This window comes from Streptomyces sp. NPDC046866, from assembly GCF_040704625.1.
Lineage (GTDB): Bacteria > Actinomycetota > Actinomycetes > Streptomycetales > Streptomycetaceae > Streptomyces.
Window position 1 is genome coordinate 57672 of the sequence record NZ_JBEYXN010000011.1, and the last position, 112951, is coordinate 170622.

Here is a 112951-nt window from a genome sequence, read left to right on the forward strand (position 1 = left end):
CACGGTGCCCATGCCGCCCCGGCCCAGCAGGCCGAGCAGCCGGTAGCGGCCCGAGACGACGCGGCCGGAGCCCGCTTCCGCGTCCGTCCCGCCCATGCTGTCAGTCACGCGAGCCCCCAGGTGAGTCCATGCGTCATCGGGCGGTCACTCCAAGTTAGCGCAGGGGGCGCCACCCGGACCCCGGCACGACGGGACTCGGGGCGTCCCGTCCCTGAAACCCCCTCAGGAGGCGCCGTGCCTGCGGAGAGTAACCGTCGACTCCGCTGAGTAACCGTCAACTCCCCGTCCACATAGGGGTAATTCACACCACCGGGATACCCGAGGACGTAGTGGGGGCGATAGGGTTACCCTGCCCGGGCCGGGTGCCCTCGTACGGGTGGGGAGAGATCATGGAACAGATAGCAATGCGCAGCAGGCCGCCACGCGTGCCTGCCATCACCTGCGGCAGCAGTGCGAGCAGCTCGCGCCTCGACCGCCACCTCGCCGTGCTCGGCGGGCCTGCCGTCCCGCACCGCGAGACCGCCGAGGCGACCCTGCTGATGCGCGAACTCACGTCCCGCGACCACACGCACCGTCTGCGGAGCCGGAGCGCACGCGTGTCGCTCTTCGCGCCGCTGCGCCGGCTGCGTCGCTCGCTCTTCGGCAGCCGCCGTTCGTAAGAACTGTCCCCGACCCCGAGAAGTTTCGCCCCGGCCCTACGCAACCACACCTTCCCGGCGCAGTGTCGTGATCTGCGCGCCCGTCATCCCCAGGGCGCGCAGCAGGGCCTCGGTGTGTTCGCCGAGTGCCGGCACCGTGCCCATGTGCGGTTCCGCGCCTCCCGGCAGCCCGATCGGCGGCAGCAGCGCCCGCAGCGGACCGGCCGGTGATCCCACCTCCCGCCAGCGGTCGCGCGCCGCCAGCTGCGGGTGGTGCGCGAGCTGCTCCACCGAGTTCAGGCGGGCGCAGGCGATGCCGGCCGCCTCCAGCCGTCCGATCGCCTCGCCGGCGTCGAGCCGGGCCAGCGCCTCCGCCACCACGGCGTCGGTCTTCTCCCGGCCGCGGGTGCGCGCCGCGTTCGTCGCGTACGCCGGATCGTCGGCCAACTCAGGGCGCTCCAGCACCTGTTCGGCGAGCCGCCGCCATTCGCGGTCGTTCTGTACGGACAGCAGCACCCGGTCGCCGTCCGCCGTCGGATAGGCGTCGTACGGGGCGATCACCGCGTGCGCCAGACCCGTGCGCGCGGGCCCGTGCCCGCCGTGCATCGTGTGGTGGAGCGGGTGCCCCATCCACTCGGCGAGCGCGTCGAGCATGGAGACCTCCACCCGCCCCCCGCGCCCGGTGACCCCGCGCCGCACCAGCGCCGCGAGGACGCCCGAGAAGGCGTACATGGCGGCCGCGATGTCCGCGGCCGGGATCCCGGCCTTGACGGGCTGCTCGGGCGTGCCCGTCACCGACACCAGGCCCGCCTCGCACTGCACCAGCATGTCGTAGGCGCGCTTGTGGGCGTACGGGCCGTGCGCGCCGTAGCCGGAGACGTCCACGGCGATCAGCCGCGGGTAGCGCGCGCACAGCGCGGCCGAGTCCAGGCCGAGGCGGGCGGCGGCGCCGTGGGCGAGGTTCTGCACGAACACGTCGGCGCCGTCGAGCAGGCCGTGCAGGATCTCCAGGCCGCGCGGGTCCTTCAGGTCCAGCGCGATCGACTCCTTGCCGCGGTTGGCCCACACGAAGTGCGAGGCGAGGCCGTGCGCGGCCGTGTCGTAGGAGCGGGCGAAGTCGCCGCCGTCGGGCCGCTCCACCTTCACCACCCGGGCACCGAGGTCGGCGAGCTGGCGGGTGGCGAACGGCGCCGAGACCGCCTGCTCGACGGCGACGACGGTGACCCCTTCGAGGGGCAGCGGTTCCACGGGCTGCGCGTGCGTGTCAGGTGCCATGGGGCCTGCCTACCGGCTCGGACCCCGCGCTGTCACCAGGCCCGATCAGGCCGCTGCCGATATCCGGTGCTTCGTGCGGTATTTCCGCACCCGCCGGCCCGGCCCGGCCCGTCGGCGCTGCCGGCCGCGCCCGTCCCTCCGTCTTCCGGGGGCGGCGCCGGCCCCGGAACTGCGTACGGCCTACGCACCTAGGATGGGGCGCGAGGTGATGAGCGATGACAGCCAGCGGCCGATCCGCTGAACCCGAGGTGATCTGGGCCCGCCCGCAGCGCTCCGGCCGCGGCCCGCGGCCCGCGCACACCCGCGAGTCGATCGCGGCGGAGGCGGTGCGGATCGCCGACGCGGAGGGGATCGACGCCGTCTCCATGCGGAGGGTGGCGGCCGGGATCGGCGCCGGGACGATGTCCCTGTACAACTACGTGCCGCGCAAGGAGGACCTGTACGAGCTGATGGTCGACGCGGTCAGCGGCGAGTACGTGCTGAGCCCGCCGACCGGGGACTGGCGGGCCGACCTGCTCGCCCTCGCCCGCCAGACGCGGGAGCTGATGCACCGCCACCCGTGGCTGCCGCGGCTGCTGTCGCCGGTGTACGGCTTCAGCCCGCACGCCCTGCGCTACCTGGAGCACAGCCTCGACTGCCTGGCCCCGCTCCAGGTGCCCGGCGGGGAGAAGCTGGAGCTCGTCGCCGCGCTCAACGGGACGGCGGCGACGTTCGTGGCCAACGAACTCGCCCTGGCCGAGCGGGCCCGCTCACTGCCGTGGAGCGAGGCCGCCGAGCAGGGCGTCCGGATGGCCTGGCTCGGCTCGTGCCTGGCCAGCGGCGCCTACCCGCGGCTCGCGGAGGCCCTCGCCGACAGCCACCCGGTGACCGAGGCGGCCGCCGACATGGCCGCCGTCTTCGACCGCCTGGTCATCCGGCTGCTGGGGGCGTGGGACCAGGCCTGAGGCGCCGGACCGGACCCGGGACCGGCGGGAGTCCGTCGGGAGTCCGTCGGAAGTCCTCGGGAGCCCGGCGGCCGGGGAGTGGCGTCGGCCGGGGAGTCCGGCGGCGTGTCAGAGCAGGGCGAACTGCCCGCCCGGGCCCTCCTCCTGGTGGTCCAGCACCGACGCCGGGCGGCGCGCCCAGTGCGGCACCGGCAGGACCCCGGCGGCCGCCAGCTCCTCGCGCGCCAGCAGCGGCCCGGCCGTGAAGGCCTCCCGCTCCCCGGCCAGCCCGGCGAGCAGTGCGAGCGTGGTCACCAGGGCCGGCAGCTCCGAGGTCCAGGCCTGCGGCCACTGGGCCGGGCCCAGCGCGTCCAGCCCCTGCGCCTGCGGCTCCCGGTGCGCGCAGCGGGCGGCGAACCAGGCCGGGAGCACCCGCGTCCCGCCGTGCAGCTCGTACGCCCAGGCCTCCTGCGGCACCGGCGAGACCGTGCCCGCCCCCAGGCTCAGCGTCTGCGTCTCGGGGTCGTACTCCAGCGCGTCGGGCCAGGCCCTGACCGCGGAGCGCACGTACGGGCGGCGCCCGCCCGGCAGCCGGGGCGCCTCGCCCCCGGGCCCGCCGCGCAGCTGGACCGCGAGCAGCCGCCGGCCCAGCTCCAGCCCGGCCCGCCAGACCCCGGGATCCGCCGTGAGCGGGACCTCGTACCGGCGCGGGCCCGGACGGCCCGCGGCGAGGATCCAGCACAGCACGTCCTGCGGGGCGACCGGCACGCCGTAGCGCTCGGCCAGCAGCTCCGGCAGGCCCGGCGCGAGGTTCGGCTCTTCCCCGCCGGGACGGCGGTACAGCGGGCGGATCCCGACCCGGCCGACGGGCAGGTGGGCGGTGGCCAGCAGGCCCGCGCCCGGGGTCTCGACGGCGAAGAGCTGGTGCCCGTCCAGCACCCGCCACAGCTGCGGCCGGGCGGTGTCGATCAGCCGCTGGTCCGGCAGCAGCCACTGCTCGTCGAAGGGGGCGCGCAGCACCCGTACGGGCTCCGGGCAGGGGCCGGGCGCCTCGGCGAAGCCGGAGGTGGAGGCCGGGCGCCGGCCGGGCAGCGCGGCCGCCCCGGCGGTGGCGGACCGGGTCCGGGTGGGCCGGAACAGCCGCTCCTGCTCCGCGCCTTCGGCCCCGGCCAGGGCCGCCCAGCGGGCGCGCAGGGTGGCCGGATCGGGGGCGGCGACCCAGTCGCGGCCCAGGCGCGGGCCGCTCACGGCCCAGGGCATCAGCTCGTCCAGCCACAGGGCCGGCGGCGGGAGGTCAGCGCTCACCCGGCCGATGGTAGCGACGGCCTCCGGCGGCCGGGCGGCCCGAACGGCTGTGCCCGGATCGAAGCGTTACGCTCCTTGTGTACGGAAGGTTCGCATCTGCGCCATCCGCAGAGCCGAGGAGTGGTCATGAGTCAGTACGACGAATACTCGACTCCGTCGCAGGCCGAGGGCGAGCGGCTCGACGAGGACATGGACGAGAAGGAGAAGAGGGCGGCCCACCACCCCCAGACCCAGCGCACCACGCCCTCGCAGGCGGAGGGCGAGCGCGGCGCCGAGGACGACGAGAAGTAGCCCCGGCGGCGCGAGCCCGACCCGGTGGCGCGAGCCCGACCCGTCGGCGCGCGAGCCGGACCCGGCGGCGCGAGGGCCGTCGGCGGCCGTCAGTGGGCGTCGACGGTCACCGTGAAGGAGAACCGGTCGCCCCGGTACCGGATCCGCGCCACGTCCACCACCCTGCCGTCCTCGTCGTACGTGACGCCCGTGTAGTGCAGGATCGGGCTCAGCAGCGGCACCCGCAGCAGCTCCGCCGTCTCCGGGTCGGCGAGCCGGGCCTCGACCGTGTCCGTGATCCGGCTGATCCGCACCCCGACCACGTCCCGCAGCACCTTCGTCATCGGCCAGCGCGCCAGGTCGTCCAGGTCGACCGCCTCCGCGATCTCCGGACGGACCGCGTTTTCCGCCCAGTTGGTCGGCTCGCCGCTCTCGCCGTCGTGGCGCAGGCGCCGGTACGTGACCACCTCGGCCGCGTCCGGGAAGTGCTCCAGCAGCTCCCCGGACACGGCCGTGCGCGCGTGGCCGAGCACCGTCGTGCGGTCGCCCGACTGCTGCGCCACGATCGCGTCGACCGAGCCCAGCAGCCGGACCGGCGCCCCGCGCCGCGCGCCCGGCTCGATGAACGTGCCGCGCCGCCGGTGCCGGCTGATCAGCCCCTCGCCCTCCAGCTCCTTGAGCGCCTGCCGCATGGTCAGCACGCTCACCCCGTAGTGCTCGGCGAGCTGCTCCTCGGTGGGCAGGCGCAGCGAGGCGTCCGGGGTGCGTCCCAGTATCGAGGCGCGCAGCGACTGCGACACCTGGTACCAGAGCGGCAGCTTCCGGTTGAGCACCAGCGAATCGGGGGCGAAGGCGGTCACGGGTGGTTCTCCGTAGGGACGAGGTGGGGGCCCGCAGCCCTCCCGGCGGTGGCCGGGGGAGCATCTTAGGCGCGGAAGTGGCGCTCCAGACCCTGCCAGACGTCGTCGTAGCCCTGCTGGAGGTGCTCCGCGCCGGCCGCCTGGGCGGTGGTCGTGATCGGCCAGCGGGTCTCGAACATGAAGGCCAGGCCGTCGTCGATCTTCTGCGGCTTGAGCTCGGCGGCGCTGGCCCGGTCGAAGGTCTCGCGGTCCGGTCCGTGGGCGGACATCATGTTGTGCAGCGAGCCGCCGCCGGGGACGAAGCCCTCGGCTTTGGCGTCGTACGCGCCCTCGATCAGGCCCATGTACTCGCTCATCACGTTGCGGTGGAAGTACGGCGGGCGGAAGGTGTCCTCGCCGACCAGCCAGCGCGGGGCGAACACCACGAAGTCCACGCCCGCCAGGCCCGGCGTGTCGGACGGCGACGTCAGCACGGTGAAGATCGACGGGTCCGGGTGGTCGTAGCTGATGGAGCCCAGGACGTTGAAGCGGCGCAGGTCGTAGACGTACGGGGTGTGCGTGCCGTACCAGGCCACCACGTCCAGCGGGGAGTGGTCGTAGGTGGCCGACCACAGGTTGCCGCAGAACTTGTTGACCACCTCGGTCGGGCGGTCCCCGTCCTCGTACGCCGCCACCGGGGCCCGGAAGTCGCGGGCGTTGGCCAGGCCGTTGGCGCCGATGGGGCCGAGGTCCGGCAGTTCGAAGGGGCGGCCGTAGTTCTCGCAGACGTACCCCCGCGCGTCGTCGTCGAGCAGCTCGACGCGGAAGCGGACGCCGCGCGGGATCAGGGCGACCTCGCCGGGGCGGGCGGCGAGCAGGCCGAGCTCGGTGCGCAGCAGCAGGCCGCCGCGCTCGGGGACGATCAGCAGCTCGCCGTCGGAGTCGCTGAACACGCGGTCGGTCATGTCGGCGTTGGCGGCGTAGAGGTGGATGGCCATGCCGGTGCGCTGGGTGGCGTCGCCGTTGCCGCCGAGGGTCCACAGGCCGGCCAGGAAGTCGGTGCCGGGGGCCGGGGCGGGCATCGGGTTCCAGCGCACGCGGTTGGGGTCGGCCACGGCGTCCGTGAAGGGCGCCGTGCGCAGGGTGCCGTTGTCGGTGCGGGCGAACCGCGGGTGGGCGGCGGAGGGGCGGATCCGGTACAGCCAGGAGCGGCGGTTGTGGCGGCGCGGCTCGGTGAACGCGCTGCCGCTGAGCTGCTCCGCGTACAGGCCGAGGGGGGCGCGCTGGGGCGAGTTGCGGCCGTGGGGGAGTGCGCCGGGGACGGCCTCCGAGCTGTGCTCGTTGCCGAAGCCGGTGAGGTACTCCAGGGCCTCGGCCGTCTTCCTGGCCTGCTCGCTCATGGGTGCTTCCGCTCTGTCGAAGGAATCCTATGGTCGACAGTAGGATTCAGCGGCGCGCGCGTCAATGGCACCCCGGGGGGGCGCGGCCCGGAGCCGTGGATCCCGATTGGTCCTGCCGCGGGGGCTCCCAAAAGATGAACATTGCTCTACTCTCTCGCGCATGTCGTGGACCCCATGGACGCCATGGACCCTGCGGAGCCCCCGGACCCGCCGGCTCCGGCTCCCTGCCGCCGCGCCGACGGCGCTCCTCGCCGCCGTCGCCGCCCTCCTCGCCTGCCTCGCCCTCCTCGCCGCCGCGCCCGCCGCCCTCGCCCACGAGGAGCGCCCCGTGGCCCTCCCCGACGGCTCCGGCTCCGTGCCGCAGTACCGGCAGGCCGAGCCCGACCTGCTGGTCTGCAAGACCGACCGGCCGGCCTTCGAACGCCGGATCTCCGCCTTCCCCGAAGCGCTGCGGGCGCGCAACCTGGCCCTGTACGAGCGGTGCGAGAAGAACGGCTACCGGCACCTCCAGGAGGCCGTCGACGCCGTGGACCGGCCCGGCATGAACATCGCGATCCTCCCCGGCCTGTACGAGGAGGAGCCGTCGCTGCCCAAGCCGACGGGGGAGTGCGCCGCGCTCAAGGCCCCGAACTCCGCGCTGGGCTACCAGATCCTGTCGTACGAGCAGCAGGTGCAGTGCCGGCACAACCAGAACCTCGTCGCGATCCTCGGCAAGACCGACCTGCAGATCGAGGGCACGGGCGCCTCCCGCCTGGACGTGGTCATCGACGCCAAGTACCAGAAGCTGAACGCCATCCGCGCCGACAAGTCCAACGGCATCTACTTCCGCAACTTCACCGCCCAGCGCACCACCTTCAACTCCCTGTACGTCCTCGCCGGCGACGGCTTCGTCATCGACGACGTACTGACCCGCTGGAACGACGAGTACGGCTTCCTCACCTTCGCCAGCGACCACGGGCTCTACAAGAACTGCGAGTCGTACGGCAACGGCGACTCCGGCATCTACCCGGGCAGCGCCTCGAACATCAACGACGGGCGCGGCTACGACGTCCCCCGCTACTCCATCGAGATCACCGGCTGCCGCAGCCACCACAACATGGTCGGCTACTCCGGCACCGCGGGGGACTCCGTCTGGGTCCACGACAACGAGTTCGACGGAAACATGGGCGGCGCCTCCATGGACAGCGCCTTCCCCGGCCACCCCGGGCTCCCGCAGAACCACGCCCGCTTCGAGCGGAACCTGATCCACGACAACAACGCCGACTACTACCACCACGTCGCCGACGGCACCTGCGCCAAACCGCCGATCGAGCGCGGCTACGAGCAGGGCGTGGTCTGCCCGCAGATCTCCATGCCCCCCGGCACCGGGATCATCACCGCCGGCGGGAACTGGAACGTCTACGAGCACAACTGGGTGTACGGACACCGGCGCGCCGGCTTCTTCCTCTCCGCCGTACCGGCCTACATCCGCGGCGAGAAGGCCTGGTCCAAGCAGGCCGACACCTCCCACCACAACCGGTACGCCGGCAACGTCCTCGGCCGGGACAGGTCCGGCGCCTCCCGGCCCAACGGGATGGACGTCTGGTGGGACGGCCAGGGCCGCGGCAACTGCTGGCAGTCCGGACCCGACGGCTCCACCCCGGGCGCGCTCCCGCAGTGCGGGGAGCGCCGGGGCGCGGTGTCGGGCGGCTCGGCCCGCCTGGTGGGCGAGCCGGTGAAACTCGCCCAGCTGCTCGTCTGCGCCGACTACAACGTCCAGGCGCGCCGCCTCCCGGCCGGCTGCGACTGGTACGGGGCGCGCGGCACGGCCCGCGTCGAGACCCAGATCGCCCTGGCCGCGGCGGCCGTGCTGCTGCTCGTCGGCGGGGTGCTGTGGTGGCGCCGCCTGCGCCGCTCCCGCCTGGGCACCGCGGCGTCGCTGCTCGGCCTGGCCGGAGTGGTCCTGGACGTGGCCGGCTCCACCCTGCCCCTCACCGCCACCGCCGTTCCGGCGCTGGCCCTGCTCCTGCTGGGCCTGTGGTGGACGGGCGCGGGCCTCGCTCTGCGGGCCGACCGCCCCTGGCTGGCACGGCTGACCCTGCTGCTGGGGGCGCTGACCCTGCTCGACGCCTTCGACAAGGCCGTCCTGATGATCCCCTGGACCCCCGTCGGCCCGGCCTGGCCCCGCGCCCTGGTCGCCGTGGTGTGGGCCCTGTGGGCGGTCGTCGCCTCGGCCCGCCCGGGCCGGACGCCGGCCGCCCCCGGCGGCCCGGGCGGCGACCCCGCGGGCGACCGGGCCCCCGCACCCGCCCCCGCCGGCCCGGCCGCCGAAGCCACGGCAGCCCCGACCCCGCACCCCGGAACGTGACCCGGGCCGCGCGGCCGGGGAGCCGCCTGCGCACTGCCGCCCTCGCTGCCGCCGCCCTGCTGCTCGCGGGGGGTGCGGCGGCGGGCTGCGGCGGGCGGCCCACGACCCACCACAAGCCCGGCACCAGCCACGAGCAGGCCGGCGGGAGCGTCGGCACCCTCCTCGACGCGCAGGACGGCAGCGGTCACCGGCTGCGCGAGGTGCCCGCCGAGGGCGCACCGCAGGTCCGGGTCACGGTCCGCCCGGACTCCGAGGACGGCTGGAACCTCCAGCTGGCCGTGGAACACTTCCGGTTCACCCCCGACAGCACCGGCGGCGCGGCCCTCCCGGGCGCAGGCCACGCCCACCTGGAGCTCGACGGCCGCAAACTGGCCCGGCTGTACGGCCCCTGGTTCCACCTGCCGGCCGCGCAGGTCCCCGAGGGCGCGCACACCCTGACCGTCCGCCTCTACGCTGACGACCACACCGCCTGGGCGGTCGCCGGAAAGCCCGTCGAGGGCATGGCCGCGCTCACCGCCGCCGCACCGGGCGCGTCCGGCAGCGGCCACGACCACGCCGCACCCCCGACCGGCCAGGCCCCGACGGGCCAGGCCCCGACCGGCCCCGCCCCGTCCGACGGGCCCCCGCCGGCCGGGGTCGACCGGACGGTCACCCTCACCGTCCGGGACGGCAGGGTCAGCCCCGCACCCGGCCGCACCGAGCTCAAACGCGGCGAGCGCATCGCCCTGCGCGTCACCAGCGACCGCGCGGACACCCTGCACGTCCACGGCTACGACAAGGAACTCGCCCTGCCGGCAGGCCAGGAGGCCACCCTGGTCCTGACGGCCGACCGCACCGGCCTCTTCGAGGTCGAGACCCACGCCTCCCGCCTCGTCCTGACCCAGCTCCTCGTCCGATGACCCCGCCGACCGCGTCAGGGCAGGCGCTGCCGATCGAGGCGCTCGCCGGCCCCCTGCCGGGTCCTGTCCCCGGTCTCGTCCCCGGTCTCGTGCCGGGTCCCGTTCCCGGCGCGGGCGGCGGTGGCGGCGGCCAGGGCGTGGTCCTTCACCCGGCCGACCCGCTCACCGCGCTCGCGCACGGGATCGGGTCCCGGCACGATCTGCCGATCTCTCCCTTCTATGCATTCGCCGGCGCCTTCACCGCCCTCTTCGTCTCCTTCCTCGCACTCGCCCTGCTGTGGTCCTCGTCCCGGTTCCGCGGGGACCGGTCGGGCCTCGCCCTGCCCGCCTGCCTCCAGCGGGCCGCCGACGCCCCCGCCACCCGCGCCGTCCTGCGCGGGCTCGGTCTCGCCGCCTTCCTCGCGCTCCTCGCCTGCCTCCTCTTCGGTCCCGACGACCCCGCCCGCAACCCGGGCCCCGGCGCCGTCTACGTCCTGTTCTGGGTCGGCCTCGTGCCCGCCTCCCTCCTCCTCGGCCCCGTCTGGGGGCTCCTGAACCCGCTGCGGACCCTGCACCGGGCGCTGCATCGCGCGCTGCACCGCCTGCTGCCCCGCCCCCGGCTCCGCCGACCCGCCCCGCTCCCCGCACGGCTCGGCCAATGGCCCGCCGCCGCCGGACTGTTCGGCTTCACCTGGCTGGAACTCGTCGCCCCCGATCCCGCATCCACCACCACCCTTCTGACCGCTCTCACCCTCCACACCGCCGGCCAACTCGCGTTCGCCGCCCGCTTCGGCGAGCGCTGGTTCGCCGACGCAGACCCCTTCGAGGCCTACTCCGCCCTGCTGGCCCGGCTCTCCCCGCTCGGCCGGCGCGCCGACGGCCGCCTCGTCCTGCGCAACCCCTTCCACGGACTCGACGCGACGCCCGAGCGGCCCGGACTCGTCGCCACCGTCTGCGTCCTGCTCGGCTCCACCGCCTACGACGGCTACAGCGACAACCCTTCCTGGATCGGCACCCTGCAGACCTCCCCCCTCGGCCGCACCCTCACGGCCACCCTCGGCCTCCTGGCCTCCATCGCCCTCACCGCCGCCCTCTACTGCCTGTGCGCCGCGGCCACCCGACTGGTCAGCGGCCCCCATTCCCGCCCGCTGACCGCCTTCGCGCACTCACTCGTGCCGATCGCGCTCGGCTATCTCACCGCCCACTACTTCTCCCTCCTCGTTACCGAAGGACCACGCACGGTAAGCATCGCACTCGGCACTGACAACGCCCCCGAACCCTTGCCCCCCTTGGGTTCCGGCGCCCTCGCGGCCCTCCAGGTCATCGCCGTCGTCGCCGGGCACGTACTCGGTGTGATCGCCGCCCACGACCGCTCCGTGCGCCTCTTCCCGCCCGACCGGGCCGTCGCCGGCCAGCTGCCGCTGCTCGCGCTGATGATCACGTACACGCTCGGCGGCATCGCCCTCCTCCTGAACTGAGGGCGGCCGCCGCCCCCGCGCGCCCGGAGCGGCATCATGGACCCCGTGCCCCCCACCCACCCCCTGCGCCGTACACCCGTCCAACAGCGCAGCGCCGACCGGCTCGCCCGGATCCTCGACGCCTGCGCCGCACTCCTGGACGAGACCGGCTACGAGAACCTCAGCACCCGCGCCGTGGCCCAGCGCGCCGGCGTGCCGATCGGCTCGGTCTACCGCTTCTTCGGCAACAAGCGCGCCATGGCCATCGCCCTCGCCCACCGCAACCTGGACCGCTACACCGAGGGCATCGCGGACCGCCTCGCCGAACTGCCCGACGCCGACTGGCGGCCCGTGGTCGACGCGGTGCTGGACGAGTACCTCGCGATGAAGCGGACCGTTCCCGGCTTCGCGCTCGTCGACTTCGGGGTGCCCGCCCCGCCCGAGGAGGGGCCGGACGCCGATCCCAACCGCCACGTCGCCGTACGCCTCACCGAACTGCTCGGCGCGCACCTCGGCCTGAGCCCGCACCCCGGTCTGGAGCGGGCCGTCCTGGTGGCGGTCGAGGCCACCGACGCGCTGACCAAGCTCGCCTTCCGCAGCGACCCGGCCGGCGATCCGGCGATCGTGGCCGAGATCCGGGCGATGATGCACGCCTACCTGGCCGGCGTCCTCGACTGACGCGCCCCGCCTCCCGGGCCGCCCGGGCCCGGTGTTCCGCCACCGGGCCCTCCCCAGCATGCGTACTGGTCGGTATGCTCTTGCCGCCCGCGTGCCGCATGCCACGGGCTGCAGCCGCTGCCCCCGGGAGGGCCCCATGCCCCGCACCGCCCTGCGCATCTGCCCCCTCTGCGAAGCCACCTGCGGCCTCACCCTCACCCTCGAGGGCAGCACCGTCACCGGCGCCCGCGGAGACCGCGACGACGTCTTCAGCCGCGGCTTCGTCTGCCCCAAGGGCGCGGCCTTCGGCGCACTCGACGCCGACCCCGACCGGCTGCGCACCCCCCTCGTCCGCCGGGGCGGCCGGCTGCGGGAAGCGACCTGGGCCGAGGCCTACGAGGCCGTCGCCACCGCGATCCCGGCCCTCGTCCGCGCGTACGGGGCCCAGAGCGTCGGCGTCGTCCTCGGCAACCCGAACACCCACACCATGGCCGGCGCCCTGTACCCGCCGCTGCTCCTGAAGACCCTCGGCACGCGCAACCTCTTCACCGCCAGCACCCTCGACCAGATGCCCAAACACGTCTCCAGCGGGCTGCTCTTCGGCGACCCCTTCGCCATCCCGGTCCCCGACCTCGACCGCACCGACTTCCTCCTGCTGATCGGCGCCAACCCGGTCGAATCCAACGGCTCCCTGTGCACCGCCCCCGACTTCCCGGGCCGGCTCAAGGCCCTGCGCGCCCGCGGCGGCACCCTCGTCGTGGTCGATCCGCGCCGCACCCGCACCGCCCGGCTCGCCGACCGCCACCTCGCGCCGCGCCCCGGCAGCGACGCCCTGCTGCTCGCCGCGCTCGCCCACACCCTGCTCGCCGAGCGGCTCGCCGCCCCCGCCGAACTCGAAGGACACCTCTGCGGACTCGGGGAACTCGCCGAGGCCCTCGGGAGTTTCACTCCTGAGGCCGTGGCCCCCGCCTGCGACCTCACGGCCGCCGAGATCCGCACCCTCGCCCGCGACCTGGCGGCCGCGCCCACCGCTGCCGTCTACGGGCGGATCGGCAGCTGCACCGTCGAGTACGGCACGCTCGCCAGCTGGCTGGTGGACGTGCTGAACATCCTCACCGGCAACCTCGACCGCCCCGGCGGCGCCCTGTTCCCGCTCCCGGCCGCCGGCCCGCGGCCCCGCCCCGCGGGCCCCGGCAAGGGCTTCGCCCTCGGCCGCTGGCACAGCCGCGTCAGCGGCCACCCCGAGGCCAAGGCCGAACTGCCCATCGCCGCCCTGGCCGAGGAGATCGAGACCCCGGGAGACGGCCGGATCCGCGCCCTCGTCGCCATCGCCGCGAACCCGGTGCTGTCCGCCCCCGACGGGCGGCGCCTCGACGCGGCCCTGGCCGGGCTGGAGTTCATGGTCAGCGTCGACCCGTACCTCAACGAGACCTCGCGCCACGCCCACGTCGTCCTGCCGCCCCCGCCGCCCTCCCAGAGCCCCCACCACGATTTCGCCTTCAACGGGTTCGCCATCCGCAACCAGGCGCGCTACACCCGCCGCGCCGTGCCCCTGGAAGCCGGGCTGCTCGACGAGTGCGAGATCCACGCCCGGCTCGTCCTCGCCGTCGCGGGCCTGCACGGCGCCGCCGTGCCCGACGCCGCGGCGGCCGTGGACGAGCCGGTGATCCTCGCCGCCCTCGCCAAGGAGGCCGCCGACCCGCGCTCGCCCCTGCACGGGCAGGACCCGGCCCGCCTCGCCGGCCTGCTCACCGGCGAGAGCGGCCCGGAGCGGCGGCTCGACCTGATGCTCCGACTCGGGCCGTACGGAGACCTCTTCGGCGCCTCGGGCCGGCCCGCCCCCGCGGAAGGGCATGCGGACGCGCGCCCCGGCGGGGGCGGGAGCGAGGGTGCGGGTGCCGGCCCCGGCGAGGGGCTGAGCCTGGAGCGGCTCCTCGCACACCCGCACGGCATCGACCTGGGCCCGCTGCGGCCCCGGCTCCCCGGCGTACTGAGGACGCGCAGCGGCAGGATCGAGCTGCTGCCGGACCCGATCGCGGCCGAGCTCCCCAGGCTGCGCGCGGCGCTCGCCGAACGCCCCGCCGCCCTGGTGCTCGTGGGCCGCCGCCACCTGCGGTCCAACAACAGCTGGTTGCACAACGTGCCGGCCCTCACCGGAGGTTCCAACCGCTGCACCCTCCAGGTGAACCCGCAGGACGCCGACCGGCTCGGCCTCACCGAGGGCGGCCGGGCCCGGGTCACCGCCGAGGGCGGCAGCCTGGAGGTTCCGGTCGAGGTCACCGACACCGTCCGCGCGGGCGTGGTCAGCCTCCCGCACGGCTGGGGCCACGACCGCGAGGGCGTCCGCCTCACGGTGGCCGCCGCCGAGCCCGGTGCCAACGTCAACCAGCTCCTCGACGGCTCCCGACTCGACCCGCTCTCCGGCACGGCGGTGCTCAACGGCTTCCCCGTCGCCCTCACACCCCTGCCCTGAGCTGGGGTTTTGCTCGTATTGCTCACGGCCGGACGTCTTGTTGGGCTCCCCTGGGGGCCCTACGTTCCCTGCATGCTGACCTTCCTCGGCTTCGCCATGATCGCCACCTTCCTGGTCCTGATCATGCTGAAGAAAATGTCACCCATCGCGGCGCTCGTCCTGGTCCCGGCCGCCTTCTGCGTGTTCGCGGGAAAGGGTGCCCACCTGGGCGACTACGTGATCGAAGGCGTCGGAAAGCTCGCGCCGACCGCCGCCATGCTGATGTTCGCCATCGTCTACTTTGGCGTGATGATCGACGTCGGCCTCTTCGACCCGGTCGTGCGCGGCATCCTGCGCTTCTGCAAGGCCGACCCCGTGCGGGTCGTCGTCGGCACGGCGGTGCTGGCCGCCGTCGTCTCCCTCGACGGCGACGGATCCACCACCTTCATGATCACCGTCTCGGCGATGTACCCCCTGTACAAGCGGCTCGGCCTCAGCCTCGTCGTGATGACGTGTGTCGCCGCCACCGCCAACGGGGTCATGAACACCCTGCCCTGGGGCGGCCCCACGGCCCGCGCCGCCACCGCCCTCAAGCTCGACGCCGCCGACATCTTCGTCCCGATGATCCCGGCCCTCGCGGTCGGCCTGCTCTTCGTCTTCGGCCTCGCGTACGTCCTCGGCCTGAAGGAGCGCCGCCGGATCGGGACGCTCGCGCTGCCGACGGCAGCCGAGATCGAGGCCGAGACCGAGGCCGGGGCCGGTTCCGGGGCGCGCCTGGTGGCCGCCGGGAAGGGCTCCGCCGCGACCGGCGGCTCCGCGGAGGGCCCCGCCGCTCCGGTCGCCTCCGTCGCTTCCTCCTCCGACTCCGACGCCGGGCCCGATGCCCGCGCGGCCGAGGGCGGCCCCCGGGAAGACGGCTTCCAGGGGCTCGACCCGCACCGGCCGACCCTGCGCCCCCGCCTGTACTGGTTCAACGCCGGCCTCACCCTGGCCCTGCTCACCTCGATGATCACGGAGCTGCTGCCGATCCCGGTGCTGTTCCTCCTCGGTGCCGCCCTCGCCCTCACCGTCAACTTCCCCCACATGCCCGACCAGAAGGCCCGGATCGCCGCCCACGCCGACAACGTCCTGAACGTCGCCGGGATGGTCTTCGCCGCGGCCGTCTTCACCGGCGTCCTCAGCGGCACCGGCATGGTCAAGCACATGGCCGACTGGCTCGTCGGCGCCGTCCCCGAGGGCATGGGCCCGCACATGGCGCTGGTCACCGGCGTGCTCAGCCTGCCGCTCACCTACTTCATGTCCAACGACGGCTTCTACTTCGGCGTGCTGCCGGTGCTCGCCGAGGCCGGCGTTGCGCACGGCGTCTCCCCGGTGGAGATCGCCCGGGCCTCCCTCGTCGGCCAGGCCCTGCACATGTCCAGCCCACTGGTTCCGGCCGTCTACGTCCTCGTCGGCACGGCCCGCGTCGAATTCGGCGACCACACCCGCTCCACCGTCACCTGGGCGGCGCTGACCTCCCTCATCGTCCTCGGAGCGGGGATGCTTTTCGGCGTCATCTGAGCGCGCGGGGCCCCGGCCCCCGCACAACCGCCGGAGCTCGTTTGTAGGCTGTCCGCACGAGGCCAGACAGGTCCACGCGCTCGCGCGTGCTCGGGAGGGATGCCATGAAGGCGCACGACGGGATGTATATCGCCGGCGAGTGGCGGCCCGCCGCCGGACACGACCGGATCGAGGTGCTCAACCCGGCCGACGAGCAGGTCATCGGCGGGGTCCCGGCCGGTACCGCCGAGGACGTGGACGCGGCGGTGCGCGCGGCGCGCGCGGCCTTCCCGGGCTGGGCGGCCACGCCCCCGGCGGAGCGGGCCGCCTTCATCGGGGCGGTCCGCGACGTGCTGGTGGCCCGCAAGAGCGAGTTCGCCGAGCTCATCACGGCCGAACTCGGCTCGCCGCTCGGCTTCTCCGAGATGGTCCACGTCGGGGCGCCGATCGCCGTCTCCTCCTCCTTCGCCGAGCTGGGCGCCTCGTACGCCTTCGAGGAGCGGATCGGGAACTCCACCGTGCTGCTGGAGCCGGTCGGCGTCGTCGCGGCCATCACGCCCTGGAACTACCCCCTGCACCAGATCGTTGCCAAGGTGGCGCCCGCTCTCGCCGCCGGCTGCACCCTCGTCCTCAAGCCGGCCGAGGACACCCCGCTGACCGCACAGCTCTTCGCCGAGGCCGTGCACGAGGCGGGCGTTCCGGCCGGAGTGTTCAACCTGGTCACCGGGACCGGCCCGGTGGCCGGGCAGGCCCTGGCCGCCCACGAGGGGGTCGACCTCGTCTCCTTCACCGGCTCCACCGCGGTCGGCAGGCAGATCGGCGCCACGGCCGGCGCCGCCGTCAAGCGCGTCGCCCTCGAGCTCGGCGGGAAGTCGGCCAACGTCATCCTGCCCGGCGCCGACCTGGCCAAGGCCGTCGCGGCCGGCGTGGGCCACGTCATGAACAACTCCGGCCAGAGCTGCAACGCGCTCACGCGGATGCTCGTCCACCGCGACCAGTACGAGGAGGCGGTCGCCCTCGCGGGCGCGGCCGTCGCGAAGTACCCCTGCGGCGATCCGCGCGAGCCGGGCACCCGCCTCGGCCCGGTGATCAACGCCAAGCAGCGCGACCGCGTGCGCGGCTACATCGACCGGGGCATCGAGGAAGGCGCCCGCCTCGTCGGCGGCGGCCCGGACGCCCCGCACCCGCAGGGCTACTACGTCGCACCGACCGTCTTCGCCGACGTCACCCCCGAGATGGCCATCGCGCAGGAGGAGATCTTCGGCCCCGTGCTGTCGATCCTCCCGTACGAGGACGAGGACGACGCCCTGCGCATCGCCAACGGCACCGTGTACGGGCTGGGCGGCGCCGTCTGGGCCGCGGACGAGGAGAGCGCCGTCGCCTTCGCCCGGCGCATGGACACCGGCCAGGTGGACATCAACGGCGGCCGCTTCAACCCGCTCGCACCCTTCGGCGGCTACAAGCAGTCGGGCGTCGGCCGCGAACTCGGCCCGCACGGCCTGGCCGAGTACCTCCAGACCAAGTCCCTGCAGTTCTGACCCCGGTCCCTGCACTCCCGCCCCGCCCACCGTCCGAAAAGCCCGCACGTCCGAGAGACGGAGTCGTCATGGTCCGCGCCGCCATCCTGCCCGCCGTCGGAGCCCCGCTGGAGATACGGGAGATCGTCCTGCCCGACCCCGGCCCCGGGCAGGTCCGGGTGCGGCTCGCCGCGGCCGGGGTCTGCCACTCCGACCTCTCCCTCACCGACGGCACCATGAGGGTCCCCGTCCCCGCCGTCCTCGGCCACGAGGGCGCCGGGACGGTCCTCGCCGTCGGCGAGGGCGTCACCCACGTCGCCCCCGGCGACGGCGTGGTCCTGAACTGGTCCCCGTCCTGCGGGCAGTGCCACCACTGCTCGATCGGCGAGGTGTGGCTGTGCGCCAACGCCCTCACCGGCGTCGGGGCGGTCTACGCCCACGACGCTGCGGGCACGCCCCTGCACCCGGGCCTGAACGTGGCCGCGTTCGCCGAGGAGACGGTCGTCGCGGCCAACTGCGTCCTGCCCGCGCCCGAGGGGATCCCGCTCGCCGAGGCCGCGCTCCTGGGCTGCGCCGTGCTCACCGGCCACGGCGCCGTCCACCACAGCGCCCGGGTCCGCGCCGGCGAGTCGGTGGCCGTCTTCGGCGTCGGCGGTGTCGGCCTGGCCGCGCTGCAGGCCGCCCGGATCGCCGGTGCCGGCCCCATCGTGGCCGTGGACGTCTCCGCCGCCAAGGAGGAGCTGGCCCGGGCCGCCGGGGCCACCGAGTTCCTCCTCGCCTCCGACACCACCGCCAAGCAGATCCGGGCGCTCACCGGCGGCCAGGGCGCGGACGTCGCCGTCGAGTGCGTCGGCCGGGCCGCCTCCATCCGCGCTGCCTGGGACTCCACCCGCCGCGGCGGGCGCACCACCGTCGTCGGCATCGGCGGCAAGGAGCAGCAGGTCGCCTTCCACGCCCTGGAGATCTTCCACTTCGCGCGCACCCTCACCGGCTGCGTCTACGGCAACAGCGACCCGGCCCGCGACCTCCCGGTGCTCGCCGACCACGTCCGCGCCGGCCGGCTCGACCTCGGCGCGATGGTCACCGACCGCATCACCCTCGACGGGATCCCGGGCGCCTTCGACGCCATGCTCGCCGGCAAGGGCGGCCGCTCCCTGGTCGTCTTCTAGCCCCGGACCAGCCCCGCCGCCCTCCTCCCCCGCCGCAGTCACCCCGGCCGCGACTACCCCCGCCGCAGGGCCTCGAACTGCAGGGCCAGGCCGTCCAGCAGGGCGGTCAGGCCCGTTTCGAACGCGCCCTCGTCCACCTCGCGCTGCCGCTCGGCCAGCAGGTGGGCGCGGCCGAGGTGGGGGTAGTCCGCCGGGTCGTACGCGGCCTCGTCGTCCGGGAAGCCCCGGGCGAACGAGCCCACCGCCGAGCCCAGGATGAAGTACCGCATCAGCGCGCCGATCCGGGTGGCCTGCGCGGGAGGCCACCCGGCCGCCGTCATCGCCCCGAACACCGCGTCCGCGAGCCGCAGTCCGGCCGGCCGCCGCCCCGGGCCGCGCGCCAGGACGGGCACGATGTTCGGGTGGTCCGCCAGCGCCGCCCGGTAGGAGTGCGCCCAGTCGTGCAGGGCCTCCCGCCAGTCCCGTCCGGCCCCCGCCTCGAACATCGACAGGTCGACCCGCGCGCTCACCGCGTCGGCCACCGCGTCCAGGATCTCGTCCTTGGTCCGGAAGTGGTTGTACAGCGAGGGCCCGCTCACGCCCAGCGCGGCCGCCAGCCGCCGCGTCGACACCGCCTCCAGTCCCTCCGCGTCCACCAGCGCGCCCGCCGCCTCGACGATGCGGTCGCAGCTGAGGAGGGGCTTGCGCGGTCTGGCCATGCGCCACATAGTAGGGCTGCCCCCCATAAACTACCGGTGCTAGTTAAGTGGCCGCCGCCCCCGGAGGTGCCCCGTGGACATGGAACTCAGCGAGGAGCAGACCGCGGTGCGCCGGCTCGCCCGCGCCTTCGCCGAGCGCGAGATCGCCCCGTACGCCGCCGCGTGGGACCGCGCCGAGAGCGTGGACCGCGGCATCGTGAAGAAGCTCGGCGCACTCGGCTTCCTCGGCCTGACCGTCCCCGAGGAGTACGGCGGCTCCGGCGGCGACCACCTCGCGTACGCGCTCGTCCTGGAGGAGCTCGGCCGCGCCGACTCCGCCGTGCGCGGCATCGTCTCCGTCTCCCTCGGCCTCGTCGCCAAGACGATCGCCGCCTGGGGGACCGAGGAGCACAAGCGCACCTGGCTGCCCCGCCTCTGCTCGGGCGAGGCGCTCGGCTGCTTCGGCCTGACGGAGCCCGGCACCGGCTCCGACGCGGGCAACCTCAGCACCCGCGCCGTTCCCGACGGCGACGCGTACCTCCTCAGCGGCACCAAGACGTTCATCACCAACGGCACCTGGGCGGACCTGGCCCTCGTCTTCGCCCGCACGAACGACAGCCCCGGCCACCGCGGCATCTCCGCCTTCCTCGTGCCGGCCGCCGCGCCCGGCCTCACCCGCCGCGAGATCCGCGGCAAGCTCGGCCTGCGCGGCCAGGCCACTGCCGAACTGGTCCTGGACTCCGTGCGCGTGCCCGCGGCGGCGATGCTCGGCCCGGAGGGCAAGGGCTTCTCCGTGGCCATGTCCGCGCTGGCCAAGGGCCGGATGTCGGTGGCCGCCGGCTGCGTCGGCATCGCGCAGGCGGCCCTGGACGCGGCCGTGTCGTACGCGTCGGAGCGCGAGCAGTTCGGCAAGCCGATCGCGCAGCACCAGCTCGTCCAGGAGCTGATCGCCGACATCTCCGTCGACGTGGACGCGGCTCGCCTGCTCACCTGGCGGGTGGCCGACCTGATCGACCGCGGGCAGCCCTTCGCGACCGAGTCCTCCACCGCCAAGCTCTTCGCCTCGGAGGCCGCCGTGCGCGCGGCGGGCAACGCCCTCCAGGTCCACGGCGGCTACGGCTACATCGACGAGTACCCGGCCGGCAAGCTGCTGCGCGACGCCCGCGTGATGACCCTGTACGAGGGCACCAGCCAGATCCAGAAGCTGCTCATCGGCCGCGCGCGCACCGGGGTCTCCGCGTTCTGAGCACCCCTCCCGGCGCCCGCCTCCCGCCTTCCCGGCACCCGCCTCCCGAGCGCGCGTCTTCTGAGTACGCGGCTGAGTACGCGCACGGATGTGGCGCCGGTCACGCCGCGGCGATGCTGGCGCCCATGAACGAGACACCGGTCAAGCAGCGGAACACGGGGGCGTACTACGCCCAGGCCGTCGCCTCCTTCGGCATCGCTCTCGGTGCCGTGGCCCTCGGGATCTACCACCTGGCCGTGGACGGCTGGGTCCGGGCCTTCCTCGGCATCGCCGTCCTCTACCTCACCACCTCGGCCTTCACCCTGGCCAAGGTGGTCCGGGACCGCCAGGAGCTCACCCAGATCGTCAGCCGCGTGGACCAGGCGCGGATGGAGAAGATCCTCGCCGACTACGACCCCTTCCAGCCGAAGCTCTGAGCGGCCCCGGCCGACGCGCCGACGGCGGCTAAGCGCTTGCTCACCCTCCGGTAAGCTGGTCGCTTCCTGCAGTGACGAGAGGGTGGGCGAGCGATGGACAGCGCGGAGGAGACGACCGGCGGCTACCGGCCGTGGTCGGAGGTCACCCCCGACGCCGCGCGGCGGCTGCTCGTCGCCGCCGTCGAGGCGTTCGCGGAGCGCGGCTACCACGCCACCACCACGCGGGACATCGCGGGGCGGGCCGGGATGAGCCCCGCCGCGCTCTACATCCACTACAAGACCAAGGAAGAGCTGCTCCACCGGATCAGCCGGATCGGGCACGACAAGGCGCTCGACATCCTGGAGACCGCCGCCTCCCGCCCGGGCTCGGCGGCGGACCGGCTCGACGCCGCCGTGCGCTCCTTCGTGCTGTGGCACGCCGCGCACCACACCACCGCGCGCGTGGTCCAGTACGAGCTTGATGCCCTCGCTCCGGAGCACCGCTCCGAGATCGTGGAGCTGCGCCGCCAGAGCGACGCCGTCGTGCGCCGCATCCTGACCGAGGGCGTCGCGGCGGGGGAGTTCCACGTCCCGGACGTCCCCGGCACCACGCTCGCCGTGCTGTCGCTGTGCATCGACGTGGCCCGCTGGTTCAACGCCGCGGGCCGGCGCACGCCGGAGGAGGTCGGCGCGCTCTACGCCGACCTCGTCCTGCGCATGGTGGGCGCAGCGGCTCAGAAGGAGTAGCGCGAGCCCAGGAGGAGTAGCGCGAGCTCAGAAGTAGTAGCGCGACAGCGACTGCGCCACGCACACCGGCTTGTCGCCGCCCTCGCGCTCCACGGTGACCGTGGCCGCGACCTGGACGCCGCCGCCCGCCTCCGTCACCTCCGTGATCACCGCCGTGGCGCGCAGGCGCGAGCCGACAGGGACGATCGCGGGGAAACGCACCTTGTCCATGCCGTAGTTGATGCCCATCCGCATGCCCTCGACCCGCATGACCTGCGGCACCAGGCTCGGCAGCAGCGACAGCGTCAGGTAGCCGTGCGCGATGGTGGAGCCGAACGGCCCGGCCGCGGCCCGCTCCGGGTCCACGTGGATCCACTGGTGGTCGCCGGTCGCGTCGGCGAAGAGGTCGATCCGCTTCTGGTCCACCTCCAGCCAGCCGCTCGGACCGAGCGTCTCGCCGATCGCGGCGCGCAGTTCCTCGGGGGACGTGAACACCTTCGGCTCGGCCATGCCTCTCCTCTTCCGTGGGTGGAGCGAACAAGCGCTTGCTCAGCATGCTGGGGCCGCATGTATCTGTCAACGGAGCGCCGCCGGGCCGACTACCCTCGGCCTCGTGCCGCAGATTCCCGAGAACATCCACGAGCTCACCGTCGGCCAGCTGTCCGCCCGCAGCGGCGCGGCCGTCTCCGCGCTCCACTTCTACGAGACCAAGGGGCTGATCAGCAGCCGCCGGACCTCCGGCAACCAGCGCCGCTACAGCCGCGACGCTCTGCGCCGGGTGGCGTTCGTACGCGCCGCCCAGCGCGTCGGGATCCCGCTCGCCGCCATCCGCGACGCGCTCGCCCAGCTCCCCGAGGAGCGCACCCCCAACCGCGAGGACTGGGCGCGGCTTTCGGAGATGTGGCGGGGCGAGCTGGAGCAGCGCATCAGCCAGCTGATGCGGCTGCGCGACCACCTGGCCGACTGCATCGGCTGCGGCTGCCTCTCGCTGCAGAACTGCGCCCTGTCCAACCCGGACGACATCTTCGGCGAACAGCTCACCGGTTCGCGGCTCTAGGTTCTCCCGGCGGGCCGACCGCCCACGCCACGGCAGCGGCGGCGGTGGGCCCACCGGCTCAGGGCCGTCACCCCCGGGCCGCGGCCTCCCGGATGAGAGGCCCGAACTCCCGCCGCACCCTGGCGGGCGTCCTTCCCAGCACCAGCGTCCTCATGGCCGTTCCCTCCGGTACGTCGACATCGGCGCTCCCGACCGTAGAAGCCCAAGCGGACTTGAGGTCAACCCGGCTGCCGCCCGGGCGTCCGCCGCCCGCTCTCCGACCACCGTCCTCCCTGGTCAGCGGTGCTCATTGGACCTTCCGCCGAGGGCCCTCGGTGTCCATGGTCGAGACGGCGCATTGCCTGCGGGGCAGGTGGACCCTTGGATGGCCAAGATCAACGCGGGGACGGCTCCGCGGCGCCGAGAAGGGGGGCACATCCATGCTCGACGGCTGCACGCCCTGGCCCGAGGAGTACGTCGACCGCTACTGGGCGGCCGGGCACTGGCGCGGCAACACGCTGGACAACCTGCTGCGCGGCTGGGCCCTGCAGTACGGGCCGCGCACCGCGCTCGTGCACGGCGGCACCCGCCTCACGTACGCCGCCCTGAACCGGCGCGTGGACCGCATGGCCGCCGGGTTCCGGCTGCGGGGGCTGCGCCCCGGGATGCGGGTGGTGGTCCAGCTGCCGAACGTGCCCGAACGCGTCGTGACGGTGTTCGCGCTGATGCGCGCCGGCACGGTCCCCGTGCTGTGCCCGCTCCCGCACCCCGCGGCGGGGCTGGCCGAGCTCGTGCGGATCACCCAGGCCGTCGGGTACGTGGGCCCCGCCGCGCACGAGGGCCTCGACCTCACCGCGGCGGCCGCGGACATCGCGGCGCGGTGGCCCTTCCTGCGACGGGTGTTCACCCTTGAGGCGCCGGGCGCGGAGTCCCCGTACGGCGGCCTCACCACCGACCCGTCGAACTGCCAGTACTCCCCGCTCGGCACCGTCGACGCCCCGCCCGAGCCGGCGCTTGCGCAGAGCGCCGACCAGGTGGCGTTCCTCCTGCTCTCCGGCGGCCCGGCCGCGGCGCCCCGGCTCGTCCCGCGCACCCACAACGACTACGCCCGCCAGGCGCGGGCCGCCGCCGAGCTGGTGTCCCTCACCGAGGACGACGTGTACCTGGCCGCGCTGCCCGCCGGGGCGGACACCGTCCCCGCCTTCGGCTGCCCCGGCATCGTCGGCACCCTCTCCGCGGGCGGCACCGTCGTCCTGGCCGAGACCGCGGAGCCCGGCACCTGCCTCCCCCTCATCGCCCGCGAGCGGGTCACCGTCGCGTCGGTGGCGCCCGACGCCGCGGGGCGCTGGCTCGACGCGCTCCCCGCGGCCGGGGCCGACGTGAGCAGTCTCCGCCTGGTTCAGATCGGCGGCGACGCAAGGCCGTTGCCCCGGGCGAGCGCCGAACGGATCGGCGCCGCGCTGGGCTGCCGCCTCCAGCAGGTCTTCGCCCTGCCCGAGGGCCCGCTCCTGCTCACCCGGCCCGGCGACCCGGACGAGACCGTGCTCGGCACGCAGGGCCGCCCGCTCTCGTCCGACGACGAGATCCGCATCGTCGACGCCGAGGGCAAGGACGTGCCGGACGGGGAGCCCGGGGAGCTCCTCGCCCGGGGACCGTCCACCGTGCGCGGCTACTACCGGGCGCCGGAGCAGAACGCGCGGTCCTTCACCCCGGACGGCTGGTTCCGCACGGGCCGCCTCGCCCGGCGCGCCCCTGACGGCAACCTGGTGGTGACCGGCCGCCTCCGCGCCGTCCCGCACCCGTTCTGACCCAGGCCGCAGCCACCAGGCGCCTATCGAGGCGTGATCAATCTGCGGGATGCGGGATTCGCCGTCTCGGGCGGGGCCTGGACCGGTACATCGTCGTCACGGACCAGGCGAGTTGTGTCCGGAATGCTTCACCTGTTCGCGATGTTGACCGGTGAGGCGATCGCCGACGACAGGGGGGATGAGAAGGTGACACAGGTCAGGGAGCTGTACCTGAGCGTGGCGGAATCGGCGGGGAGGCTGCTGGCAGAGCCGGCGGTCGCAGGCGGCTGGCACCAGCCCTCCGCGCTGGAGAAGCTCAGCGTCCGTGGGCTGGCGGGCCACCTGGCCGGGCAGGTCTTCTTCATTCCCGCAGTACTGGCTGAGCCAGAACCTTCCGAGCCCACCATCTCGATCCACGAGTACTACAAACGAGTGAGTTGGATCGGCTCGGACATCGACACGCCGTTCAATCAGGGCATCCGATCCGCCGGAGAGGACGAGGCGGCCGATGGCCCCGCCGCACTGGCCGCGCGAGTCGCCACGTGCGTCGACGAGCTGCGCGGCACCTTGCCGGCCGCGCCGGATCGACGCGTCCGCCGCCCGACCTGGGGACCGTGGTCGATCAGCCTCAACGACTTCATCACCAGCCGGACCCTGGAGCTCATCGTCCACTCCGACGACCTCGCGTGCAGTGTCGGGCTGCCCACACCGGAGTTCCCGGCCCTGGCCGTGGAGACAGTCGTGGACCTGCTGTCGCGGATCGCACTGCGCCGCCATGGAGCGACTGATGTGCTGCGCGCACTGAGCCGCGCCGAACGCGCACCGGCCTCCATCTCGGCTCTCCAGGCATGCATCGGTCAGTGATCAAGAGACGGCCTGGGTGAGGTCTTTCCTCCAGATCATCGAGGGCCGCAAGTGGAGGCCGGCGAGGTGGCTGTCCGGGGTCTCGTCGTATCGGTTGGTGATGCCTCGCCAAGACTCGAGCTTTTGATCAGGCGTTCGACGGTGTTCCGTTCCTTGCAGAGGTCGGCGTTGTGGCCGACGGGCCGGCGTGGTCCAGGGCGGCGGCCTCGGCCCGCGCCGCGGCCACCAGCGCGGCGGTCGAGGATGCCGGGCGGCCGTCGGGCAGGTGCAGTACGTCGCCCACGCCGATCCGCACGGCGGCCCCGCACCGCGCGGCCAGCCGCAGCACCGGCCAGGCGGCGCCTTCCCGCCCGACCAGCACCAGTGCGACCCCGGGCAGCAGGCGCCGCAGCCGCCCCAGCGCCTCCGCCCCCTTCCCCGAGGACTCGACCACCACCCGGAGCCACCCGCCTGCGGGCTCCCCGGGCGACCGCCGCAGGAAGGGCGTCAGCCCGTGCAGCACGGCCCGCTCGGGGACGCCGCCGTGGGCTGCGGCCGGCGGGGGCCACGGGAGCACTGCGTCCACCGCGACGCCGCGGGCCAGCAAGCTCCGGGCCAGTTCACCCGCTCCCGGCTCGGTGAAGCGCACCGCGGCCCGGTCCGGGAGGACCGTCCAGGACCGGACCCGCGCCGCGCGGCCCGCGGGGTCCGGTTCGGCGGCGATGCTCGCGCACACCGACAGCGGTACGGAGACCCCCGCGCCCCGCAACGCCTCCAGCAGCGGCCCCACCACCCCCGGCGACAGGCTCTCCCGGCCGCACGGGGTCCGCGGGTGGACCAGCAGCTCCGCCGCGCCGGCGGCCACCGCCCCGCGCGCGGCCTCCACCACGTCCCCGGGGGACAGCGGCACGGCCGGCCCGTCGCCGGCGCCGCGCGTTCCGTTGAGCGAGGCCTGGATCCGCGGGATCCCAGGGCCCGGTCTCATGCCGCCCCGGCGGAGGCCGCCGCCGGAGCCCAGGCCGAGTCCGCGAGCGCCGGCCTGGGCACCACGATCCCGCAGCCCGCGCAGACCGGGCCGTCCCAGGCCCACGCTCCCTCCCACGGCCCGGGCCCGGCTCCGGCGGCCGCCCGGCCCCGTCTCTGCGGCGGCACCGGCGCGGGCCAGTGCAGCTCCTGCTCGCCGCAGACCGGGCAGCCCGTCCCCGGCTCCGACTCCAGCGCCGCGACCAGCCGCCGCAGCACCTCCCCGAGGGTCCCCTCGGGTCGCACGCCCGGATCCGCGCACCGCACCACCGCGTCCCCGCTGCCGCCCCACGCCCATTCCGGCCGCCGCAGCCCGTGGTGCTTCTCGCGCCTGCGGCGCTCCGCGAACTGGCGCTCGTACGCCAGCCAGACCGCCCGTGCCTCCTCCAGCTCCTCCAGCGCCGCGACCAGCCGCTGCGGATCCGCCGCCCGGTCCTCGGGGCCGATCCCGTGGCGGTCGCACAGATGCCACCAGGTCGCCCGGTGCCCGTACGGTGCGAACCGCTCCAGGCACCGGCGCAGCGAATGGCGCCGCAGGGCGCGGTCGTTGCGCGCATCCCGCACCTGGTAGGCCAGACTCCGGAAACCTGCCATCACACCTTCACCTCCGTCGCGCCCACGCCCGCACCGCGGCGCCGTACTCCCTCGAACGACGACGCACCGTGAGACGTGCCCAACATGCCCGGTCAGGCCCAGGCGCATGCGGGGGCGGACGAGGCGTGCGGGTGGCACATGGCCGGAACTCAGCGCCCCATGCGCCCCGCAGCCACCACGACCCGGGCCAGCTCCTCGTGGCAGATGTCGCTGTGCGCCCCCGACGGCGGACCGCCCCGCCGCACCACGGAGGCCGCGTCCACGCTGACGCAACCGGCCGCCGGCACCCCCTGGCGCAGCGCCGCGTCGAGCGTGAGCCGCAGTGCGCCCGGCACCGCCTGCACCCCGTCGTGCCCGACCGCGCCCCACCGCTCGTCGAAGCCCAGCAGTCCGGCCGAATCCCCTGCCATCCGGGAGGCCAGCGGGTAGAAGACCTTCAGCGCGGAGTCGTGCTCGGAGTGGCAGGCCACCACGGGGCCCGCGACCTTGTGCTGCAGCCCGTGCAGGGCGCCGCCGCGGCCCCGGTCGTGGGGGAGCCGGTCGGCGAAGGCATAGTGCGAGAAGGCGCCTTGGAGCAGCGTCAGGGAGGCCGCGTACCGGGCGCCGTCCGGCACCGCGCGCAGCGAGAACGACACCACCCGCGCCCCGAAGCTGTGGCCGATCAGGTGCATGCGCAGGGCGGGCCGCCGCGCCGCCAGCTCCGCGAGGACCGGCCCGAGGCCGCGCTCGCCGACGACCCCGGCCCGCTTCTTCATCTGGTAGTACGAGGCCTGCCGCAGCAGCTCCTTGGCGCCGCCCCACATCGTCCGCAGGCCCGGCCCGGGGGCGAACCCCGTCCCGCCGCCGGCCCCGGGCGCCGGCCCGCCCGCCGCGACCAGCCCCGCGGCGAGGGCCCGGCACACCTCCCGCACGTCCTCGGCGAAAATGGCGGGAACGTCCCGCCGGACCGCATCCGCCCCGGCTGCCCCGGCCGCGCCCGCCCCGGCCGCTTCCGGCCCGACGCCCGCCAGCTCCCGTACGAGCGTGCCGAACTCGGCGAGGGCCGCCTCCGACTCGGGCCGGTCCTCCAGGAGTTCGGCGATCCGGTCCAGCTGGGCTTCCCGCCCCGGCCAGAACTCCGCGAGGGCCCGCCGGGGCTGCGGGTCCAGCGCCGTCCCGTGCCCGGGCTCCGCGAGGACGCCGGGGGAGTCGAAGTCCGGGATGGGCTCGTCCGAGAACCGGATCGAGGGCCAGACCACCCCCGCGTACCCCAGCCGTACCCCCCGCCCCACCAGCCCCGGGAAGGGGGCGAAGAAGCGGTCGAACAGGCGGGTCGAGGCGGTCCGGTCGCTGTTCCAGCCGTGGGCGAAGACCAGCAGGTCGGTGGCCTCCATCGCCGCGACCGCCTGCACCCCGGCCCCGTCCGTGTCCCCCTCGGCATCGAAGGTCAGCTCCGCGTACGGCCCGACCCCCACCCCGGCCCCGACTCCGAGCCCGGCCCCGACCGCGACTCCCTCCCCGAGCCCGACTCCCTCCCCGAGCCCGACCCCTGCCCCGATCCGGCTCCCGCTCCCGGCCTCGGACTCCGCACCGCCACCGGCTCTGCCCGTTCCCGCCGCCATGGGTTCCCCCTCCGCGCCGCGTCCCTGGTGCCGTCCAGCATCCTGCTGCGGCCCCCGCCCGACCAGCCCCCTGCGCCTACCGGTACAGCAGGTACCGCTCCCGCACCGCCGCGAACCGCGCCAGCCCCACCGCCCACGCCCCGGTGACCTCCTCCACCCCGGCCCCCGCGTCGACCATCCGCCGCACCAGGTCCGAGCCGGTCAGCCGGTCGATCCAGTGGTCCTCCCGCCAGGCGAACCCGCTCCACGCCCGCCGCGCCGTCACCAGCAGCCCGATCCCCGCCCGGACCGGATCGAAGGACTCCCGGTCGTGGACGACCAGCCGGACCCCGCCGCAGGTCCGCCCGGCGTGCTTGGAGAAGGACGGCGTGAAGTACGCCTCCCGGAACCACACCCCGGGCAGCCCCAGCGCATCGGCCGCCTCCGCCCACCGCCGGTCGATGCCCTCCGCGCCCAGAACCTCGAACGGCGTGGTCGTCCCGCGGCCCTCGGAGAGGTTCGTCCCCTCGAACAGGCAGGTGCCGGCGTACGCGAGGGCCGTGTCCGGCGTCGGCATGTTCGGGCTCGGCGGGATCCACGGCAGCCCGGTCTCCCCGAAGAAGGAGCCGCGCCGCCACCCCGACATCCGCACGGTGTGCAGCCGGACGGGCCGGTCGCGCAGGAACTCCCCGTTGAACAGCAGCGCCAGTTCGGCCGCCGTCATGCCGTGGGCGAGGGCGATCGGCTCCCGGCCCACGAAGCTCGCGTACGGCCGTTCCAGGACGGGCCCGGCGGCCCGCAGCCCGCCCGCCGGGTGGGGCCGGTCCAGTACGACCACCGCCTTGCCGGCCAGGGCGGCCGCGCGCATGCAGTCGTACAGGGTCCAGATGTAGGTGTAGAAGCGTGCCCCGACGTCCTGGATGTCGAAGACGACGGTGTCGACGCCGGCCGCGGTGAACACGTCCGCGAGCTCCTGCCCGCTCTTGCCGTACGTGTCGTACACCGCGAGCCCGGTCGCCGGGTCCCGGCCGGGCCCCTCGGATCCGCCCGCCTGCGCCGTCCCGCGGAAGCCGTGCTCGGGGCCGAACACCGCCACCAGCCGGACCCGGTCGTCGGCATGGAGGACGTCGACCAGGTGGCGGGCGTCGGCGGTGATCCCGGTGGGGTTGGTGACCACCCCGACCCGCTGCCCGGCGAGGAGGGCGTACCCGTCCGCGGCGAGCCGCTCGAACCCGGTGCGCACCCGGCGGCCCGCGCGCCCGGCCACGCCCTCAGACCCCGCCGCACCCGTCACATCAGCCACGATCGCCCCCTTCGCCGCACCCGCCCCTCGCGAAGCGCCGGCCGCCTCCGCTGCCGCGGCCGGCCCCGCGGCAGCCACCGTTCCCGCCAGTCCCAGCAGCCCCCGTCGTGACAGCGTCATCCGGCCACGCTAGGGGCCCGCCCCCTTTCGCCCCGACATACCGACCGGTTAGTCTGCCCGGCGTCCGCCCCGCCAGGAAAGGTGATCCCGTGAGCGCGTACCAGGACCAGCGAGTCGTCGTCACCGGCGCGGGCGGCGGCATCGGAGCCGCCCTCGCCCACCGCTTCGCCGCCGAGGGGGCCACCGTCGTGGTCAACGACCTCGACGCCGCGAAGGCCGCCTCCGTGGCCGGCGCGATCGGCGCCCGCGCGATCCCGCTGCCCGGCGACGCCTCCGCCGTGGTCGAGGACGCCCGCCGGGCCCTCGGCGGCCGCGTCGACGTCTACTGCGCCAACGCCGGACTCGCCTCCGGCGGCGATGCGTTCGCCGACGAGGCCGTGTGGGAGGCCGCCTGGGAGACCAACGTCATGGCCCACGTCCGCGCCGCCCGGCTGCTGCTGCCCGACTGGCTGGAGCGCGGCGCCGGGCGCTTCGTGTCCACCGTCTCGGCCGCCGGGCTGCTCACCATGATCGGAGCGGCCCCGTACAGTGTCAGCAAGCACGGCGCGCTCGCCTTCGCGGAGTGGCTCTCGCTGACCTACCGCCACCGCGGGGTCCAGGTCCACGCCATCTGCCCGCAAGGAGTCCGCACCGACATGCTGACGGCCGCCGGTTCGGCGGGCGAGCTCGTCCTCGCACCGACCGCCATCGAGCCGGAGGCGGTGGCGGACGCACTGTTCGACGGCATGGAGAAGGGCCGGTTCTTGATCCTCCCGCACCCCGAGGTGGCCCACCACCACGCCGCGCGCGCCGCCGACCCGGACCGCTGGCTGCGCGGCATGAACCGCCTCCAGCAGAAATGGGAGAGCCGGTGACCGCACCGCCGGCCGCGCCCCCGCCGCCCCGGCCCGAGGAGCCGCCCGCGCCCGGCGGCTCCCGCTACGCCGCCAGGCCGTGGCTCGCCCTGCTCAGCCCGGCCCAGCGCGCCCCCCTCGCCGCGCCGCCCAGCGTGTTGCACGCCTTCCGCGCCGCGGCCGCCCGGGCCCCCGGGCGCACGGCGCTGGCCTACTTCGACGGCCGCATCGGCTACGCCGAGGCCGACGCCCTGTCCGACTCCCTCGCCGGCCACCTCGCCGCCCACGGCATCGGCCGCGGCGACCGCGTCGCCGTGATGCTGCAGAACACCCCGGCCTTCGTGCTGGCCGTCCTGGCCGCGTGGAAGGCCGGGGCGATCGTCGTTCCGCTCAACCCCATGTACAAGGAGGCCGAGGCCCGGCACGTCCTCGCGGACTCCGGGGCCGCCGCCCTGGTCTGCGAGGCCCGCGCCTGGACGGCGTACCTGCGCGCGGCAGCCGCGGGCACCGCCGTACGGGCGGCGCTGACGGCCGCCGACGCGGACTTCCAGACCCGCGACGACGTACGCGTCCTCCCGCCCGGGCGGGAGCCCCGGGCACCGGACGCCGCCGACCTGGCCACCGTCGCCCGCCGCGGCCTGCCCGCCCCGCCGGACCCCGCCCTCACCCCCGCCGACACCGCGCTCATCAGCTACACCTCCGGCACCAGCGGAACCCCGAAGGGCGCGATGAACCCGCACGGCGCCCTCACCCACAACGCCCAGCGGCAGGTCGCCGGGCACCCGCTCGCCGAAGGCGCCGGCTATTTCGCGCTCGCACCGCTGTTCCACATCACCGGCATGGTCTGCGAGCTGGCCGCCTGCTTCGCCAACGCCGGCACCCTCGTCCTGGCCCACCGCTTCGACGCCGGCGTCGTCCTCGACGCCTTCCTGGAACACCGCCCCGCCTACACCGTCGGCCCCGCCACCGCCTTCATGGCCCTCGCCGCGCACCCCGCCGCCACCGCGGACCACTTCGCCTCCTTCCAGGTCGTCTCCAGCGGCGGCGCCCCGCTCCCGCCGGCCCTCGTCGCCCGCCTGCGCGCCGACTTCGGCATCCGCCTGCGCAACGGCTACGGCCTCACCGAGACCACCGCCGCCTGCGCCAGCGTCCCCGTGCACCGCGAGGCCCCGGTCGACCCCGCCTCCGGCACCCTCTCCGTCGGACTGCCCGGCGCCGACACGGTGGTCCGCATCCTGGACGAGCACGGTGCCGAGGTGCCCTTCGGCGAAACCGGCGAGATCGCCGTCCGCGGCCCCCAGGTGGTGTCCGGCTACTGGGGCCTGCCGGAGGAGACCGCGCTCGCCTTCCCCGGCGGCGAACTGCGCACCGGGGACATCGGCTTCATGGACGAGGACGGCTGGCTCTACGTCGTCGACCGCAAGAAGGACATGATCAACGCCTCCGGGTTCAAGGTCTGGCCGCGCGAGGTGGAGGACGTGCTCTACACCCACCCCGCGGTGCGCGAGGCCGCCGTCGTCGGCGTCCCCGACCCCTACCGCGGGGAGAGCGTGAAGGCGTACGTGAGCCTGCGTCCCGGCGCCTCGGCCGGGCCCGCGGAGCTGTCCGCGTACTGCGCCGCCCGCATCGCCGCGTACAAATACCCCCGCCAGGTGGAGATCCTGCCTGTCCTGCCGAAGACGACGAGTGGCAAGATCCTGCGACGGGAATTGCGCGACCGCGGCTGAAAACGGCCGCCGGCCGCCGGCCGGCCCCGTACCGGCCGCGCAACAGGGAAGGGAAGGTCACCGCCATGGCTGCAAGGACGACGGAGCCCGGGAACGCGCACGAGGCGCCCGTGCCGCAGCGGCTGCTGGCGGTGGCCACCCGGCTGTTCGCCGAGCGCGGCTACGACCGCACCTCCGTCCAGGAGATCGTCGAGGCGGCCGGCGTCACCAAGGGCGCCCTCTACCACTACTTCGGCTCCAAGGACGACCTGCTGCACGAGGTGTACGCACGGATGCTGCGCCTGCAGCAGCAGCGCCTCGACGCCGTCGCCGACTCCGACGCCCCCGTCGAGGAGCGGCTGCGGGCCGCCGCCGCCGACGTCGTGGTCACCACCATCGAGAACCTCGACGACGCCGCGATCTTCTTCCGGTCGATGCACCACCTCAGCCCGGAGAAGTTCAAGCAGGTGCGGGCGGAGCGGCGCCGCTACCACGAGCGCTTCCGGGCGCTGATCGAGGAGGGGCAGCGCACCGGCGTCTTCTCCACCGCCACGCCCGCGGACCTGGTGGTGGACTACCACTTCGGCTCCGTCCACCACCTGTCCACCTGGTACCGGGCCGACGGCCCGCTCACCCCGCAGCAGGTCGCCGACCACCTCGCGGACCTGCTCCTGCGGGCCCTGCGCCCGTAGCGGCTTCGCGCCCCGGCGGCCCCGCGGCCCCACAGCCCCGCGGGCGGACCGGTCAGCGGTACCGCTTCAGCTCCCGGTGGGCCAGGGAGCGCTGGTGGACCTCGTCCGGGCCGTCGGCGAGGCGCAGCGTGCGCGCCGCCGCCCACAGCTCGGCCAGCGGGAAGTCCTGGCTCACGCCGCCCGCGCCGTGCAGCTGCACCGCGTCGTCCAGGATCCGCACCACCGCCCGCGGAGTGGCGATCTTGATGGCCTGGATCTCGGTGTGCGCCCCGCGGTTGCCGACGGTGTCCATCAGCCAGGCCGTCTTCAGCACCAGCAGCCGCAGCTGCTCCACCGTGACCCGCGCGTCCGCGATCCAGTTCTGCACGACACCCTGGGCGGCCAGCTCCTTGCCGAAGGCCGTACGCCCCACCGCCCGCCGGCACATCAGCTCGATGGCGCGCTCCGCCATGCCGATCAGCCGCATGCAGTGGTGGATCCGGCCCGGGCCCAGGCGGGCCTGGGCGATCGCGAAGCCCGCGCCCTCCTCGCCGATCAGGTTCGCGGCCGGCACCCGGGCCCCGTCGAAGACGACCTCGGCGTGGCCGCCGTGGTCGTGGTCCTCGTACCCGTACACCGTCATCGCCCGGCGGACCTCGACGCCCGGGGTGTCGCGCGGCACGATGACCATCGACTGCTGGCGGCGCGGATCGGCCCCGTCCGGATCGGTCTTGCCCATGACGATGAAGACCTTGCAGTCCGGGTTCATGGCGCCGGAGATGAACCATTTCCGCCCGGTGACGACGTACTGCGAGCCGTCCGCCGAACGCTCGATGCGGGTCTCGATGTTGGTGGCGTCCGACGAGGCCACCTCGGGCTCCGTCATCGCGAACGCGGACCGGATCTCCCCGGCCAGCAGCGGCTGGAGCCACTGCTTCTTCTGCTCCTCGCTGCCGAACTGGGCGAGCAGCTCCATGTTCCCGGTGTCGGGCGCCGCGCAGTTGGTCGCGGTCGGCGCCAGGTGCGGGCTGCGGCCGGTGATCTCGGCGAGCGGGGCGTACTGGAGGTTGGTCAGCCCGGCCCCGTACTCGGCATCGGGCAGGCCGTGCCGGTCGACCAGGAACAGGTTCCACAGGCCCCGGCGGCGCGCCTCGGCCTTCAGTTCACCGAAGACGGCCGGGGTGTCCCAGGGCGAGGCCAGCCGCGCGCGCTGCTCGGCGGCGACGGGCTCCGCCGGGTACACGTACTCCTCCATGAACGCGAGCAGCCGGGTGCGCAGTTCCTCGGTCCGGGCGTCGAATGCGAAGTCCACGGGTATTCCTCAGCCTTCCTGGAGGGTGGTCAGACCGTGCTCGATGAAGACCGGGACCAGCTCGCCGATCCGGTCGAAGCCCTCGCCGACCGTCTGGCCGAGCGTGTAGCGGTAGTGGATGCCCTCCAGGATCACGGCGAGCTTGAACCAGGCGAACGCCGTGTACCAGGAGATCGCGCCGGTGTCCCGGCCCGACCGGGCGGCGTACCGCTCGATCAGCTCGCCCGGCGAGGGGTGCCCGGGCGCGGCGCTCGTCGTGCTGACCGGCGAATCGGCCAGCCCCAGGTCGGAGCTGTACATCACCAGCAGGCCGAGGTCGGTCAGCGGATCGCCCAGCGTGGACATCTCCCAGTCGAGCACCGCCCGGACCGTGTCCCCGGGGCCGCCGACGAGCACGTTGTCGAGCCGGTAGTCGCCGTGCACGACGGTCGGCGCGGGGGAGTGGGGCAGAGCGCGGCCGAGTGCGCCGTGCAGCTCGTCGATGCCGGGCAGCTCCCGGCCCCGGGAGGCGGCGAGCTGCTTGCCCCAGCGGCGCAGCTGCCGGTCGAGGAAGCCCTCGGGGCGGCCGAAGTCGCCCAGGCCCACCGCCGCCGGATCCACCGCATGGAGGTCGACCAGGGTGTCCACCAGGCCGAGGACCACCCGCCGGGTGCGCTCGGGGCCCAGGGCGGCCAGCCGCCCCGCGCTGCGGTAGGGGATGCCCTCCACGAACTCCATGACGTAGAACGGCGCTCCCAGCACCGACTCGTCCTCGCACAGCAGCAGCGGCTCGGGCACCGGCACGGCCGTGCCGTGCAGCGCCTCGATGACCCGGTGCTCGCGGCGCATGTCGTGCGCGGTGGCCAGGACGTGGCCCAGCGGCGGGCGGCGCACCACCCAGCGGCCGCTGCCGTCGGTGATCTCGTACGTGAGGTTGGAGCGGCCCCCCTCGATCAGCCGGCCGCGCAGCCGCCCGGCCACGAGCCCGGGCCGGGCGCGGTCGAGATGGCCGCGCAGCCGCTCCAGGTCGAGGCCCCGGGGGTCGGTCGGGGCAGACGCCGATGCCATGGTGCGCACCTCCGTACGGAGTTGACGGTGACGGGATGACGTTCCGGCGCACCGGCGGCCCGGGCGGGCACGGACGGAAGCACCGGAGGCCATCATGCCGACCAGTCGGTATGTCGTCCAGTGCGCCGTGCGGCGGAAGCGGGGCGGGGCCGGCCGGAAGCGGAACGGGCCCCCTCCCGCGCGCACGCCGCACGGGACCCGCCGCAGGCCCCGTCCCCGGGCCCGCGGTCGATCCGTGCTTCAGGCGTGGCAGAGGATCGGCGTCCCGCCGTTCATCACGGTCATGTCCCGCAGCACCGCCAGGATGTCCAGCGGCGCCCCCTCCGGCTCGCCCGCCAGCTCCGCGTAGGCCCGGTGCAGGTTGGCCACCAGCCGCTCGCTCTCCCGCCAGGCCGCGAACTCGCCGAGGTCGGCCTTCTGCGCCACCTCCAGCGGGGCCAGCCCCTGCGCCCTGCCCTCCCGGGCCAGCCCGTCCACGTACCGCAGGTAGCGCTCGGTGGAGTCGTACGCCGAGGGGTCGGTCAGCGGCCCGTGCCCCGGGACCACGGTCTCCGCGTCCAGCGAGCGCAGCAGCTCCAGCGCCCGCAGCGAACCGGCCAGCGAGCCCATCGCGAGGAACGGCGTGCCGCCGGCGAAGACCAGGTCGCCGGTGAAGACGACCCGCTGCTGCGGCAGCCACACCACGGAGTCGCCGGTGGTGTGCGCGACGCCGGGGTGGATGACCTGCACCTGCGTCCCGCCGAGGTGCAGGGTCGTGCGGTCGCTGTACGTGAGGTCCGGCGGGGTGATCTCGATCGCGCCGAAGTCGGTCTCCGGCCAGATCATCTCCAGCTGGTGGCCGGCGGCGAGCTGCTCGCTGCGCGCGTTGTCGTGCGCGAGGATCAGCGCCTCCCCGGCGAAGACGCCGTTGCCGTAGGTGTGGTCGCCGTGGTGGTGGGTGTTGACCACCGTGCGCGGCAGCGGTACCCCGGCCGCGACGACCGCCTCGCGCAGGGCGAGCGCCCGCCGCTCGGTGGCCGCGGTGTCGACGAGCAGGGTGCGCCCCCCGTCGCTGACGAAGCCGGCGTTGTTGAGGCACCAGCCGCCGTCCGGCTGGACGTAGGCGTACAACCCGTCCGCGGGCTGGACGAGGTAGGGCTCTTCCGCGGTCATCTGGGCTCTCCCCGGTTCGCTGTGACAGGCGGTCAGCATCCTGCCAGCCGGGCGGGGACCGGGGGAGAGGGGGGTGCGGTCGCCGGACGGGGTCGTCAGTGGTCGTCAGTGGTCGTCGTAGTGGCCGGCGTGCGCGGCGTGCCGGTGCCCGTCGTGCAGGTAGTCCAGGTGGTCGCCGTGCGGGACGGAGGCGTGGCCGCAGCCCTCGCCGTGCGCATGCCCGTGGTCCTCGTGCGGGGTGTGCCCGCCCGGTTCGCACTCGTCCCAGTGGCCGGAGTGCTCCCGGTGCAGGTGCCCGTCGTGGGCGTAGTCGACGTGGTCGCCGTGGGCGACCTCGGTGTGCCCGCAGCCGGGGCCATGGGTGTGCTCGTGCGTGGGGTGCTCGTGGTGCAGGGTCGTCATGGCGCCGAGGCTAGTGCGCAGTGCCCCGTATTGCCGGTTATGCCCCTCCGGAACGTCGGGAATGTCGGGCGCGGCGCAAAGGGATCCGACCATCCGATCGGCAGCTCAGACGATGACCGCCATCGCGAACACCGCCAGTGCCACCGTGCAGGCCACCGCCGCCAGCGCGGCCCGCGGTGCGAGCCCGGGCGGCCGGCCCGCCGCCAGCGCGCGCATCCGCCGGTGGGCCACCCCCAGGAACGCCAGCCAGATCAGCGCGATCAACGCCGTGCCCACCACCTCCGTCGGCGAGCCCGACCCGCGCAGCGCCTGCCGCAGCGCCAGCACGGCGGCCACCGAGCAGGCCAGCGTCGTACGCCGCCACGCGAGCCGGGTCCGCTCCGGCTGCAGGCCGGCGTCGCGCCCCTGCGCGGGCGGGCCGGTCACGGCCGGTCCGTCCCGCCGAGCAGCACGACCACCACCATCGCCACCGCGACCAGCCCCACGCCCAGGCCCAGCAGCACCGGGAAGCGGGAGGGCGGCAGGTCCTCGCCGCGCCGCATGGCCAGCTCGCACCGCACCCAGTGGTTCACCGCCCGCAGCGCGCAGGCCGCACCGACCGCGAGCAGCGCGAACGCCATCCCGACGCGTACGCCCCAGCGCAGGTCCGGCAGGAACTGGTCCACCGCGAAACCGCCGCCGATCAGGGCGAGGGCGGTCCGGATCCAGGCCAGGAACGTCCGCTCGTTGGCCAGCGAGAACCGGTAGTCCGGGGTCTCGCCCTCGTCCCGCACGCGCTGCGGTGCGAACCAGAGGCGCACGTCCTTGCCGAAGTCGATCACACGGCCAATCTACGTCCCGCCGCCGGCCGCGGCCCCCGCGGCTGCCGCGCCCCTGCCCGCGCGTGGGGGGCACGTCCGGTCTCACCCGCGCGTGGGCCGTCCGGTCCGGCACATTCGGCCTCGCCCACGCGGAACGGGGACCGGCGAGGCGGGAAAAGCAGGCGTCGGCGGGGCTACGGCAGGCCCCGGAAGGCGCGCAGGCGCCGGTAGGCCTCCAGGCCGTCCGGCACCCACGGCCATGCCCCGTCCGCGACCCGCGCCGCCAGCTCCTCCTCGGACAGCCAGGCGTGCCAGGCCACCTCCGACTCCTGCGGCCGCACCGGCGCATCGCAGCGCACCTCGTGCACGTACGACCACCACGCCCCGCCGGGCCCCTCGTACAGGAACTTGAACAGCGGCTCCGGCCGGGGGAGCCCGGCCACGCCCAGCTCCTCCCCGGCCTCCCGCAGCGCGGCCTCGGCGTAGCCCTCCCCGGCGCCGAGGACCCCGCCCACGAACATGTCGTAGCAGGAGGGGAAGACCAGCTTCGACGCGGTCCGCCGGTGCACGAAGATCCGCCCGGCCGCGTCCCTGGCCAGCACGAACGCGCACCGGTGGAGCAGCCCGCGGGCGTACACCTCGCCGCGCGGCGCCTGCCCGGTCACCCGGTCCTCGCGGTCCACCACGTCCAGCACTTCGTCGGCAGCACTCACAGGGCCCATCCAACCACCGCCATTGACTGGTTACCGCCCCGTAGCCAAAGATCTGCCCCACCGGCGACCGGAGGGCAGTTGCGCATGACGTACGACGCAGACGTGATCGTGATCGGGGCGGGGCTCGCGGGGCTGGTGGCCACCGCCGAGCTCGTCGACGCGGGCTGCAAGGTGATCCTGCTCGACCAGGAGCCCGAGCAGTCCCTCGGAGGGCAGGCGCACTGGTCCTTCGGCGGCCTGTTCCTCGTCGACTCGCCCGAGCAGCGCCGGATGCGCATCAGGGACAGCCGTGCGCTCGCCCTCCAGGACTGGTTCGGCACCGCCGGCTTCGACCGGGAGGAGGACGCCTGGCCGCGCCGCTGGGCCGAGGCGTACGTCGACTTCGCGGCCGGCGAGAAGAGGCCCTGGCTGCACGCCCGCGGAGTCCGCTTCTTCCCCGTGGTCGGCTGGGCCGAACGGGGCGGCTACGACGCCCTCGGCCACGGCAACTCCGTCCCCCGCTTCCACATCACCTGGGGCACCGGCCCCGGCCTGGTCGAGCCGTTCGAGCGCCGCGTCCGGGCCGGGGCCGCCCGCGGCCTGGTACAGCTGCGATTCCGCCACCGGGTCACCGGGCTCTCCCGCACCGGCGGCGCCCTGGACACCGTCACCGGCGAGATCCTGCGGCCCTCCGCCGCCGTGCGCGGCACCGCGAGCAGCCGCGAGGCCGTCGGGGCGTTCTCGCTGCGGGCCCAGGCGGTCATCGTGACCAGCGGGGGCATCGGCGGCAACCACGACCTCGTGCGCAAGCAGTGGCCGGAGCGCCTCGGCACCCCGCCGCAGCGGCTGCTCTCGGGGGTCCCGGCGCACGTGGACGGCCTGATGCTGGGCATCGCCGAGGACGCCGGCGCCCGCCACATCAACAAGGACCGGATGTGGCACTACACCGAGGGCATCGAGAACTGGAACCCAATCTGGGCCCGGCACGGCATCCGCATCCTGCCCGGCCCCTCCTCGCTCTGGCTCGACGCCACCGGCCGGCGGCTGCCCGTACCGCTCTTCCCGGGTTTCGACACCCTCGGCACCCTCGAACACATCATGCGGACCGGCCACGACCACACCTGGTTCGTCCTGAACCAGCGCATCATCGGCAAGGAGTTCGGCCTCTCCGGCTCCGAGCAGAACCCCGACCTCACCGGCCGCTCCGTCCGCGACGTCATCGACCGGGCCCGGCAGGCCGTGCCCGGTCCGGTCAAGGCGTTCATGGAGCACGGCGCGGACTTCGTGGTCGAGCGCGACCTGTCCGCGCTGGTGCGCGGCATGAACGCGGTCACCAAGGAGGACCTGCTCGACGAGGAGACCGTCCGCCGCGAGCTCACCGCCCGCGACCGGGCGATCGCCAACCCGTTCACCAAGGACCTCCAGGTCACGGCCATCCACGGCGCCCGGAAGTACCTCGGCGACCGGCTCATCCGCACCGCCGCCCCGCACCGCATCCTGGACCCGAAGGCCGGCCCGCTGATCGCCGTGCGGCTGTCCGTGCTGACCCGCAAGTCCCTCGGCGGCCTGGAGACCGACCTGTCCTCGCGGGTCCTGACCGAGTCCGGCGACCCGCTGCCCGGCCTGTACGCGGCCGGGGAGGCGGCCGGGTTCGGCGGCGGGGGCGTGCACGGCTACCGCGCGCTGGAGGGCACCTTCCTCGGCGGCTGCATCTTCTCGGGCCGCGCGGCGGGCCGCGCCGCGGCCGCGGCGGTGGCCTGACGGGCCGCAGGCGCCGCCGCCGCGGTCGCGCGCCCGCTACGCGAGCCGCTCCACGACCCGGAACCGCTCCGCGACGACCAGGGTGTCGTCGCCGACCGTGTACTCCGGGTCGCCCAGCCCCTCCCGGACCGGCCCGCTGTGCCAGAACGCCTCGTGCGAGGCACGCCATTCGGCCACGGACGCGTACCCCTCGCCCTCGTCCAGCGCGTGCCGCAGGTCCACGTCGGCGAGCCGGAGCACCCGCACGTCCGTCACCTCCACCACCGCCAGGGCCCGCTCCTGCGAGTCCACCAGCACGCCCCGGTCGCCCGGCGCGGGCAGCGGCTCGCCCTCGGCCTCGTACTCGGGCAGCAGCCCCGTCGTCGCGGTCTTCGCACCGCTCAGCACCGCCGCCACCAGCTGGTCGCGCTGCGGCCCGGGGAAGCCGAGCAGGTACGGCGGGAGGTCTTCGTACGTCGTCATGCGGCGACGATACGGCCCCCACCGCCCCGCACCCCAACCCCCACCGAACCGGAACGAACCACTCAACAACCGCCGCTGCACGACCAGTTGAAACGCGCCACCCGGCGGACCGGACCTTGACGCGGAGCTGTGCCTACCGGTTTGCTGTGCGTGATCATCCCTGTCGCCCCCGTCATGCCGTCCGCCCGCGCCCGTGTACCGCGCCCGTGTCCTGGAGGGAAAACCGCGGATGTCCCCGCCTCCGCCGCCGCCCCTCGGCCGCGCCCGCAAGCGGGACGCCCAGCTCTTCGACCCGGCCCTGTGCGACACCGAGCTGGTCGAGGTCCGCTCCCAGTTCACCCAGGGCCGGTGGGCCAAGGTCCGCGCCCTCCTCGCCGGCACCGGAGACGACTGGGACCGCCGCGGCCACCGCATCGTCGTCCTCGCCGAGACCCCGGCCGCCACCGCCTGGGCCGGCGAATGGCTCCTCGCCGAACCCGAGAGCGCCGACGCCGCCACCCTCCTCGCCTGCGCCGCCGTCTTCACCGCCCTGCGCCGCAAGGGCAGCCCGGAAGCGGCCGAGGAGGCCTGCCGGCGTGCCGCCGCGCTGCTCCCCGCCGACCCCACCCCCTGGCTCGGCCTGCTCATGCTCTCCCGCGCCTTCGGCAGCGCCGAGGAGTTCAGCCGCCACTTCGACCAGGTCCGGGCCCGCCACCGGGAGCACCACCACGCCCACCACCTGATGGTCGCCCGCCTCGCCGAGCACGCCCCCGCCTCCGGCCACGACCCGCTCCACGAGGTCTACGACTTCGCCGCCTGGGCCGCCGAGGAGTCCCCGGCCGACTCCCCGCTCGCCGTCCTGCCGGTCATCGCCCACGCCGAGCGCTACCGGGTCCTCGCCGCCACCCACGGCCGGACTCCCGACGGCGCCGCCGCCCACTGGTCCAGCCGCCGGGCCCGCCAGGTGCTGCGCGCGGCCTTCGACTGGTGGCTCGAATGGGAGCGCGAGGACCACCCCCGCAACCGGGTCGACCTCAACTTCCTCGCCCACGCCAAGCTCTGCGAAGGCCGCCCCGCCGAGGCCGCCGCCCTCTTCCACCGCATCGGCAGCCACGCGACCCGGGCCCCCTGGTCCTATCCCGACCTCGACCCCCACAAGGCCTTCCTCGCCGCACGCAGCGCCGCACTCGGCACGTGACGGCAGCGCGCGAGCGCACCGCACCGCCCCACGCTTCGACCTTCCCCCGAAAGGACACCCGCCATGGCGACGGGCAGATCCACCACGCTCGGCACCGCTCCGGAGATCCGGACCTACAAGGGCGAGGACCGCGCCCTGCGCGCCGACCGCCTCGGCACCGCCGGCCTGCTGCTCTCCGTACTGGCCGCGAGCGCCCCCCTGATGGTCGTCGCCGGTGTGATGCCCACCACGTTCGGCGTGATGGGCGTCGTCGGCCAGCCGCTGCTGTTCGTGATCCTCGGCGTCGTGCTCGCGCTCTTCGGCGTCGGCTACGCCGAGATGAGCCGCCACGTCCACAACGCGGGCGCCTTCTACGCGTACATCGCCCGCGGGCTGGGCCCCACCGCCGGCGCCGGGGCCTCGCTCGTCGCCCTCGTCGCGTACAGCGCCATGCAGGTCGGCGTCTACGGCATCCTCGGCTTCGAGATCTCCAACCTCTTGGCCACCTACCTCAAGACCGACCTGGCCTGGTGGATACCCGCCCTGGCCGCCGTCGCCCTCACCGGGGCCCTCGGCTGGCTCAAGATCGACCTCAACGCCCGCGTCCTCGGCGTCCTGCTCCTGATCGAATGCGCCCTCGTCGTCATCTTCGACGTGGCCGCCCTCGGCGACCCCGGCGCCGAAGGCCTCTCCCTGCACGCCTTCAACCCCTCGACCCTCGGCGGCGCGGGCCTCGGCACCGCCCTGTGCTTCTGCATCGCCGCCTTCGTCGGCTTCGAGCAGTCCCCGGTCTACGCCGAGGAGACCAGCAAGCCGCACATCGTCGTCTCGCGCGTGATGTTCCTCGCGGTCGGCTTCGTCGCCCTGTTCTTCGCCTTCAGCGCCTGGGCCCTGACCGTCGCCACCGGCCCCTCGGAGATCGTCAAGACCTCCGCCGAGGCCGGGCCGGGCCTGCTCTTCCAGCTCACCGAGAGCCGCCTGGGCGCCGCCTTCACCGACGTCCTGCACGTCCTCTTCGTCACCGGCATGTTCGCGGCCATGCTCAGCTTCCACAACGTCGTCGCCCGCTACGCCTTCGCCATGGGCCGCGAGGGCCTGCTGCCCGCTTCCTTCGGCCGCACCAACCCGGGCACCGGCGCCCCCGCCACCGGCTCCCTGCTCCAGACGGCCGTCGCCACCGTCGTCGTCCTCGCCTTCGCCCTCACCGACGACGGGCCCGGCGGCGACCCCACCGCGCCCGTCCTGCACCTGTTCACCTGGATGGGCAGCGTCGGGGCGCTCGGTGTGACCCTCCTCATGGCGGCCGCCTCCTTCGCCGTCATCGCCTTCTTCGTCCGCCGCGGCACCGCCGCCGCCCAGCTGTGGCGGCTCCTCGCCGCCGGACTCGCCGGGCTCGCCCTGCTCGGCATCGCCGTCTACACCGTCAAGGACTTCGGCGTCCTGGTCGGCGCCGAGAAGGGCTCGGCCCTCAGCTGGCTGCTGCCCGCCATCATCGGCGCGGCCGCCGTCGGCGGGCTGCTGTACGGGGTCCTGCTGCGCCGCAGCAACCCCGAGGTGCACGCCCGCATCGGCCTGGGCAACGAGGCCTTCCGCCTCGACCAGGCCGCGGAGGCCGCCCCCCGCGGCTGACGCCCCGCGGACCGGCCCGAGCGGCCGCGGTCCGCGCTTCCGTGCCCGTACCAGGCCCCCGGCGACCGTTTCCAGGTCGTCGGGGGCTTCGGCGTCATGGGGCCGGGTTTTGGCCATGGCCGGGGCTCATGGTCTCCTATGGCGACAAAACCACCGGACCACCGCACAGGTGACACCACCCAGCTCCCCTGCGCCAGGCCCGGACATGCCTGTCCCACCCACGAAGGCGAAGCACCACATGAGCGACCGCACCTTGACCGGGGCACCCGCCCCGGCGTCCTCCAGCCACGTCGACGCAGGTGACGAGGGTTACAGCAAGGACCTCAAGTCCCGCCACATCAACATGATCGCCATCGGCGGGGCGATAGGCACCGGCCTGTTCCTCGGCGCCGGCGGCCGCCTCCACGGCGCCGGCCCCTCCCTCGCGATCGCCTACGCGGTGTGCGGCGTCTTCGCCTTCTTCGTCGTCCGGGCCCTCGGCGAGCTCGTCCTCTACCGCCCGTCCTCCGGCGCGTTCGTCTCGTACGCGCGCGAGTTCATGGGGGAGAAGGGCGCCTACACGGCCGGCTGGCTGTACTTCCTGAACTGGTCCACGACCACTGTGGCGGACATCACGGCCGCCGCCACCTACGCGCACTTCTGGTCGATGTTCACGAGCATCCCCCAGTGGGCCCTGGCCCTGATCGCCCTCGCCGTCGTCCTCACCGCGAACCTGATCTCGGTGAAGTACTTCGGCGAGATGGAGTTCTGGTTCTCCCTGGTCAAGGTCGCCGCCCTGGCGATCTTCCTGGTCGTCGCGATCTACCTGGTCGCCACCAGCCACGACATCGGCGGCCACACGCCGGGCCTGTCCACCATCACCGACAACGGCGGCATCTTCCCCTCCGGCGTCATGCCGATGCTCCTGGTCGTCCAGGGCGTCGTCTTCGCCTACGCCTCCGTCGAGCTGTGCGGCGTCGCCGCGGGCGAAACCGAGAACCCCGAGAAGATCATGCCGAAGGCGATCAACTCGATCATGTGGCGCGTCGGCCTCTTCTACGTCGGCTCCGTCGTCCTGCTGGCGATGCTGCTCCCGTACACCTCGTACTCCGCCGACCAGAGCCCCTTCGTCACCGTCTTCGACAAGCTCGGCATCCCCGGCACCGCCGGCATCATGAACCTCGTCGTGCTGACCGCGGCCCTCTCCAGCCTCAACTCCGGCCTCTACTCCACCGGCCGCATCCTGCGCTCCATGGCCATGTCCGGCTCCGCGCCGAAGTTCACCGCCCGCATGAACAAGGGCAAGGTCCCCTACGGCGGCGTCCTGTTCACCGCCGCCTTCGGCCTCGCCGGCGTCGGCCTGAACTACCTGATGCCGAAGGACGCCTTCGAGCTCGTCCTGAACTTCGCCTCGCTGGGCATCCTCGGCACCTGGGCGATGGTCATGATCTGCTCGCTGTTCTTCTGGCGCCGCGCGCAGAACGGCCTCGTGGAGCGCCCCGCGTACCGCCTGCCGTGGGCCCCGTACACCCAGATCGTCACCCTGGTCTTCCTGGTGTCGGTGCTGGTCCTGATGTGGTGCGACGGCGGCGTCGGCCGCACCACCGTCCTGTGCGTCCCGGCCATCGGCGCCGCGCTGGTCGGCGGCTGGTTCCTGGTCCGCCGCCGCGTCGCGGAGATCGCCGCCCGCGGCTGAGCCCCCTCGGCCCGGCCGAAACGCAGAAGGACCCCGCCCTCGGGCGGGGTCCTTCCCGTATGCGAGGCCCGTCAGGCCTTCTTCACCACGCCGGACTTCAGCTGCATGGCGCCGAAGCCCTCGATCCGGCAGTCGATGTCGTGGCCGTCGACCCCGTCGACGATCCGGATGTTGCGCACCTTCGTCCCGGCCTTGATCCCCGAAGCACTGCCCTTGACCTTGAGGGCCTTCACAACGGTCACGCTGTCCCCGTCCTGCAGGACGTTGCCCACGGAGTCCCTGACGACCCGCTCACCACCCGCAGCGGCTTCCCGCTCACCGCCCTCGGCGGGGACCCACTCGTGGCCGCACTCGGGGCACACCACGAGCGCATTCATCTCGTACGTGTACTCACAGGAGCACTTCGGGCAAGGGGGAAGATTCTCGATCACACCCCCAGGATAGCGGCAGAACCACCGGGAAAAGCAGAGAACCCCTGCTCAGCAGGGGTTCTCAGTGGTGTCCGAGGGGGGACTTGAACCCCCACGCCCGATAAAGGGCACTAGCACCTCAAGCTAGCGCGTCTGCCATTCCGCCACCCGGACAAGGTGTCTGTCTCGCGGCCCTCGGCCGTTCCGACGTGGAAAACATTACCAAACATTCCGGGGCCCTCGATCACACCCCCCTCGGCCGGGGATCGCCCTTGGGCCGGGCGGGCCGAAGCGGGAGGATGGGGGCAGCCGGTACCGATCAGTGGGAGGAAGCAGCGTGAGCCAGTCGAGCGCGGGCAGGACCGTCTCGGGCGAGGACGAGGTCGTCGACCTCTGCCGGGACCTCATCCGGATCGACACGAGCAACTACGGGGACCACTCCGGCCCCGGTGAGCGCAAGGCCGCCGAGTGGGTCGCGGAGAAGCTCGCCGAGGTCGGCCTGGAGCCGCAGGTCTTCGAGTCCCACAAGGGCCGCGCCTCCACCGTCGCGCGGATCGAGGGCGAGGACCCCTCGCGGCCGGCGCTGCTGATCCACGGGCACACCGACGTGGTGCCCGCGAACGCCGCCGACTGGACGTACGACCCGTTCTCCGGCGAGATCGCCGACGGCTGCCTGTGGGGCCGCGGCGCCGTCGACATGAAGGACATGGACGCGATGACGCTCGCCGTCGTCCGCGACCGGCTGCGCAGCGGCCGCAAGCCCCCGCGCGACATCGTGCTGGCCTTCCTCGCCGACGAGGAGGCGGGCGGCGTCTACGGCGCCCGGCACCTCGTCGACAAGCACCCCGGGCTCTTCGAGGGCGTCACCGAGGCGATCGGCGAGGTCGGCGGCTTCTCGTTCACCGTCAACGAGAACCTGCGCCTGTACCTGGTGGAGACCGCCCAGAAGGGCATGCACTGGATGCGGCTCACCGTGGAGGGCACCGCCGGCCACGGCTCCATGACCAACACCGACAACGCCATCACGGAGCTGTGCGAGGCCGTGGGCCGGCTCGGCCGCCACCAGTGGCCGGTGCGCGTCACCAAGACCGTGCGCTCCTTCCTGGACGAGCTCTCGGACGCCCTGGGCACGCCCCTGGACCCGGAGGACATGGACGCCACCCTCGCCAAGCTCGGCGGCATCGCCAAGATGGTCGGCGCGACCCTGCGCAACTCGGCCGCGCCGACCATGCTCGGCGCCGGCTACAAGGTGAACGTCATCCCCGGCCAGGCCACCGCGCACGTCGACGGCCGCTTCCTGCCCGGCTACGAGGACGAGTTCTTCGCCGACCTCGACCGGATCCTCGGCCCCCGCGTGAAGCGGGAGGACGTGCACGCGGACAAGGCCCTGGAGACGGACTTCGACGGCCGCCTCGTCGACGCCATGCAGAGCGCCCTCAAGGCGGAGGACCCGATCGCGCGCGCCGTCCCGTACATGCTCTCCGGGGGTACGGACGCCAAGTCCTTCGACGACCTCGGCATCCGCTGCTTCGGCTTCGCACCGCTGCAGCTGCCGCCGGAGCTCGACTTCGCAGGGATGTTCCACGGCGTGGACGAGCGGGTGCCGGTGGAGGGGCTCAGGTTCGGCGTACGCGTGCTCGACCGGTTCATCGACAACTGCTGAGATTCGAGAGGGTGTGCGCTTTCCACTGGGAAGAGTGAATGCGCTCATACGCTCGTAGCTCCGGTGATCCCTCCTCGTTACAGGTGGTGCGGTCCGCGGCTGGGACCGCATTGCCTACTAGGAGGAACAATGCTCAAGAAGGTTGTGGCCGCTGCCGCTGCCACCGGTGGTCTCGTTCTCGCCGGTGCGGGTCTGGCCGTTGCCGACGCGGGTGCCCAGGGTGCGGCCGTCGGCTCCCCCGGTGTCGTGTCCGGCAACGTCATCCAGGTTCCGATCCACGTTCCGGTCAACGTGTGCGGCAACACCATCAACATCGTCGGCCTGCTGAACCCGGCCTTCGGCAACACCTGCGTCAACGCCTGACGCATCCGAGGTCTTGGGCCCCGGAGCGCATTCCAGCGCTCCGGGGCCGCCGGGCTTTACGGCCCGGAGGTTCGTACACAGCAGGGGGAATCGACAATGCGACGACAAGCAGCGGTCACCAGGAAGACCCTGATCACGATGGCGGCTGCGGGGGGTGTGCTCGCACTCGGCGGGGGCTACGCGCAGGCCGACTCCGGCGCGTCCGGCCATGCCGCGAACTCCCCGGGCGTGCTGTCCGGGAACACCGTGCAGGCGCCGGTGGACGCACCGGTCAACGTCTGCGGCAACACGGTCACGGTGGTGGGAGGCCTGAACCCGGCCTTCGGAAACCGCTGTTCGAACCATGCGGCCGCATCGCCGGGGCAGCCCGGCCAGCCCGGCCAGCCCGGCCAGCCGGGCCACCCCGGCGGACCCGGCCAGCCCGGCGGGCCGGAGGAGCCGGACGAGCCGTGCGACGAGGACGAGGAGCAGCCGGGGCACCCGGGCGGACCGGGGACGTCGGGGACTCCCGGTACGCCGGGGAACCCGGGTACGCCCGGCAACCCTGGGAACCCCGGTACGCCCGGCAACCCCGGAACCCCGGGGAACCCGGGTACGCCTGGGACTCCGGGACACCCGGGTACGCCGGGGACTCCGGGGAACCCCGGGACACCGGGGCAGCACGGGACACCGGGTACGCCCGCCCACCCCGGCCAGGGGACCGGCACCGGGACCGCCGTCGGGCTCGGGTCGACCCACCAGGCGGGCCTCGCGGCCACGGGAGCCGGTGACGCCCTCGGCATCGCCCTCCCGCTCTCGGCCGGCACGCTGCTCGCCGGAGTCGTCCTCTACCGCCGCGCCCGCAGCGCGGCCTGACGGCCCCTCACCGGCGCGGGTCCCACTCGTCGAGCGGGGCCCGCGCCACCGTCACCAGGTCGCGCGGACCTGACGGATGATCCGGCGGCGCAACCGCACGCGGCGGCTGCCGTCCCGGTGCAGGGTCAGCCGGTCGAGCTCCCAGTTCCCGTACTCGGCATGGTCGGTCAGCAGGCGGGTCGCCTCGCTGCGGGGGACCCCGCGAGGCACGTACACGTCGACGAATTCGTATTCCGGCATCGCATCTATTGTGCGGGCACGGCCCTGCTGCGGATAGCGTCTGCACTATGTCTGATGCCGCTCTGCCCCCTGTTGCCGAGGTACGCGCCGCCGCCGAGGCGGTCAAGGCCGCCATCGACCGTCACCTCGCCGCGGTCGAGAGCAGGATCGGGGACGAGGACCCGGCCGTCTACGCCGCGTTCAACGAACTCGCCGCCGCCGCCGAGGAGTACGACGAACTCCTCTACGACCGCTACGACGAGGTCACCCCGTTCGAGATCCCCACGCCCGAGGACGGCGCCCCCTACGCGGGGCCCGCGGAACCCGCCGCGTTCAGCGTGCTCATCCGCCGCGACTACACCGTGGTCCAGCCGTCCCGGCTGATCGCGCAGGCCGACCGGGTGGCCGCGCACGACCGGGAGGCCGAACTCGTCCACGACGGCGGGACCGCCGGCGCCCTGGGCGTGCTGTTCGGGGAGTACGAGCCCGACGAGATCGCCTCCCGCGCCAGGGACTTCGGCCTGGAGGAGGGCGACTCGACCCTCTGGATCGCGGCCGCGCACGAGGCCGCGGAACCGGGCGAGTGGCTCGGCGAGCCCTTCGGGAACACCGACCCGCAGGACGTGCTGCACCGGTTCGACGTCAGCTCCGTGTTCGACGAGGACACCGACGACTTCGACGAGGAGGAGGAAGAGGACGAGGCCGAGGAACCGGGCCTCGCGCCCGCCTGAGCCGTCCGCCCCGCGCCGGAACGCCGCGGCCCCCGCCCCTCCCAGGGCGGGGGCCGCGGCATGCACGGGCCGGAGCCCGGCCCCGCCGAACGCCTACTCGGGCTGCTCCTGCGCCGCCGCGGCGAGGCCCCGCAGCAGGCCCGCCAGGCGGGTCGTCCGCGGCTTCGGCGGCACCTGCGCGACCGCCTGGGCCAGCGCCTGGTCCACCCCGTGCACGACCGAGAGGTGCCGCTCGGCCCGGCCGAAGGCCGTGTACACCCAGTCCCGCGACAGAGCCTGGGCCGCATCGCCCGGCAGTACCACCACCACCGCGGGCCAGCGCGCACCGACCGCCTGATGGGCCGTCACCGCCCAGCCGTGCCGCACCTGCGACTCCACCCGCTCCCGCGGTACGACGATGCGCCCGCCCGCGGCGTCCAGGTGCAGGCCCTCGGCGTCGGCCGACACCACGCGGGCCGGCACCGCCCGCCCCGGCGAGGGCACGTGGACCACGCGGTCGCCGGGGTCGAAGCCGCCGAACCGGCCCGGGCCGGGGTTCAGCCGCTCCTTCAGGGCCGCGTTCAGCGCGCGCGTGCCCGCCGGGCCGCCGTGGGACGGGGTGATCACCTGGATGCCGTCCGCCGCGGTCCCGAAGGCGCGCGGCACCGACTCGGCGACCAGCTGCACGGTGCGGTGCACGGCTTCGCCGGCGTCGCGGACGGGGACGATGACGACCTCCTTGCCGGGGGCGTCGACCTGGTTCAGCTCGCCGATCCCGATGCCCGACACCAGCTCGCCGAGCGGGCCGGGGTCCGGGATGCGGGAGGTCGGCTGCGGGCAGACGCGGGCCGCGAGCACGTCCGCGAACACCCGTCCCGGGCCGGCCGACCCGAGCACCGCCGGGTCCCCGGACAGCACCAGGCGGGCGCCGTCGGGCAGCGACTCCACCAGGGCGGCGGCGGTCTCCACGTCCAGCTGCGGGGCGTCCAGGACGACCAGCAGGTCGAGCTCGAACTGCCCGTCCGCGTCCCGCGGCGGGCCCTGCGTGCCGGAGAGGAGGCCGGCCACCGTCACGGCCTCCCGGCCCGGGGCGTGCGCGGCCAGGCAGACGCGCAGGCCCCGCTCGCGGGCCGCGGCCACCAGGGCCAGCGGCTCGGCGCGGGCGGCCTCGCCGCCGGTGTGCACCACCAGGCCGTGGCCGGCGACCGCCCGGATCAGCTCGGCGCCCGGGCCGGTGGCGGCGCCCCAGTCGGCCGGGTCGGCGAAGGTGCCCGCCAGCCGGGCCAGGCCGTCGGCGAGGCTCTCCTCGGCCAGCGCGCAGCCCTCCAGCCCGACCAGGACGCGGACCGGCTGCTCCTCGTCCTCCGCGGTGGAGTCGGTGGCGGATTCCGTGGCGGAGGGCCCCAGCGGCTCGTGGAACACCAGGACCGACCCCTCGGCGATGGCCTGCTCCAGGGCCTGCGCGGGCTGCGGCACGCCGTACTGGGCCAGGGCCGCTTCCAGGGTGGGCGCCTCCAGGGCGGTGTGCCCCTTGAGGGCGGCCTGCTCCAGCAGCCAGCCGACCAGGGCGGCGGCGCGGCGGTCGTCGGCCGGGCCGGCCTCGGGGCCGAGCAGGGCACGGGCGAAGCCGTCGGCCTGGGTGGGGCGGACGCCGGCGACGGCGAGGAGCCGCCACGGGTTCTCGGTCAGCTCCTCGGCGGCCGTCTCGCCGAGCGTGGCGGCGGCGCGGGCCGCCAGCTCTCCGGGGGCGCCGCCGCGGGCGAGGACGGCGCGCACGGCCTCGATGCGCTCGGGGGAGGGGGCGGGGGCCGTCGGCGCCGCCGGCGCCGCTGCCGGGCGGGGGCGGGACTGCGGCTGGGGTTGCGCGGCGGGGGCCGGGGCGGGCCTCCTCGGCCCGCTCGGAGCCTCGTCGAAGTAGCGGGGGGCGGGCTTCTCGCCGCTCTCCACGGCCCGTACGGCGGCCAGCAGGTCCGCGGCCTTGCCGCTGAGCTTCGCGCCGGCGTCGACCGGGCCCTGGCGCTGGGCCTTGCGGCGCTCGATCCGCTCCCGCTCGACCTTCTGCGCGGCCAGCTCCGCCTCGGCCTCGCTCAGCTGCGGTGCGGCGTCGCCTGCGGCGCTTTCCCCCACCCCGCCCCTTCCCGAAACCGGGGACTCCGCCCCCGGCCCCCCTTCCCCGGCTCCACCGGAGCCGACGACCGGCTGCGCCGAGCCACCCGCCTCCGCCTCGGCGGCGTCGCCCGCGTCGTGGTGAGCGCGCTCTTCGTCCGCGGCTCCGCCGGACCGCCCGGCCGTGGCCTGCTCGCCCCCGGCTTCGCCGGAGGCGGCGCCGGCCTGCGCCGCGCCGGTCGGCTCCGCTTCGGCGGTGTCGCCTGCGTCGTCCGAGGCGGCGTCCGGCTCCGCCTCGGCGGTATTGTCCGCGCCGCCGGGAGCGGTCTGCTCGGCCCCGGCTTCGCGGGAGGCGGCGTCGGCCTGCGCCGGGGCGGTCGGTTCGGCCTCGGTGGCGTTCTGTGCGGCTTCGGGTGCGTCGGCGGGGGCGGGCTGGTTGGCCCCGGCTTCGCGCGGCTGGGCCTCGGCGGTGTCGCCCGCGTCGCTGGAGGCCGCGGCGGACTGTGGCGGGCCGGCTTCGGCCGCGTTGGCGGGTTGCTCGGTCCCGGCCGTGCCGGAGGCGGTGGCCCGGGGGTCGCCGGGGGCCGCCTCGGGGGTGGCCTCGGGGGCGGCGGGATGGCGGTCCGTGCTCACAGCGTGCTCCAGTCGTGATCCGGGTAGCGGTGCACCGGCGCCGAGACATCGTCCAGCGCCTGGCGGATTTCCTCCGGAAGGGTAAGGGTCTCCACCGACAGTGCCTCTGCCAGCTGCGGTGAGGTGCGCGCGCCGACCAGTGGCGCGACGACCCCGGGGCGGTCCCGGACCCATGCGAGGGCCACCTGCAGCGGCGTCACGGCCAGGCCGTGGGCGGCCGTGGCCACCGCGTGCACGATCCCGCCCGCCGCGTCGTCCAGGTACGGCTCCACGAAGCCGGCCATGGCGGGCGACGCGCCCCGGGAGTCCGCCGGGGTGCCGGCCCGGTACTTGCCCGTCAGTACCCCCCGCCCCAGCGGGGACGACGGCAGCAGGCCGACGCCCAGGTCCAGCGCCGCGGGGAGCACCTCCCGCTCCACGCCCCGCTGGAGGAGGGAGTACTCCATCTGGGTGGTGGCCAGGCGGGTGCGCGGCCCCGGCGCGGCCAGCTGCCACGTGGCCGCCTTCGCGAGCTGCCAGCCGCTGAAGTTGCACACCCCCGCGTACCGGGCCCGCCCGCTGCTGACCGCCAGGTCCACCGCGTGCAGGGTCTCCTCCAGCGGGGTGCCGGGGTCGAAGGCGTGGACCTGCCACAGGTCCACGTACTCCGTTCCCAGCCGGGCCAGGGAATCGTCCAGCGCGGCGAGCAGGTGCCCGCGCGAGCCGTCGAAGCGCCGGTCCGGATCCGGCACGCCGCCCGCCTTCGTCGCGATGACCAGCTCCCGCCGCGGCACCAGCGAGCCGACGAGCCGCCCGAGCAGGTACTCGGCCTCACCGCCGCCGTACACGTCGGCGGTGTCGACGAGCGTGCCGCCCGCCTCCCAGAAGGTCTTCAACAGCTCCGCGGTGCCCGGCTCGTCCGGGCCCTGCGCGGCACGGCCCCACGTCAGGGTGCCGAGGCCGATCCGGGACACGCGCAGGCCGGTGCGGCCGAGATGCCTCTGCTCCATGAACGCTGAGACTAGCGGGGCACTGACGCCGCGGACCCGGGCGCGCTACAGTCCCTGCCCAGACCTACGTTACTGATCGGTAAACCGGTAAGGGGACGACACATGCGGCTCGGCATCAATCTCGGCTACTGGGGCGCCGGCATGGACGCGGACAACCTGGCCGTGGCCCAGGAGGCGGACCGCCTCGGCTACGACGTCTGCTGGGCCGCCGAGGCCTACGGCTCGGACGCCCCCACGGTGCTCGCCTGGGTCGCCGCCCGGACCGAGCGCATCGACGTCGGATCCGCGATCATGCAGATCCCGGCCCGCCAGCCCGCGATGACCGCCATGACGGCCGCCACCCTCGACTCCCTCACCGGCGGCCGCTTCCGCCTGGGCCTGGGCGTCTCCGGCCCCCAGGTCTCCGAGGGCTGGTACGGCGTGAAGTTCGACAAGCCGCTCGCCCGGACCCGCGAGTACGTGGAGATCGTCCGCAAGGCGATGACCCGCGAGCGCCTCACGTACGAGGGCGAGCACTGGACCCTGCCCCTGCCCGGCGGCCCCGGCAAGCCGATCAAGCTGACCGTGCACCCGGAGCGCGAGCACATCCCGCTCTACATCGCCGCCATCGGCCCGAAGAACCTCGAGCAGACCGGCGAGATCGCCGACGGCGCCCTGCTGATCTTCCCGGCCGCCGAGCACCTGGAGGCAACCGCGCTCACCCACATCCGGGCGGGCCGCGAGAAGGCCGGCCTCACCATGGACGGCTTCGACGTCTGCCCGACCGTCCCGCTGGCCGTCGGCGACGACGTGAAGGGCCTCGCGGACGTGTTCCGCCCCTACACGGCCCTGTACGTCGGCGGCATGGGCAGCCGCAAGCAGAACTTCTACAACCAGCTCGCCCAGCGCATGGGCTACGAGAAGGAGGCCGCCGAGATCCAGGACAAGTACCTGGCCGGCGACAAGACGGGCGCCGCCGAGGCCGTCCCGCACTCGCTGATCGACTCCACCACCCTGCTCGGCTCGGTCGAGCGGATCGCCGACCGGATGCAGGCCTACGCCGAGGCCGGCGTCACCACGCTGACCCTCGCCCCGGCCGGGTTCACCCTCGACGAGCGGATCACCGCGCTGCGCGCCGGCACCGAGGCCCTGGAGCGCGCCGGCCTCGCCTGACCCGGCGCAGGGGCCCCTGCGGCCGTGGTGGGGGCTCGGGGGTCTTCCCCGCCACGGCCGACACAGCCAACAACGCGCACGGGCCCCGCCGGGTTACGCCCCGGCGGCACCCCGTTCGGCCGAGTCCCTGCGGCCCCTCGGTTGCCCGGCCCCGCGAACGGCCGTTGACTCGAGGCATGCTCTCTGCCCGCAGCCTGTTCCAGGAGATCGTCGACCACGACGACTCCTTCCAGCTCTTCTGCTCGATCGCCGCCAGCGGGGAGTCCCAGGGCGGCTGGGAGAACGCGCGGATCGCGGCCCTCGTCCCCGACAGCATGCGCGAGCTCGCCCCCAAGATCACCCGGCACGGCGCCGACGAGGACAAGCACGGCCGCATCTTCCAGGCCCTGCTGCGCAAGCGCGGCCTGCCGGCCGTCCCGGTCCCGCCCGAGACCGACTACACGATGCTGCTGGAGCGCAGCGGCATCGGCCTGGCCCACGCCAAGCTCCGCTCGGACGAGCCGCTGACGGAGCAGGACATCGTCGTCTACCTCTCGCACAGCCGGGTCACCGAACAGCGCGCCGCCGACCAGATGGACATGCTGGTGCGGCACTTCGGCGACCACCCCGAGGTCGGCAAGGCCATCCGCATGATCAGCCACGACGAGGACAACCACCTCGCCTACTGCCACGAGGAGCTGCTCCGCCTCGCCCGCGAGGGCCACGGCCGCACCATCCAGCGGGTGCTGCGCGAGAGCGCCCTCACCGAGATCGCCGTCTACCGCGACGTCAGCCTCGCCGTCATGGGCCACATGGGCCGGCTCCTGCACTGGCCCGCCGCCAAATCGGCCGCGCTGGCCGCCGGCATCCGCGGCATGTACGCCTGGGAGCGCTTCGCCGGCTGGCACCGGATGGTCGCCCTGCACCCGCCGCAGCGGCGCAACGCCCTGGGCGGCGCGCCCGAAGGCGCCCCCGAGTTCGCCTAGCCGCCGGTTCGCCCGGCCGTCCGGCGCGCTACAGCCAGCCGCGGGACTTGAAGAGCCGGTGCAGGCCCAGGCAGGCCGCCGCCATCACCACCAGCACCCCCGGATAGCCCCACGCGTGCCGCAGCTCCGGCATGTGGTCGAAGTTCATCCCGTAGATGCCCGCGACCATCGTCGGCACCGCCGCCATGGCCGCCCATGCGGAGATCTTGCGCATGTCGTCGTTCTGCCGGACGCCCATCTGCGCCAGGTGCGCGGCCAGCGCGTCCGACAGCAGCCGGTCCAGGCCCTCGATGTACTCGTTGGCCTTCGTCAGATGGTCCGCGACGTCCCGGAAGAACGGCCTGGCGTGGTCGTGCACGAACGGCACGGTCCCGGAGGCGAGCCGGTCCATCGGCTGCAGCAGCGGGCTCGTCGCCCGGCGGAACTCCAGCACCTGCCGCTTGAACCCGTAGATCCGGGCGGCGGTGTTCCGGGTGTCCGGGGCCACCGGTGCGAAGACCTCCGCCTCCAGCTCCTCCAGGTCCGCCTGGAGCTCGGCCGCCACCTCGATGTAGTGGTCCACCACCGCGTCGGAGACCGCGTACAGCACCGCCGTCGGCCCGTGCCGCAGCACCTCCGGCTCCTGCTCCAGCCGCCGGCGTACGGCGGCCAGCGCGGCCCCCTCGCCGTGCCGGACGGTGACCACGAACGAGTCGCCGATGAACACCATCAGCTCGCCGGTGGCCACCGTGTCCGCGTGCTCGTCGTACACCACCGGCTTCAGCACGACGAACAGCGAGTCGTCGTACACCTCCAGCTTCGGCCGCTGGTGCGCCGTCAGCGCGTCCTCCACCGCCAGCTTGTGCAGTCCGAACTCCCGGCTGACGTGTTCGAATTCCTCCTCGGTCGGCTCGTGCATGCCGACCCAGAGGAACGCGTCGCCCACCGCCCGCGCCTCGTCGAGGGCGTCCGAGAAGTCCTCGGGGGCGGGGGAGCGGCGGCCGTCCCGGTACATCGCGCAGTCGACAATCACGCCGGGCATTGTCCCCCGCCGGGCGCCCGCCCGCACCAGGGCGCCCGCCCTCCCCTCCGCCCTGCCCCCGCCCCCGGCCGCGCCCCGAGCCCCCTCCGCCCCCTGCCGCCGCATAGGCTTGGCGCCATGGCCACGCTGATCCTCGTACGACACGGGCGGTCCACCGCCAACACCGCAGGGCTGCTCGCCGGATGGACCCCGGGCGTGGCCCTCGACCCCCGCGGCGCGGAGCAGGCCGCGGCCCTGCCCGGGCGGCTGGCCGGCGTACCGCTGGCCGCAGCCGTCAGCAGCCCCCTGCAGCGCTGCCGCGAGACCCTGGAACCGCTGCTCGCCGCCCGTCCCGAGCTCGAGCTGCACACCGACGAGCGCATCGGCGAGTGCCACTACGGCGACTGGTCCAACCGCAAGCTCTCCGAGCTCGCCGACGAACCCCTGATGAAGATCGTCCAGCAGCACCCCTCGGCCGCCGCCTTCCCCGGCGGGGAGTCCCTGCGCGCGATGCAGGCCCGCGCCGTGGACGCCGTGCAGGAGTGGAACGCGCGGGTCGAGCAGGAGCACGGCGGCGACGCCGTCTTCCTGATGTGCTCGCACGGCGACATCATCAAGTCCCTTGTCGCGGACGCCCTGGGCATGCACCTCGACCTCTTCCAGCGCATCCACGTCGACCCCTGCTCCGTCACGGCCGTCCGCTACACCGCGACCCGGCCGTTCCTGCTCAGGCTCGGCGACACCGGCGACTTCGGCTCGCTCGCCCCGCGCCCCGCCCGCGTACCGGACGGGGCCGGCGCCGACACCGCGAGCTTCGAAGCGGCCACCGAGGACGGCGGGAACGCGGTCGTGGGAGGCGGCGCGGGCGCGGCGTGATCGAACGGCGCAGTAGGGTGGATGGGCCAACACTGGTGCGCACCCGTGCCCCTGCCGCCGAGACTTGGAGACTGGACGTGCCCCGTCAGGTGTTCCTCTACGACCCGCCGGACCGCTTCGTGGCCGGCACGGTCGGTCTGCCGGGACGCCGTACGTTCTTCCTGCAGGCCTCCGCCGGCCCCCGCGTCACCAGCGTCTCCCTGGAGAAGACCCAGGTCGCCGCGCTTGCCGAGCGGATGGACGAGCTGCTGGACGAGGTCGTACGGCGCACCGGCGGCAACGCCGCGGTCCCGGCCGTGGCCCCCGCCGAGGCCGCCGACACCGCGCCGCTGGACGTCCCCGTCGACGAGGAGTTCCGCGTCGGCACCATGGCCCTGGCCTGGGACGGCGAGCAGCAGCGCATGATCGTCGAGGCGCAGGCGCTGGTGGAGCTCGACGCGGATTCCGAAGAGGACCTCGCCGAGGCGGAGGAGCGGCTCCTGCAGGACGAGGAGAACGGCCCGCCGATGCTCCGGGTCCGCCTCACCGGCGCCCAGGCCCGGGCCTTCGCCAAGCGGGCCCTGGACGTGGTCAACGCCGGCCGGCCGCCGTGCCCGCTGTGCAGCCTGCCGCTGGACCCCGAGGGCCACGTCTGCCCGCGCCAGAACGGCTACCGGCGCCAGGTGTGAAGGCCATGGGGGAGCTCGAGGAAGTGCTCGCCAAGGGCGAGCTGACCGTCGTCGGCCGGATCCCGGGGGCGTCCAACGCGGTCCTGCTGTGCACGGCCGTCTACGGGGGCGCCGGCGTCGACTGCGTCTACAAGCCGGTCAAGGGCGAGCGCCCCCTGTGGGACTTCCCGGACGGCAACCTCGCCCGCCGGGAGGTCGCCGCCTACCTGGTCTCCGAGGCCACCGGCTGGGGCCTGGTGCCGCCGACCGTGCTGCGCGAGGGGCCGTACGGGGAGGGCATGGTCCAGCAGTGGATCGAGTCCCGGGACGGCGACGCCGATGCCGATGAGGACGCCGATGCCGACGCCGGTGAGGCCGCCCCCGGGAGCGGCACCGGCGCCGAGGGCGCCGACGGCGCGCAGGAGGCCGCCGGGAGCGCGCTGCTGGCCCTCGTCGAGGGCGAGGAGGCGGGGGAGGGCTGGAAGCCCGTCGGCCTCGCCGACGTCGGGGAGGGCCGCACCGCGCTCCTCGTCCACGCGGACGACCCGCGGCTGCGCCGCCTCGCCGTCCTCGACGCCGTGATCAACAACGGCGACCGCAAGGGCGGCCACCTGCTGCCCGGGCCCGACGGGCGCCTCTACGGCATCGACCACGGCGTGAGCTTCCACGTCGAGGACAAGCTGCGGACCCTGCTGTGGGGCTGGGCGGGGGAGCCCCTGACCGACGAGGCCCGGGAGGTGCTGGGCCTGCTCCAGGGGCGCCTCGCGGACGGGGAGGCCCTCGCCACCCGGCTGGCCGAACTGATCACCCCCGCGGAGCTGGCCGCCGTACGGGCCAGGGTGGCGCGTCTGCTGCGCACCGGGGTGCACCCCAAGCCCTCCGGGCAGTGGCCGGCCATCCCCTGGCCGCCCGTCTGAGCAGGACGGGCCCGGAGCACACCGCGACACGCACAGAACCGGCCGGACCGCAAGAGTGGCGATCAGGCCAACCCTGCTGGTCCGGTTCGTTTTCGGAACACGCGTCCGGTTAGGCTCGAGGCATGCATGCCTGGCCCGCTTCTGAGGTCCCCGCCCTGCCCGGCAAGGGCCGCGACCTCCAGATCCACGACACCGCGACCCAGGGGAAGATCACCCTCGACCCCGGTCCCGTCGCCCGCATCTACGTCTGCGGCATCACCCCGTACGACGCGACCCACATCGGTCACGCGGCGACCTACAACGCGTTCGACCTCGTGCAGCGCGTGTGGCTCGACACCAAGCGGCAGGTTCACTACGTCCAGAACGTCACGGACGTCGACGACCCCCTGCTGGAGCGGGCGCAGCGCGACGGCCAGGACTGGACCGAGCTCGCGGAGCGCGAGACCGCGCTGTTCCGCGAGGACATGACCGCGCTGCGCATCCTGCCCCCGCAGCACTACATCGGCGCCGTCGAGGCCATACCGGGCATCGTGCCGCTGGTGGAGCGGCTGCGGGACGCCGGCGCGGCGTACGAGCTCGACGGGGACGTCTACTTCTCGGTGGAGTCCGACGCCCGCTTCGGCGAGGTCTCCCACCTGGACGCCGAGGCGATGCGGCTGCTGTCCGCGGAGCGCGGCGGCGACCCCGAGCGGCCGGGCAAGAAGAACCCGGTCGACCCGATGCTGTGGATGGCCGCGCGCCCGGGCGAGCCGAGCTGGGACGGCGGCTCGCTGGGCCCCGGCCGGCCCGGCTGGCACATCGAGTGCGTCGCCATCGCCCTGGAGCACCTGGGGATGGGCTTCGACATCCAGGGCGGCGGGTCGGACCTGGCCTTCCCGCACCACGAGATGGGGGCCTCGCACGCGCAGGTCCTCACGGGCGAGTTCCCGATGGCCAAGGCGTACGTGCACGCCGGCATGGTCGCGCTGCACGGCCAGAAGATGTCGAAGTCCAAGGGCAACCTGGTCTTCGTCTCCGCGCTGCGGCGGGCCGGGGTGGACCCGGCGGCGATCCGCCTCGCCCTGCTCTCGCACCACTACCGGGCCGACTGGGAGTGGACCGACGAGGTCCTCGCCGAGGCGGAGGCCCGCCTCGCGCGCTGGCGCGCGGCGGTGTCCCGGCCGGACGGCCTGCCGGCCGATGCGCTGGTGGAGGAGGTCCGGGCGGCCCTCGCCGACGATCTGGACGCCCCTGCGGCGCTGGCCGCGGTGGACCGCTGGGTGGAGGCCCAGAACGCCTCCGACGGCGACGACGTCACTGCCCCGGGCCTGGTCTCCCGCACGGTCGACGCCCTCCTGGGCGTCGCCCTGTAAGTCCGCCGCCCGTGTTCCGCTGCGCGGAGCTGTCCCCTCCCCGCCCCTTCCCGCTGTGTCGGACATGCGGCTCCGCCGCGTGGCGGGGCTCCGCCCCCAGACCCTCCCCCAGCTACCGCTGGGGGTAGCCCCAGCGCCTCGAACGCCGGCTGTATCAGCCCCGCCGGCGTTCGAGGCGAAAAGGGTCCGCTCCGCGCAGCGGCCACCCGCCGCTAGGAGACCGGCGGCTCCGGCGGGGCCGGGTCTTCGCCCGGGTCCTGGTCGGGGTCCGCCGGCCGGCGCGAGGGCCGCGTACGGCCCGAGGACGGGTCCCGGAGGTACGAGCCGTCGGCGCCGCCGGCCCCCGGCTCGGCGGCCGGATCCCGCCGCCGCAGATACCGTTCGAACTCCCGCGCAATGGCGTCCCCGGACGCCTCCGGCAGGTCCGCGGTGTCCCGCGCCTCCTCCAGCGTCTGCACGTATTCCGCGACCTCGCTGTCCTCCGCGGCCAGTTGGTCGACCCCCAGCTGCCACGCCCGTGCGTCCTCCGGCAGTTCGCCCAGCGGGATCCGGATGTCGACCAGGTCCTCCAGCCGGTTCAGCAGGGCCAGAGTGGCCTTGGGGTTCGGCGGCTGCGAGACGTAGTGCGGGACCGCCGCCCACAGCGACACCGCCGGCACCCCGGCGTGCGTGCAGGCCTCCTGGAGGATCCCCACGATGCCCGTGGGCCCCTCGTACTTGGTCTCCTCCAGGTCCATCGTGCGCGCCAGGTCGGGGTCGGAGGTGACCCCGCTGACCGGCACGGGCCGGGTGTGGGGGGTGTCGCCGAGCAGCGCCCCCAGGATGACCACCATCTCGACGCCCAGCTCGTGGGCGAAGCCCAGCAGTTCGTTGCAGAACGAGCGCCACCGCATCGACGGCTCGATGCCCCGAACGAGCACCAGGTCGCGCGGCTTGGCGCCGCCGATCCGCACCACGGACAGCCGTGTCGTCGGCCAGGTGATCTTCCGGACGCCGTTGTCCAGCCACACGGTCGGCCGGTTGACCTGGAAGTCGTAGTAGTCCTCGGCGTCCAGCGCCGCGAAGACCTCGCCCTTCCACTCCCGGTCCAGGTGCGCCACCGCACCGGAGGCCGCGTCACCCGCGTCGTTCCAGCCCTCGAACGCGGCCACCATGACCGGGTCGATCAGCTCGGGCACGCCCTCAAGCTCGATCACCCAGGTCTCCTTCCGAAGTTCCCTTGTGTACGTGGGAAAGCCTAAGCCTTGTGGGGACGGCTGCCACAGCCCACGACAGAGGGGCGGTTCCCCTCGGAACCGCCCCTCTTCCCCACCTGCGTCGGTGCTATGCCTTGCGGGCCAGCATCTCCTCGACGCGGCCGCGGACGGCGTCGTCGTCGAGGCCGCGGATGGTCACCGTCGTGCGGCGGCGCAGCACGTCGTCGACGGTCTCGGCCCACTCGAAGTCGCGGGCGTAGGCGACCTGCGCCCAGATCTCCGGGCCGTCGGGGTGGATCCGCTCGGCCAGCGCCGGGTCCTCGTTGGCCAGGCGCGCGATGTCGAAGGCGAGGGAGCCGTAGTGGGAGGCCAGGTGGCGGGCGGTCAGCGGGTCCATCCGCATGCCGGGCTCGCGGTCCACGAGCAGGCGGTGCGCGACGGCGTTGGGGTTGGCGACGCCGGGCAGCGGCACCCGGCGCACCAGGGACTTCACCGGCTCCATGTCGTCGGTGAGCGGGCTGCCGGGCAGCTTGGCCAGCTTGTCCATCACCACGCGGCCGATGTGGCGGTACGTGGTCCACTTGCCGCCGGCCACGGACAGCATGCCGCCCGCACCCTCGGTGACGACCGTCTCGCGCTTGGCCTTCTCGACGCCGCCGGGGCCGCCGGGCAGCACGCGCAGGCCGGCGAAGGCGTACGTCATCAGCGAGCGGTCGAGGTCGGCGTCCTTCACGGAGAAGGCGGCCTCGTCCAGGATCTGCTGGATGTCCTTCTCGGTGGCGCGCACGTCCGCCGGGTCGCCCTCGTACACCTCGTCGGTGGTGCCCAGCAGCAGCTGGTCCTCCCACGGCAGGGCGAAGGTGATGCGGTACTTGTCGATCGGGGTGGCCATCGCGGCCTTCCACGGCGACTTGCGCTTCATGACGATGTGCGCGCCCTTGGACAGGCGGATCGACGGCAGCGCGTGCTTGTCTTCCATGCGCCGCAGGTGGTCCACCCACGGGCCGGTGGCGTTGAGCACGACGCGGGCGTCGATGCCGAACTCGGTGCCGTCGAGGCGGTCTTTGAGCTCGGCGCCGGAGACCCGGCCGCGCGTGGTGCGCAGGCCGGTGACCTCGGCGTGGTTGAGGACGACGGCGCCGGACTCGACGGCCGCGCGGACCGTCATGACGGCGACGCGGGAGTCGTTCATCTGGTGGTCGTAGTAGACCGCGACGGCCTTGAGGTTGTCCGTCTTCAGGCCGGGGTTGTCGGCGACGGCACGGGCCGGGGATATGACCTTGCCCATGCCGTCGCCGAAGGCCGAGAGGGCGGAGTAGGCGAAGACGCCCGCGCCCAGCTTGGCCGCACCCACCGGACCGCCCTTGTAGACCGGCAGGTAGAACGTGAGCGGGTTGACCAGGTGCGGGGCCACGTCCTTGGCCAGCACCCGCCGCTCGTGGTGGTTCTCGGCCACCAGCTTGACCGCGCCGGTCTGCAGGTAGCGCAGACCGCCGTGGACGAGCTTGGAGGAGGCGGAGGAGGTGGCGCCGGCGAAGTCGCCGGCGTCCACCATGGCCACCCGCAGACCCGACTGCGCGGCGTGCCAGGCCACCGAGGTGCCCAGGATTCCACCGCCGATGACCAGCAGGTCGTACGTGGCCTTGGCCAGCTGCTCACGGGTCTCGGCGCGGCTCGCGTTCGAGCCGGCGGTCGGGTGCGTGCCCAGGGCGGGGACGCTCTGCAGGGTGCTCATGATCTCTTCAGCTCCTCATCGGTTCGTCGGCTGGTGCGGTCAGCCGGCGTTTTCCTCGTCGATCCAGCCCATGGACCGCTCGACGGCCTTGAGCCAGTTCTTGTACTCGCGGTCCCGCTGCTCGGCGGGCATGCGCGGGGTCCACTCCGCCGCGCGGCGCCAGTTGGCGCGCAGGGCGTCGGTGTCGGGCCAGAAGCCGACGGCCAGGCCGGCGGCGTAGGCGGCGCCGAGGCAGGTGGTCTCGGCGACCATCGGACGGACCACGGGGGCGTCCAGGAAGTCCGAGAGCGTCTGCATCAGCAGGTTGTTGGAGGTCATACCACCGTCGACCTTGAGGGCCGCCAGCTCGACGCCGGAGTCCTTGGTCATGGCGTCGGTGATCTCGCGGGTCTGCCAGGCGGTGGCCTCGAGCACGGCACGGGCGATGTGCGCCTTGGTGACGTAGCGGGTGAGGCCGGCGATCACACCGCGGGCGTCGGAGCGCCAGTACGGGGCGAACAGGCCGGAGAAGGCGGGGACGAAGTAGGCGCCGCCGTTGTCCTCGACGGAGGAGGCCAGCGTCTCGATCTCGGCCGCGGACTTGATCAGGCCCATCTGGTCGCGCATCCACTGCACCAGCGAGCCGGTGACGGCGATGGAGCCCTCCAGGGCGTAGACCGGCTTCTGGTCGCCGATCTGGTAGCCGACCGTGGTCAGCAGGCCGCTGTAGGAGTTGATGATCTTGTCGCCGGTGTTCATCAGCATGAACGTGCCGGTGCCGTACGTGGACTTGGCCTCGCCCTCGCTGAAGCAGGTCTGGCCGAACAGGGCGGCCTGCTGGTCGCCGAGTGCGGAGGCGACCGGGACGCCGGCGAGGACGCCGTCCTTGACGTGGCCGTAGACCTCGGCGGAGGACTTGATCTCGGGGAGCACGTTGAGCGGGACGCCCATGGACTCCGCGATCTTCTCGTCCCAGGCCAGGGTGTGCAGGTTCATCAGCATGGTGCGCGAGGCGTTGGTGACGTCCGTGACGTGCGCACCGCCCTGGGCGCCACCGGTGAGGTTCCAGATGACCCAGGTGTCCATGGTGCCGAAGAGGATGTCGCCGGCCTCGGCGCGCTCGCGCAGGCCCTCGACGTTGTCGAGCAGCCAGCGGACCTTCGGGCCGGCGAAGTATGAGGCGAGCGGCAGGCCCGTCTCGCGGCGGAAGCGGTCCTGGCCGACGTTGCGGCCGAGCTCCTTGCACAGGGCGTCGGTGCGGGTGTCCTGCCAGACCAGCGCGTTGTGCACCGGCTCGCCGGTGTTCTTGTCCCACAGGACGGTGGTCTCGCGCTGGTTGGTGATGCCGATCGCCTTGACGTCGGCGGCGGTGATCTCCGCCTTGGCGATGGCGCCGGCGACGACCTCCTGGACGTTGGTCCAGATCTCCTTGGCGTCGTGCTCGACCCAGCCGGGCTTGGGGAAGATCTGCTCGTGCTCCTTCTGGTCGACGGCGACGATGCGGCCGTCGCGGTCGAAGACGATGCAGCGGGAGGAGGTGGTGCCCTGGTCGATCGCGGCGATGAAGGGGCCGGTGCTGGTGGTCATGGTGGCTGCTCCTGGGAGGTCTGTGAGGTGCGGAACCAGTGGGCGGTGCGGCGTGCGAACGCGGCCGGTAGCTGATCAGGCGAACGCGATGTTGTACAGACCGCCTGCGAGGGCGGCGCCGGCGAGCGGGCCGACCACCGGTATCCAGGAGTAGCCCCAGTCCGAGCCGCCCTTGTTGGGCAGCGGCAGCAGGGCGTGGACGATGCGCGGACCGAGGTCGCGGACCGGGTTGATGGCGTAGCCGGTCGGGCCGCCGAGCGAGAGGCCGATGCCCACGACGACGAAGGAGGTGATCAGGACGCCGATGACGCCGAGGCCCTTGCCGTCGTCCTGCAGGCCCTGGGTGAGGATCGCGAGGACGAGGACGGCGGTGCCGATGATCTCGGTGACGAGGTTCTGCACCACGTTGCGGATCTCGGGGCCGGTGGAGAAGACGCCGAGGACGGGGCCCGCCACGTCGTGCGGGTGGGGGTCCTCCGGGCCGAGCTTGGCGTCGCGGATGTGCTCGGGGTCCGAGAGGTGGGCCCGGAACTGGCCGTAGTAGGTGACCCACATCAGCACGGCGCCGAGCATGGCGCCGAGGAGCTGGCCGGCGAAGTAGACCGGAACGTCGCTCCAGTCGCCGTTCTTGACTGCGAGGCCGACGGTGACCGCCGGGTTCAGGTGCGCGCCGGAGAGCGGGGCGGAGACGTAGGCGGCGATCAGTACGGCGAAACCCCAGCCGAAGGTGATCGAGAGCCACCCGGCGCCCCGGGCCTTGGAGCTCTTGAGGGTCACGGCGGCGCAGACACCGCCGCCGAGCAGGGTGAGCAGGGCGGTACCGATGGTCTCGCCGAGGAAGATGTCGGAGCTGGACACCCGCGACTCCTTTGTCTTACGTCCAGGGGTGGGCGGACCCGGGTTGACGTGACCCGCGGTCCGCGCACTCGGTGAGTGCTTCACCGGTCCTTGGCCTTGCCCCACCCTAGCGCGTATTGCCGGTAGGTGTTCGACAATGCCGACCGATGAACGGCAGTTTTTCGCCCGTGTGAAGAACGCGTCAAGAGTTGGCCAGGCCAAAGTGTCGGATCGTTACCACTCGGTGCGATCGATCAAATCCGGCCATGCGATGGCCGGGATATGACGAAAAGAGGGCAGAAAGCGGCCAGGATCCGGCCGAGAAGGGGTGGCGAAGGCCTAGAACCGGCCCGCGCCGAGGTCGCGGGAAACGGACCGCGCGCAGTCGCGCACGGAGGCCACCAGGGCCGGACGGGGCTCCCCGGACTCCCCGCAGACCCGCTCCACGGCGCCCGCGACGGCCACCGCGCCGACCGGCATCCGGCGCCGGTCGTGGATGGGGGCGGCCACCGAGGCGATGCCCTCCCAGGTCTCCTCCACGTCCGCGGCCCAGCCCCGCGCACGGGTCAGCTCCAGGATCTCCTCGAAGCCCGCGCCGTCGGTCACCGTGCGGGGCGTGAACGCCTCGCGCTCCGCCTCCAGGGCCTCGGTGTGCGCCACCGGGTCGTACGCCGACAGCACCTTGCCCAGCGCCGTGGAGTGCAGCGGCTGCATGGCCCCCACCTCCAGGACCTGGCGGCTGTCGTCGGGGCGGAAGACGTGGTGCATGATCAGCACCCCGCTCTTGTGCAGCACGCCCACGTACACGCTCTCGCCGCTCGCCCGGGCCAGGTCGTCGGTCCACACCAGCGCGCGGGCCCGCAGCTCGTGCACGTCCAGGTAGCTGTTGCCCAGGCGCAGCAGCTCGGCGCCCAGCTGGTAGCGGCCCGAGGCGGGGTCCTGCTCCACGAAGCCCTCGGCCTGCAGGGTGCGCAGGATCCCGTGGGCCGTGCCCTTGGCCAGGCCCAGCGCGCCGGCGATGTCCGACAGGCCGAGGCGCCGCTCCCCGCCCGCCAGGAGCCGCAGCATCGCAGCGGCTCGTTCGAGCGACTGGATGTTCCGTGCCATGGCTGCAGCCTCCTGCTGACGTAGTTCGACAATGCTGAACACTATCGGCCCATGCCGACCTCCCGCATGGTTGGGCACCTGTTCAGGCCGATGTCGTCCGGAAGTCCCGCGGGCGCCGCCCCCGCGCAAGCATGCAGTCCGCCACGTGGACGGCCCTCACCGGGGTTGCCGGGGCGCGGTTACCCTGACCGCGTGCACCCTTGATTCAGCAAGGGTGCAAAGCCGACAGCCGTCGCATCCCAGGGAGCTCTCATGGCCTCGTTGCCGAACCCGCCCGCAGACACCCAGACCCGGGCCGACGCCCTCCGCGAGGCGCTCGCCACCCGAGTGGTCGTCGCCGACGGAGCCATGGGAACGATGCTCCAGGCCCAGGAGCCGACCCTGGAGGACTTCCAGCAGCTCGAGGGCTGCAACGAGGTCCTCAACGTCACCCGCCCCGACATCGTGCGCTCCGTCCACGAGGCGTACTTCGCCGTGGGCGTGGACTGCGTGGAGACCAACACCTTCGGCGCCAACCACACCGCCCTCGCCGAGTACGACATCCCCGCGCGCAACTTCGAGCTGTCCGAGGCCGGCGCCCGCATCGCCCGCGAGACCGCCGACGCCTTCACGGCCTCGACGGGGCAGCAGCGCTGGGTCCTGGGCTCCATGGGCCCCGGCACCAAGCTGCCCACCCTCGGCCACATCGAGTACGGCACCATCCGCGACGCCTACCAGGTCAACGCCGAGGGCCTGCTCTCCGGCGGCGCCGACGCCCTTCTCGTGGAGACCACCCAGGACCTCCTGCAGACCAAGTCCTCCATCATCGGCGCCCGCCGCGCCATGGAGGCCCTCGGCGTCTCCGTGCCGCTCATCTGCTCCGTCACCGTCGAGACCACCGGCACCATGCTGCTCGGCTCCGAGATCGGCGCCGCGCTGACCTCCCTGGAGCCCCTCGGCATCGACATGATCGGCCTGAACTGCGCCACCGGCCCGGCCGAGATGAGCGAGCACCTGCGCTACCTGGCCCGCAACGCGCGGATCCCGCTGTCCTGCATGCCCAACGCCGGCCTGCCCGTCCTCGGCAAGGACGGCGCGCACTACCCCCTGACCGCCCCCGAGCTGGCCGACGCGCAGGAGACCTTCGTCCGCGAGTACGGCCTCTCCCTGGTCGGCGGCTGCTGCGGCACCACGCCCGAGCACCTGCGCCAGGTCGTCGAGCGCGTCCGCGGCACCGCCCCGGTCGCCCGCGACCCGCGCCCCGAGCCCGGGGCCTCCTCGCTGTACCAGACGGTCCCCTTCCGCCAGGACACCTCGTACATGGCGATCGGCGAGCGGACCAACGCCAACGGCTCCAAGAAGTTCCGCGAGGCCATGCTGGAGGCCCGCTGGGACGACTGCGTGGAGATGGCCCGCGACCAGATCCGCGAGGGAGCGCACATGCTCGACCTCTGCGTGGACTACGTGGGCCGCGACGGCGTCGCGGACATGCAGGAGCTGGCCGGCCGCTTCGCCACCGCCTCCACGCTGCCGATCGTGCTGGACTCCACCGAGGTCGACGTCATCCGGGCCGGCCTGGAGAAGCTCGGCGGGCGCGCCGTCATCAACTCCGTCAACTACGAGGACGGCGACGGCCCGGACTCCCGCTTCGCCAAGGTCACCCGTCTGGCCCAGGAGCACGGCGCGGCCCTCATCGCCCTGACCATCGACGAGGAGGGCCAGGCCCGCACCGTCGAGCACAAGGTCGCCATCGCCGAGCGCCTGATCGCCGACCTGACCGGCAACTGGGGCATCAACGAGTCCGACATCCTCATCGACTGCCTCACCTTCACCATCTGCACCGGCCAGGAGGAGTCCCGCAAGGACGGCATCGCCACCATCGAGGCGATCCGCGAGCTCAAGCGCCGCCACCCGGCCGTGCAGACCACCCTCGGCCTGTCCAACATCTCCTTCGGCCTGAACCCCGCCGCCCGCGTCCTGCTCAACTCCGTCTTCCTCGACGAGTGCGTCAAGGCCGGCCTGGACTCCGCCATCGTCCACGCCTCGAAGATCCTGCCGATCGCCCGCTTCGACGAGGAGCAGGTCGCCACCGCCCTCGACCTGATCTACGACCGGCGCGAGGGCGACTACGACCCGCTGCAGAAGCTGATGGCCCTCTTCGAGGGCGTCAACACCAAGTCCCTCAAGGCCGGCCGCGCCGAGGAGCTCCTGGCCCTGCCCCTGGAGGAGCGCCTGCAGCGCCGCATCATCGACGGCGAGAAGAACGGCCTGGAGGCGGACCTCGACGAGGCCCTCACCCTCCGCCCCGCCCTCGACATCGTCAACGAGACCCTCCTGGAGGGCATGAAGGTCGTCGGCGAGCTGTTCGGCTCCGGCCAGATGCAGCTGCCGTTCGTCCTGCAGTCCGCCGAGGTCATGAAGACCGCCGTCGCCTACCTCGAACCCCACATGGAGAAGTCCGACGCCTCGGGCAAGGGCACCATCGTGCTCGCCACCGTGCGCGGCGACGTCCACGACATCGGCAAGAACCTCGTCGACATCATCCTGTCCAACAACGGCTACAACGTCGTCAACATCGGCATCAAGCAGCCCGTCTCCGCGATCGTGGAAGCCGCGCAGGAGCACAAGGCGGACGTCATCGGCATGTCCGGCCTCCTGGTGAAGTCCACCGTGATCATGAAGGAGAACCTGGAGGAGCTCAACCAGCGCAAGCTGGCCGCCGAGTACCCGGTCATCCTGGGCGGCGCCGCCCTGACCCGCGCCTACGTGGAACAGGACCTGCACGAGATCTACGAGGGCGAGGTCCGCTACGCCCGCGACGCCTTCGAGGGCCTGCGCCTGATGGACGCCCTGATCGCCGTCAAGCGCGGCGTCCCCGGGGCGGCGCTGCCCGAGCTCAAGCAGCGCCGCGTCGCCAGGCGCGACACTCCCGTGCTCACGGTGGAGGAGCCCGCGGAGCCGGGCGGCCGCTCCGACGTCGCCACCGACAACCCCGTCCCGACCCCGCCGTTCTGGGGCACCCGCGTCGTCAAGGGCATCCCGCTGAAGGACTACGCCTCCTGGCTGGACGAGGGCGCCCTGTTCAAGGGGCAGTGGGGCCTGAAGCAGGCCCGCGCCGGCGGCGCCACGTACGAGGAGCTCGTCGAGAGCGAGGGCCGCCCGCGCCTGCGCGGCCTGCTGGAGAAGCTGCACACCGAAAACCTGCTCGAAGCGGCCGTCGTCTACGGCTACTTCCGCTGCGTCTCCAAGGGCGACGACCTGATCCTCCTCGACGAGCAGGGCAACGAGCGCACCCGCTTCACCTTCCCCCGCCAGCGCCGCGGCCGCCGACTGTGCCTGGCGGACTTCTTCCGCCCCGAGGAGTCCGGCGAGACCGACGTGGTCGGCCTGCAGGTCGTCACCGTCGGCTCGAGGATCGGCGAGGCCACCGCGAAGCTCTTCGAGTCCGACTCCTACCGCGAGTACCTGGAGCTGCACGGCCTGTCCGTCCAGCTCGCCGAGGCCCTCGCCGAGTACTGGCACGCCCGCGTCCGCGCCGAGCTCGGCTTCGGCGGCGAGGACCCGGCCGACGTCCAGGACATGTTCGACCTCAAGTACCGCGGCGCCCGCTTCTCCCTCGGCTACGGCGCCTGCCCCGACCTGGAGGACCGCGCCAAGATCGCCGACCTGCTCCGGCCCGAGCGGATCGGCGTCCACCTCTCCGAGGAGTTCCAGCTCCACCCGGAGCAGTCCACCGACGCGATCGTCATCCACCACCCCGAAGCGAAGTATTTCAACGCACGCTGAGCCTGATCGACGTACACTGGTCGGTCCCATACAGGCCGGTCGCCTGCTCCCCGGGGGAATGCCCTGCGGGAAGGCGGCCGGCCTTCTCGCTCCCTACGAGAGGTGTGCGCATGACCAGCACCGTTCCCGTCTCCGTCACCCGCACGGCCGACGGCTCGGCCCTCCAGGCGGTGCTGCTCGACATGGACGGCACCCTCGTCGACACCGAGGGCTTCTGGTGGGAGGCCGAGGTCGACGTCTTCGCCGAGATGGGCCACCGGCTCGACGAGGCCTGGCGCGACGTGGTCGTCGGCGGCCCCATGACCCGCAGCGCCGGGTTCCTGATCAAGGCCACCGGCGCGGCCATCAGCCTCGCCGAGCTCACCGTGCTGCTCAACGAGCGCTTCGAGGCGCGCATCGCCGACCGGGTCCCGCTCATGCCCGGCGCCGAGCGGCTGCTGTCCGAGCTGGCCCGGCACAACGTGCCGACCGCCCTCGTCTCGGCCTCGCACCGCCGCGTCATCGAGCGGATCCTGCACTCCCTGGGCCCCGAGCGCTTCGCCATGACCGTCGCCGGCGACGACGTCCCGCGCACCAAGCCGCACCCCGACCCGTACCTGCTGGCCGCCCGCAGCCTCGGCGCCCACCCCTCGCGCTGCGCCGTCATCGAGGACACCGCCACCGGTGTGGCCGCGGCCGAGGCCGCCGGATGCCGCGTCGTCGCCGTCCCCTCGGTGGGCCTGATCCCGTCCGCCCCGGGCCGGACCATCGTGCGCTCGCTGGAGGACGTGGACCTGCCGTTCCTGCGCTCCCTCATCACTCCGATGAACTGACCGCGCACACTGCGTGCCGAACGGAACCCCGGTCCCATGGGAAAGTCCCGGAAGGATCTTCCGTTCCTTGGGGCCGGGGCCGAAATTCCATCCTTTCGGTGGCAGGTGCGGCGGGTGACCTTTGTCACCTGCAAAGCCCCCTACGGACCTGTACAGGGATCCCACGGCATTCCCTTGTGTCCGGATTGATGATCTCCTGCCCGCATCTGCGACGACCCCGGCCCTGACAGGCAGTCCGCTCCCATCACCGTGCGATTACACCCCAAGTCCTGCCAGTTCAAGCCATCCCGTCCAAGGCCACTAATGTCGACGCGGGCACTGCGCACCGCAGCAGTCCCGGACACATACCCCTGTGCCGGGACCGTGTGGACCGATCGTCACAAAACCGGCCCGATCGTTCCGCCCTGAACGGGCGGCCGCCGCCAAGTGCCCTCTACGCCGCTTTGAACAAGTGCCGGTCATAGGGAGTACTTCCAGCATGAACCGCAAGACCCTGGTGCTGACGGCCGCGGCCGGCCTGCTCACCCCCTCGCTCGCCGCCTGCGGCAGCGCCACGGGCGGTGGAGCGGGAACCGGAGCGATCGTCGTCGGCACCACCGACCGGTACGAGGCGGCGGACTACGCCCCCGCACCGTTCGACCCGGCGTACGCCTACGACGCCGGAGCCTGGAACGTCCTGCGGCAGACGGTCCAGACCCTGATGCACACCCCGCGCGGCGGCGGCCAGCCGGTCCCCGAGGCGGCCTCCGCCTGCAACTTCACCGACAGCAGCAACCAGAGCTACCGCTGCACCCTGCGCCCCGGGCTGAAGTTCGCCGGCGGCGACCCGCTCACCGCCAAGGACGTCAAGTTCTCCATCGACCGCGTCCTGGCCATCAACGCCGAGAACGGCCCCTCCTCGCTGCTGTCCACCCTCGACACCGTCGAGGTCAAGGGCACCGACACCGTCGTCTTCCACCTGAAGACCCCCGACGCGACGTTCCCGTACAAGCTGTCCACCCCGGCGGCCGGCATCGTCAGCGAGAAGAACTACGACGCCAAGAAGCTCCGGCCGGGCTTCGCCGTCGACGGCTCCGGCCCGTACACGATGAAGGCCGAGGTCAAGGGCGACCACCTCGTCCGCGCGGTGTTCAGCAAGAACCCGCACTACAAGGGCGACCTCAAGCTGCAGAACGACAAGATCGAACTGCGCACCTTCGACGACTCGGCCGCCATGGTCAAGGCGCTGGGCGAGGGCCGCATCCAGATGGTCTCGCGCACCCTGTCCCCCGCGCAGATCACCGAGCTCTCCGCCAACCCGCCCAAGGGCGTCAAGCTGGTCCCGATGCCCGGCCTGGAGATCCGCTACCTCGGATTCAACACCGAGGCCCCGGCCGTCAAGGACAAGGCCGTCCGCCAGGCACTCGCCGCAGCGGTCGACCGGGGAGCCCTCATCTCCAAGGTCTACGGCAAGTCGGCCCAGCCGCTGTACTCGCTGGTCCCCACCACCGTCACCGGCCACGTCAACTCCTTCCGCAACAAGTACGGCGAGGCCAACACGGCCAAGGCCGCCCAGCTGCTGAAGGACGCCGGCATCAAGACCCCGGTCAAGCTGACGCTGAACTACACCGAGGACCACTACGGCGACGGCACCGCCGCCGAGTTCGAGACCCTCAAGAACCAGCTGAACTCCACCCAGCTGTTCGACATCACCGTCCAGGGCAACGACTGGACCGAGTTCCGGCCCGCGCAGAAGAAGGGCGACTACGCCGCCTACGGGCTCGGCTGGTTCCCCGACTACCCGGACGCCGACAACTTCCTCGCTCCCTTCCTGGAGCAGGACAACTTCCTGGGCACGCCGTACGCCAACACGACGGTGCGCACCAAGCTCATCCCCGAGTCGCGCAGGGCCGCCGACCGCAGCGTCGCCGCCCCCGCGATCACGGAGATGCAGGACATCGTCGCCGAGGACGTGCCCGTCCTGCCGCTGTGGCAGGGCCAGCAGTACGTCGCCGCGCGCGACGGGATCACCGGAGTGGAGTGGTCGGTCAACGCCATCTCCGACCTCCAGCTGTGGGAGCTCGGCCGAGGCGTAAGCGGCTGAGACCGGCAGGACCGGCGGCGGGTGTCGCAGGCCGGCGCAACGATTCAGTAAGACCGATAAGGACGTTCGCGTGATGAGACGTAACCAGTGGCTCGCAGCCCCGCTCGGCGCAGCCACCGCCGCCGCGCTGCTCAGCGGTTGCGGTTCGACCGATGGCCCGGCCGCAAAGGGCGGCAAGGGCGTGGTCATGGGCATATCCGACAAGGTGAAGTCCACCGACCCCGCGTCGGGTTACGACCCGGGCTCCTGGCTGCTCTTCAACAACGTCTTCCAGTCGCTGCTGAGCTTCCCCAAGGGCGGCACCACGCCCGAGCCCGACGCCGCGCAGACCTGCGCCTTCGACGGCAGCGACAGCAAGGTGTACAAGTGCACCCTGCGGCCCGGCCTGAAGTTCTCCAACGGCCACGCCCTCACCTCGCAGGACGTCAAGTTCTCCTTCGAGCGCACGCTGAAGATCAACGACGCCAACGGCCCCGCCGTCATACTGTCCTCGATCGCCGGCATCGACACCCCCGACGAGAAGACCGTCGTCTTCCGCCTCAAGACCTCCGACGCGACCTTCCCCAGCAAGATCGCCTCGGGTGCGGGCTCCATCGTCGACCACGCCGAGTACCCCGCCGACAAGCTCCGCACCGACGGCAAGGCCATCGGCTCCGGCGTCTACAAGCTCGACTCCATCAACGACAAGAGCGCCAGCTTCTCCGTCAACGACTCCTACAGCGGCAAGGCCAAGGCGAAGAACACCGGCGTCACGCTGAAGTTCTTCAACCAGGACCAGGCCGCCCTGAAGAAGGTCCTCGAAAGCGGCGACGTCGACTTCGCCTTCCGCGGCCTGGCCGCCAAGGACATCGCCGGCCTGTCCTCGACGAAGACCGGCAACAACAGCATCGAGGTCGTCCAGGGCACCGGCGCCGAGGTCCAGCACCTCGTCTTCAACGTCAAGGACGAGACCGCCGGCAAGCTGCCCGTCCGCAAGGCCATCGCCTTCCTCGTGGACCGCGAGGCGCTCGTCAAGGACGTCTACGAGTCCACCGCCACCTCGCTGTACTCCATCGTCCCGGCCGGGATCGCCTCCCACACCACGCCCTTCTTCGAGCGCTACGGCGGCACGCCGCAGCCGAAGAAGGCCGAAGCCGTCCTGCGCGCGGCCGGCATCAAGGACAAGGTGAAGATCACCCTGTACTCGACGCCCGCCCGCTACGGCCCGGCGACGGACCAGGAGATGCAGCTCATCGCCAAGCAGCTCAACGACAGCGGCCTGTTCGAGGCCGACGTCAAGTCCGTCGAGTACGAGCAGTACGAGAAGGACATCGAGGCCGGCAAGTACGGCGTCTACGTCAAGGGCTGGGTGCCCGACTACCCGGACGCCGACAACTTCACGCAGCCGTTCTTCGGGCCGAACAACGTCCTGAACAACAACTACGACAACAAGGAGATCACCGGGACGATCATCCCGGCGACCGCCGCCAAGTCCGACCGCTCGGCGGCCGGCCCCGACTACACCCGCCTCCAGGACATCGTCGCCGACGAGGTCCCGATCCTGCCCCTGTGGCAGGGCAAGCAGTACGCGGTCACCCGGCAGAACGTGACCGGCCTGCAGTGGTCGCTGGACGCCTCGACCATCTTCCGCTTCTGGGAGATCAGCAAGGGCTGACGACCCCTCGTTTGCGGCGGCCACACGTCCGCCCCGGCACCGTCAAAGGTGCCGGGGCGGACCCGTATCCGAACCGGCGGCTACTGCGCGGCCCCCGGCCGCACCAGACCGCTCTCGTACGCGTACACCGCCGCCTGCACCCGGTCCCGCAGACCCAGCTTCGTCAACACGTGCCCCACGTGCGTCTTCACCGTGGTCTCGCTCACGAACAGGTCCGCCGCGATCTCCGCGTTCGACAACCCCCGCGCCACCAGCTTCAGCACCTCGACCTCCCGCTCCGTCAGCGAGCCGAGGGCGTGCGGAACGCTCTCCTCGCCCGACGGCAGGTGCCCCGCGTACTTGTCCAGCAGCCGCCGCGTGATGCTCGGCGCGAGCATCGCCTCGCCGCCCGCCACCACCCGGATCGCCTGCACCAGCTCGTTCGCCGGAGCATCCTTCAGCAGGAACCCGCTGGCCCCCGCCCGCAGCGCCTCCACCACGTACTCGTCCAGGTCGAACGTGGTCAGCACCAGCACCTTCGCCGGACCGTCCCGTCCCGGACCCGTGATCTGCCGGGTCGCCTCCACGCCGTCCATCCGCGGCATCCGAATGTCCATCAGCACCACATCGGGCTGCAGCGCCCGCACCTGCTCCAGCGCCTGCAGACCGTCCCCGGCCTCCCCGACCACCGCCAGGTCCTGTTCGGCCTCCAGGATCATCCGGAAACCGGTGCGCAGCAGCGGCTGGTCGTCGACCAGCAGGACGCGGATCGCCACGGGGGAACACCTCGTATTCGTACGGCGCTACGGCGGACGCCACCCATTCTGCCCTGACCGGGTGATCAGGACGCCTCCGGACGGGCCTCCTCGGCAGCCGCCCGCGGCCTGATCATCAGAGGATAGGCCGGGGGAGTCCCGCCGAACTCCGGACACACCGCCCGGTGGTCGCACCAGCCGCACAGCTTCGTCGGCCGCGGCCGCCAGTCCCCGCTGGCCGTCGCCTCCCCGATCGCCTCCCACAGCGCCAGCAGCTTGCGCTCCACCCGTTCCAGGTCCGCCATCACCGGGTCGTACGTCAACACGTCCCCGCTGCCCAGGTACACCAGTTGCAGCCGCCGCGGCACCACGCCCTTGAGCCGCCACACCACCAGCGCGTAGAACTTCATCTGGAACAGCGCGCCCTCGGCGTACTCCGGCCGCGGCGCCTTGCCCGTCTTGTAGTCGACGATCCGCACCTCGCCCGTCGGCGCCACGTCCACCCGGTCGATGATCCCGCGCAGCCGCAGCCCCGACTCCAGCTCCGCCTCGACGAAGAACTCCCGCTCCACCGGCTCCAGCCGCGTCGGGTCCTCCAGCGAGAACCACCGCTCCACCAGCGCCTCGGCCTCCGCCAGCCAGCCCGCCAGCCCCGCCGCGCCCTCCTCGCCGCCCGCGAACAGCTCCGCCAGCTCCGGCTTCGCCTCCAGCAGCCGCTCCCACTGCCCCGGAACCAGCGCCTTCGCCCGCACCGCCGTCCGCTCCTGCGCCGGATGGTCGAACAACCGCTCCAGCACCGCATGCACCAGCGTGCCCCGCGTCGCCGCCGCACTCGGCTTCTCCGGCAGCCGGTCGATCACCCGGAACCGGTACAGCAGCGGACACTGCATGAAATCGCTCGCACGCGAGGGCGACAGCGAAGAAGGCGCCAGCGCAGCCGGCGCCACACCGGTCTCCGCCGCGCCCGACAGGGGACCGGGGCTCGTCGTCATGCACAAAACCCTACGGCCCGCCGCGGACACCCACGCACATACCATCGACGCAGGCCACCCTCGCACTGCATGATCGGAGCATCACAGCCCGCTACCGCCAGCCGCCGCCGCACCCGGCGCGCACGTGGACCACACTGGAAGAACCCACCGGCCGCACCCCGCCGGACAGCACCGAACGAAGGACATCCGTGGCAGACACCGACGACACCGGCGAGCGCGCGGGCAAACGCCCCGGACCGGGCGGCGGACTCCTCATGGGCCGCCCCTTCGGCGTACCCGTCTACGTCTCGCCCAGCTGGTTCCTCGTCGCCGCCCTCATCACCTGGGTCTTCGGCGACCGGCTCGACCGCGTCCTGCCCGACCTCGGGCCGGCCCGCTACCTCGTCTCCCTCTTCTTCGCCGTCGCCTTCTACGCCTCCGTCCTCGTCCACGAACTCGCCCACACCGTCGCCGCCCTCCGCTTCCGCCTGCCCGTGCGCCGCATCCAGCTCCAGTTCTTCGGCGGCGTCTCCGAGATCGAGAAGGAATCCGAGACCCCCGGCCGCGAATTCGTCCTCGCCTTCGTCGGCCCCCTGCTCTCCCTCCTCCTCGCCGGCGCCTTCTACCTCGGCATGACCGCCGTCGACCCCGCCACCGTCCCCGGCGTCCTCCTCGCCGGCCTGATGATCTCCAACCTGCTCGTCGCCGCCTTCAACCTCCTGCCCGGCCTTCCCCTCGACGGCGGCCGCATGCTCCGCGCCGTCATCTGGGGCATCACCGGCAAGCCCATGACCGGAACCGTCGCCGCCGCCTGGGTCGGCCGCGCGCTCGCCATCACCGTCCTGCTCGGCCTGCCCCTGCTCACCCACACCGACGTCCTCGGCCGCGGCACCGACGAGACCGGCGGCATGGACACCGTCATGGACGCCCTCCTCGCCGCGATCCTCGCCGCCATCATCTGGACCGGCGCCGGCAACAGCCTGCGCATGGCCCGCCTGCGCGAACACCTCCCCGAACTGCGCGCCCGCACCCTCACCCGCCGCGCCGTCCCCGTCGAGAACACCACCCCCCTCTCCGAAGCCCTCCGCCGCGCCGACGCCTACGGCGCCCGCGCCCTCGTCATCGTCGACGGCCACGGCGAACCCACCGCCATCGTCCGCGAGAGCGCCATCGCCTCCGTCCCCGAACACCGCCGGCCCTGGATCGCCGTCAGCACCCTCGCCCAGGACCTCACCGACGGGATGAAGGTCTCCGCCGAGCTCGCCGGCGAAGAACTCCTCGACCACCTCCGCGCCACCCCCGCCACCGAATACCTCGTCCTCGAACCCGCCGGCGAGGTCTACGGCGTCCTCTCCGCCCTCGACGTCGAGAAGGCGTTCGTGAAGGCCATGGCACGGCCCCGCTCCTGAAGCCAATACACTGGTCACATGTCCGAACCGACCGGTGCCGCCCGCCGTCGCGGGCCCTTCAAGGTCGGGGACCAGGTCCAGCTCACCGACCCCAAGGGACGCCACTACACGTTCACGCTCGAAGCCGGGAAGAACTTCCACACCCACAAGGGTTCCTTCCCGCACGACGAGCTGATCGGCGCTCCCGAGGGCAGTGTTGTCCGTACCACGGGGAACGTCGCGTACCTCGCGCTGCGCCCCCTGCTCCCCGACTACGTCCTGTCCATGCCCCGCGGCGCCGCCGTGGTCTACCCCAAGGACGCAGGCCAGATCCTGGCCTTCGCCGACATCTTCCCCGGCGCCCGCGTCGTGGAGGCAGGGGTCGGCTCCGGCTCCCTGAGCAGCTTCCTGCTGCGCGCCATCGGCGACCAGGGCATGCTCCACAGCTACGAGCGCCGGGCGGACTTCGCCGAGATCGCCAAGGACAACGTCGAGCGCTACTTCGGCGGCCCGCACCCCGCGTGGCAGCTGACCGTGGGCGACCTCCAGGACAACCTGTCCGACACCGATGTCGACCGCGTCATCCTCGACATGCTCGCCCCCTGGGAGTGCCTGGAGGCCGTCTCCAAGGCCCTCGTCCCCGGCGGCATCCTCTGCTGCTACGTGGCCACCACCACCCAGCTGTCCAAGACCGTCGAGTCCATCCGCGAGATCGGCTGCTTCGCCGAACCGCAGCCGTGGGAATCGATGATCCGCAACTGGCACGTCGAGGGCCTGGCCGTGCGGCCCGACCACCGGATGATCGGACACACCGGCTTCCTGGTCACCGCCCGCCGCCTCGCGGACGGCGTGGAGCCCCCGATGCGCCGCCGCCGCCCCGCCAAGGGCGCCTACGGCGAGGACTACGAGGGCCCCGGCTCGGGCCCCCGAGGTTCCGGCGACCGCGGCTGACGAGCGGCCGCCCGCACAGGCAACGCACAGGCGCTGCGGTGCAGTTCCCCCCGGCAACCGGGAACTGCACCGCAGCGCCTTCACGTTGTCCGGGTGCCGACCGTCCCCGCCGACGCGGACCCGCCCGTTCCACCTCCGTGTGAGGTGTGGCACGATGCTGGCTCCCCGTCGCCCCCGCTACAGGAGACACCCCGCGTGCCGCACCGCACCGCCGCGCCGGAACTCGCCCCCGAACTGGGCCACAGCACCCCCCGGCCCGTCCACTGGCTCGCCACCGCCTCCGCCATGGCCGCCGTCATAGCCGCCGCGGGACTCCTCCAACCCGACGCCACCGCCGCGGACCCCGCCGCCTCCGGCCCGGCCTCCGGCGCCGCCGCCGCGCGGGCCGGTGCACCCGCCCCCGACGCCGCCGCCGTCGCCTACCCGCTCGACTGCAAGGGCCTCCCGGTGGCCGTCACCGCCACCGCCCAAGGCGACCTCGACGGCGACGGACGCCCGGAAACCGTCGCCGCAGTCCGCTGCGACGCCGGCTCCGGCACCCCGCCCCACACCCTCTACGTACTGGCCCAGGACAAGGCCCCCGGCGCCCGCCCCCGCATCGTCGCCACGCTCCTCGAAGCCGGCCGGCGACAGACCGCCACCGACCTCACCGTGCGCGACGGCATCGTCACCGCACGCCTCCTGGGCTACTCCTCGCCCCAGGTTCCCCGCTACAGCCCCGACGTGAAGCAGCTCGCCAAGTGGCGCTGGACCGGCGGAAAATTCCGCCAGGAGCTGACAAACGCAGAAGCCGGAAGTGTTTGAACCGTCACTCCGCGTCCGGGCCGTACACCTCGACCCCGTCCGAAACGCGCCGCACGTGGATGCAGTCGCCCGGGCACTCCTTCGCTGAGTCCACCACGTCCTGAAGCAACGGCAACGGAACCGGAGTGGTCGCCCCCGGCTCCACCAGCAGCTCGTCCTCGGGGCTCTTCACGTACGCCAGACCGTCGATGTCCAGCTCGAACACCTCCGGCGCGTACTGCACGCAGATCCCGTCCCCGGTGCACAGGTCCTGGTCGATCCAGACCTCCAGCGACTCCCCGGCCCGCCCTGCGCCGGCAGCGCCCCCGGCGGTTGCCTCCTGCTGCACGGTCATATCTCCTGCCGTTCCCTGCCTGAGTGATCCGTTCCCGCCATCTTCCCGCGGCAAGTCGCGCGGGCCCTGACGGGTGTTGAACGCTTCGACCTTACAACCGGCCGCTTTCCGATGTTGAAGGGTGGGTATTCCCCTGGCGTGAGGGAGTACGCAAGGGTGAAGATCGGACACACCCCTACCGTCTTTGTGATCTAGGGGTTTCAATCACCACCAGCCCAGGTAGGGTCAGGAAGCGTCCAGCTCCCCTTGGAGGAGGTGAGGACCGTGGCAGCCCACGACGACGACATCAACCGCGGCATCCGGCCGGGGCGGGGGTCCGAAGACCCCGCCGGCCAGGTTGCCTATCTCGAGCAGGAAATCGCCGTCCTGCGACGTAAGCTCGCCGACTCTCCGCGACACACGAGGATTCTCGAAGAGCGGATCGTCGAGCTCCAGACAAACCTGGCCGGCGTCTCCGCGCAAAACGAACGACTGGCAAATACCCTCCGTGAGGCCCGCGACCAGATCGTCGCCCTCAAGGAGGAAGTCGACCGGCTCGCGCAGCCGCCGGCCGGATTCGGTGTCTTCCTGCAGGCGAACGAGGACGGCACCGTCGACATCTTCACCGGCGGCCGCAAGCTCCGCGTGAACGTCAGCCCCAGCGTCGACCCGGAAGACCTCCGGCGCGGCCAGGAGGTCATGCTCAACGAAGCCCTCAACGTGGTCGAGGCCATGGCCTTCGAACGGGCCGGGGACATCGTCACCCTCAAGGAGATCCTCGAGGACGGCGAGCGCGCCCTGGTCATCGGCCACACCGACGAGGAACGGGTCGTACGGCTCGCCGAGCCGCTGCTGGACATCACCATCCGCCCCGGCGACGCCCTGCTCCTCGAACCGCGCTCCGGCTACGTCTACGAGGTCGTCCCCAAGAGCGAGGTCGAAGACCTCGTCCTCGAAGAGGTCCCCGACATCGACTACGACAAGATCGGCGGCCTGGGCGACCAGATCGAGCTGATCCGCGACGCGGTCGAGCTCCCGTACCTCTACCCCGACCTCTTCAAGGAACACGAACTGCGCCCGCCGAAGGGCATCCTGCTCTACGGCCCGCCCGGCTGCGGCAAGACGCTCATCGCCAAGGCCGTCGCCAACTCCCTTGCCAAGAAGGTCGCCGAGGTGACCGGGCAGTCCGCCGGGAAGTCCTACTTCCTGAACATCAAGGGCCCCGAACTCCTCAACAAGTACGTCGGCGAGACCGAGCGGCACATCCGCCTCGTCTTCCAGCGCGCCCGCGAGAAGGCGAGCGAGGGCACCCCCGTCATCGTCTTCTTCGACGAGATGGAGTCCCTCTTCCGCACCCGCGGATCCGGCGTCAGCTCGGACGTGGAGAACACCATCGTCCCGCAGCTCCTCGCCGAGATCGACGGCGTGGAAGGCCTGGAGAACGTCATCGTCATCGGCGCCTCCAACCGCGAGGACATGATCGACCCGGCCATCCTGCGCCCCGGCCGCCTCGACGTGAAGATCAAGATCGAGCGTCCGGACGCCGAGGCCGCCAAGGACATCTTCGCCAAGTACCTCAAGGCGTCCCTCCCGCTGCACGCCGACGACCTCTCGGAGCACTCCGGCTCGGCCGAGGTCGCCGTCCACAGCATGATCCAGACCGTCGTCGAGCAGATGTACGCCGAGAGCGAGGAGAACCGCTTCCTCGAGGTCACGTACGCCAACGGCGACAAGGAAGTCCTCTACTTCAAGGACTTCAACTCCGGCGCCATGATCCAGAACATCGTGGACCGGGCCAAGAAGATGGCCATCAAGGCCTTCCTCGAGCACAACCAGAAGGGCCTGCGCGTCTCCCACCTCCTCCAGGCATGCGTGGACGAGTTCAAGGAGAACGAGGACCTGCCCAACACCACCAACCCGGACGACTGGGCCCGGATCTCCGGAAAGAAGGGCGAGCGGATCGTCTTCATCCGCACCCTCGTCACCGGAAAGCAGGGCGCGGACACCGGACGCTCCATCGACACGGTGGCGAACACCGGTCAGTACCTCTGATCCGAGGGCGGCTGCGGGTGCCCTCACCGGGCACCCGCAGCCGACTGCTTTACCGACCGCTTTCGGCCGTGACATAGCGAAGTCAAGGACGGAAATGATCTCCCCACCGGCCGTGGAGGAGTTCTAGGCTCATCCGTACCGCCGCATCCGCAGTGCGGGGACGGGCACCGCACACACACCGGACCACCAGCGGTACTTGAGCGCCGCTCCCGAACGGGGGCGCCGCCGGGCAAGGAGGGCCGCATGACCGTACGGCGAGTAATGGGAATCGAGACGGAGTACGGGATCTCCGTCCCCGGTCACCCGAACGCCAATGCCATGCTCACCTCGTCCCAGATCGTCAACGCCTACGCGGCGGCGATGCACCGGGCGCGACGCGCCCGCTGGGACTTCGAGGAGGAGAACCCGCTGCGGGACGCCCGCGGCTTCGACCTCGCCCGCGAGGCCGCCGACAGCAGCCAGCTCACCGACGAGGACATCGGCCTGGCCAACGTCATCCTCACCAACGGAGCACGGCTCTACGTCGACCACGCCCACCCCGAGTACAGCTCCCCGGAGATCACCAATCCCCTGGACGCCGTCCTGTGGGACAAGGCCGGCGAACGGATCATGGCCGAGGCCGCCGTACGGGCCGCCCAGCTGCCCGGCGCCCAGCCGATCCACCTCTACAAGAACAACACCGACAACAAGGGCGCCTCCTACGGCACGCACGAGAACTACCTGATGAAGCGGGAAACCCCCTTCTCGGACATCGTGCGCCACCTGACGCCCTTCTTCGTCAGCCGCCAGGTCGTCACCGGAGCCGGCCGCGTCGGCATCGGCCAGGACGGCCGCGAACACGGCTTCCAGATCAGCCAGCGCGCCGACTACTTCGAGGTCGAGGTCGGCCTCGAGACCACCCTCAAACGGCCGATCATCAACACCCGCGACGAGCCCCACTCCGACGCCGAGAAGTACCGCCGCCTCCACGTGATCATCGGCGACGCCAACCTCTCCGAGATCTCCACCTACCTCAAGCTCGGCACCACGGCGCTGGTCCTGTCCATGATCGAGGACGGCTTCATCACCGTGGACCTGGCCGTGGACCAGCCCGTGCGCACCCTGCACCAGGTCTCCCACGACCCCGACCTGCGCCACCTGATCACGCTGCGCAGCGGGCGGACGCTCACCGCCGTGCAACTGCAGATGGAGTACTTCGAGCTGGCCCGCAAGTACGTCGAGGAGCGTTTCGGGTCCGACGCGGACGAGCAGACCAAGGACGTGCTCTCGCGCTGGGAGGACGTGCTGGGGCGGCTGGAGAGCGACCCGATGAGCCTGTCCGGGGAGCTGGACTGGATCGCCAAGCGCGAGATCCTCGAGGGCTACCGGCGGCGCGACAGCCTCGACTGGGACGCCGCCCGGCTGCACCTGGTGGACCTCCAGTACGCGGACGTACGGCCCGAGAAGGGCCTGTACAACCGCTTGGCGGCCCGCGGGAAGATGAAGCGGCTGGTGGAGGAGTCCGCGGTGCAGCGGGCCGCCGGCAAGCCGCCGGAGGACACCCGGGCCTACTTCCGGGGCCGGTGCCTGGAGCAGTACGCGGACGACGTGGCCGCGGCCTCCTGGGACTCGGTGATCTTCGACCTCCCGGGCCGGGACTCCCTGCAGCGGGTCCCGACCCTGGAACCCCTGCGGGGTACCCGCAAGCACGTCAAGGAGCTCCTGGACCGCTGCCGCACGGCGGAGGACCTGGTGCGGGTGCTGAGCGGGAACTGACCGCAGGGGACTGAGCACACTTCCGGGGCGCCGCGGGGGCCTGAAAACCCCCGCCCCCGGGAATCATGGGAACACCCGGACGTTATGAAAGTGCGGGGACGAACCCCGGGCCCTCCTTGTAGGGTCCGACGTAGGGTCTGATCTTGAGGGATCCCGATCCCGGGGTCCCTCGTCACGAGCGTGCGAACCGAGCGGGGTGAGGTAGACATGGCGACCAAGGACACCGGCGGCGGACAGCAGAAGGCCACTCGCTCGACCGAGGAGGTCGAGGAGCAGGCCGCGGAAGCACAGTCCGACCTCAAGGAGCGACAGGAGAAGCTCTCCGACGACGTCGACTCCGTACTCGACGAAATCGATGACGTGCTCGAGGAGAATGCCGAGGACTTCGTGCGATCCTTCGTTCAAAAGGGTGGGCAGTAGAGCCGTTTGACCTTCGAATCGAAGGTCGGGGGGTGAGTGGTGCGGCGCACCACGAGCAGCGCGGCGGACGGTGCGGAGCAGCGGCTCCGCACCGTCCCGTCACCGGCGGCGCTCCCCGCGTGCGAGCGGACCGGTCGGGAAACCGACTGCAGGTGGATCGCGATCATCGGACGGGTAAGGTCCGAGGCGTACCGCGCTCCGGCCGCACAGCGGCACCGGGGCAGTTCGAGGTTCGGCCGGACGCCGAGAGGCGTGCAGCCGCTTACGTGGAAGGAAACCTGTGGAACCCAACACTCGTGGCACAGGGCGTCTGCCGGCAGCCTTCCTGACGCCGGGGTCGTCCTCCTTCATGGACTTCCTGGGTGCGCACGCGCCCGAGATGCTGCCCGGCAACCGGCAGCTCCCGGAAGGGGTCGTCGAGGCGCCGCACGGCACGACCATCGTGGCCGTCACCTTCCCCGGCGGGGTCGTCCTCGCCGGTGACCGGCGCGCGACGATGGGCAACATGATCGCGCAGCGGGACATCGAGAAGGTGTTCCCGGCGGACGAGTACTCCGCGGTCGGCATCGCCGGCACCGCCGGCCTGGCCGTGGAGATGGTGAAGCTGTTCCAGCTGGAGCTGGAGCACTTCGAGAAGGTCGAAGGGGCGACGCTGTCGCTCGAGGGCAAGGCGAACCGGCTCTCGACCATGATCCGGAGCAATCTGGGCATGGCCATGCAGGGGCTCGCCGTGGTCCCGCTGTTCGCCGGCTACGACGAGGGCAAGGAGAAGGGCCGGATCTTCTCCTACGACGTGACCGGCGGCCGCTCCGAGGAGCACGGGTACGCCGCGACCGGCTCGGGCTCGATCTTCGCCCGGGGATCGATGAAGAAGCTGTACCGGCCGGACCTGACGGAGGAGCAGGCCACCACGCTGGTGGTGCAGGCGCTGTACGACGCGGCCGACGACGACTCGGCGACCGGCGGCCCGGACCTCTACCGCAACATCTATCCGATCGTCACCGTCATCACCGACGAGGGCTTCCGGCGGCTGACCGAGGAGGAGTCCCAGGCTCTCGCCCGCAAGGTCACCGACCGCCGCCTCCAGGAGCCGGACGGCCCGCGCGCCGCCCTGCTCTGATCAGTCACAGCCCCTCAGGAGCCCAGAAGAAAGGGACGGTCAGCCGGTGTCGACTCCGTTCTACGTCTCCCCGCAGCAGGCGATGGCCGACCGGGCGGAATACGCCCGCAAGGGCATCGCCCGCGGCCGCAGCCTCGTGGTGCTGCAGTATGCCGACGGCATCGTGTTCGTCGGCGAGAACCCGTCCCGCGCGCTGCACAAGTTCAGCGAGATCTATGACCGGATCGGCTTCGCGGCCGCCGGGAAGTACAACGAGTACGAGAACCTGCGGATCGGCGGTGTGCGGTACGCGGACCTGCGCGGGTACACCTACGACCGCGACGATGTGACGGCCCGTGGGCTCGCGAACGTCTACGCGCAGACGCTCGGCACCATCTTCTCCAGCGCCGGCGAGAAGCCGTACGAGGTGGAGCTGGTGGTGGCGGAGGTCGGTGCGACCGCTGCGGGGGACCAGATCTACCGCCTCCCGCACGACGGTTCGATCGTGGACGAGCACGGCTCGGTCGCGGTCGGCGGCAACGCGGAGCAGATCAGTGCGTTCCTGGACCAGCGCCACCGCGAGGGGATGACCCTGGCCGAGGCGCTGAAGCTGGCGGTGCAGGCGCTGTCGAGCCAGGCGAACGGCACGGACAAGGCGATTCCGGCGGAGCGGCTGGAGGTCGCGGTGCTGGACCGGACGCGGGCGCAGCAGCGGAAGTTCAAGCGGATCCGCGGCCGGCAGCTGGCGCGGCTGCTGGAGCCGGATGTTCCGGCGGCGGCTCAGGCCGATGCGGTGTCCAACGACGAGTCTCCCGAGGACTCCGAGTAGGAGCGCTTTCCCGTACGACGCCGCCCCGGTCCGCCTCGTGTGAGGCGGGTCGGGGCGGTTTCGTGTGTCAGGGCCGGGCGGGCGGCGGGGGCGGTGCGGTGGAGGCGCGGACGACGAGTTCGACGGGGATGTCGGGGGCGGTCCAGGGGGTGCCGTCGAGGACGGCGAGGAGGGCGGCCATGCCCTGCTCGCCGACGCGTTCGGCGGGCAGGTGGACGGTGGTGAGTTCGGGTTCGACGGCGGTGGCGAGGGCGAGGTCGTCGACGCCGGTGACGGAGAGGTCCTCGGGGACGCGCAAGGCCAGGCGGCGGGCGGCCTTGCAGGCGCCGGCCGCGAGGATGTCGTCGTCGCACACGATGGCGGTGGGGCGGGGTCCGGGGGCGGTGAGGGCTGCCTCGGTGGCGGTGCGGGCGTCGGTGGCGGTGAGGGCGGCCCGTGCGGTGCGCAGTTCGGCGTGGGGGCCGAGGACGGCGGCGAGGGTTTCGGCGCGGATGCGGAAGGTCCAGGTGTCGACGTCCGCGGCGAGGTGGAGGATGCGGCGGTGGCCGAGGCCGAGGAGGTGTTCGGCGGCTTGGCGCATGCCGTCGGCCATGGCGAGGTTGACGTGGGCGGCGGCCCGTCCTGCGGTGGGGTCGCTGTCGAGCATGACGAGGGGGAGTCCGTTGCCGCCGTTGCCGCCGATGGCGTCGAGGGCGGCTGCGGCCATGGAGGAGGCGATGACTCCGTCGAGGGCGGCGCGGGCGGAGGGGAAGGGGTCGCGGGCGGGGCCGGTGCCGTCGGGGGAGGGGTAGAGGACGACGCCGAAGCCGTGGTCGGAGGCGATGCGGGCGGCGCCGGTGTAGACGCGGGCGAAGAACTCGTTGGTGAGGGCGGGGACGACGAGCAGGGCGGTGCGGGTGCTGCCCAGGCGCAGGTTGCGGGCGGCGAGGTTGGGGCGGTAGCCGAGGGTGTCGGCGGCTTCGCGGACGAGGGCGGCGGTGCGTTCGGAGACGCGTCCGCGCCATTTGCCGCCGAGGACGAGGGAGACGGTGGCCTGGGAGACCCCGGCTGCGCTGGCGACGTCGCGGCTGGTGGGTCTCGTCACACGGGGCTCCTGAAAGTCCGAGGTCGCGGGGGTGGGGGTGGTGTTCCGGGTGGACCCCTGCCCGGGGGCCATGGTACGTATGACGGGTCTAGTTATACGTATTACTTGCTTCACACCCCGGCGATCCGGGCAGAAGGGGGCGGACATGGCCGCGGGTTACGCGGAGCTGCTCAGGACCCGGCATGCGGCGCGGCTGCTGGCGGGCACGCTGGTCGGGAGGCTGCCGAACGCGACGGCGGCGATCGCGATCGTGCTCTTCGTCCGCGCCGGAGGCGGCAGCTACAGCCTCGCGGGCGCGCTGGCGGCCGTCTACGGCTTCGCCAATGCGGTGGGCCAGCCGCTGCTGGGCCGTGCGGTGGACCTGTACGGGCAGCCGCGGGTGCAGCTGCCCGCGGCGGTCGTCTCGGCGCTGGGCATGGCCTGGCTGGCCCTGGCGGGCACCGGCTCGGCGGTGGCCGCGTACGGGGCCGTGGTGGTGGCGGGCTTCTTCTCGCCGCCGCTGGAGGGCGGCCTGCGGGCCCTGTGGCCCAGCGTGCTGGGTGGCAGGGAGGAGCGGGTGCATGCCGCGTACGCCCTGGACGCGGTGGCCCAGGAGGTCATGTACACGGTCGGCCCGCTGGTCGTCACCGTGTCGGTGGCCCTGTCCAGCCCGGCCGGCGCACTGCTGGTGATCAACGGGCTCGGTGTGCTGGGCGCGCTGTCGGTGGTGCTCAGCGAGCCCTCGCGGACCTGGCGCTCGGAGCCGCGCGAGGCGCACTGGCTGGGTGCGCTGCGCTCGCGCGGGCTGCTGGCGCTGCTGGGGGCCTTCTTCTTCGTGGGCCTGGCGCTGGGTTCGATCACCGTGGCGGCTCTGGCGTACTCGGACGGCAACGGCGGCGAGTCGGTGTACGGCTGGCTGATGGCGGCCCTGGGGCTGGGGGCGCTGGTCGGGGGCGTGGCGTACGGGGCGCGGCAGTGGAGCGGTGCGCCGGAGCGGCGGCTGCGGGTGCTGGTGGGGCTGCTGGCGCTGGGGTACCTGCCGCTGCTGCTGACGCCGGGGCCGGTGGCCATGACGGCGCTGACGGCGCTGGCGGGGGTGTTCCTGGCCCCGACGATCGCGTGCGCGTTCATTGTGGTGGACCGGCATGCTCCCGCGGGTACCGTGACCGAGGCCTTCTCGTGGCTGGTGACGTTCTTCGGCGTGGGTGCGGCCGTGGGCACGGCGGTGGCGGGTCCGGCGGTGGAGCTGGGCGGTACGGCGTCCGGCTTCGGCGTGGCGTGCGGGGCGGGCGCGGCGGCCCTGCTGGTCCTGATGGGTACTCAGCGGATCCTCGCCGGTCCCGGCCGGACCCGGACGGTGACGGGCTCTGCCGCGGCGGTCGCGGAGGGTGCGCAGGGGCAGCTCGTCGGGAACTGATCGAAACGGCGTTCTCGAACCCGGTTTCAGAAGAGGGCAGAAGGCGTAATGTTCAGTCATGGACCGCCGCATTTTCGGGCTGGAGAACGAGTACGGCGTCACGTGCACGTTCAGGGGACAGCGCCGACTGTCTCCTGACGAAGTGGCGCGCTACCTCTTCCGCCGTGTCGTGTCATGGGGCCGCAGCAGCAATGTCTTCCTGCGGAACGGTGCCCGCCTGTACCTCGATGTGGGTTCGCATCCGGAATATGCAACTCCCGAATGCGACAACGTGACCGAACTGGTCACCCACGACAAGGCGGGCGAGCGCATTCTCGAGGGCCTGCTCGTCGACGCCGAACGCCGCCTGCACGAGGAGGGAATCGCGGGCGACGTCTATCTCTTCAAGAACAACACCGACTCGGCGGGCAACTCGTACGGCTGCCACGAAAACTATCTGGTGGCGCGGCACGGGGAATTCTCCCGCCTCGCGGACATCCTCATTCCGTTCCTGGTCACGCGCCAGCTGATCTGCGGTGCGGGCAAGGTGCTCCAGACGCCGCGCGGTGCGGTGTACTGCGTGAGCCAGCGGGCCGAGCACATCTGGGAGGGCGTCAGCTCCGCGACGACGCGCTCGCGGCCGATCATCAACACGCGCGACGAGCCGCACGCGGACGCCGAGCGCTACCGGCGCCTGCACGTGATCGTCGGCGACTCGAACATGTCGGAGACGACGATGCTGCTCAAGGTCGGGGCGACCGACCTGGTGCTGCGCATGATCGAGGCGGGCACGGTGATGCGGGACCTGACCCTGGAGAACCCGATCCGGGCGATCCGCGAGGTCAGCCACGACATCACCGGGCAGCGCAAGGTGCGCCTGGCGAGCGGCCGCGAGGCCTCGGCGCTGGAGATCCAGCGGGAGTACTACGACAAGGCCGTGGACTTCGCCGAGCGCCGGGGGATCCGTACCGGCACGGTGGAGCGGGTGCTGGAGCTCTGGGGCCGGACGCTGGAGGCGATCGAGTCCGAGCAGCTGGACCGGATCGCGACGGAGATCGACTGGGTGATGAAGTACCAGCTGATCGAGCGGTACCGGGAGAAGCACGGGATGACGATGTCGAACCCGCGGGTCGCCCAGATAGACCTCGCGTACCACGACATCCACCGCCGGCGCGGCCTGTACTACCTGCTGGAGCGCAAGGGGCAGGCCGAGCGGGTCTGCAACGACCTGAAGATCTTCGAGGGCAAGTCGGTGCCCCCGCAGACCACGAGGGCGCGGCTGCGCGGCGACTTCATCCGCCGGGCGCAGGAGCAGCGGCGGGACTTCACGGTGGACTGGGTGCACCTGAAGCTGAACGACCAGGCGCAGCGGACGGTGCTGTGCAAGGACCCCTTCCGGGCGGTGGACGACCGGGTGGAGAAGCTGATCGCCGGGATGTGACATCTCACCGATCTTGGCCGGGGCCTCGTACGGATCTCGTACGGGGCCCTGCGCACGCCTTAGAGTGGCGACGACCGCCAGCCGTCTGAGATCTGAGGAACACGTGCGCCGACTTGCCGGCCTGCTTGTCGTACCCCTTCTGCTGCTGTCGACAGCAGCCTGTGGCGACAGCGGCTCCGACTCCGCCGAGATGAAGAACGGGGTGCCCGCGATCACCAAGGGCGCCAAGTTCGGGGAGAGCCCGACCCTGTCCCAGGGCAAGGGCGCCCCGCCGAAGGAACTGAAGGTCGTGACCGTCAGCGAGGGCACCGGCCCGGCGCTGAAGAAGGGCGACGTCGCCCAGGTCAACTACTACGGCCAGGTGTGGGACGGCAAGGAGCCCTTCGACCAGAGCTTCGGCAAGGGCAAGCCGTTCGAGGTGACCATCGGCGCGGGCATGGTCATCAAGGGCTGGGACCAGGGCCTGGAGGGCAAGAAGGTCGGCAGCCGCGTGGAGCTGGTGATCCCGCCGGCGCTCGGCTACGGCGACCAGGGCTCCCCGCCGAAGATCAAGGGCGGTGCCACGCTGGTCTTCGTCGTGGACATCGTCAAGGGCACCAGCGTCCCCGTCTCGGCCACGGGCAAGGAGGTCCCGCAGGAGGACAAGGACCTGCCGAAGATCGGGACCAACACGGACGGCAAGGAGGTGTCCGTGACCGTCCCGAAGGACGTGAACCCGCCGGCGAAGCTGGTCTCGAACTACGTCCTGGAGGGCACCGGCCCGGCCGTGAAGGACTCCGACAGCGTCGTGGTCAAGTTCCACGGCAAGACGTGGAAGGACGACAAGACCTTCGAGAGCACGTACGCCACGGACCAGACGGTGACCTGGCCGATCGGCGAGATCTCGGTGAAGGGCCTGAAGGAGGGCCTCGTCGGCAAGAAGGCCGGCAGCCGCATCCTGCTGGTCATCCCGCCGGACCAGGGCTTCGGCGACAAGGAGCAGGGGACGATCCCGGCGAACTCCACGCTGGTCTTCAGCCTCGACATCCTCGCGGTGATGTAAGACTGTCCCGGTTGTCCCTCCGGCCACCGCCGGACGGGACTCTTCACCGCATGAGTTCTGAGGAGCAGTTTCCGTGAGCGACAAGCTCGAGAAGCCCGAGATCGACTTCCCCGAGGGCCCGGCCCCGTCCGACCTCGTCATCGAGGAGATCTGGGAGGGCGACGGCGCCGTCGCCGAGGCCGGCAAGAAGGTCTCCGTGCACTACGTGGGCGTGGCCTTCTCCTCCGGCGAGGAGTTCGACGCCTCCTGGAACCGCGGCGCCCCGCTGCAGTTCATCCTGGGCATCGGCCAGGTCATCCCCGGCTGGGACCAGGGTGTCCAGGGCATGAAGGTCGGCGGCCGCCGCAAGCTGACGATCCCCGCCCACCTCGCGTACGGCGACCGCGGCGCCGGCGGCGCCATCAAGCCGGGCGAGACGCTGATCTTCGTCTGCGACCTGATGGACGTCGGCTGACCCGCCGTCCGCTGATGCCGTGAGGGCCCCCGCCGTGAGGCGGGGGCCCTCGCTTTTGTCCGGGCGCGCCGGGGCGGTACGGTCAACGGTCACGGACGTGCAACTCGTGTGCGTCGTGCACGCCGTGCGTGCCGTGTCGTGTCAGGGAGAAGGGCGGAAGGGCGTCGATGGCGATTGCCAAGGCCGAGCGACTGATGAATCTGGCGCTGTGCCTGCTGGGGACCCGCCGGCCGCTGAGCAAGCGCGAGTTGCGCGGCTCCATCGAGGCGTACATGGAAGCGGGCAACGACGACTCCTTCAACCGCATGTTCGAGCGGGACAAGGACGATCTGCGCGAACTCGGCCTGGTCATCGAGACGGTGGAGAACCTGGAGGGCGAGACCGGCTACCTCGCCCGCCGCGACAGCAACCGGCTGCCGCCGGTCTCCCTGGACGCCGAGGAGGCCGCAGCCCTGGGCCTGGCGGCCAAGGTGTGGCAGCAGGCCCGCCTCGCCGGTGCCGCGAGCGGCGCCCTGCAGAAGCTGCGCGCCGGCGGCATGCCGGAGGCGGGGGACCCGTACGAGGGCCAGCACAGCGCCATCGAGCCGCGCATCCCGGTCCACGAGGCCGCCTTCGAGCCCCTGATGCTCGCCTGCCGGGACCGCCGGCCCGTGGTCTTCGACTACCGCAAGTCCACCGCCGCCCGCCCCGAGACCCGCCAGGTCGAGCCCTGGGCCCTGGAGTGCTGGCGCGGCCACTGGTACCTGGCCGGCTACGACCGCGATCGCGGCGCCGAGCGGGTCTTCCGGCTCTCCCGCATCACCGGCAAGGTCCGCTCCCGGGCGGGCAGGTACACCGCCGAGGTCCCCGACGTCGTCACGGTGCGCGAGACGGTGGCCGGATGGGCCGGGGAGAGCGCCGACCGCACCGCCCTGATCCGGCTGCGGGCCGGGGCCGGCTACCCGCTGCGGGCCAAGGCCACTGCCGTGCGGGAGGGCACCGACGGCTGGGACGAGCTGGAGATCCCCTACGGCCACGGCCTGGACGCCTGGCTCGTGGAGTTCGGGCCCGACGTCGTCGTGGTGGGGCCCGAGGACCTGCGGGCGGACGTGGTGGACCGGCTGCGCGCCGTCGCCGGCGGCTGAGCCCCGCCCGTCCCCGGCCCGGCCGGGGCAGCGGCCGGACGCCGCCCCGGCCCGCGGACGCGCCGCGCTCCGCACCACCAGCACACCGCACACCGCACCGTGTCACCACGTGCCCTGAGGGGGAGACCTACCAGCATGGCCGCCAACGCCATCGACCAGACCCGCCGGATGCTGTCCCTGGTGACGTACCTGCGCGAGCGCCCCGGGGCGCACGTCGCCGACGTCGCCCGCGCCTTCGGCATCACCGAGGACGAGCTCATCTCCGACCTCGACGTGCTGCCCATGTGCGGGACCAGCTTCCGCGGCGGGGACCTGCTCGACATCGACACCGACGGCGAGCGGATCTGGTGGCACAACGCCGACGCCTCCGGGGAGTCCACCGCCGAGCCGCTGCGCCTGGCCGCCGACGAGGCCACCGCCCTGCTCGTGGCCGCCCGCGCCGTGGCCACCCTGCCCGGGCTGCGCGAGAGCGACCGCGACGCGCTGGTGCGGGCCACCGCCAAGCTGGAGGCGGCCGCCGGGGAGGCGGCCGGGGCCAGCGCCCGGCTGTCGGTGACCTTCGAGGCCGAGGGCGGGGTCTTCGCCGACGTCGACCGGGCGATCGCCGAGCGCCGCCGCCTGTGGCTGCGCTACTACTCGCCCGCCCGCGACGAGCTCACCGAGCGCAAGGTCGACCCGATCCGGCTCTTCACCGTCGGCCACACCTACCTCGAGGGCTGGTGCCACCTCTCGGAGGCCCGGCGCACCTTCCGCCTGGACCGGGTCGCCGAGATCCGGCTGCTGGACGAGCGGGCCGAGCCGCCCGCCATCGAGCCGCGCGACCTGTCCGTCGGGCTGGTCCAGCCGGCCGCCGAGGACCCGGAGGTCGTCGTCGAGGTGGGACCGGCCGGCCGCTGGGTCGCGGAGTACTACCCGCACGACAGCGCCGAGGAGCTGCCCGACGGCGGCCTGCGGATCACGCTGCGCAGCCCCGACCCGGCCTCGCTGCGCCGCCTGGCACTGCGGCTGGGCCGCGACGGGCGGATCGTCGCCCCCGCGGAGCTCGCCGAGAGCGCCCGGCAGGCGGCCCGCGAGGCGCTCGCCGGGTACGGGGAAGCGGTCTGACCCGGCCGTAGCCGAGGGGCCGGGCACGCAGGGGGGCGGCACGCAGGCAGTGCAGCACGGGGCAGCACGGAGCAGTACGGACGCAGGACGCATGGCCGAGGGGAGCGCCGAGGATGTCGCCAATGTCTGGGCCGCGGGGTGCGCACGGCACCGCCGGGGGGCCGCACGCACGGTCCGCGCCGGGCGGGCCGGTCACCTTCAAGGCGGCCTGCCCCGACTGCCGGGCCCGTTTCGAGCTGGACGCGGGCGCACTGCGGCTGGTCATCGGCGGGAGCCGCAGGACCACCTTCTACTCGTTCACCTGTCCGGCCTGCGCCGCGGCCGTGCGCAAACCGGCCGGTGAGCGGATCGTGGAGCTGCTGACCGGCGGCGGCGTGAGCACCCTGCGCAGCATCTGAGGCGGCCGGTGGCCTAGGCTCCTTCCCATGCTGTGGCCGATGCTCGCAATCGCCCTGGGATTCCTCGGGCTCACCGTCCTCGCCGTCCTGGCCGTGCGGGTCTTCGTCGAGGTCAGGCGGCTGTCCGGCCAGGTGGACCGGGCCAGCCGCATGATCGCGGAGGCCTCCGGCGACCTGGAGCGCGCGGCGAGCGACCTGGCCCGGGCGGGCCGCACCGTACGGCCCTGATCCTGACGGCCCCGCCGATCTGCCGATATCGCGCGGAGATCCCGCCGATATATGGAAAGTGTGGGATGTCCCCCGTACCGTCTGGCGCAGTCGCGCGCAAGATGGAACACCCCGGGGGATTGCCGCGCGTTAACCCCCGGGGGTTACGATCGTTGGAGCGGCCGTTGATCACGGACCGTCTCAGCGCTACCACAACCAGCCGTTTCGGTGAGAAGGAAGACACACATGATCGGCAATCTGAAGCCCCTCGAGATCCTTCTGATCATCGCTGTCATCGTGCTGCTCTTCGGTGCGAAGAAGCTCCCCGAGATGGCCCGCTCCCTCGGCAAGTCGGCCCGCATCCTCAAGAGCGAGGCCAAGGCCATGAAGAGCGAGAGCGCCGCGGAGGACGCCGCGCGCGTCGCCGACCCTGCCCCGCAGCAGGCCGCCCCGCGTACCATCAAGGCCGCCCCCGGCGACGTGACCGGCTCCCGTCCGGTCGGCGAGCCGAACCACACCGCCCAGGGCTGATCCGGGGATCCGGCTGCGGCCGGCGCCCGCGGTCGCACCCCGCGGCCGCGACCACGGCCGGGGTCACGGCGACACGGTCATCTGCAACGAGACAAGGGACGTGGGTTGCTCAAGTCTGCCCGCAAGCAGGAAAAGCCGAGCAAGCAGGAGAAGGACGCCGAAGGGCGGATGCCTCTTGTCGAGCACCTGCGTGAGCTGAGAAACCGCCTGCTGAAGTCGGTCCTGGCGATCCTCGTGATCACCATCATCGCCGCCTGCTACTACAAGCAGATCATCGACTTCATGCTGAAGCCGATGCTGGACTCCGTCGGCTGCACCGACGGCGTGGTCTCGCAGCGCAACGGCCGCCCCTGCGCCGACATGACCGTGAACGGCCTCATCGCACCGTTCTCGATCGCCCTGAAGGTCTCCCTCACCGCCGGCGTGGTGATCTCCGCGCCCGTGTGGCTCTACCAGCTGTGGGCCTTCGTCGCCCCGGGCCTGCACAGCCACGAGAAGAAGTACGCCATGGGCTTCGTCGCCGTGGGTGCGCCGCTCTTCGGCGCCGGCGCGGTGCTCGCGTACAAGCTGCTCCCGCAGACCGCGACGATCCTCCTCGAGTTCACCCCCGAGAACGCCCGCAACCTGCTCCCGGTCGACGACTACCTCGACCTCGTGACCCGCATGGTCGTGGTCTTCGGCCTCGCCTTCGAGCTCCCGCTGCTGCTGATCCTGCTCAACTTCACCGGGGTCATCACCGCCAAGCGGCTCGCCGGCTGGTGGCGCGGCATGGTCCTCGGCATCACGATCTTCGCGGCGTTCGCCACCCCGACCGGCGACCCGCTGACCATGCTGTCGCTGGCCGCCCCGATCGTCGCCCTGTACTTCATCGCCCTCGGGATCTGCCTGGTCAACGACCGCCGGCGACGCCGCAACAACCCCGACGCCCTGCTCGACGACGACGAGGCCTCCGAGCTGGACCTCACCCCCGCCCCCATCGGCTCGGTGGAGGAGATCCAGGCGCCCGCGGCCCTGCCCGAGCAGTCCGACGGCGGCCGCGGACGGATCAACGGTTACGACGACGCCACCTGACGGGTAGATTCGCACGGGTGACCGCTGAGATCACCCTCTTCGTCAATCCCACCGCGGGACGCGGCCGGGGCGCGCACGCCGCGCAGCCGGCCGCTTCCGCGCTCCGGGCCGCCGGCTTCCACGTCCGGACCGTCGTCGGCACCGACGCCGGGGACGCGCTGGCCCGGCTCCGGGCCGCGGTCCGCGGGGGCACCGGCGCGGTGATCGCCGTCGGCGGCGACGGGGTGGTCTCCCTCGCCCTGCAGGCCCTGGCCGGGACGCTCGTCCCGCTCGGGGTGGTCGCCGTGGGCACCGGCAACGACTTCGCCCGGGCGCTCGGGCTGCCCGTGCGGGACCCCGCCCAGGCGGGCCGGCTGGCCGCCGAGGCCCTCAAGGAGAGCCGCCACCGCGAGATCGACCTCGGGCGGGCGGGCGACACCTGGTACGGGACGGTGCTCTGCTCCGGCTTCGACTCGCGCGTCAACGACCGGGGCAACCGGATGCGGCTGCCGGCCGGCCGGTTCAAGTACGACCTCGCCATCCTCGCCGAGCTGGCCGCCTTCCGGCCCTTCCCGTACCGGATCACCCTGGACGACGGGCCCCCGCTGGAGACCGAGGCCACCCTGGTCGCCGTCGGCAACGGGACCTCCTACGGCGGCGGCATGCGGATCTGCGCCGAGGCCGTGCCCGACGACGGGCTGCTCGACGTCGTGGTCGTCGGGGACTGCAGCCGGGCCACCCTCCTGAAGGTGTTCCCGCAGGTCTACAAGGGAACCCACCTCGGCCATCCCAAGGTCACCGTCCACCGGGCGGCGAGGGTCACCCTGGAGGCGCCGGGGCTGACCGCCTATGCCGACGGCGAGCCGGTCGGCCCGCTGCCGGTGACCGCCGAGTGCGTGCCGGCGGCCGTGCGGGTCCTGGCGTAGGGCCGGGGCGGCCGGTCATAAAGATCGGACTGTTGTCGGAGGCGGCGGGTAGGCTCGAGAACAAGATGACCGAAGAACTCTCACCCGCCGAGCGGTACGCCGCCGCGCGGATCCGCGCCGCAGAAGAGGCCACGGCCCTGGCCCCCTTCCGCGAGATGTACGACTTCGACCTCGACGGCTACCAGGTCGAGGCCTGCAAGGCACTGGAGGCCGGCAAGGGCGTGCTCGTCGCGGCGCCGACCGGCTCGGGCAAGACCATCGTCGGCGAGTTCGCCGTGCACCTGGCCCTCGGCCAGGGCCGCAAGTGCTTCTACACGACGCCGATCAAGGCCCTGTCGAACCAGAAGTACGCCGACCTCGTCAAGCGCTACGGCCCCGAGAAGGTCGGCCTGCTGACCGGCGACAACAGCGTCAACTCCGAGGCGCCCGTGGTCGTCATGACCACCGAGGTGCTCCGCAACATGCTCTACGCGGGCTCCCAGTCGCTGCTCGGCCTCGGCTACGTCGTGATGGACGAGGTGCACTACCTCTCCGACCGGTTCCGCGGCGCCGTGTGGGAGGAAGTGATCATCCACCTCCCCGAGTCCGTGACGCTGGTGTCCCTCTCGGCCACCGTCTCCAACGCCGAGGAGTTCGGCGACTGGCTGGACACCGTCCGCGGCGACACCGAGGTCATCGTCTCCGAGGAGCGGCCCGTCCCGCTCTGGCAGCACGTCATGGCCGGCCGGCGGATCTACGACCTCTTCGAGGAGGAGTCCGACCACGGCGGCCGCGGCTCCGCGCGCCGCGAGGTCAACCCCGACCTGCTGCGCATGGCGCGCGAGGAGAACACGCGCACCTACAACCCCAGGGATCGGCGCCGCGGCAAGATGGTCCGCGAGGCCGACCGCGAGCGCGAACGCCGCTCCCGCAGCCGCATCTGGACCCCCGGCCGCCCCGAGGTCATCGCCCGCCTCGACAACGACGGGCTGCTGCCCGCCATCAACTTCATCTTCAGCCGGGCCGGCTGCGAGGCCGCCGTCCAGCAGTGCCTGTTCGCCGGACTGCGGCTGAACGACGAGTCGGCGCGGGTCCAGGTACGCGAGATCGTCGAGGAGCGCACCGCCTCCATCCCGGCCGAGGACCTGCACGTCCTGGGCTACTACGAGTGGCTCGAAGGCCTGGAGCGGGGCATCGCCGCCCACCACGCCGGCATGCTGCCCACCTTCAAGGAGGTCGTGGAGGAGCTGTTCGTCCGCGGGCTGGTCAAGGCGGTCTTCGCCACCGAGACCCTCGCGCTCGGCATCAACATGCCCGCCCGCACGGTCATCCTGGAGAAGCTGGTCAAGTGGAACGGCGAGCAGCACGCCGACATCACCCCCGGTGAGTACACCCAGCTCACCGGTCGGGCCGGGCGGCGCGGCATCGACGTCGAGGGCCACGCGGTGGTGCTGTGGCAGCGCGGCATGGACCCGGTCTCGCTCGCCGGGCTCGCCGGCACCCGCACCTACCCGCTGCGCTCCAGCTTCAAGCCCTCGTACAACATGGCGGTCAACCTGGTCCAGCAGTTCGGCCGGCACCGCTCGCGCGAGCTGCTGGAGACCTCCTTCGCCCAGTTCCAGGCCGACCGCTCGGTCGTCGGGATCTCCCGGCAGGTGCAGCGCAACGAGGAGGGCCTCTCGGGCTACCGGGAGGGCATGACCTGCCACCTCGGCGACTTCGAGGAGTACGCGCAGCTGCGCCGGGACCTCAAGGACCGCGAGACCGAGCTCGCCAAGCAGGGCGCCGCCCAGCGCCGGGCGCAGGCGGCCGGCTCGCTGGAGAAGCTCAAGCCGGGCGACATCATCCACGTGCCCACCGGCAAGTTCGCCGGCCTCGCGCTCGTCCTGGACCCGGGCGTGCCCGCCGGGCGGGCCAACGGGCACCGCGGCTACGACTACGCCGAGGGCCCGCGCCCGCTGGTGCTCACCGCCGAGCGGCAGGTCAAGCGACTCGCCGCGATGGACTTCCCGATCCCCGTCGAGCCGATCGAGCGGATGCGGATCCCCAAGAGCTTCAACGCCCGCTCCCCGCAGTCGCGTCGGGACCTGGCCTCGCAACTGCGCGCCAAGGCGGGGCACATCACCCGGGAGCGGGGCCGGCGCGGCCGGGCCGCCGCGGCCGACGACCGCGAGATCGCCCGGCTGCGGGCGGCGCTGCGGGCGCACCCCTGCCACGGCTGTGACGAGCGGGAGGACCACGCCCGCTGGGCGGAGCGCTACCACCGGCTCAAGCGGGACACGCAGGCGCTGGAGCGGCGCATCGAGGGGCGGACCAACACCATCGCCCGCACGTTCGACCGGATCCACGCCCTGCTGACCGAGCTGGACTACCTGCGCGAGGACGAGGTCACCGAGCACGGCAAGCGGCTCGCGCGGCTGTACGGCGAGCTGGACCTGCTGGCGTCGGAGTGCCTGCGCGCCGGGATCTGGGAGGGCCTGACCCCGGCCGAACTGGCCGCCTGCGTCTCGGCCCTGGTGTTCGAGGCGCGCCAGGCCGACGATGCGGTCGCCCCGAAGGTGCCCGGGGGTGCGGCGAAGGCCGCCCTCGGGGAGATGGTCCGGATCTGGGGCCGGCTCGATGCGCTGGAGGAGGAGCACCGCATCAACCAGGCGGAGGGGGTGGGGCAGCGCGAGCCCGACCTGGGCTTCGCGTGGGCCGCGTACCAGTGGGCCTCCGGCAAGAGCCTGGACGAGGTGCTGCGCGAGGCGGAGATGCCCGCCGGCGACTTCGTGCGCTGGTGCAAGCAGGTCATCGACGTGCTCGGGCAGATCGCGGCGGCGGCTCCGGCGGCCCCGGCTCCGGCGGGGCCCCCGTCCTCGCAGGGCGGCAGCACGGTGGCCCGCAATGCGCGCAAGGCCGTCGACGCCCTGCTGCGGGGTGTGGTGGCCTACAGTTCGGTCGGCTAGGCGGACTTGGTGGTTCCTCCTAGTCGGGGGTGGTGGGATCTCATCTCTTGACGTGGTGAAACCGTCGTCACCCTGTGCGACGATCGGGCCATGACTGGGGGACCGGACGAAGGGCCGAGACGGGTCGGCAGGCCACGTGCCGATCAGGTGAGACCGCACAGCGGCCGGCCGCCGCGCGAGGAACTCCTCTGCGCGGCGGCCGAACTGTTCACCGTGCGGGGGTACGCGGCCACGACCACGCGAACGGTGGCCGAACGGGCGGGAATGCGCCAGGCCACGATGTACCACTACTTCGGCGGCAAGGAGGAGCTCCTCGCCGAACTGCTGGAGTCGACGGTGGCACCCTCGCTCGGGCTGTCCCGCCGGCTGCTGGCCGACACCGGGCGGCCCGCGGCCCGGCGGCTGTGGGAGCTGTGCCGCTCCGACGTGCTGCTGCTGTGCGGGGGCCCGTACAACCTGGGCGCGCTCTACCTGCTGCCCGAGGTGGCCGGATCCCGGTTCACCCGGTTCCGGCGGATGCGGGCCGAACTGCGTGCGGGTTACCGGGCCTTGCTGTCCCGGACCTCCGTCGGGTCCGAACTGGCCGGGGACCGGGCCGCCCTGGAGCTGCGCAACGACCTGGTCTTCGGGCTGATCGAGGGGGTCATGCTGATCCACCGCTCCGACCCGGACCGCCCGGTGGCGTCCTTCGCGGAGGCCACCGCCGACGCGGCCCTGCGCATCGCGGGCGTGGCCGGGGTGGAAACGGCCTGGGCCGGGCCGGCCGCCGTGTAGCGCGGCCGGGCGGGGACGGGCGCGGGCGCGGGCGCCCGGGGCGGCCGGTGGACCGGGCCGTCAGCAGGCGCCGCTCTCCCAGGCGGTGCGGTCCTCCCAGGCCTGCAGGCGCAGCCGGCTCTCGAAGCGGTGCTCGGCGCCGGTCACCGGGTCGGTGAACGCCAGCGTGCGGGCCAGCAGCTGCAGCGGCCGCCGGAAGTCGTCCGGCGCCGGGTCGAGCAGGCGCGGATACACCGGGTCGCCGAGGATCGGCAGGCCGAGCCGGTTCATGTGGACCCGCAGCTGGTGGGTGCGGCCGGTGTGCGGGGTCAACCGGTAGCGGCCCAGCTCCCCGCGGGTCTCGAGCAGTTCGACGGTGCTCTCGGCGTTCGGCTCGCCGCCGGGGACCTCGCTCGCGCCGATGACGCCGCGGACCTTCTCGATCCTGCTGCGGACCGTGCAGGGCAGGGCGGTCCGGGGGTCGTGGACGGCGACGGCCTCGTACTCCTTGGCCACCCGCCGCTCGGCGAACAGCTGCTGGTAGGCGCCGCGGTCCTCGGGCCGGATGCTGAACATGACCAGGCCCGCGGTCAGCCGGTCCAGCCGGTGGGCCGGGCTGAGCTCGGGCAGGTCCTGCTCGGCGCGCAGCCGGGCCAGGGCCGTCTGCACGATGTGGCTGCCGCGCGGGGTCGTGGCGAGGAAGTGCGGTTTGTCCACGACGAGCAGGTGCTCGTCGCGGTGGACGACGCCGATCGGGAACGGCACGACCGGCTCCGGGTCCATGTCGCGGTGGAACCAGAGGTAGGACCCCGGCTCGTACGGGTCCCCGGCGGCCAGCACCCGCCCGCCGGGGCCGAGGATCCGGCCGCCGGCCAGCAGCCGTGCGACGGACTCCGCCCCCTTGGTGCCGGCGTACCGCTCGGTGAGGTAGCTGCCGAGGTCGGGCCATCTGCCCTCCGGGTCGGAGGGCAGCCGCAGCCGCACCGGGTCGATGCCGGCGATCTGGGGCAGGGGCGAGGGAGGTATCCGGGTTCTGCTTCTCATCGCGTCCCAGGCTAGGCCAGCGGCGGCCCGGGACGTGCCCCGCCGGGGGGCGCCGGGTCGGCCGCGGCGGCTACTGCCGGGTGAAGGTGCCCAGGTGGTTCTCGTCCAGGTACTCGATGCGGACGGTGCCGTCGGAGAAGGTGACTCCGGTGCGGCCGACGGCGTTCTCGCCGGCCGTGACGAAGCTGAAGGTGTCGCCGTCGTAGTGGGTGAGCGGGAAGCGCAGCGGCTTCGGCCCCAGCGAGAGCGTCAGGCCCTTGCCGCCGGGGCCCGCCGCCACCGTGAGCCTGCCGTAGTACGGGTTGTCGTAGGTGCCCGTGTAGGCGCTGTCGGCGCGGGCGGGCCTGGCGTTCGCGGGCGGATGGGCGTAGTCGGTCTTGGAACGGTCGCCCTGGTCCAGCTTCGCGTACAGCGCGGAGGTCAGCGGCAGCCAGTCGGTGGTGGGCTTCCCGTGCTCGGCGGTGTCGCAGAAGTCCAGGGCGACGGCGTCGGCGAGGCCGACGGGGGCGCCGTTGGTCAGGACCACGATGCCGAGCTGCTCCAGCGGGAGCAGGGTGACGTTGGTGTTGGCGCCGAGGTCGAAGGCCCCGGAGTGGCTCAGCCGCAGCCGGCCCGCGTCGTCGTAGGTGACGTTCCAGCCGAGTCCGTAGAAGGTGGGCCGCCCGGTGGCGTTGGCGTCCTGCGAGACGATCTCGGGCAGGTACGTGCGCTGCAGGGGCGCGGAGGGGATGATCCGCTTGCCGTCGAGGGTGCCGTCGCCGAGCTGGAGCCGCATCCAGCGGGCCATGTCGGTGGCGGTGGAGCTGACGCCGCCGGCCGGGGCCTGGGCGTCGGGGTCGCGCACGTACCGCGGGGACCAGGTGCCGTCGGGGTTCTTCACGTGGGTGGCGGCGTGGTCGGGGGCGTGGGCGAAGGCGGAGAACTCGGTGCTGGTCCGGGTCATGCCGGCGGGCTTGAACAGGGTGTCGGAGGCCAGCTTCTGCCAGCTGGTGCCGTGGGCCCGCGCGACTGCCTCGGCGGCCGCGGTGAAGCCGAAGTTGGTGTACGCGTAGCTCGCGCGGAACGGGGACAGCGGTTCCAGGCGCAGGTGGTCGAGGATGTACGCCTGGTCGTAGCCGAGGTCCTCCAGGAGGTCGCCCGCGTGGTCGGGCAGGCCGCTGCGGTGCGAGAACAGGTCGGCGGTGGTGACGTGGCGGGTGACCCAGGGGTCCTTGAGGGCGAAGCCGGGCAGCTCGGTGCGGCTGTCGAAGCCGGAGGGGTCCTTCAGCGTGCCGGCCACGACCGTGGAGGAGACGGGCTTGGACAGGGAGGCGATCTGGAAGACCGTGTCGGGGCCGACCGCGCCGGTCTGCCCGGTGCGGCGGACCCCGAAGCCCTTGAGGTAGACCACCTTGTCCCGGTGGACCACGGCGACCGAGAGGCCCGGCACGCCCGTGCTGCGCATCGTCTGCGCGATGTACTGCGGCAGGCGGTCGACCGCCTTCTGCACGGCCTGGTCGGTCAACTGCGGCGTGGGCGCGGGCGGGGGGCTCGGCGCGGCCGCCACCGGTCCGGCAGCGGCCAGCGCGAGTACGGTTCCCGCCGCGGTGAGCACGAGGCGCGTACGCATGGGCTCATTGTTGCGCCGACCGGGTGGCCCCGCCCGTCGGGCCGTGGACCGGGCCGCTGATGGGGCCGTGGACCAGGCGGCCGGTCGGGCGGCCGGTCGGGCCGCTGGTCAGGCGGCCGCCTCCTGCTCGGCCAGCACCCGGGCGTTCCACTCGCCCTTGATGGCGCGCCAGCCCTCGTCCGTCTCGCCGAGCCGCCAGTAGCCCGAGATCGACAGGTGCTCCTTCGGGATGCCCCGCTCCAGGCGCAGGTGGCGCCGGAGCTCCTTGACGAAGCCCGCCTCGCCGTGGACGAAGGCGTGGACCTCGCGGGAGGGGAACTCCATGGAGGTGACGGCCTCCACCAAGGCCTCGCCCACCGGGCGGCCGCCGCGGTGCAGCCAGACCGGCAGGATGCCGTCCGGGGTGGCGATCTTCTGCTCGTCCTCGGGTCCCTCGACCTCCACCAGCGCGTGCACCACGGCGCCGGCCGGCATCCGCTCCATCGCGGCGGCGATCGCCGGCAGCGCGCTGTCGTCGCCGGCCAACAGGTGCCAGCCGGCGGCCGGGTCCGGCGCGTACGCACCGCCCGGGCCGAGGAAGCGGACGAGTTCGCCCGGCTGCGCTCGGGTCGCCCACGGCCCGGCCAGCCCCTCGTCGCCGTGGACGACGAAGTCGAGGGTCAGTTCCAGGTGCGCCGGGTCCCAGGCGCGGACCGTGTACGCGCGCTGGCGCGGCCAGGCGGAGCGCGGGTACTGCGCGCGGATCCGGTCGAGGTCCCACGGCGCGGGGTAGGTGACGCCCTCCGGGGGGAACAGGAGCTTGATGTAGTGGTCCGTGAACGCGCCCGCATCGAACCGGGCCAGTCCGGCACCACCGAGAACCACCCGCACCATGTGCGGCGTCAGCCGCTCGGTACGCACGACGACTGCTGTGCCGACCTTGCGGGCGCGTCCTTCTGCCACGGTGTCTCCCCTGACTCCCCTGAAACTTAGCCTTACCTAAGTTAGCACCTCAAGGGAGCAGCGCGCTGCTCAGGCGCGACACGGCGCCCCCCAGGCCCCAGCGGTGGGCCAGCGCAGCGACGAGTTCCGGCTGCGCGGGCGCCTTCGGCAGGGCCGGGTCGAACTCCGGCAGCGGCACGTCGGTGGCCACCTTCACCACCTTGGGGGCCACGGCCAGATACGGCCGGGCCTCGTCCAGCCGCCTGCGCTGAGCGGGGGTCAGCCCGGACTTCGGGTCGTCGGCGGCGGCGATGATGCCGGCCAGGCTCCCGTACGCCTCCAACAGCTTGGCCGCGGTCTTCTCGCCGATCCCCGGGACCCCGGGCAGCCCGTCGCTCGGGTCGCCGCGCAGCAGCGCCAGGTCGGCGTACCCGGGGCCGTCCACCCCGTACTTGGCGCGCAGCCACGCCTCGTCGGTGACCTGGAGGGTCCCCACCCCCTTCAGCGGGTACAGCACGCGCCGCCGGCGGGCGTCGTCCACCAGCTGGAACAGGTCGCGGTCGCCGGTGACGATGTCCACCGGGCCGGTGGCGCGCGCCGTGAGGGTGCCGATGACGTCGTCCGCCTCGTACCCGGCCACCCCCACCCGGGCGATCCCGAACGCGTCGAGCACCGCCTCGATGATCGGCACCTGCGGGGCGAGCGTGTCGGGCACCTCCTCCGCGTCCGGGCCCGCCTCCACCGCCTCGGCGACCCGGTGGGCCTTGTACGACGGGATCAGCTCCACCCGCCAGTGCGGCCGCCAGTCGGCGTCCATGCACGCCACCAGGTCGTCGGGGCGGTGGTCCTGCACCAGGCGGCCGATGAAGTCGAGCAGCCCGCGCACGGCATTGACGGGGGTGCCGTCGGGAGCCTTCACGGAATCCGGCACGCCGAAGTAGGCGCGGAAGTAGAGGGAGGCGGTGTCCAGCAGCATCAGGCGTCGAGTGGTCGTCGTCATGACGGCGATGATGCCGCACCCGGGGCGGACCGGACGGCGCACGGTTACGGCCCGGGGGACGGGAAGTGGCCGCACGAGTGAGCGGAAGTGGCACGGAAGTTTCACCCGCGGCGTACCCCGGTCCGCTGCTGCACGCGAAACCCGGGGCGGTTGCTGCGTAAGGTGCTTACAGCACACCTCGTGCGACGGAAACGGCGTGCGCCGACGTACGCCGACGGGCACCGACAGACGCCGACAGACCTGACAAGGGGAGGGCAGCCCCGCCATGGACGACAGGGACGGCTCGGACGACAAGGAACGGGACAAGGACGCCAAGGAACCGCTCCGGGTGGGCGTGGCCGTGCGCAAGCGGCGTCGGGCCCTGCACCTCACCCTCGCCGCAGTGTCGGCGCGCAGCGGACTGTCGGTGCCCTTCCTGAGCCAGATAGAGAACGAACGCGCCCGGCCCAGCATGCGCTCGCTGGAGCGGGTCGCCGATGCGCTGGAGACCACGGCCGTCGAGCTGCTGGCCGCGTCCGACACCGCGCGTACGGTCGACCTCGTACGCGCCGGCGACGACTCCGGGCTCACCCCGCTGCCGGGCGTGCGGCCCCTGGTCCGCGGGCACCACCAGCTGCACGCGATCGAGTTCACCGGGGACCAGGACGCCGGCCGCGAGTACCAGCACCGCAACGACGAGCTGATGTACGTGGTCTCCGGAGCCTGCCAGGTGGAGGCCGAGGGCCGGGCGTACCGGCTGGAGAGCGGTGACGCGCTGTTCCTCTCCGGCGGGGTCCGCCACCGCTGGCGCGCCGTCACCGAGGACACCCGGATCCTGGTCGTGGCGGTCGGCGAGCACATCCACGCGACCTCCGAGCCGCCCTCGCCGGGGCACTGAGGCAGCGGGGTGCGGGTCGTCTCGCTGGTGCCCTCGCTGACCGAGGCGGTGGCCGTCAGCGCCCCCGGGCTCCTGGTCGGCGTGACCGACTGGTGCACCCACCCCGCGGACCTGGCGGCGCGGGGCGCGGTGCGGATCGGCGGCACCAAGAACCCCGACGTCGGGGCGGTCGTCCGGCTGCGGCCCGACCTGGTCGTCGCCAACGAGGAGGAGAACCGCGCCCCGGACCTGGCCCGGCTGCGCGAGGCAGGCGTGGAGGTGCTGGTCACCGAGGTCCGCGGGCTGGACCAGGCCTTCGCCGAGCTGGACCGGGTGCTGACGGGGGCCTTGGGGCTGGCGAGGCCGAAGTGGCTCGACGAGGCCGAGGCCGCCTGGGCGCAGGTGGAACCGGCGGGCCCGCTGCGGGCGGTCGTCCCGGTGTGGCGGCGGCCCTGGATGGTGCTCGGCCGGGACACCTTCGCGGGGGACCTGCTGGCGCGGCTGGGCGTGCACAACGTCTACGCCGGCCACCCGGAGCGCTACCCGCGGGTGCCGGCGGGGGAGCTGGCCGCCGCCGACTGCGACCTGGTGGTGCTGCCGGACGAGCCGTACCGCTTCACGCGCGAGGACGGCCCCGAAGCGTTCCCGGGCCGCCCGGCCGCCCTGGTGGGCGGCCGCCACCTCACCTGGTACGGACCGTCCCTCGCCGAGGCCCCGGGGGTCCTGGCGGCGGCGCTGGCCGCGGCGCGCTAGTTACGGGGCAGGAGCCGGCCGGTCAGCAGGCCGCGCAGGGTGTGGGCGGCGGCGAGCAGCCAGGCCGTCAGCAGGGCCGCGAACAGGGCGGCGGCCAGCCAGGCGAAGGCGGCCAGCCCGGTGTGCCGGGCCAGCCCGGCGGCGCCGGTGACGCAGGTGCCGACGGGGAAGGTCAGCGCCCACCAGGTCATCGCGAAGCCCATCCCGGCGCGCGCCGCCCGGACCAGCATCGCGGCGGCCAGGGCCAGCCACAGCAGGGCGAACCCGAGCACGGGCACCCCGTAGACCACCGCGAAGGCGCCGAGCGCGCCGGCGTACGGGGCGCCGATGGCCTGCGGCGCCACGTCGGCGAGCTGGTTGACGGCGGTGGTGGACTGGCCGAGCGGGCCGAGGACCAGGAACAGGGTCGGGGTCAGCGGCAGCGGCAGCGGTCCGGCGGTGATCAGCCGGGCCAGGACCAGCGGGAGCATCAGCAGGGTCGCCAGCAGGCTGATGCCGAACATCGCGTAGCAGGCCAGCAGCAGCGCCTCGCGGGCCTGGCCGGCCGGCAGGTGGGGCACCAGGAGCGGGCCGAGCGCGGCGGAGACCATGGGGGCGACCAGCGGCAGCAGCCAGACCGGGGTGGCCTGTGCGGCGTCCGCCTCGTGGCGGACCACCATCAGGTAGGGCACCACTACGGCCATCGCGAGCCCGATCGCGGTGCCGGCGGTGAAGAGCACGGCGTCGGCGGCGACGGCGGCCGGCTCGCCGATCAGGTCCTTGCCGACGATCAGGGTGCCGCCGCCGACGGCCAGCAGGGCCATGGCGAGGCAGCCGTAGAACGGCGCGACGGCGGGATCGAGGAGGTGGGCGCGGGCCTGGTCGCGGTGGTGCAGCCAGTGGCCGGCGCGGGCGGCGAGGAGCAGCAGGAGGGCCGCGGCGGACAGGGCCCAGACGATCTGGCAGGCCGCCTGCTGGCCCGGCAGCCGGTACGGGAGCGTCGCGCCGGCGTTGGCGACGATGGCCGTGCCCATGACGGACGCGTACCAGTTGGGGCCGAGGTGGCGCAGCGCCGGGAAGGCCTTGTGGGCCGGGGCGGGGCCGGTGGCCCCGGGGTTCCGGGGGTTCCGGGGGTTCCGGGGGGAGTGGGCGCGGGGTCGCGCGAGGGTGGTGGCCATGGCCCCACCCTGGTGCCGGGCGGACCCGGGCGGCAGGGGCCGCTTTCCTATGAGGCCATAAACTGACTTTATGGGTCATGAAGAGTGGGTTCCGCTGGTGCACCGGGTGCCGGACCTGGGGGCGCTGGAGCTGCTGCTCGAGGTCGCCCGGGTCGGCTCGCTCAGCGGGGCCGCCAAGCACATGGGGATCACCCAGCCCGCGGCGAGCGCGAGGATCCGGGCGATGGAGGCACGGCTCGGCGTCGCGCTCGTGGACCGCTCGCCGCGCGGGTCGACGCTGACGTCGGAAGGCGCCCTCGTCACCGACTGGGCCCGGCGGGTGGTCGAGGCGGCCGAGGCCTTCGACGCGGGCGCGCAGGCGCTGCGGGGCCGGCGGGACTCCCGGCTGCGGGTGGCCGCCAGCATGACCATCGCCGAGTACCTGCTGCCCGGCTGGCTCATCGCCCTGCGCGGCCAGCGGCCCGGTACGGCGGTGTCCCTGCACGCCGGGAACTCCGCGGTGGTCGCCCGGCGGGTCCTCGCGCACGAGGCCGACCTGGGCTTCGTGGAGGGCCTGACCGTGCCCGACGGGCTCGACTCCGCGGTGATCGCCCAGGACCGGCTGGTGGTGGCCGTCGCCCCCGGCCACCCGTGGGCCCGCCGCACGCGCGGGGTAGGGGCCGGCGAGCTGGCGTCGACCCCGCTGATCCTGCGGGAGTGGGGCTCGGGGACCCGCCAGGTGCTCGACGGCGCGCTGGCCGGCTGCGGGGGCCTCGCCGAACCGCTGCTGGAGCTCGCCTCGACCACCGCCGTGAAGGCGGCCGCCGTCAGCGGAGCGGGGCCGTGCGTGCTGTCGGAGCTGGCGCTCGGCGACGAGCTCGCGGCCCGCCGCCTCGTCGAGGTCCCGGTCACGGGCACCGCCCTGGGCCGCGCCCTGCGCGCGGTCTGGCCCGCGGGCGCCCGCCCCGCCGGACCGGCCCGCGACCTGCTGTCCCTGACCCGGGTCCGCTCCTGACCCGCCCGTCGCCGGCAGGCCCGTACGCAGGGCCCGTACGCAAGGCACGTACGCACGGCGGTACGCAGGCCCGACCGCCCGGCGCCCGGGCGGCAGCCGGCGGCGCTCCCCGGCGGGGTCAGCGGGACTGCCCCCGGGGGGATTCGGCGTCCTCGGGCCAGCCGTAGCCCGTGCGCGGCGGCTCCGGGGCCGCCGCGCCCATGGCGGCCAGGTCCCGGTCGGCGGCGCGCATCAGCTGGCCGGCCAGGTCGCGCATGGCGCGGCTCGCCGCGAGCTCGTCGCCGATGGCGGGGACCTCCACGTCCTCGGGGTTGCAGCGCGCCGAGCCGCGGCCGACGAGCTGCCCGGCCCCGGTGTCCAGCACCGCCCGGGCCCTCGTCGTGCCGCCCTCCTCGGTCAGCGAGACACCGATGTTCCATTCCGCGCGGTGTGTCATGGCGTGCCCCGTCATTCCGCGATCTCGGTGCGTTCCCACCACTCGTACACGGGTAGCTGCCCCTGCGGGCTGTCCTGCTGCCGCGCCGTGGCCCGGAAGTGCTCGTACCCGCCGCGGTGCCGGATCTTCACGTCGTCGCCGGGGGCGGGGGCCTCGACGACCCGCTCGGCCAGGTCGGCCGGCCCGCCCTCCAGGACTGCCTTGTTCGTCATGACTCCAGTCAACCGACCCCCCGGACCACCCGCACGTCGGCGCGGGCGGCGGCCCTAGGGAACAGGCGCGCCCGCCCGGTCGGCCGCCGCGGCGACCAGGCCCGCGACCACCCGGGTGTCCTTGTCGCGCTCCGGATGCCACTGGACGCCCACCACCCAGCGGCCCGGGTCGGGCAGCTCGATCGCCTCCACGGTGCCGTCGGCCGCGTGCGCCGAGGCCACCAGCCCCCGCCCGAGCGCGTCCACGGCCTGGTGGTGGTACGTCGGCACTTCGGCCTCCTCCGGGACCAGCGCCGCGTACCGGGTGCCGCCGACCGGGCGGACGGGGTGCCAGGACATCACCCCCGGCGCCTCCAGGTGCCCGTCGATGTGCTGGACCAGCGTCCCGCCCAGGGCCACGTTCAGCGCCTGCATGCCCCGGCAGATGCCGAGCAGCGGCAGGTCGGCCGCCAGCGCGGCCCCGATCAGCGCCAGCTCCCACTCGTCCCGCAGGGTCGCCGGCTCCCCAGTCCGCGGGTCGCGGGCGGCGCCGTAGCGGACGGGGTCCACGTCCGGGCCGCCCGCGACGACCAGGCCGTCCAGCCGGCTCAACACCTCGGCCGCCGTTCCGGGTTCGTCCGGCGGGAGCAGCACGGCCGCGCCGCCCGCCGCCTGGACGAGTTCGTGGTACCCGGTGGGCACCAGGGACGCCGCGACGTCCCAGACCCGGAAGCGGGTGGATTCCTCCACGTAGGTGGTGATGCCGATGAGCGGCCTGGGCACGGTTGCTACCTCCAGGGGAAGCCCGGTGCGGGGCAGTCGTACGGGTCGGGGTGGGGGGGCGGGGGACCGGTCCCGGTTCAGTCGCGGGCCAGTTCGGCCTCGGCCTGTGCCAGGGCCGCGAACTCCTCCTCCGGCGCCGACGCCACCAGGTGGTGCCGACTGTAGAACGCGAAGTAGCACAGGGCGACCGCGTACACACCCAGGGCGATGAACGCGGCGTCCTTGTCCACCAGGAAGGTGGCGACCAGGGCCGACAGGGCCAGGACGAGGGCCACCGAGGAGGTGGCGATGCCTCCGGGCGTGCGGTACGGGCGTTCCAGGCCCGGTTCGCGCCGCCGCAGCACGATGTGCGACAGGGCCATCAGGGCGTAGGAGATCGTCGCGCCGAACACCGCGATGTTCAGCATGCGCGGGCCGTTGCCGGTGGCCGCGGCCAGCGCGAAGCCGATCGCGCCGGGGATGAGCAGGCCCAGGTACGGGGCCTTGCGCTTCGAGGTGAGGGACAGGAAGCGGGGCAGGTAGCCGGCCCGGGACAGGGCGAACAACTGGCGCGAGCCGGCGAAGATCAGTGAGAAGAACGAGGCCACGAGCCCGGCGAGGCCCGCGTAGTTGACGAAGGTCTTCAGCCAGGACAGCCCGGGGTCGCCCTCCAGGGCGACGACCAGCGGGTTGCCGGCGTCCTTGATGGCGTCGGCGCCGCGTGCCCCGGTGGAGGCGAGGAAGGTGAGCAGCGCGAGCAGCACCAGGATGCCCATGGAGAGGGAGAGGGCCTTCGGCATGGAGCGCACCGGGTCCTTGGCCTCCTCGGCGGCCAGCGGCACGCCCTCGACGCCGAGGAAGAACCACATGCCGAAGGGGAACGCGGCCCAGATGCCGAGGACGCCGAGCGGCAGCCAGGAGCTCGCGCCGAAGGCGGTGGTGTCGACGGCGATGTCGTCCAGGCCCGAGGCGTCGAACCCGGTGAACGCGCCCGCGGCGAAGACGACCAGTGCGAAGACGGCGACGGCGGTGACGACGAGGGAGAAGCGCAGGGCCTCGCCCACCCCCCACAGGTGGATGCCGATGAAGACGGCGAAGCAGGCGAGGTAGACGGGCCAGCCGGAGGTCAGGCCGAACAGGTGCAGGGATTCGACGTAGTCGCCGATGAAGATGACGATCGCGGCCGGCGCGAGGATGTACTCGATGAGGATGGCGGTGCCGGTGAGGAAGCCGCCCCAGGGGCCGAGCGCCCGGCGGGCGAAGCCGTAGCCGCCGCCCGCCGTCGGCAGGATCGCCGAGAGCTCGGCGAGGGAGAAGACCAGGCAGGCGTACATCGCGCCCATCAGGGCGGTGGCGACGGCGAGACCGCCGAAGCCGCCCTGCGCGAGGCCGACGTTCCAGCCGGAGAAGTCGCCGGAGACGACGTACGCGACGCCGAGACCGGTCAGCAGCAGCCAGCCGGCGCTGCCGCGGCGCAGGGTCCGCCGCTCCAGGTAGCCGTCCTCGCCGGCCTCGGCGGATCTGGTGGGTTCGGGTACGGCCGTCAGCCGTGCCCCGGTGTCGTCGGCCATGTGCGCTCCCGCTCCTGCCGGACAATGGTTGTGCCGCGTACCTTTGCCGGAATGGAGCGTAGTGCGCAAGACCCCTGCGTTAAACGGGGGTTACGAAAACCTCTCGGGCGGCGGCTGCGGCCCTTCCCCCGGGCCACGCATCCCCGCCCCCCGCCCCCGCTGCACGGCTCAGGCCAGGAAGCCCCGCAGCAGCGCCGCCGTGCCGCAGCAGTGCTCGCGCATCACCTCGCGGGCGGCGTCCGCGTTGCGCTCCAGCACCGCGTCCACGAGCGCGGTGTGCTGCTGCTGGGAGTGCTCCAGGTTGCGCACCAGCAGCGGAATGCAGTCCAGCAGGTCGTTGACGGTCGCGCGGACGGCCGCGTACTGGGCCGTGAGGGTGGGGGACCCGGCGAGCTCGCACAGGGTGAGGTGGAAGAGGGTGTCCCGGCGGCGGTAGTCGGGCAGCGGGGCGTCGTGGGTGGCGGCGAGCGCGCCGAGCAGCCGCTCGGTGCCCTCCTCGGTCAGCCCCTGGGCGGCGCACAGCCCGGCCGCCCCCACCTCCAGCACCTCGCGGAACCGCAGCACGTCCTCCAGGTCCACGCCCGCCACGCGCCGGCGCAGCTCGTCCTCGGTGCCGCCCGCCGGGGTGTCGGGGCGGGGCAGCACGAAGGTGCCCCCGTACCGGCCGCGGCGCGCCTCCAGCAGGCCCTGCTCCTGGAGCACCTTCAGCACCTCGCGCAGGGTGACCCGGCTGATGCCCATCCGCTCCGCCAACTCCCGCTCCGGCGGAAGCCGTTCCCCGCCGGGCACCAGGCCCAGCCGCACCACCTGGAGGATCTGTTCGAGCGCCTCCTCGAAACCGTTGCCCGCCCGCACCTGCCGCAGCACGGGATTCAGCCGCGCGATCGCATCGTCCTCGCTCGCCGTGCCGGTCATCTCGATTCCTCCCCTTCCCAAGCAATGGTTTTGTTCAATACCTTAGGCCCCCTCGGCTCACCGAAGGAGAGATCCCCGTGGTAGACCGCACGCCGCCGCTCGCC

The 112951-nt window shown here is 73.2% G+C and carries 106 protein-coding genes and 1 tRNA gene (2 of these 107 only partly in view); 63 read left to right on the forward strand and 44 right to left on the reverse strand.

Going from position 1 to position 112951, the window contains the following annotated elements:
- Window positions 1–96, reverse strand: partial view of a serine/threonine-protein kinase gene (locus AB0953_RS18130; protein WP_366860624.1) — the 5' portion only. The gene continues 1611 nt to the left of window position 1, outside the view; the window shows 96 of its 1707 coding nt (coding positions 1–96); it begins with the start codon at window positions 94–96; its stop codon lies beyond the left edge, outside the window.
- Between the two features lie 293 nt (window positions 97–389).
- On the opposite strand from AB0953_RS18130, the gene AB0953_RS18135 reads away from it, so the two are divergent.
- Window positions 390–659 (forward strand): hypothetical protein, encoded by a 270-nt coding sequence (locus AB0953_RS18135; RefSeq protein ID WP_366860479.1) that lies wholly within the window; start codon window positions 390–392, stop codon window positions 657–659.
- 36 nt (window positions 660–695) lie between these two features.
- On the opposite strand, the gene AB0953_RS18140 is transcribed toward AB0953_RS18135, so the two are convergent.
- Window positions 696–1913, reverse strand: a complete 1218-nt coding sequence (locus AB0953_RS18140; protein WP_366860480.1) for a CaiB/BaiF CoA-transferase family protein — start codon at window positions 1911–1913, stop codon at window positions 696–698.
- Between the two features lie 215 nt (window positions 1914–2128).
- On the opposite strand from AB0953_RS18140, the gene AB0953_RS18145 reads away from it, so the two are divergent.
- Window positions 2129–2857, forward strand: coding sequence for a TetR/AcrR family transcriptional regulator (locus tag AB0953_RS18145; protein WP_366860481.1), 729 nt, complete (start codon window positions 2129–2131; stop codon window positions 2855–2857).
- 108 nt (window positions 2858–2965) lie between these two features.
- Here AB0953_RS18145 and AB0953_RS18150 read toward each other — a convergent pair whose 3' ends face one another.
- The gene (locus tag AB0953_RS18150) at window positions 2966–4096 is read right to left on the reverse strand and encodes a type ISP restriction/modification enzyme (RefSeq protein WP_366860625.1); all 1131 of its coding nucleotides are present in this window, start codon (window positions 4094–4096) and stop codon (window positions 2966–2968) included.
- 171 nt (window positions 4097–4267) lie between these two features.
- Here AB0953_RS18150 and AB0953_RS18155 point away from each other — a divergent pair, with 171 nt between their 5' ends.
- Window positions 4268–4432, forward strand: a complete 165-nt coding sequence (locus AB0953_RS18155; protein WP_366860482.1) for a hypothetical protein — start codon at window positions 4268–4270, stop codon at window positions 4430–4432.
- 89 nt (window positions 4433–4521) lie between these two features.
- Here the strand turns inward: AB0953_RS18155 and AB0953_RS18160 are convergent, their stop codons facing one another.
- On the reverse strand, window positions 4522–5271 hold the full coding sequence (locus AB0953_RS18160; RefSeq protein ID WP_366860483.1) for a GntR family transcriptional regulator: 750 nt from the start codon (window positions 5269–5271) through the stop codon (window positions 4522–4524).
- A 65-nt stretch (window positions 5272–5336) separates the two neighbouring features.
- Window positions 5337–6650 carry a homogentisate 1,2-dioxygenase gene (gene hmgA / locus AB0953_RS18165; RefSeq protein WP_366860484.1) on the reverse strand — a complete coding sequence of 438 codons (1314 nt, stop codon included), beginning with the start codon at window positions 6648–6650 and terminating at the stop codon, window positions 5337–5339.
- Window positions 6651–6810: 160 nt separating this feature from the next.
- Here hmgA and AB0953_RS18170 point away from each other — a divergent pair, with 160 nt between their 5' ends.
- The 8 genes from AB0953_RS18170 to AB0953_RS18205 all read left to right on the forward strand — a co-directional run bounded on the left by AB0953_RS18170 (window position 6811) and on the right by AB0953_RS18205 (window position 18666).
- Entirely contained in the window at window positions 6811–8997 is a 2187-nt protein-coding gene (locus tag AB0953_RS18170) for a right-handed parallel beta-helix repeat-containing protein (RefSeq protein WP_366860485.1), read from the forward strand.
- On the forward strand, window positions 8994–9896 hold the full coding sequence (locus tag AB0953_RS18175) for a hypothetical protein (protein WP_366860486.1): 903 nt from the start codon (window positions 8994–8996) through the stop codon (window positions 9894–9896). Before AB0953_RS18170 ends, AB0953_RS18175 begins: the two co-directional genes overlap by 4 nt.
- Window positions 9897–10033: 137 nt before the next feature.
- A complete protein-coding gene (locus AB0953_RS18180; RefSeq protein WP_366860626.1) occupies window positions 10034–11353 on the forward strand; it encodes a hypothetical protein in 1320 nt (439 codons plus the stop codon).
- 36 nt (window positions 11354–11389) lie between these two features.
- Window positions 11390–12010: a TetR/AcrR family transcriptional regulator gene (locus tag AB0953_RS18185; protein ID WP_366860487.1), complete on the forward strand. Its 621-nt coding sequence runs from the start codon at window positions 11390–11392 to the stop codon at window positions 12008–12010.
- Between the two features lie 136 nt (window positions 12011–12146).
- Window positions 12147–14462: a molybdopterin-dependent oxidoreductase gene (locus tag AB0953_RS18190; protein ID WP_366860488.1), complete on the forward strand. Its 2316-nt coding sequence runs from the start codon at window positions 12147–12149 to the stop codon at window positions 14460–14462.
- A 72-nt stretch (window positions 14463–14534) separates the two neighbouring features.
- Window positions 14535–16001: a citrate:proton symporter gene (locus AB0953_RS18195; RefSeq protein WP_366860489.1), complete on the forward strand. Its 1467-nt coding sequence runs from the start codon at window positions 14535–14537 to the stop codon at window positions 15999–16001.
- 104 nt (window positions 16002–16105) lie between these two features.
- Complete coding sequence (locus AB0953_RS18200; RefSeq protein WP_366860490.1) at window positions 16106–17518, forward strand: aldehyde dehydrogenase family protein; 1413 nt, start codon at window positions 16106–16108, stop codon at window positions 17516–17518.
- Between the two features lie 68 nt (window positions 17519–17586).
- Window positions 17587–18666 carry a Zn-dependent alcohol dehydrogenase gene (locus AB0953_RS18205; protein WP_366860491.1) on the forward strand — a complete coding sequence of 360 codons (1080 nt, stop codon included), beginning with the start codon at window positions 17587–17589 and terminating at the stop codon, window positions 18664–18666.
- A 53-nt stretch (window positions 18667–18719) separates the two neighbouring features.
- Here AB0953_RS18205 and AB0953_RS18210 read toward each other — a convergent pair whose 3' ends face one another.
- Window positions 18720–19373 carry a TetR/AcrR family transcriptional regulator gene (locus AB0953_RS18210; RefSeq protein ID WP_366860492.1) on the reverse strand — a complete coding sequence of 218 codons (654 nt, stop codon included), beginning with the start codon at window positions 19371–19373 and terminating at the stop codon, window positions 18720–18722.
- A 64-nt stretch (window positions 19374–19437) separates the two neighbouring features.
- On the opposite strand from AB0953_RS18210, the gene AB0953_RS18215 reads away from it, so the two are divergent.
- From AB0953_RS18215 to AB0953_RS18225, 3 genes are all read left to right on the forward strand, one after another.
- A complete protein-coding gene (locus AB0953_RS18215; protein WP_366860493.1) occupies window positions 19438–20589 on the forward strand; it encodes an acyl-CoA dehydrogenase family protein in 1152 nt (383 codons plus the stop codon).
- Window positions 20590–20714: 125 nt separating this feature from the next.
- Window positions 20715–21005 carry a YiaA/YiaB family inner membrane protein gene (locus tag AB0953_RS18220; protein ID WP_366860494.1) on the forward strand — a complete coding sequence of 97 codons (291 nt, stop codon included), beginning with the start codon at window positions 20715–20717 and terminating at the stop codon, window positions 21003–21005.
- 93 nt (window positions 21006–21098) lie between these two features.
- A complete protein-coding gene (locus AB0953_RS18225) occupies window positions 21099–21731 on the forward strand; it encodes a TetR/AcrR family transcriptional regulator (RefSeq protein ID WP_366860495.1) in 633 nt (210 codons plus the stop codon).
- A gap of 27 nt (window positions 21732–21758) precedes the next feature.
- On the opposite strand, the gene AB0953_RS18230 is transcribed toward AB0953_RS18225, so the two are convergent.
- Window positions 21759–22220, reverse strand: coding sequence for a MaoC family dehydratase (locus tag AB0953_RS18230; protein ID WP_366860496.1), 462 nt, complete (start codon window positions 22218–22220; stop codon window positions 21759–21761).
- A 103-nt stretch (window positions 22221–22323) separates the two neighbouring features.
- On the opposite strand from AB0953_RS18230, the gene soxR reads away from it, so the two are divergent.
- The 3 genes from soxR (at window position 22324) to AB0953_RS18245 (ending at window position 25397) form a co-directional block, all read left to right on the forward strand.
- Window positions 22324–22767, forward strand: coding sequence for a redox-sensitive transcriptional activator SoxR (soxR, locus tag AB0953_RS18235; protein WP_366860497.1), 444 nt, complete (start codon window positions 22324–22326; stop codon window positions 22765–22767).
- 419 nt (window positions 22768–23186) lie between these two features.
- On the forward strand, window positions 23187–24554 hold the full coding sequence (locus tag AB0953_RS18240; RefSeq protein ID WP_366860498.1) for an AMP-binding protein: 1368 nt from the start codon (window positions 23187–23189) through the stop codon (window positions 24552–24554).
- Between the two features lie 123 nt (window positions 24555–24677).
- The gene (locus AB0953_RS18245; protein WP_366860499.1) at window positions 24678–25397 is read left to right on the forward strand and encodes a maleylpyruvate isomerase N-terminal domain-containing protein; all 720 of its coding nucleotides are present in this window, start codon (window positions 24678–24680) and stop codon (window positions 25395–25397) included.
- A gap of 127 nt (window positions 25398–25524) precedes the next feature.
- On the opposite strand, the gene AB0953_RS18250 is transcribed toward AB0953_RS18245, so the two are convergent.
- The 4 genes from AB0953_RS18250 to AB0953_RS18265 all read right to left on the reverse strand — a co-directional run bounded on the left by AB0953_RS18250 (window position 25525) and on the right by AB0953_RS18265 (window position 29996).
- On the reverse strand, window positions 25525–26361 hold the full coding sequence (locus tag AB0953_RS18250) for a 3-keto-5-aminohexanoate cleavage protein (protein WP_366860500.1): 837 nt from the start codon (window positions 26359–26361) through the stop codon (window positions 25525–25527).
- The gene (locus AB0953_RS18255) at window positions 26358–26993 is read right to left on the reverse strand and encodes a hypothetical protein (RefSeq protein WP_366860501.1); all 636 of its coding nucleotides are present in this window, start codon (window positions 26991–26993) and stop codon (window positions 26358–26360) included. Before AB0953_RS18255 ends, AB0953_RS18250 begins: the two co-directional genes overlap by 4 nt.
- Before the next feature lie 149 nt (window positions 26994–27142).
- On the reverse strand, window positions 27143–28447 hold the full coding sequence (locus tag AB0953_RS18260; RefSeq protein ID WP_366860502.1) for a serine-threonine protein kinase: 1305 nt from the start codon (window positions 28445–28447) through the stop codon (window positions 27143–27145).
- A gap of 223 nt (window positions 28448–28670) precedes the next feature.
- Window positions 28671–29996 (reverse strand): DUF1343 domain-containing protein, encoded by a 1326-nt coding sequence (locus AB0953_RS18265; RefSeq protein ID WP_366860503.1) that lies wholly within the window; start codon window positions 29994–29996, stop codon window positions 28671–28673.
- 89 nt (window positions 29997–30085) lie between these two features.
- Between AB0953_RS18265 and AB0953_RS18270 the strand changes: the two genes are divergently transcribed.
- The 3 genes from AB0953_RS18270 to AB0953_RS18280 all read left to right on the forward strand — a co-directional run bounded on the left by AB0953_RS18270 (window position 30086) and on the right by AB0953_RS18280 (window position 33227).
- Window positions 30086–30850, forward strand: a complete 765-nt coding sequence (locus tag AB0953_RS18270; protein WP_366860504.1) for an SDR family oxidoreductase — start codon at window positions 30086–30088, stop codon at window positions 30848–30850.
- 89 nt (window positions 30851–30939) lie between these two features.
- On the forward strand, window positions 30940–32556 hold the full coding sequence (locus AB0953_RS18275) for an AMP-binding protein (protein ID WP_366860627.1): 1617 nt from the start codon (window positions 30940–30942) through the stop codon (window positions 32554–32556).
- 65 nt (window positions 32557–32621) lie between these two features.
- Window positions 32622–33227 carry a TetR/AcrR family transcriptional regulator gene (locus tag AB0953_RS18280; RefSeq protein WP_366860505.1) on the forward strand — a complete coding sequence of 202 codons (606 nt, stop codon included), beginning with the start codon at window positions 32622–32624 and terminating at the stop codon, window positions 33225–33227.
- A gap of 52 nt (window positions 33228–33279) precedes the next feature.
- Here AB0953_RS18280 and AB0953_RS18285 read toward each other — a convergent pair whose 3' ends face one another.
- The 7 genes from AB0953_RS18285 to AB0953_RS18315 form a co-directional block, all read right to left on the reverse strand.
- Entirely contained in the window at window positions 33280–34518 is a 1239-nt protein-coding gene (locus AB0953_RS18285; protein ID WP_366860506.1) for an acyl-CoA dehydrogenase family protein, read from the reverse strand.
- A gap of 9 nt (window positions 34519–34527) precedes the next feature.
- Complete coding sequence (locus AB0953_RS18290; protein WP_366860507.1) at window positions 34528–35565, reverse strand: phosphotransferase family protein; 1038 nt, start codon at window positions 35563–35565, stop codon at window positions 34528–34530.
- Between the two features lie 240 nt (window positions 35566–35805).
- A complete protein-coding gene (locus AB0953_RS18295) occupies window positions 35806–36717 on the reverse strand; it encodes an MBL fold metallo-hydrolase (protein WP_366860508.1) in 912 nt (303 codons plus the stop codon).
- 105 nt (window positions 36718–36822) lie between these two features.
- Window positions 36823–37119: a hypothetical protein gene (locus tag AB0953_RS18300; RefSeq protein WP_366860509.1), complete on the reverse strand. Its 297-nt coding sequence runs from the start codon at window positions 37117–37119 to the stop codon at window positions 36823–36825.
- 105 nt (window positions 37120–37224) lie between these two features.
- Entirely contained in the window at window positions 37225–37545 is a 321-nt protein-coding gene (locus tag AB0953_RS18305; protein WP_366860510.1) for a DUF202 domain-containing protein, read from the reverse strand.
- Complete coding sequence (locus AB0953_RS18310; protein WP_366860511.1) at window positions 37542–37940, reverse strand: DUF202 domain-containing protein; 399 nt, start codon at window positions 37938–37940, stop codon at window positions 37542–37544. Before AB0953_RS18310 ends, AB0953_RS18305 begins: the two co-directional genes overlap by 4 nt.
- A 173-nt stretch (window positions 37941–38113) precedes the next feature.
- Window positions 38114–38632 carry an NUDIX domain-containing protein gene (locus AB0953_RS18315; protein WP_366860512.1) on the reverse strand — a complete coding sequence of 173 codons (519 nt, stop codon included), beginning with the start codon at window positions 38630–38632 and terminating at the stop codon, window positions 38114–38116.
- 84 nt (window positions 38633–38716) lie between these two features.
- Between AB0953_RS18315 and AB0953_RS18320 the strand changes: the two genes are divergently transcribed.
- Complete coding sequence (locus AB0953_RS18320; protein WP_366860513.1) at window positions 38717–40372, forward strand: FAD-binding dehydrogenase; 1656 nt, start codon at window positions 38717–38719, stop codon at window positions 40370–40372.
- 36 nt (window positions 40373–40408) lie between these two features.
- Here AB0953_RS18320 and AB0953_RS18325 read toward each other — a convergent pair whose 3' ends face one another.
- Window positions 40409–40834, reverse strand: coding sequence for an ASCH domain-containing protein (locus AB0953_RS18325; protein ID WP_366860514.1), 426 nt, complete (start codon window positions 40832–40834; stop codon window positions 40409–40411).
- Between the two features lie 229 nt (window positions 40835–41063).
- On the opposite strand from AB0953_RS18325, the gene AB0953_RS18330 reads away from it, so the two are divergent.
- The 3 genes from AB0953_RS18330 (at window position 41064) to AB0953_RS18340 (ending at window position 45294) form a co-directional block, all read left to right on the forward strand.
- Window positions 41064–42011: a hypothetical protein gene (locus AB0953_RS18330; RefSeq protein WP_366860515.1), complete on the forward strand. Its 948-nt coding sequence runs from the start codon at window positions 41064–41066 to the stop codon at window positions 42009–42011.
- A 63-nt stretch (window positions 42012–42074) separates the two neighbouring features.
- Window positions 42075–43619, forward strand: coding sequence for an APC family permease (locus tag AB0953_RS18335; RefSeq protein WP_366860516.1), 1545 nt, complete (start codon window positions 42075–42077; stop codon window positions 43617–43619).
- 238 nt (window positions 43620–43857) lie between these two features.
- Complete coding sequence (locus AB0953_RS18340) at window positions 43858–45294, forward strand: amino acid permease (protein WP_366860517.1); 1437 nt, start codon at window positions 43858–43860, stop codon at window positions 45292–45294.
- A gap of 71 nt (window positions 45295–45365) precedes the next feature.
- Here the strand turns inward: AB0953_RS18340 and AB0953_RS18345 are convergent, their stop codons facing one another.
- Together AB0953_RS18345 and AB0953_RS18350 are read right to left on the reverse strand one after the other, a co-directional pair.
- Window positions 45366–45725: a zinc ribbon domain-containing protein YjdM gene (locus AB0953_RS18345; protein WP_366860518.1), complete on the reverse strand. Its 360-nt coding sequence runs from the start codon at window positions 45723–45725 to the stop codon at window positions 45366–45368.
- Window positions 45726–45790: 65 nt separating this feature from the next.
- A tRNA-Leu gene (locus AB0953_RS18350) sits at window positions 45791–45878 on the reverse strand.
- A 163-nt stretch (window positions 45879–46041) separates the two neighbouring features.
- Between AB0953_RS18350 and AB0953_RS18355 the strand changes: the two genes are divergently transcribed.
- The 3 genes from AB0953_RS18355 (at window position 46042) to AB0953_RS18365 (ending at window position 48585) form a co-directional block, all read left to right on the forward strand.
- The gene (locus AB0953_RS18355) at window positions 46042–47367 is read left to right on the forward strand and encodes a M20/M25/M40 family metallo-hydrolase (protein WP_366860519.1); all 1326 of its coding nucleotides are present in this window, start codon (window positions 46042–46044) and stop codon (window positions 47365–47367) included.
- Between the two features lie 129 nt (window positions 47368–47496).
- Window positions 47497–47730, forward strand: coding sequence for a chaplin ChpH (gene chpH / locus AB0953_RS18360; protein ID WP_366860520.1), 234 nt, complete (start codon window positions 47497–47499; stop codon window positions 47728–47730).
- A gap of 96 nt (window positions 47731–47826) precedes the next feature.
- Window positions 47827–48585 (forward strand): chaplin family protein, encoded by a 759-nt coding sequence (locus tag AB0953_RS18365; RefSeq protein WP_366860521.1) that lies wholly within the window; start codon window positions 47827–47829, stop codon window positions 48583–48585.
- 51 nt (window positions 48586–48636) lie between these two features.
- On the opposite strand, the gene AB0953_RS18370 is transcribed toward AB0953_RS18365, so the two are convergent.
- On the reverse strand, window positions 48637–48825 hold the full coding sequence (locus tag AB0953_RS18370) for a DUF5703 family protein (RefSeq protein WP_366860522.1): 189 nt from the start codon (window positions 48823–48825) through the stop codon (window positions 48637–48639).
- A 47-nt stretch (window positions 48826–48872) separates the two neighbouring features.
- Here AB0953_RS18370 and AB0953_RS18375 point away from each other — a divergent pair, with 47 nt between their 5' ends.
- Window positions 48873–49535: a hypothetical protein gene (locus AB0953_RS18375; protein ID WP_366860523.1), complete on the forward strand. Its 663-nt coding sequence runs from the start codon at window positions 48873–48875 to the stop codon at window positions 49533–49535.
- A gap of 93 nt (window positions 49536–49628) precedes the next feature.
- On the opposite strand, the gene AB0953_RS18380 is transcribed toward AB0953_RS18375, so the two are convergent.
- Both AB0953_RS18380 and AB0953_RS18385 read right to left on the reverse strand, forming a co-directional pair.
- Window positions 49629–52253: a helix-hairpin-helix domain-containing protein gene (locus AB0953_RS18380; RefSeq protein WP_366860524.1), complete on the reverse strand. Its 2625-nt coding sequence runs from the start codon at window positions 52251–52253 to the stop codon at window positions 49629–49631.
- Window positions 52250–53242: an aldo/keto reductase gene (locus AB0953_RS18385; RefSeq protein WP_366860525.1), complete on the reverse strand. Its 993-nt coding sequence runs from the start codon at window positions 53240–53242 to the stop codon at window positions 52250–52252. The genes AB0953_RS18380 and AB0953_RS18385 overlap by 4 nt, the downstream gene beginning before the upstream one ends.
- Before the next feature lie 102 nt (window positions 53243–53344).
- On the opposite strand from AB0953_RS18385, the gene AB0953_RS18390 reads away from it, so the two are divergent.
- Window positions 53345–54394, forward strand: a complete 1050-nt coding sequence (locus AB0953_RS18390) for an LLM class F420-dependent oxidoreductase (protein WP_366860526.1) — start codon at window positions 53345–53347, stop codon at window positions 54392–54394.
- Between the two features lie 176 nt (window positions 54395–54570).
- On the forward strand, window positions 54571–55359 hold the full coding sequence (locus AB0953_RS18395) for a ferritin-like domain-containing protein (RefSeq protein ID WP_366860527.1): 789 nt from the start codon (window positions 54571–54573) through the stop codon (window positions 55357–55359).
- A 28-nt stretch (window positions 55360–55387) separates the two neighbouring features.
- Here the strand turns inward: AB0953_RS18395 and corA are convergent, their stop codons facing one another.
- Entirely contained in the window at window positions 55388–56380 is a 993-nt protein-coding gene (gene corA / locus AB0953_RS18400) for a magnesium/cobalt transporter CorA (RefSeq protein WP_366860528.1), read from the reverse strand.
- Window positions 56381–56497: 117 nt separating this feature from the next.
- Here corA and AB0953_RS18405 point away from each other — a divergent pair, with 117 nt between their 5' ends.
- The 4 genes from AB0953_RS18405 to mshC all read left to right on the forward strand — a co-directional run bounded on the left by AB0953_RS18405 (window position 56498) and on the right by mshC (window position 60151).
- Complete coding sequence (locus tag AB0953_RS18405; RefSeq protein ID WP_366860529.1) at window positions 56498–57235, forward strand: histidine phosphatase family protein; 738 nt, start codon at window positions 56498–56500, stop codon at window positions 57233–57235.
- A 77-nt stretch (window positions 57236–57312) separates the two neighbouring features.
- The gene (locus AB0953_RS18410) at window positions 57313–57903 is read left to right on the forward strand and encodes a DUF3090 domain-containing protein (protein WP_366860530.1); all 591 of its coding nucleotides are present in this window, start codon (window positions 57313–57315) and stop codon (window positions 57901–57903) included.
- Window positions 57867–58799 (forward strand): SCO1664 family protein, encoded by a 933-nt coding sequence (locus AB0953_RS18415; RefSeq protein ID WP_366860628.1) that lies wholly within the window; start codon window positions 57867–57869, stop codon window positions 58797–58799. The genes AB0953_RS18410 and AB0953_RS18415 overlap by 37 nt, the downstream gene beginning before the upstream one ends.
- A 122-nt stretch (window positions 58800–58921) precedes the next feature.
- Window positions 58922–60151, forward strand: coding sequence for a cysteine--1-D-myo-inosityl 2-amino-2-deoxy-alpha-D-glucopyranoside ligase (gene mshC / locus AB0953_RS18420; RefSeq protein WP_366860531.1), 1230 nt, complete (start codon window positions 58922–58924; stop codon window positions 60149–60151).
- Window positions 60152–60363: 212 nt separating this feature from the next.
- Here the strand turns inward: mshC and AB0953_RS18425 are convergent, their stop codons facing one another.
- From AB0953_RS18425 to AB0953_RS18445, 5 genes are all read right to left on the reverse strand, one after another.
- The gene (locus AB0953_RS18425; RefSeq protein ID WP_366860532.1) at window positions 60364–61347 is read right to left on the reverse strand and encodes a PAC2 family protein; all 984 of its coding nucleotides are present in this window, start codon (window positions 61345–61347) and stop codon (window positions 60364–60366) included.
- A gap of 127 nt (window positions 61348–61474) precedes the next feature.
- On the reverse strand, window positions 61475–63082 hold the full coding sequence (locus AB0953_RS18430; protein WP_366860533.1) for a glycerol-3-phosphate dehydrogenase/oxidase: 1608 nt from the start codon (window positions 63080–63082) through the stop codon (window positions 61475–61477).
- 39 nt (window positions 63083–63121) lie between these two features.
- Window positions 63122–64648 (reverse strand): glycerol kinase GlpK, encoded by a 1527-nt coding sequence (gene glpK, locus AB0953_RS18435; RefSeq protein ID WP_366860534.1) that lies wholly within the window; start codon window positions 64646–64648, stop codon window positions 63122–63124.
- Window positions 64649–64723: 75 nt separating this feature from the next.
- Window positions 64724–65506 carry an MIP/aquaporin family protein gene (locus AB0953_RS18440; RefSeq protein ID WP_366860535.1) on the reverse strand — a complete coding sequence of 261 codons (783 nt, stop codon included), beginning with the start codon at window positions 65504–65506 and terminating at the stop codon, window positions 64724–64726.
- Window positions 65507–65824: 318 nt separating this feature from the next.
- Window positions 65825–66592 carry an IclR family transcriptional regulator gene (locus tag AB0953_RS18445; protein ID WP_366860536.1) on the reverse strand — a complete coding sequence of 256 codons (768 nt, stop codon included), beginning with the start codon at window positions 66590–66592 and terminating at the stop codon, window positions 65825–65827.
- 252 nt (window positions 66593–66844) lie between these two features.
- Here AB0953_RS18445 and metH point away from each other — a divergent pair, with 252 nt between their 5' ends.
- The 4 genes from metH to AB0953_RS18465 all read left to right on the forward strand — a co-directional run bounded on the left by metH (window position 66845) and on the right by AB0953_RS18465 (window position 74906).
- Complete coding sequence (metH, locus tag AB0953_RS18450) at window positions 66845–70357, forward strand: methionine synthase (RefSeq protein ID WP_366860537.1); 3513 nt, start codon at window positions 66845–66847, stop codon at window positions 70355–70357.
- 110 nt (window positions 70358–70467) lie between these two features.
- Complete coding sequence (locus AB0953_RS18455; RefSeq protein ID WP_366860538.1) at window positions 70468–71169, forward strand: HAD family phosphatase; 702 nt, start codon at window positions 70468–70470, stop codon at window positions 71167–71169.
- Window positions 71170–71647: 478 nt separating this feature from the next.
- A complete protein-coding gene (locus tag AB0953_RS18460) occupies window positions 71648–73252 on the forward strand; it encodes an ABC transporter substrate-binding protein (RefSeq protein ID WP_366860539.1) in 1605 nt (534 codons plus the stop codon).
- Window positions 73253–73325: 73 nt separating this feature from the next.
- Window positions 73326–74906: an ABC transporter substrate-binding protein gene (locus AB0953_RS18465; protein WP_366860540.1), complete on the forward strand. Its 1581-nt coding sequence runs from the start codon at window positions 73326–73328 to the stop codon at window positions 74904–74906.
- A gap of 80 nt (window positions 74907–74986) precedes the next feature.
- Here the strand turns inward: AB0953_RS18465 and AB0953_RS18470 are convergent, their stop codons facing one another.
- Window positions 74987–75661, reverse strand: coding sequence for a response regulator transcription factor (locus AB0953_RS18470; RefSeq protein ID WP_366860541.1), 675 nt, complete (start codon window positions 75659–75661; stop codon window positions 74987–74989).
- 65 nt (window positions 75662–75726) lie between these two features.
- On the reverse strand, window positions 75727–76632 hold the full coding sequence (locus AB0953_RS18475; protein WP_366860542.1) for a RecB family exonuclease: 906 nt from the start codon (window positions 76630–76632) through the stop codon (window positions 75727–75729).
- 188 nt (window positions 76633–76820) lie between these two features.
- On the opposite strand from AB0953_RS18475, the gene AB0953_RS18480 reads away from it, so the two are divergent.
- From AB0953_RS18480 to AB0953_RS18490, 3 genes are all read left to right on the forward strand, one after another.
- Complete coding sequence (locus AB0953_RS18480; protein WP_366860543.1) at window positions 76821–78020, forward strand: site-2 protease family protein; 1200 nt, start codon at window positions 76821–76823, stop codon at window positions 78018–78020.
- 18 nt (window positions 78021–78038) lie between these two features.
- A complete protein-coding gene (locus tag AB0953_RS18485; RefSeq protein WP_366860544.1) occupies window positions 78039–78950 on the forward strand; it encodes a tRNA (adenine-N1)-methyltransferase in 912 nt (303 codons plus the stop codon).
- Window positions 78951–79235: 285 nt separating this feature from the next.
- Entirely contained in the window at window positions 79236–79754 is a 519-nt protein-coding gene (locus AB0953_RS18490; protein ID WP_366860629.1) for a hypothetical protein, read from the forward strand.
- 4 nt (window positions 79755–79758) lie between these two features.
- Here the strand turns inward: AB0953_RS18490 and AB0953_RS18495 are convergent, their stop codons facing one another.
- Complete coding sequence (locus AB0953_RS18495; RefSeq protein ID WP_366860545.1) at window positions 79759–80088, reverse strand: ferredoxin; 330 nt, start codon at window positions 80086–80088, stop codon at window positions 79759–79761.
- Window positions 80089–80352: 264 nt separating this feature from the next.
- Here AB0953_RS18495 and arc point away from each other — a divergent pair, with 264 nt between their 5' ends.
- From arc to prcA, 5 genes are all read left to right on the forward strand, one after another.
- Window positions 80353–82119, forward strand: coding sequence for a proteasome ATPase (gene arc / locus AB0953_RS18500; protein ID WP_366860546.1), 1767 nt, complete (start codon window positions 80353–80355; stop codon window positions 82117–82119).
- 243 nt (window positions 82120–82362) lie between these two features.
- On the forward strand, window positions 82363–83874 hold the full coding sequence (gene dop / locus AB0953_RS18505) for a depupylase/deamidase Dop (protein WP_366860547.1): 1512 nt from the start codon (window positions 82363–82365) through the stop codon (window positions 83872–83874).
- A 207-nt stretch (window positions 83875–84081) separates the two neighbouring features.
- Window positions 84082–84294: a ubiquitin-like protein Pup gene (locus AB0953_RS18510; RefSeq protein WP_042803062.1), complete on the forward strand. Its 213-nt coding sequence runs from the start codon at window positions 84082–84084 to the stop codon at window positions 84292–84294.
- A gap of 280 nt (window positions 84295–84574) precedes the next feature.
- A complete protein-coding gene (gene prcB, locus AB0953_RS18515) occupies window positions 84575–85414 on the forward strand; it encodes a proteasome subunit beta (protein WP_366860548.1) in 840 nt (279 codons plus the stop codon).
- Window positions 85415–85460: 46 nt separating this feature from the next.
- Complete coding sequence (prcA, locus tag AB0953_RS18520; RefSeq protein WP_366860549.1) at window positions 85461–86222, forward strand: proteasome subunit alpha; 762 nt, start codon at window positions 85461–85463, stop codon at window positions 86220–86222.
- 67 nt (window positions 86223–86289) lie between these two features.
- On the opposite strand, the gene AB0953_RS18525 is transcribed toward prcA, so the two are convergent.
- The gene (locus AB0953_RS18525; protein WP_366860550.1) at window positions 86290–87306 is read right to left on the reverse strand and encodes a LacI family DNA-binding transcriptional regulator; all 1017 of its coding nucleotides are present in this window, start codon (window positions 87304–87306) and stop codon (window positions 86290–86292) included.
- 145 nt (window positions 87307–87451) lie between these two features.
- On the opposite strand from AB0953_RS18525, the gene AB0953_RS18530 reads away from it, so the two are divergent.
- The 13 genes from AB0953_RS18530 (at window position 87452) to AB0953_RS18590 (ending at window position 100659) form a co-directional block, all read left to right on the forward strand.
- Window positions 87452–88702 (forward strand): MFS transporter, encoded by a 1251-nt coding sequence (locus AB0953_RS18530; protein ID WP_366860551.1) that lies wholly within the window; start codon window positions 87452–87454, stop codon window positions 88700–88702.
- A 58-nt stretch (window positions 88703–88760) separates the two neighbouring features.
- On the forward strand, window positions 88761–90122 hold the full coding sequence (gene pafA, locus AB0953_RS18535; RefSeq protein WP_366860552.1) for a Pup--protein ligase: 1362 nt from the start codon (window positions 88761–88763) through the stop codon (window positions 90120–90122).
- 103 nt (window positions 90123–90225) lie between these two features.
- On the forward strand, window positions 90226–91164 hold the full coding sequence (locus AB0953_RS18540; RefSeq protein WP_366860553.1) for an FKBP-type peptidyl-prolyl cis-trans isomerase: 939 nt from the start codon (window positions 90226–90228) through the stop codon (window positions 91162–91164).
- A 73-nt stretch (window positions 91165–91237) separates the two neighbouring features.
- Complete coding sequence (locus AB0953_RS18545) at window positions 91238–91618, forward strand: FKBP-type peptidyl-prolyl cis-trans isomerase (protein WP_366860554.1); 381 nt, start codon at window positions 91238–91240, stop codon at window positions 91616–91618.
- Window positions 91619–91785: 167 nt separating this feature from the next.
- On the forward strand, window positions 91786–92742 hold the full coding sequence (locus tag AB0953_RS18550) for a WYL domain-containing protein (RefSeq protein ID WP_366860555.1): 957 nt from the start codon (window positions 91786–91788) through the stop codon (window positions 92740–92742).
- Window positions 92743–92877: 135 nt separating this feature from the next.
- Window positions 92878–93846: a WYL domain-containing protein gene (locus AB0953_RS18555; RefSeq protein WP_366860556.1), complete on the forward strand. Its 969-nt coding sequence runs from the start codon at window positions 92878–92880 to the stop codon at window positions 93844–93846.
- A 122-nt stretch (window positions 93847–93968) separates the two neighbouring features.
- Window positions 93969–94244: a hypothetical protein gene (locus AB0953_RS18560; RefSeq protein WP_366860557.1), complete on the forward strand. Its 276-nt coding sequence runs from the start codon at window positions 93969–93971 to the stop codon at window positions 94242–94244.
- Between the two features lie 27 nt (window positions 94245–94271).
- The gene (locus AB0953_RS18565; RefSeq protein ID WP_366860558.1) at window positions 94272–94472 is read left to right on the forward strand and encodes a hypothetical protein; all 201 of its coding nucleotides are present in this window, start codon (window positions 94272–94274) and stop codon (window positions 94470–94472) included.
- 225 nt (window positions 94473–94697) lie between these two features.
- Complete coding sequence (gene tatA / locus AB0953_RS18570; RefSeq protein ID WP_361907614.1) at window positions 94698–94982, forward strand: Sec-independent protein translocase subunit TatA; 285 nt, start codon at window positions 94698–94700, stop codon at window positions 94980–94982.
- Between the two features lie 105 nt (window positions 94983–95087).
- A complete protein-coding gene (gene tatC / locus AB0953_RS18575) occupies window positions 95088–96053 on the forward strand; it encodes a twin-arginine translocase subunit TatC (RefSeq protein WP_366860559.1) in 966 nt (321 codons plus the stop codon).
- 17 nt (window positions 96054–96070) lie between these two features.
- On the forward strand, window positions 96071–96958 hold the full coding sequence (locus AB0953_RS18580) for a diacylglycerol kinase (protein WP_366860560.1): 888 nt from the start codon (window positions 96071–96073) through the stop codon (window positions 96956–96958).
- Window positions 96959–97023: 65 nt separating this feature from the next.
- The gene (locus tag AB0953_RS18585; RefSeq protein WP_366860561.1) at window positions 97024–99885 is read left to right on the forward strand and encodes a DEAD/DEAH box helicase; all 2862 of its coding nucleotides are present in this window, start codon (window positions 97024–97026) and stop codon (window positions 99883–99885) included.
- A 90-nt stretch (window positions 99886–99975) separates the two neighbouring features.
- Entirely contained in the window at window positions 99976–100659 is a 684-nt protein-coding gene (locus tag AB0953_RS18590) for a helix-turn-helix domain-containing protein (RefSeq protein WP_366860562.1), read from the forward strand.
- Window positions 100660–100719: 60 nt separating this feature from the next.
- On the opposite strand, the gene AB0953_RS18595 is transcribed toward AB0953_RS18590, so the two are convergent.
- The 4 genes from AB0953_RS18595 to AB0953_RS18610 form a co-directional block, all read right to left on the reverse strand.
- The gene (locus AB0953_RS18595) at window positions 100720–101682 is read right to left on the reverse strand and encodes a pseudouridine synthase (RefSeq protein ID WP_366860563.1); all 963 of its coding nucleotides are present in this window, start codon (window positions 101680–101682) and stop codon (window positions 100720–100722) included.
- Between the two features lie 70 nt (window positions 101683–101752).
- Entirely contained in the window at window positions 101753–103291 is a 1539-nt protein-coding gene (locus AB0953_RS18600) for a serine hydrolase (RefSeq protein ID WP_366860564.1), read from the reverse strand.
- 108 nt (window positions 103292–103399) lie between these two features.
- Entirely contained in the window at window positions 103400–104233 is an 834-nt protein-coding gene (locus AB0953_RS18605) for a siderophore-interacting protein (RefSeq protein ID WP_366860566.1), read from the reverse strand.
- A gap of 49 nt (window positions 104234–104282) precedes the next feature.
- Window positions 104283–105188, reverse strand: coding sequence for a 5'-3' exonuclease (locus tag AB0953_RS18610; RefSeq protein WP_366860630.1), 906 nt, complete (start codon window positions 105186–105188; stop codon window positions 104283–104285).
- A gap of 289 nt (window positions 105189–105477) precedes the next feature.
- Between AB0953_RS18610 and AB0953_RS18615 the strand changes: the two genes are divergently transcribed.
- Together AB0953_RS18615 and AB0953_RS18620 are read left to right on the forward strand one after the other, a co-directional pair.
- A complete protein-coding gene (locus AB0953_RS18615) occupies window positions 105478–106089 on the forward strand; it encodes an XRE family transcriptional regulator (protein ID WP_366860567.1) in 612 nt (203 codons plus the stop codon).
- Window positions 106090–106098: 9 nt separating this feature from the next.
- Entirely contained in the window at window positions 106099–106821 is a 723-nt protein-coding gene (locus tag AB0953_RS18620; RefSeq protein WP_366860568.1) for a helical backbone metal receptor, read from the forward strand.
- On the opposite strand, the gene AB0953_RS18625 is transcribed toward AB0953_RS18620, so the two are convergent.
- Window positions 106818–107870, reverse strand: coding sequence for a TDT family transporter (locus AB0953_RS18625; RefSeq protein ID WP_366860631.1), 1053 nt, complete (start codon window positions 107868–107870; stop codon window positions 106818–106820). The two genes, AB0953_RS18620 and AB0953_RS18625, sit on opposite strands and share 4 nt — an antisense overlap.
- 178 nt (window positions 107871–108048) lie before the next feature.
- On the opposite strand from AB0953_RS18625, the gene AB0953_RS18630 reads away from it, so the two are divergent.
- The gene (locus tag AB0953_RS18630; RefSeq protein ID WP_366860569.1) at window positions 108049–108972 is read left to right on the forward strand and encodes a LysR family transcriptional regulator; all 924 of its coding nucleotides are present in this window, start codon (window positions 108049–108051) and stop codon (window positions 108970–108972) included.
- Between the two features lie 118 nt (window positions 108973–109090).
- Here AB0953_RS18630 and AB0953_RS18635 read toward each other — a convergent pair whose 3' ends face one another.
- The 5 genes from AB0953_RS18635 to AB0953_RS18655 all read right to left on the reverse strand — a co-directional run bounded on the left by AB0953_RS18635 (window position 109091) and on the right by AB0953_RS18655 (window position 112847).
- A complete protein-coding gene (locus AB0953_RS18635; RefSeq protein WP_366860570.1) occupies window positions 109091–109408 on the reverse strand; it encodes a DUF1876 domain-containing protein in 318 nt (105 codons plus the stop codon).
- A gap of 11 nt (window positions 109409–109419) precedes the next feature.
- On the reverse strand, window positions 109420–109620 hold the full coding sequence (locus AB0953_RS18640; protein WP_366860571.1) for a DUF5988 family protein: 201 nt from the start codon (window positions 109618–109620) through the stop codon (window positions 109420–109422).
- A 54-nt stretch (window positions 109621–109674) separates the two neighbouring features.
- On the reverse strand, window positions 109675–110382 hold the full coding sequence (locus AB0953_RS18645) for a gamma-glutamyl-gamma-aminobutyrate hydrolase family protein (protein WP_366860572.1): 708 nt from the start codon (window positions 110380–110382) through the stop codon (window positions 109675–109677).
- A 77-nt stretch (window positions 110383–110459) separates the two neighbouring features.
- Complete coding sequence (eat, locus tag AB0953_RS18650) at window positions 110460–111932, reverse strand: ethanolamine permease (RefSeq protein ID WP_366860573.1); 1473 nt, start codon at window positions 111930–111932, stop codon at window positions 110460–110462.
- A 168-nt stretch (window positions 111933–112100) separates the two neighbouring features.
- Window positions 112101–112847: an FCD domain-containing protein gene (locus AB0953_RS18655; RefSeq protein ID WP_366860574.1), complete on the reverse strand. Its 747-nt coding sequence runs from the start codon at window positions 112845–112847 to the stop codon at window positions 112101–112103.
- 77 nt (window positions 112848–112924) lie between these two features.
- On the opposite strand from AB0953_RS18655, the gene AB0953_RS18660 reads away from it, so the two are divergent.
- Window positions 112925–112951, forward strand: the 5' portion of a protein-coding gene (locus AB0953_RS18660) for a glutamine synthetase family protein (protein ID WP_366860575.1). The gene runs 1338 nt beyond the window's last position; the window shows 27 of its 1365 coding nt (coding positions 1–27); it begins with the start codon at window positions 112925–112927; the stop codon falls past the right edge of the window.

Coding starts and splice junctions, on each gene's coding strand:
- AB0953_RS18245 (WP_366860499.1), top strand. CDS start 24,678: ATGCTTCACCTGTTCGCGATGTTGACCGGTGAGGCGATCGCCGACGAC.
- AB0953_RS18510 (WP_042803062.1), top strand. CDS start 84,082: ATGGCGACCAAGGACACCGGCGGCGGACAGCAGAAGGCCACTCGCTCG.
- AB0953_RS18430 (WP_366860533.1), bottom strand. CDS start 63,082: ATGAGCACCCTGCAGAGCGTCCCCGCCCTGGGCACGCACCCGACCGCC.
- AB0953_RS18145 (WP_366860481.1), top strand. CDS start 2,129: ATGACAGCCAGCGGCCGATCCGCTGAACCCGAGGTGATCTGGGCCCGC.
- glpK (WP_366860534.1), bottom strand. CDS start 64,648: ATGACCACCAGCACCGGCCCCTTCATCGCCGCGATCGACCAGGGCACC.
- AB0953_RS18550 (WP_366860555.1), top strand. CDS start 91,786: ATGGCGATTGCCAAGGCCGAGCGACTGATGAATCTGGCGCTGTGCCTG.
- pafA (WP_366860552.1), top strand. CDS start 88,761: ATGGACCGCCGCATTTTCGGGCTGGAGAACGAGTACGGCGTCACGTGC.
- AB0953_RS18595 (WP_366860563.1), bottom strand. CDS start 101,682: ATGAGAAGCAGAACCCGGATACCTCCCTCGCCCCTGCCCCAGATCGCC.
- metH (WP_366860537.1), top strand. CDS start 66,845: ATGGCCTCGTTGCCGAACCCGCCCGCAGACACCCAGACCCGGGCCGAC.
- AB0953_RS18265 (WP_366860503.1), bottom strand. CDS start 29,996: ATGACGCTGTCACGACGGGGGCTGCTGGGACTGGCGGGAACGGTGGCT.
- dop (WP_366860547.1), top strand. CDS start 82,363: ATGACCGTACGGCGAGTAATGGGAATCGAGACGGAGTACGGGATCTCC.
- mshC (WP_366860531.1), top strand. CDS start 58,922: ATGCATGCCTGGCCCGCTTCTGAGGTCCCCGCCCTGCCCGGCAAGGGC.
- AB0953_RS18150 (WP_366860625.1), bottom strand. CDS start 4,096: ATGCCCTGGGCCGTGAGCGGCCCGCGCCTGGGCCGCGACTGGGTCGCC.
- AB0953_RS18230 (WP_366860496.1), bottom strand. CDS start 22,220: ATGGCCGAGCCGAAGGTGTTCACGTCCCCCGAGGAACTGCGCGCCGCG.
- AB0953_RS18325 (WP_366860514.1), bottom strand. CDS start 40,834: ATGACGACGTACGAAGACCTCCCGCCGTACCTGCTCGGCTTCCCCGGG.
- AB0953_RS18565 (WP_366860558.1), top strand. CDS start 94,272: ATGCTGTGGCCGATGCTCGCAATCGCCCTGGGATTCCTCGGGCTCACC.
- AB0953_RS18250 (WP_366860500.1), bottom strand. CDS start 26,361: ATGAGACCGGGCCCTGGGATCCCGCGGATCCAGGCCTCGCTCAACGGA.
- AB0953_RS18615 (WP_366860567.1), top strand. CDS start 105,478: ATGGACGACAGGGACGGCTCGGACGACAAGGAACGGGACAAGGACGCC.
- AB0953_RS18190 (WP_366860488.1), top strand. CDS start 12,147: ATGCCCCGCACCGCCCTGCGCATCTGCCCCCTCTGCGAAGCCACCTGC.
- AB0953_RS18460 (WP_366860539.1), top strand. CDS start 71,648: ATGAACCGCAAGACCCTGGTGCTGACGGCCGCGGCCGGCCTGCTCACC.
- AB0953_RS18205 (WP_366860491.1), top strand. CDS start 17,587: ATGGTCCGCGCCGCCATCCTGCCCGCCGTCGGAGCCCCGCTGGAGATA.
- AB0953_RS18295 (WP_366860508.1), bottom strand. CDS start 36,717: ATGACCGCGGAAGAGCCCTACCTCGTCCAGCCCGCGGACGGGTTGTAC.
- AB0953_RS18560 (WP_366860557.1), top strand. CDS start 93,969: ATGTCTGGGCCGCGGGGTGCGCACGGCACCGCCGGGGGGCCGCACGCA.
- AB0953_RS18655 (WP_366860574.1), bottom strand. CDS start 112,847: ATGACCGGCACGGCGAGCGAGGACGATGCGATCGCGCGGCTGAATCCC.
- AB0953_RS18390 (WP_366860526.1), top strand. CDS start 53,345: ATGCGGCTCGGCATCAATCTCGGCTACTGGGGCGCCGGCATGGACGCG.
- AB0953_RS18170 (WP_366860485.1), top strand. CDS start 6,811: ATGTCGTGGACCCCATGGACGCCATGGACCCTGCGGAGCCCCCGGACC.
- AB0953_RS18490 (WP_366860629.1), top strand. CDS start 79,236: ATGGCCGCCGTCATAGCCGCCGCGGGACTCCTCCAACCCGACGCCACC.
- AB0953_RS18280 (WP_366860505.1), top strand. CDS start 32,622: ATGGCTGCAAGGACGACGGAGCCCGGGAACGCGCACGAGGCGCCCGTG.
- AB0953_RS18185 (WP_366860487.1), top strand. CDS start 11,390: ATGGACCCCGTGCCCCCCACCCACCCCCTGCGCCGTACACCCGTCCAA.
- corA (WP_366860528.1), bottom strand. CDS start 56,380: ATGCCCGGCGTGATTGTCGACTGCGCGATGTACCGGGACGGCCGCCGC.
- AB0953_RS18300 (WP_366860509.1), bottom strand. CDS start 37,119: ATGACGACCCTGCACCACGAGCACCCCACGCACGAGCACACCCATGGC.
- AB0953_RS18375 (WP_366860523.1), top strand. CDS start 48,873: ATGTCTGATGCCGCTCTGCCCCCTGTTGCCGAGGTACGCGCCGCCGCC.
- AB0953_RS18290 (WP_366860507.1), bottom strand. CDS start 35,565: ATGGCATCGGCGTCTGCCCCGACCGACCCCCGGGGCCTCGACCTGGAG.
- AB0953_RS18530 (WP_366860551.1), top strand. CDS start 87,452: ATGGCCGCGGGTTACGCGGAGCTGCTCAGGACCCGGCATGCGGCGCGG.
- AB0953_RS18340 (WP_366860517.1), top strand. CDS start 43,858: ATGAGCGACCGCACCTTGACCGGGGCACCCGCCCCGGCGTCCTCCAGC.
- AB0953_RS18475 (WP_366860542.1), bottom strand. CDS start 76,632: ATGACGACGAGCCCCGGTCCCCTGTCGGGCGCGGCGGAGACCGGTGTG.
- tatA (WP_361907614.1), top strand. CDS start 94,698: ATGATCGGCAATCTGAAGCCCCTCGAGATCCTTCTGATCATCGCTGTC.
- AB0953_RS18635 (WP_366860570.1), bottom strand. CDS start 109,408: ATGACACACCGCGCGGAATGGAACATCGGTGTCTCGCTGACCGAGGAG.
- chpH (WP_366860520.1), top strand. CDS start 47,497: ATGCTCAAGAAGGTTGTGGCCGCTGCCGCTGCCACCGGTGGTCTCGTT.
- AB0953_RS18240 (WP_366860498.1), top strand. CDS start 23,187: ATGCTCGACGGCTGCACGCCCTGGCCCGAGGAGTACGTCGACCGCTAC.
- hmgA (WP_366860484.1), bottom strand. CDS start 6,650: ATGAGCGAGCAGGCCAGGAAGACGGCCGAGGCCCTGGAGTACCTCACC.
- AB0953_RS18220 (WP_366860494.1), top strand. CDS start 20,715: ATGAACGAGACACCGGTCAAGCAGCGGAACACGGGGGCGTACTACGCC.
- AB0953_RS18555 (WP_366860556.1), top strand. CDS start 92,878: ATGGCCGCCAACGCCATCGACCAGACCCGCCGGATGCTGTCCCTGGTG.
- AB0953_RS18455 (WP_366860538.1), top strand. CDS start 70,468: ATGACCAGCACCGTTCCCGTCTCCGTCACCCGCACGGCCGACGGCTCG.
- AB0953_RS18225 (WP_366860495.1), top strand. CDS start 21,099: ATGGACAGCGCGGAGGAGACGACCGGCGGCTACCGGCCGTGGTCGGAG.
- AB0953_RS18610 (WP_366860630.1), bottom strand. CDS start 105,188: ATGCTGCTGGACACCGCCTCCCTCTACTTCCGCGCCTACTTCGGCGTG.
- AB0953_RS18195 (WP_366860489.1), top strand. CDS start 14,535: ATGCTGACCTTCCTCGGCTTCGCCATGATCGCCACCTTCCTGGTCCTG.
- AB0953_RS18485 (WP_366860544.1), top strand. CDS start 78,039: ATGTCCGAACCGACCGGTGCCGCCCGCCGTCGCGGGCCCTTCAAGGTC.
- AB0953_RS18155 (WP_366860482.1), top strand. CDS start 4,268: ATGAGTCAGTACGACGAATACTCGACTCCGTCGCAGGCCGAGGGCGAG.
- AB0953_RS18370 (WP_366860522.1), bottom strand. CDS start 48,825: ATGCCGGAATACGAATTCGTCGACGTGTACGTGCCTCGCGGGGTCCCC.
- AB0953_RS18210 (WP_366860492.1), bottom strand. CDS start 19,373: ATGTGGCGCATGGCCAGACCGCGCAAGCCCCTCCTCAGCTGCGACCGC.
- AB0953_RS18640 (WP_366860571.1), bottom strand. CDS start 109,620: ATGACGAACAAGGCAGTCCTGGAGGGCGGGCCGGCCGACCTGGCCGAG.
- AB0953_RS18255 (WP_366860501.1), bottom strand. CDS start 26,993: ATGGCAGGTTTCCGGAGTCTGGCCTACCAGGTGCGGGATGCGCGCAAC.
- AB0953_RS18445 (WP_366860536.1), bottom strand. CDS start 66,592: ATGGCACGGAACATCCAGTCGCTCGAACGAGCCGCTGCGATGCTGCGG.
- AB0953_RS18320 (WP_366860513.1), top strand. CDS start 38,717: ATGACGTACGACGCAGACGTGATCGTGATCGGGGCGGGGCTCGCGGGG.
- AB0953_RS18135 (WP_366860479.1), top strand. CDS start 390: ATGGAACAGATAGCAATGCGCAGCAGGCCGCCACGCGTGCCTGCCATC.
- AB0953_RS18365 (WP_366860521.1), top strand. CDS start 47,827: ATGCGACGACAAGCAGCGGTCACCAGGAAGACCCTGATCACGATGGCG.
- AB0953_RS18600 (WP_366860564.1), bottom strand. CDS start 103,291: ATGCGTACGCGCCTCGTGCTCACCGCGGCGGGAACCGTACTCGCGCTG.
- eat (WP_366860573.1), bottom strand. CDS start 111,932: ATGGCCGACGACACCGGGGCACGGCTGACGGCCGTACCCGAACCCACC.
- AB0953_RS18590 (WP_366860562.1), top strand. CDS start 99,976: ATGACTGGGGGACCGGACGAAGGGCCGAGACGGGTCGGCAGGCCACGT.
- AB0953_RS18405 (WP_366860529.1), top strand. CDS start 56,498: ATGGCCACGCTGATCCTCGTACGACACGGGCGGTCCACCGCCAACACC.
- AB0953_RS18385 (WP_366860525.1), bottom strand. CDS start 53,242: ATGGAGCAGAGGCATCTCGGCCGCACCGGCCTGCGCGTGTCCCGGATC.
- AB0953_RS18495 (WP_366860545.1), bottom strand. CDS start 80,088: ATGACCGTGCAGCAGGAGGCAACCGCCGGGGGCGCTGCCGGCGCAGGG.
- AB0953_RS18465 (WP_366860540.1), top strand. CDS start 73,326: ATGAGACGTAACCAGTGGCTCGCAGCCCCGCTCGGCGCAGCCACCGCC.
- AB0953_RS18200 (WP_366860490.1), top strand. CDS start 16,106: ATGAAGGCGCACGACGGGATGTATATCGCCGGCGAGTGGCGGCCCGCC.
- AB0953_RS18335 (WP_366860516.1), top strand. CDS start 42,075: ATGGCGACGGGCAGATCCACCACGCTCGGCACCGCTCCGGAGATCCGG.
- AB0953_RS18140 (WP_366860480.1), bottom strand. CDS start 1,913: ATGGCACCTGACACGCACGCGCAGCCCGTGGAACCGCTGCCCCTCGAA.
- AB0953_RS18630 (WP_366860569.1), top strand. CDS start 108,049: ATGGGTCATGAAGAGTGGGTTCCGCTGGTGCACCGGGTGCCGGACCTG.
- AB0953_RS18330 (WP_366860515.1), top strand. CDS start 41,064: ATGTCCCCGCCTCCGCCGCCGCCCCTCGGCCGCGCCCGCAAGCGGGAC.
- AB0953_RS18395 (WP_366860527.1), top strand. CDS start 54,571: ATGCTCTCTGCCCGCAGCCTGTTCCAGGAGATCGTCGACCACGACGAC.
- AB0953_RS18585 (WP_366860561.1), top strand. CDS start 97,024: ATGACCGAAGAACTCTCACCCGCCGAGCGGTACGCCGCCGCGCGGATC.